113 protein-coding genes, 1 tRNA gene and 1 pseudogene (2 of these 115 only partly in view) are annotated in these 110,871 nt (G+C 58.9%); 54 read left to right on the top strand and 61 right to left on the bottom strand.

The window, feature by feature from the left end; translation table 11 throughout:
- Positions 1-31, top strand: the 3' end of a protein-coding gene (locus tag ACR0AA_RS02010; RefSeq protein ID WP_480755336.1) for a DEAD/DEAH box helicase. It extends 1,328 nt beyond the left edge of the window; 31 of the gene's 1,359 nt are visible here — the last part of the coding sequence; the start codon falls outside the window, past its left edge; the stop codon is at positions 29-31.
- Here ACR0AA_RS02010 and ACR0AA_RS02005 read toward each other — a convergent pair.
- The 3 genes from ACR0AA_RS02005 to ACR0AA_RS01995 are packed head-to-tail and all read right to left on the bottom strand — an operon-like array spanning position 28 to position 2,032.
- Positions 28-930, bottom strand: coding sequence for an EamA family transporter (locus tag ACR0AA_RS02005; RefSeq protein ID WP_480660566.1), 903 nt, complete (start codon positions 928-930; stop codon positions 28-30). The two genes, ACR0AA_RS02010 and ACR0AA_RS02005, sit on opposite strands and share 4 nt — an antisense overlap.
- 21 nt (positions 931-951) lie before the next feature.
- Complete coding sequence (locus tag ACR0AA_RS02000; RefSeq protein WP_480660568.1) at positions 952-1,836, bottom strand: fatty acid desaturase; 885 nt, start codon at positions 1,834-1,836, stop codon at positions 952-954.
- A complete protein-coding gene (locus tag ACR0AA_RS01995) occupies positions 1,829-2,032 on the bottom strand; it encodes a DUF2061 domain-containing protein (protein WP_480660569.1) in 204 nt (67 codons plus the stop codon). The genes ACR0AA_RS02000 and ACR0AA_RS01995 overlap by 8 nt, the downstream gene beginning before the upstream one ends.
- 107 nt (positions 2,033-2,139) lie before the next feature.
- Between ACR0AA_RS01995 and ACR0AA_RS01990 the strand changes: the two genes are divergently transcribed.
- Positions 2,140-3,003, top strand: a complete 864-nt coding sequence (locus ACR0AA_RS01990; RefSeq protein ID WP_480660571.1) for a helix-turn-helix domain-containing protein — start codon at positions 2,140-2,142, stop codon at positions 3,001-3,003.
- A 93-nt stretch (positions 3,004-3,096) separates the two neighbouring features.
- Positions 3,097-3,279: a hypothetical protein gene (locus ACR0AA_RS01985; RefSeq protein WP_480660573.1), complete on the top strand. Its 183-nt coding sequence runs from the start codon at positions 3,097-3,099 to the stop codon at positions 3,277-3,279.
- 6 nt (positions 3,280-3,285) lie between these two features.
- Here the strand turns inward: ACR0AA_RS01985 and ACR0AA_RS01980 are convergent, their stop codons facing one another.
- From ACR0AA_RS01980 to bcoG, 4 genes are all read right to left on the bottom strand, one after another.
- Positions 3,286-4,047, bottom strand: coding sequence for an SDR family oxidoreductase (locus tag ACR0AA_RS01980; protein ID WP_480660575.1), 762 nt, complete (start codon positions 4,045-4,047; stop codon positions 3,286-3,288).
- Positions 4,044-5,510 (bottom strand): carnitine 3-dehydrogenase, encoded by a 1,467-nt coding sequence (locus tag ACR0AA_RS01975; protein ID WP_480660577.1) that lies wholly within the window; start codon positions 5,508-5,510, stop codon positions 4,044-4,046. The genes ACR0AA_RS01980 and ACR0AA_RS01975 overlap by 4 nt, the downstream gene beginning before the upstream one ends.
- Positions 5,511-5,518: 8 nt before the next feature.
- On the bottom strand, positions 5,519-5,848 hold the full coding sequence (locus tag ACR0AA_RS01970) for a hypothetical protein (protein ID WP_480660579.1): 330 nt from the start codon (positions 5,846-5,848) through the stop codon (positions 5,519-5,521).
- 63 nt (positions 5,849-5,911) lie between these two features.
- Positions 5,912-6,826, bottom strand: coding sequence for a 3-dehydrocarnitine:acetyl-CoA trimethylamine transferase BcoG (bcoG, locus tag ACR0AA_RS01965; protein ID WP_480660581.1), 915 nt, complete (start codon positions 6,824-6,826; stop codon positions 5,912-5,914).
- A gap of 133 nt (positions 6,827-6,959) precedes the next feature.
- Here bcoG and ACR0AA_RS01960 point away from each other — a divergent pair, with 133 nt between their 5' ends.
- Positions 6,960-7,946 (top strand): GlxA family transcriptional regulator, encoded by a 987-nt coding sequence (locus tag ACR0AA_RS01960; RefSeq protein WP_480660583.1) that lies wholly within the window; start codon positions 6,960-6,962, stop codon positions 7,944-7,946.
- Between the two features lie 73 nt (positions 7,947-8,019).
- Here the strand turns inward: ACR0AA_RS01960 and ACR0AA_RS01955 are convergent, their stop codons facing one another.
- The 4 genes from ACR0AA_RS01955 to ACR0AA_RS01940 form a co-directional block, all read right to left on the bottom strand.
- A complete protein-coding gene (locus tag ACR0AA_RS01955) occupies positions 8,020-9,066 on the bottom strand; it encodes an aldo/keto reductase (protein WP_480660585.1) in 1,047 nt (348 codons plus the stop codon).
- A 70-nt stretch (positions 9,067-9,136) separates the two neighbouring features.
- Positions 9,137-10,549 carry a magnesium transporter gene (gene mgtE, locus ACR0AA_RS01950; RefSeq protein ID WP_480660587.1) on the bottom strand — a complete coding sequence of 471 codons (1,413 nt, stop codon included), beginning with the start codon at positions 10,547-10,549 and terminating at the stop codon, positions 9,137-9,139.
- Positions 10,550-10,646: 97 nt separating this feature from the next.
- Positions 10,647-11,105, bottom strand: coding sequence for a DNA polymerase III subunit chi (locus ACR0AA_RS01945; RefSeq protein ID WP_480755335.1), 459 nt, complete (start codon positions 11,103-11,105; stop codon positions 10,647-10,649).
- A gap of 4 nt (positions 11,106-11,109) precedes the next feature.
- Positions 11,110-12,576 (bottom strand): leucyl aminopeptidase, encoded by a 1,467-nt coding sequence (locus ACR0AA_RS01940; protein ID WP_480660591.1) that lies wholly within the window; start codon positions 12,574-12,576, stop codon positions 11,110-11,112.
- Between the two features lie 240 nt (positions 12,577-12,816).
- Here ACR0AA_RS01940 and lptG point away from each other — a divergent pair, with 240 nt between their 5' ends.
- The 5 genes from lptG to rsmA all read left to right on the top strand — a co-directional run bounded on the left by lptG (position 12,817) and on the right by rsmA (position 19,212).
- Positions 12,817-13,917 (top strand): LPS export ABC transporter permease LptG, encoded by a 1,101-nt coding sequence (gene lptG, locus ACR0AA_RS01935; protein WP_480755334.1) that lies wholly within the window; start codon positions 12,817-12,819, stop codon positions 13,915-13,917.
- Positions 13,917-16,079, top strand: coding sequence for an LPS-assembly protein LptD (locus tag ACR0AA_RS01930; protein ID WP_480755333.1), 2,163 nt, complete (start codon positions 13,917-13,919; stop codon positions 16,077-16,079). Before lptG ends, ACR0AA_RS01930 begins: the two co-directional genes overlap by 1 nt.
- Entirely contained in the window at positions 16,070-17,323 is a 1,254-nt protein-coding gene (locus tag ACR0AA_RS01925; RefSeq protein WP_480755332.1) for a peptidylprolyl isomerase, read from the top strand. The genes ACR0AA_RS01930 and ACR0AA_RS01925 overlap by 10 nt, the downstream gene beginning before the upstream one ends.
- Positions 17,320-18,285, top strand: coding sequence for a 4-hydroxythreonine-4-phosphate dehydrogenase PdxA (pdxA, locus tag ACR0AA_RS01920; RefSeq protein WP_480755331.1), 966 nt, complete (start codon positions 17,320-17,322; stop codon positions 18,283-18,285). The genes ACR0AA_RS01925 and pdxA overlap by 4 nt, the downstream gene beginning before the upstream one ends.
- Before the next feature lie 84 nt (positions 18,286-18,369).
- Positions 18,370-19,212, top strand: a complete 843-nt coding sequence (rsmA, locus tag ACR0AA_RS01915; RefSeq protein WP_480755330.1) for a 16S rRNA (adenine(1518)-N(6)/adenine(1519)-N(6))-dimethyltransferase RsmA — start codon at positions 18,370-18,372, stop codon at positions 19,210-19,212.
- Positions 19,213-19,304: 92 nt separating this feature from the next.
- On the opposite strand, the gene ACR0AA_RS01910 is transcribed toward rsmA, so the two are convergent.
- The 3 genes from ACR0AA_RS01910 to prfA all read right to left on the bottom strand — a co-directional run bounded on the left by ACR0AA_RS01910 (position 19,305) and on the right by prfA (position 22,032).
- A complete protein-coding gene (locus ACR0AA_RS01910; protein WP_480755329.1) occupies positions 19,305-19,895 on the bottom strand; it encodes a DUF4167 domain-containing protein in 591 nt (196 codons plus the stop codon).
- A 239-nt stretch (positions 19,896-20,134) separates the two neighbouring features.
- Complete coding sequence (gene prmC / locus ACR0AA_RS01905) at positions 20,135-20,980, bottom strand: peptide chain release factor N(5)-glutamine methyltransferase (RefSeq protein ID WP_480660604.1); 846 nt, start codon at positions 20,978-20,980, stop codon at positions 20,135-20,137.
- The gene (gene prfA / locus ACR0AA_RS01900) at positions 20,977-22,032 is read right to left on the bottom strand and encodes a peptide chain release factor 1 (protein WP_480755328.1); all 1,056 of its coding nucleotides are present in this window, start codon (positions 22,030-22,032) and stop codon (positions 20,977-20,979) included. Before prfA ends, prmC begins: the two co-directional genes overlap by 4 nt.
- A 63-nt stretch (positions 22,033-22,095) precedes the next feature.
- Between prfA and ACR0AA_RS01895 the strand changes: the two genes are divergently transcribed.
- Positions 22,096-22,383, top strand: a complete 288-nt coding sequence (locus ACR0AA_RS01895) for a hypothetical protein (protein WP_480755327.1) — start codon at positions 22,096-22,098, stop codon at positions 22,381-22,383.
- Here the strand turns inward: ACR0AA_RS01895 and ACR0AA_RS01890 are convergent.
- The 4 genes from ACR0AA_RS01890 to ACR0AA_RS01875 form a co-directional block, all read right to left on the bottom strand.
- On the bottom strand, positions 22,324-22,731 hold the full coding sequence (locus ACR0AA_RS01890; protein WP_480755326.1) for a DUF1499 domain-containing protein: 408 nt from the start codon (positions 22,729-22,731) through the stop codon (positions 22,324-22,326). The genes ACR0AA_RS01895 and ACR0AA_RS01890 overlap by 60 nt on opposite strands.
- Before the next feature lie 67 nt (positions 22,732-22,798).
- Positions 22,799-23,746 carry an agmatinase gene (gene speB, locus ACR0AA_RS01885; protein ID WP_480660611.1) on the bottom strand — a complete coding sequence of 316 codons (948 nt, stop codon included), beginning with the start codon at positions 23,744-23,746 and terminating at the stop codon, positions 22,799-22,801.
- A gap of 62 nt (positions 23,747-23,808) precedes the next feature.
- On the bottom strand, positions 23,809-24,777 hold the full coding sequence (gene speB, locus ACR0AA_RS01880) for an agmatinase (protein ID WP_480660613.1): 969 nt from the start codon (positions 24,775-24,777) through the stop codon (positions 23,809-23,811).
- Between the two features lie 12 nt (positions 24,778-24,789).
- Positions 24,790-25,953, bottom strand: coding sequence for a M20 aminoacylase family protein (locus ACR0AA_RS01875; RefSeq protein WP_480660615.1), 1,164 nt, complete (start codon positions 25,951-25,953; stop codon positions 24,790-24,792).
- Positions 25,954-26,019: 66 nt separating this feature from the next.
- On the opposite strand from ACR0AA_RS01875, the gene mazG reads away from it, so the two are divergent.
- The 4 genes from mazG to ACR0AA_RS01855 all read left to right on the top strand — a co-directional run bounded on the left by mazG (position 26,020) and on the right by ACR0AA_RS01855 (position 28,672).
- The gene (gene mazG / locus ACR0AA_RS01870; RefSeq protein ID WP_480661201.1) at positions 26,020-26,877 is read left to right on the top strand and encodes a nucleoside triphosphate pyrophosphohydrolase; all 858 of its coding nucleotides are present in this window, start codon (positions 26,020-26,022) and stop codon (positions 26,875-26,877) included.
- Between the two features lie 63 nt (positions 26,878-26,940).
- A complete protein-coding gene (locus ACR0AA_RS01865) occupies positions 26,941-27,882 on the top strand; it encodes a nucleoside hydrolase (RefSeq protein ID WP_480660617.1) in 942 nt (313 codons plus the stop codon).
- Entirely contained in the window at positions 27,879-28,226 is a 348-nt protein-coding gene (locus ACR0AA_RS01860; protein ID WP_480660619.1) for a GrpB family protein, read from the top strand. The genes ACR0AA_RS01865 and ACR0AA_RS01860 overlap by 4 nt, the downstream gene beginning before the upstream one ends.
- A complete protein-coding gene (locus tag ACR0AA_RS01855) occupies positions 28,223-28,672 on the top strand; it encodes a GNAT family N-acetyltransferase (protein ID WP_480660621.1) in 450 nt (149 codons plus the stop codon). Before ACR0AA_RS01860 ends, ACR0AA_RS01855 begins: the two co-directional genes overlap by 4 nt.
- A 51-nt stretch (positions 28,673-28,723) precedes the next feature.
- On the opposite strand, the gene ACR0AA_RS01850 is transcribed toward ACR0AA_RS01855, so the two are convergent.
- From ACR0AA_RS01850 to ACR0AA_RS01820, 7 genes and pseudogenes are all read right to left on the bottom strand, one after another.
- On the bottom strand, positions 28,724-28,891 hold the full coding sequence (locus ACR0AA_RS01850) for a hypothetical protein (protein ID WP_480660623.1): 168 nt from the start codon (positions 28,889-28,891) through the stop codon (positions 28,724-28,726).
- Positions 28,892-29,055: 164 nt separating this feature from the next.
- Positions 29,056-29,430, bottom strand: a complete 375-nt coding sequence (locus ACR0AA_RS01845; protein ID WP_480755325.1) for a GNAT family N-acetyltransferase — start codon at positions 29,428-29,430, stop codon at positions 29,056-29,058.
- 279 nt (positions 29,431-29,709) lie between these two features.
- Positions 29,710-30,546: pseudogene (locus tag ACR0AA_RS01840) on the bottom strand (formylglycine-generating enzyme family protein).
- A gap of 263 nt (positions 30,547-30,809) precedes the next feature.
- Positions 30,810-32,087, bottom strand: a complete 1,278-nt coding sequence (eno, locus tag ACR0AA_RS01835) for a phosphopyruvate hydratase (protein ID WP_480660627.1) — start codon at positions 32,085-32,087, stop codon at positions 30,810-30,812.
- Between the two features lie 145 nt (positions 32,088-32,232).
- Positions 32,233-33,114 (bottom strand): DMT family transporter, encoded by an 882-nt coding sequence (locus tag ACR0AA_RS01830; protein ID WP_480660629.1) that lies wholly within the window; start codon positions 33,112-33,114, stop codon positions 32,233-32,235.
- 136 nt (positions 33,115-33,250) lie between these two features.
- Entirely contained in the window at positions 33,251-33,664 is a 414-nt protein-coding gene (locus tag ACR0AA_RS01825; protein WP_170556884.1) for a Fur family transcriptional regulator, read from the bottom strand.
- Between the two features lie 71 nt (positions 33,665-33,735).
- Entirely contained in the window at positions 33,736-34,440 is a 705-nt protein-coding gene (locus ACR0AA_RS01820; RefSeq protein ID WP_480660632.1) for an endonuclease/exonuclease/phosphatase family protein, read from the bottom strand.
- Positions 34,441-34,694: 254 nt separating this feature from the next.
- On the opposite strand from ACR0AA_RS01820, the gene ACR0AA_RS01815 reads away from it, so the two are divergent.
- A complete protein-coding gene (locus ACR0AA_RS01815) occupies positions 34,695-35,582 on the top strand; it encodes a DMT family transporter (protein ID WP_480660634.1) in 888 nt (295 codons plus the stop codon).
- A 106-nt stretch (positions 35,583-35,688) separates the two neighbouring features.
- Positions 35,689-36,660 (top strand): cation efflux transmembrane domain-containing protein, encoded by a 972-nt coding sequence (locus ACR0AA_RS01810; protein ID WP_480660636.1) that lies wholly within the window; start codon positions 35,689-35,691, stop codon positions 36,658-36,660.
- Between the two features lie 3 nt (positions 36,661-36,663).
- Here the strand turns inward: ACR0AA_RS01810 and ACR0AA_RS01805 are convergent, their stop codons facing one another.
- The gene (locus tag ACR0AA_RS01805; protein ID WP_480755324.1) at positions 36,664-38,082 is read right to left on the bottom strand and encodes a protein adenylyltransferase SelO; all 1,419 of its coding nucleotides are present in this window, start codon (positions 38,080-38,082) and stop codon (positions 36,664-36,666) included.
- An 85-nt stretch (positions 38,083-38,167) separates the two neighbouring features.
- Between ACR0AA_RS01805 and ACR0AA_RS01800 the strand changes: the two genes are divergently transcribed.
- The 3 genes from ACR0AA_RS01800 (at position 38,168) to ACR0AA_RS01790 (ending at position 40,262) form a co-directional block, all read left to right on the top strand.
- Positions 38,168-38,587, top strand: coding sequence for a cupin domain-containing protein (locus tag ACR0AA_RS01800; RefSeq protein WP_480755323.1), 420 nt, complete (start codon positions 38,168-38,170; stop codon positions 38,585-38,587).
- 3 nt (positions 38,588-38,590) lie between these two features.
- Positions 38,591-39,481, top strand: a complete 891-nt coding sequence (locus tag ACR0AA_RS01795) for a fatty acid desaturase (RefSeq protein ID WP_480755322.1) — start codon at positions 38,591-38,593, stop codon at positions 39,479-39,481.
- A gap of 112 nt (positions 39,482-39,593) precedes the next feature.
- Positions 39,594-40,262, top strand: a complete 669-nt coding sequence (locus tag ACR0AA_RS01790; RefSeq protein WP_480755321.1) for an HAD family hydrolase — start codon at positions 39,594-39,596, stop codon at positions 40,260-40,262.
- Positions 40,263-40,312: 50 nt separating this feature from the next.
- On the opposite strand, the gene ACR0AA_RS01785 is transcribed toward ACR0AA_RS01790, so the two are convergent.
- On the bottom strand, positions 40,313-41,380 hold the full coding sequence (locus ACR0AA_RS01785) for an anhydro-N-acetylmuramic acid kinase (RefSeq protein ID WP_480661202.1): 1,068 nt from the start codon (positions 41,378-41,380) through the stop codon (positions 40,313-40,315).
- Positions 41,381-41,589: 209 nt separating this feature from the next.
- Here ACR0AA_RS01785 and ACR0AA_RS01780 point away from each other — a divergent pair, with 209 nt between their 5' ends.
- Together ACR0AA_RS01780 and tyrS are read left to right on the top strand one after the other, a co-directional pair.
- Positions 41,590-42,855, top strand: coding sequence for an MFS transporter (locus tag ACR0AA_RS01780; protein WP_480660646.1), 1,266 nt, complete (start codon positions 41,590-41,592; stop codon positions 42,853-42,855).
- A 90-nt stretch (positions 42,856-42,945) separates the two neighbouring features.
- On the top strand, positions 42,946-44,196 hold the full coding sequence (gene tyrS, locus ACR0AA_RS01775; protein ID WP_480660648.1) for a tyrosine--tRNA ligase: 1,251 nt from the start codon (positions 42,946-42,948) through the stop codon (positions 44,194-44,196).
- Positions 44,197-44,276: 80 nt separating this feature from the next.
- Here the strand turns inward: tyrS and ACR0AA_RS01770 are convergent, their stop codons facing one another.
- On the bottom strand, positions 44,277-45,179 hold the full coding sequence (locus ACR0AA_RS01770; RefSeq protein ID WP_480755320.1) for a hypothetical protein: 903 nt from the start codon (positions 45,177-45,179) through the stop codon (positions 44,277-44,279).
- A 498-nt stretch (positions 45,180-45,677) separates the two neighbouring features.
- On the opposite strand from ACR0AA_RS01770, the gene ACR0AA_RS01765 reads away from it, so the two are divergent.
- Both ACR0AA_RS01765 and ACR0AA_RS01760 read left to right on the top strand, forming a co-directional pair.
- Positions 45,678-46,433 (top strand): 3-hydroxyacyl-CoA dehydrogenase, encoded by a 756-nt coding sequence (locus ACR0AA_RS01765; RefSeq protein WP_480755319.1) that lies wholly within the window; start codon positions 45,678-45,680, stop codon positions 46,431-46,433.
- Between the two features lie 9 nt (positions 46,434-46,442).
- Complete coding sequence (locus ACR0AA_RS01760; protein ID WP_480755318.1) at positions 46,443-46,988, top strand: sugar O-acetyltransferase; 546 nt, start codon at positions 46,443-46,445, stop codon at positions 46,986-46,988.
- On the opposite strand, the gene ACR0AA_RS01755 is transcribed toward ACR0AA_RS01760, so the two are convergent.
- The 3 genes from ACR0AA_RS01755 to ACR0AA_RS01745 form a co-directional block, all read right to left on the bottom strand.
- Positions 46,985-48,793, bottom strand: coding sequence for an ABC-F family ATP-binding cassette domain-containing protein (locus tag ACR0AA_RS01755; RefSeq protein WP_480660655.1), 1,809 nt, complete (start codon positions 48,791-48,793; stop codon positions 46,985-46,987). The genes ACR0AA_RS01760 and ACR0AA_RS01755 overlap by 4 nt on opposite strands.
- Positions 48,794-48,861: 68 nt before the next feature.
- Complete coding sequence (locus tag ACR0AA_RS01750; protein WP_480660657.1) at positions 48,862-49,596, bottom strand: GNAT family N-acetyltransferase; 735 nt, start codon at positions 49,594-49,596, stop codon at positions 48,862-48,864.
- A gap of 98 nt (positions 49,597-49,694) precedes the next feature.
- Complete coding sequence (locus ACR0AA_RS01745) at positions 49,695-50,171, bottom strand: outer membrane protein assembly factor BamE (protein ID WP_480660659.1); 477 nt, start codon at positions 50,169-50,171, stop codon at positions 49,695-49,697.
- Positions 50,172-50,255: 84 nt separating this feature from the next.
- Here ACR0AA_RS01745 and ACR0AA_RS01740 point away from each other — a divergent pair, with 84 nt between their 5' ends.
- The 8 genes from ACR0AA_RS01740 (at position 50,256) to ACR0AA_RS01705 (ending at position 55,645) form a co-directional block, all read left to right on the top strand.
- Positions 50,256-50,792: a YceD family protein gene (locus ACR0AA_RS01740; RefSeq protein ID WP_480660661.1), complete on the top strand. Its 537-nt coding sequence runs from the start codon at positions 50,256-50,258 to the stop codon at positions 50,790-50,792.
- A gap of 205 nt (positions 50,793-50,997) precedes the next feature.
- Complete coding sequence (rpmF, locus tag ACR0AA_RS01735) at positions 50,998-51,204, top strand: 50S ribosomal protein L32 (protein ID WP_008756996.1); 207 nt, start codon at positions 50,998-51,000, stop codon at positions 51,202-51,204.
- Positions 51,205-51,228: 24 nt separating this feature from the next.
- Complete coding sequence (gene plsX, locus ACR0AA_RS01730) at positions 51,229-52,317, top strand: phosphate acyltransferase PlsX (RefSeq protein ID WP_480755317.1); 1,089 nt, start codon at positions 51,229-51,231, stop codon at positions 52,315-52,317.
- Positions 52,318-52,338: 21 nt separating this feature from the next.
- On the top strand, positions 52,339-53,310 hold the full coding sequence (locus tag ACR0AA_RS01725; protein ID WP_480660664.1) for a beta-ketoacyl-ACP synthase III: 972 nt from the start codon (positions 52,339-52,341) through the stop codon (positions 53,308-53,310).
- A gap of 96 nt (positions 53,311-53,406) precedes the next feature.
- Positions 53,407-53,709 (top strand): integration host factor subunit alpha, encoded by a 303-nt coding sequence (gene ihfA, locus ACR0AA_RS01720; protein WP_008755922.1) that lies wholly within the window; start codon positions 53,407-53,409, stop codon positions 53,707-53,709.
- A 15-nt stretch (positions 53,710-53,724) separates the two neighbouring features.
- Complete coding sequence (locus ACR0AA_RS01715; RefSeq protein ID WP_480660665.1) at positions 53,725-54,366, top strand: MerR family transcriptional regulator; 642 nt, start codon at positions 53,725-53,727, stop codon at positions 54,364-54,366.
- A gap of 61 nt (positions 54,367-54,427) precedes the next feature.
- Positions 54,428-54,504: transfer RNA gene (locus ACR0AA_RS01710), tRNA-Pro, on the top strand.
- Between the two features lie 61 nt (positions 54,505-54,565).
- Positions 54,566-55,645, top strand: a complete 1,080-nt coding sequence (locus tag ACR0AA_RS01705) for a 2'-deoxycytidine 5'-triphosphate deaminase (protein WP_480660667.1) — start codon at positions 54,566-54,568, stop codon at positions 55,643-55,645.
- On the opposite strand, the gene ACR0AA_RS01700 is transcribed toward ACR0AA_RS01705, so the two are convergent.
- The 6 genes from ACR0AA_RS01700 to argS all read right to left on the bottom strand — a co-directional run bounded on the left by ACR0AA_RS01700 (position 55,646) and on the right by argS (position 61,287).
- The gene (locus ACR0AA_RS01700) at positions 55,646-55,888 is read right to left on the bottom strand and encodes a hypothetical protein (protein ID WP_480660668.1); all 243 of its coding nucleotides are present in this window, start codon (positions 55,886-55,888) and stop codon (positions 55,646-55,648) included. It lies immediately after the preceding gene.
- Between the two features lie 63 nt (positions 55,889-55,951).
- Positions 55,952-56,608 (bottom strand): SMC-Scp complex subunit ScpB, encoded by a 657-nt coding sequence (gene scpB / locus ACR0AA_RS01695; RefSeq protein WP_480660670.1) that lies wholly within the window; start codon positions 56,606-56,608, stop codon positions 55,952-55,954.
- The gene (locus tag ACR0AA_RS01690; protein ID WP_480660672.1) at positions 56,601-57,395 is read right to left on the bottom strand and encodes a segregation and condensation protein A; all 795 of its coding nucleotides are present in this window, start codon (positions 57,393-57,395) and stop codon (positions 56,601-56,603) included. Before ACR0AA_RS01690 ends, scpB begins: the two co-directional genes overlap by 8 nt.
- On the bottom strand, positions 57,385-58,392 hold the full coding sequence (nagZ, locus tag ACR0AA_RS01685) for a beta-N-acetylhexosaminidase (RefSeq protein WP_480755316.1): 1,008 nt from the start codon (positions 58,390-58,392) through the stop codon (positions 57,385-57,387). Before nagZ ends, ACR0AA_RS01690 begins: the two co-directional genes overlap by 11 nt.
- Positions 58,389-59,453: an SPOR domain-containing protein gene (locus ACR0AA_RS01680; RefSeq protein ID WP_480755315.1), complete on the bottom strand. Its 1,065-nt coding sequence runs from the start codon at positions 59,451-59,453 to the stop codon at positions 58,389-58,391. The genes nagZ and ACR0AA_RS01680 overlap by 4 nt, the downstream gene beginning before the upstream one ends.
- Before the next feature lie 88 nt (positions 59,454-59,541).
- Positions 59,542-61,287: an arginine--tRNA ligase gene (argS, locus tag ACR0AA_RS01675; RefSeq protein ID WP_480755314.1), complete on the bottom strand. Its 1,746-nt coding sequence runs from the start codon at positions 61,285-61,287 to the stop codon at positions 59,542-59,544.
- A 132-nt stretch (positions 61,288-61,419) separates the two neighbouring features.
- Here argS and ACR0AA_RS01670 point away from each other — a divergent pair, with 132 nt between their 5' ends.
- On the top strand, positions 61,420-61,971 hold the full coding sequence (locus ACR0AA_RS01670) for a putative pterin-binding protein (protein WP_480755313.1): 552 nt from the start codon (positions 61,420-61,422) through the stop codon (positions 61,969-61,971).
- On the opposite strand, the gene ACR0AA_RS01665 is transcribed toward ACR0AA_RS01670, so the two are convergent.
- Entirely contained in the window at positions 61,972-63,114 is a 1,143-nt protein-coding gene (locus ACR0AA_RS01665; protein ID WP_480755312.1) for a deoxyguanosinetriphosphate triphosphohydrolase, read from the bottom strand.
- A 76-nt stretch (positions 63,115-63,190) separates the two neighbouring features.
- Here ACR0AA_RS01665 and ACR0AA_RS01660 point away from each other — a divergent pair, with 76 nt between their 5' ends.
- A complete protein-coding gene (locus tag ACR0AA_RS01660; RefSeq protein WP_480660683.1) occupies positions 63,191-63,514 on the top strand; it encodes a HesB/IscA family protein in 324 nt (107 codons plus the stop codon).
- Between the two features lie 280 nt (positions 63,515-63,794).
- A complete protein-coding gene (gene xth, locus ACR0AA_RS01655; RefSeq protein WP_480755311.1) occupies positions 63,795-64,574 on the top strand; it encodes an exodeoxyribonuclease III in 780 nt (259 codons plus the stop codon).
- A gap of 4 nt (positions 64,575-64,578) precedes the next feature.
- Here the strand turns inward: xth and ACR0AA_RS01650 are convergent, their stop codons facing one another.
- Together ACR0AA_RS01650 and dksA are read right to left on the bottom strand one after the other, a co-directional pair.
- The gene (locus tag ACR0AA_RS01650; RefSeq protein ID WP_480660687.1) at positions 64,579-65,730 is read right to left on the bottom strand and encodes an FAD-dependent monooxygenase; all 1,152 of its coding nucleotides are present in this window, start codon (positions 65,728-65,730) and stop codon (positions 64,579-64,581) included.
- A 71-nt stretch (positions 65,731-65,801) separates the two neighbouring features.
- Entirely contained in the window at positions 65,802-66,224 is a 423-nt protein-coding gene (gene dksA, locus ACR0AA_RS01645; RefSeq protein ID WP_170382828.1) for an RNA polymerase-binding protein DksA, read from the bottom strand.
- Between the two features lie 373 nt (positions 66,225-66,597).
- Between dksA and ACR0AA_RS01640 the strand changes: the two genes are divergently transcribed.
- The 5 genes from ACR0AA_RS01640 (at position 66,598) to ACR0AA_RS01620 (ending at position 70,737) form a co-directional block, all read left to right on the top strand.
- The gene (locus tag ACR0AA_RS01640; RefSeq protein ID WP_239343572.1) at positions 66,598-67,443 is read left to right on the top strand and encodes an AAA family ATPase; all 846 of its coding nucleotides are present in this window, start codon (positions 66,598-66,600) and stop codon (positions 67,441-67,443) included.
- Between the two features lie 118 nt (positions 67,444-67,561).
- Positions 67,562-68,011 (top strand): N-acetyltransferase family protein, encoded by a 450-nt coding sequence (locus tag ACR0AA_RS01635; protein ID WP_480660689.1) that lies wholly within the window; start codon positions 67,562-67,564, stop codon positions 68,009-68,011.
- The gene (locus ACR0AA_RS01630) at positions 68,008-69,375 is read left to right on the top strand and encodes a DUF2927 domain-containing protein (protein WP_480660690.1); all 1,368 of its coding nucleotides are present in this window, start codon (positions 68,008-68,010) and stop codon (positions 69,373-69,375) included. The genes ACR0AA_RS01635 and ACR0AA_RS01630 overlap by 4 nt, the downstream gene beginning before the upstream one ends.
- 3 nt (positions 69,376-69,378) lie before the next feature.
- A complete protein-coding gene (locus tag ACR0AA_RS01625) occupies positions 69,379-69,549 on the top strand; it encodes a hypothetical protein (protein WP_480755310.1) in 171 nt (56 codons plus the stop codon).
- A gap of 3 nt (positions 69,550-69,552) precedes the next feature.
- On the top strand, positions 69,553-70,737 hold the full coding sequence (locus tag ACR0AA_RS01620) for a vWA domain-containing protein (RefSeq protein ID WP_480755309.1): 1,185 nt from the start codon (positions 69,553-69,555) through the stop codon (positions 70,735-70,737).
- 12 nt (positions 70,738-70,749) lie between these two features.
- Here ACR0AA_RS01620 and trhA read toward each other — a convergent pair whose 3' ends face one another.
- The gene (gene trhA, locus ACR0AA_RS01615) at positions 70,750-71,418 is read right to left on the bottom strand and encodes a PAQR family membrane homeostasis protein TrhA (RefSeq protein WP_480660696.1); all 669 of its coding nucleotides are present in this window, start codon (positions 71,416-71,418) and stop codon (positions 70,750-70,752) included.
- Between the two features lie 158 nt (positions 71,419-71,576).
- Between trhA and ACR0AA_RS01610 the strand changes: the two genes are divergently transcribed.
- The gene (locus tag ACR0AA_RS01610) at positions 71,577-72,266 is read left to right on the top strand and encodes a M48 family metallopeptidase (protein ID WP_480660697.1); all 690 of its coding nucleotides are present in this window, start codon (positions 71,577-71,579) and stop codon (positions 72,264-72,266) included.
- Between the two features lie 70 nt (positions 72,267-72,336).
- Here ACR0AA_RS01610 and ACR0AA_RS01605 read toward each other — a convergent pair whose 3' ends face one another.
- From ACR0AA_RS01605 to ACR0AA_RS01585, 5 genes are read right to left on the bottom strand one after another with little or no spacing between them, the layout of a single operon-like run.
- Positions 72,337-72,879: an RSP_2648 family PIN domain-containing protein gene (locus ACR0AA_RS01605; RefSeq protein ID WP_480660699.1), complete on the bottom strand. Its 543-nt coding sequence runs from the start codon at positions 72,877-72,879 to the stop codon at positions 72,337-72,339.
- Positions 72,876-74,078, bottom strand: coding sequence for an RSP_2647 family RNA methyltransferase (locus ACR0AA_RS01600; RefSeq protein ID WP_480660701.1), 1,203 nt, complete (start codon positions 74,076-74,078; stop codon positions 72,876-72,878). The genes ACR0AA_RS01605 and ACR0AA_RS01600 overlap by 4 nt, the downstream gene beginning before the upstream one ends.
- Before the next feature lie 38 nt (positions 74,079-74,116).
- On the bottom strand, positions 74,117-74,389 hold the full coding sequence (locus ACR0AA_RS01595; protein WP_480660703.1) for a hypothetical protein: 273 nt from the start codon (positions 74,387-74,389) through the stop codon (positions 74,117-74,119).
- Positions 74,376-77,165 (bottom strand): [protein-PII] uridylyltransferase family protein, encoded by a 2,790-nt coding sequence (locus ACR0AA_RS01590; RefSeq protein WP_480660705.1) that lies wholly within the window; start codon positions 77,163-77,165, stop codon positions 74,376-74,378. The genes ACR0AA_RS01595 and ACR0AA_RS01590 overlap by 14 nt, the downstream gene beginning before the upstream one ends.
- On the bottom strand, positions 77,162-77,551 hold the full coding sequence (locus ACR0AA_RS01585; protein ID WP_480660707.1) for a DUF4440 domain-containing protein: 390 nt from the start codon (positions 77,549-77,551) through the stop codon (positions 77,162-77,164). Before ACR0AA_RS01585 ends, ACR0AA_RS01590 begins: the two co-directional genes overlap by 4 nt.
- A 147-nt stretch (positions 77,552-77,698) precedes the next feature.
- Between ACR0AA_RS01585 and ACR0AA_RS01580 the strand changes: the two genes are divergently transcribed.
- The 4 genes from ACR0AA_RS01580 to ACR0AA_RS01565 all read left to right on the top strand — a co-directional run bounded on the left by ACR0AA_RS01580 (position 77,699) and on the right by ACR0AA_RS01565 (position 79,916).
- The gene (locus ACR0AA_RS01580; protein ID WP_480660709.1) at positions 77,699-78,121 is read left to right on the top strand and encodes a DUF2852 domain-containing protein; all 423 of its coding nucleotides are present in this window, start codon (positions 77,699-77,701) and stop codon (positions 78,119-78,121) included.
- 65 nt (positions 78,122-78,186) lie between these two features.
- Entirely contained in the window at positions 78,187-78,618 is a 432-nt protein-coding gene (locus ACR0AA_RS01575; protein ID WP_480660711.1) for an RDD family protein, read from the top strand.
- A gap of 77 nt (positions 78,619-78,695) precedes the next feature.
- The gene (locus ACR0AA_RS01570) at positions 78,696-79,520 is read left to right on the top strand and encodes an arginyltransferase (protein WP_480660713.1); all 825 of its coding nucleotides are present in this window, start codon (positions 78,696-78,698) and stop codon (positions 79,518-79,520) included.
- A 6-nt stretch (positions 79,521-79,526) separates the two neighbouring features.
- Positions 79,527-79,916 (top strand): VOC family protein, encoded by a 390-nt coding sequence (locus ACR0AA_RS01565; RefSeq protein WP_480660715.1) that lies wholly within the window; start codon positions 79,527-79,529, stop codon positions 79,914-79,916.
- 132 nt (positions 79,917-80,048) lie between these two features.
- Here ACR0AA_RS01565 and ACR0AA_RS01560 read toward each other — a convergent pair whose 3' ends face one another.
- From ACR0AA_RS01560 to ACR0AA_RS01550, 3 genes are all read right to left on the bottom strand, one after another.
- Positions 80,049-82,403: a TRAP transporter large permease gene (locus ACR0AA_RS01560; protein ID WP_480660717.1), complete on the bottom strand. Its 2,355-nt coding sequence runs from the start codon at positions 82,401-82,403 to the stop codon at positions 80,049-80,051.
- A 17-nt stretch (positions 82,404-82,420) separates the two neighbouring features.
- Complete coding sequence (locus ACR0AA_RS01555; protein ID WP_480660719.1) at positions 82,421-83,347, bottom strand: TRAP transporter small permease subunit; 927 nt, start codon at positions 83,345-83,347, stop codon at positions 82,421-82,423.
- Between the two features lie 121 nt (positions 83,348-83,468).
- On the bottom strand, positions 83,469-84,551 hold the full coding sequence (locus tag ACR0AA_RS01550; protein ID WP_480660721.1) for a TRAP transporter substrate-binding protein: 1,083 nt from the start codon (positions 84,549-84,551) through the stop codon (positions 83,469-83,471).
- 248 nt (positions 84,552-84,799) lie between these two features.
- On the opposite strand from ACR0AA_RS01550, the gene ACR0AA_RS01545 reads away from it, so the two are divergent.
- Entirely contained in the window at positions 84,800-86,233 is a 1,434-nt protein-coding gene (locus tag ACR0AA_RS01545; RefSeq protein WP_480661203.1) for a cache domain-containing protein, read from the top strand.
- On the top strand, positions 86,230-86,877 hold the full coding sequence (locus ACR0AA_RS01540) for a response regulator transcription factor (RefSeq protein WP_480660723.1): 648 nt from the start codon (positions 86,230-86,232) through the stop codon (positions 86,875-86,877). The genes ACR0AA_RS01545 and ACR0AA_RS01540 overlap by 4 nt, the downstream gene beginning before the upstream one ends.
- A gap of 89 nt (positions 86,878-86,966) precedes the next feature.
- Here the strand turns inward: ACR0AA_RS01540 and ACR0AA_RS01535 are convergent, their stop codons facing one another.
- Together ACR0AA_RS01535 and ACR0AA_RS01530 are read right to left on the bottom strand one after the other, a co-directional pair.
- Complete coding sequence (locus tag ACR0AA_RS01535) at positions 86,967-87,350, bottom strand: bleomycin resistance protein (protein WP_480660725.1); 384 nt, start codon at positions 87,348-87,350, stop codon at positions 86,967-86,969.
- Positions 87,351-87,398: 48 nt separating this feature from the next.
- Complete coding sequence (locus ACR0AA_RS01530) at positions 87,399-88,244, bottom strand: HalD/BesD family halogenase (RefSeq protein WP_480660727.1); 846 nt, start codon at positions 88,242-88,244, stop codon at positions 87,399-87,401.
- Between the two features lie 422 nt (positions 88,245-88,666).
- On the opposite strand from ACR0AA_RS01530, the gene ACR0AA_RS01525 reads away from it, so the two are divergent.
- From ACR0AA_RS01525 to ACR0AA_RS01515, 3 genes are all read left to right on the top strand, one after another.
- Positions 88,667-90,418: an acetolactate synthase 3 large subunit gene (locus tag ACR0AA_RS01525; RefSeq protein ID WP_480660729.1), complete on the top strand. Its 1,752-nt coding sequence runs from the start codon at positions 88,667-88,669 to the stop codon at positions 90,416-90,418.
- A gap of 67 nt (positions 90,419-90,485) precedes the next feature.
- Positions 90,486-91,046, top strand: a complete 561-nt coding sequence (gene ilvN, locus ACR0AA_RS01520) for an acetolactate synthase small subunit (RefSeq protein WP_480660731.1) — start codon at positions 90,486-90,488, stop codon at positions 91,044-91,046.
- Positions 91,047-91,258: 212 nt separating this feature from the next.
- Complete coding sequence (locus ACR0AA_RS01515; protein ID WP_480755308.1) at positions 91,259-92,062, top strand: helix-turn-helix domain-containing protein; 804 nt, start codon at positions 91,259-91,261, stop codon at positions 92,060-92,062.
- Positions 92,063-92,089: 27 nt separating this feature from the next.
- Here ACR0AA_RS01515 and ACR0AA_RS01510 read toward each other — a convergent pair whose 3' ends face one another.
- From ACR0AA_RS01510 to prfB, 3 genes are all read right to left on the bottom strand, one after another.
- On the bottom strand, positions 92,090-92,872 hold the full coding sequence (locus ACR0AA_RS01510) for a DUF2189 domain-containing protein (RefSeq protein ID WP_480660735.1): 783 nt from the start codon (positions 92,870-92,872) through the stop codon (positions 92,090-92,092).
- 33 nt (positions 92,873-92,905) lie between these two features.
- Positions 92,906-94,300 (bottom strand): amidase, encoded by a 1,395-nt coding sequence (locus ACR0AA_RS01505; protein WP_480660737.1) that lies wholly within the window; start codon positions 94,298-94,300, stop codon positions 92,906-92,908.
- A 192-nt stretch (positions 94,301-94,492) separates the two neighbouring features.
- Complete coding sequence (gene prfB, locus ACR0AA_RS01500) at positions 94,493-95,614, bottom strand: peptide chain release factor 2 (RefSeq protein ID WP_480660739.1); 1,122 nt, start codon at positions 95,612-95,614, stop codon at positions 94,493-94,495.
- 77 nt (positions 95,615-95,691) lie between these two features.
- Between prfB and ACR0AA_RS01495 the strand changes: the two genes are divergently transcribed.
- On the top strand, positions 95,692-96,525 hold the full coding sequence (locus ACR0AA_RS01495) for an aminoglycoside phosphotransferase family protein (RefSeq protein WP_480660740.1): 834 nt from the start codon (positions 95,692-95,694) through the stop codon (positions 96,523-96,525).
- Here ACR0AA_RS01495 and ACR0AA_RS01490 read toward each other — a convergent pair.
- The 3 genes from ACR0AA_RS01490 to ACR0AA_RS01480 all read right to left on the bottom strand — a co-directional run bounded on the left by ACR0AA_RS01490 (position 96,519) and on the right by ACR0AA_RS01480 (position 101,551).
- Positions 96,519-99,005, bottom strand: a complete 2,487-nt coding sequence (locus tag ACR0AA_RS01490) for a penicillin-binding protein 1A (protein WP_480755307.1) — start codon at positions 99,003-99,005, stop codon at positions 96,519-96,521. The genes ACR0AA_RS01495 and ACR0AA_RS01490 overlap by 7 nt on opposite strands.
- Positions 99,006-99,100: 95 nt before the next feature.
- Positions 99,101-100,321, bottom strand: coding sequence for an N-acetylmuramoyl-L-alanine amidase (locus ACR0AA_RS01485; RefSeq protein WP_480755306.1), 1,221 nt, complete (start codon positions 100,319-100,321; stop codon positions 99,101-99,103).
- Positions 100,322-100,387: 66 nt separating this feature from the next.
- The gene (locus ACR0AA_RS01480) at positions 100,388-101,551 is read right to left on the bottom strand and encodes a pyridoxal phosphate-dependent aminotransferase (protein ID WP_480755305.1); all 1,164 of its coding nucleotides are present in this window, start codon (positions 101,549-101,551) and stop codon (positions 100,388-100,390) included.
- Here ACR0AA_RS01480 and ACR0AA_RS01475 point away from each other — a divergent pair.
- The 3 genes from ACR0AA_RS01475 (at position 101,550) to ACR0AA_RS01465 (ending at position 104,816) form a co-directional block, all read left to right on the top strand.
- Complete coding sequence (locus ACR0AA_RS01475; RefSeq protein ID WP_480755304.1) at positions 101,550-102,932, top strand: M48 family metalloprotease; 1,383 nt, start codon at positions 101,550-101,552, stop codon at positions 102,930-102,932. The genes ACR0AA_RS01480 and ACR0AA_RS01475 overlap by 2 nt on opposite strands.
- Positions 102,929-103,687 (top strand): DsbA family protein, encoded by a 759-nt coding sequence (locus ACR0AA_RS01470; protein WP_480660749.1) that lies wholly within the window; start codon positions 102,929-102,931, stop codon positions 103,685-103,687. Before ACR0AA_RS01475 ends, ACR0AA_RS01470 begins: the two co-directional genes overlap by 4 nt.
- Positions 103,688-103,748: 61 nt before the next feature.
- Positions 103,749-104,816 (top strand): agmatine deiminase family protein, encoded by a 1,068-nt coding sequence (locus tag ACR0AA_RS01465; protein WP_480755303.1) that lies wholly within the window; start codon positions 103,749-103,751, stop codon positions 104,814-104,816.
- 81 nt (positions 104,817-104,897) lie between these two features.
- Here ACR0AA_RS01465 and ACR0AA_RS01460 read toward each other — a convergent pair whose 3' ends face one another.
- The 4 genes from ACR0AA_RS01460 to hemA form a co-directional block, all read right to left on the bottom strand.
- Positions 104,898-105,728 (bottom strand): hypothetical protein, encoded by an 831-nt coding sequence (locus ACR0AA_RS01460; protein WP_480755302.1) that lies wholly within the window; start codon positions 105,726-105,728, stop codon positions 104,898-104,900.
- A 125-nt stretch (positions 105,729-105,853) separates the two neighbouring features.
- A complete protein-coding gene (ispG, locus tag ACR0AA_RS01455; RefSeq protein ID WP_480660755.1) occupies positions 105,854-106,975 on the bottom strand; it encodes a flavodoxin-dependent (E)-4-hydroxy-3-methylbut-2-enyl-diphosphate synthase in 1,122 nt (373 codons plus the stop codon).
- A gap of 70 nt (positions 106,976-107,045) precedes the next feature.
- Positions 107,046-108,260, bottom strand: a complete 1,215-nt coding sequence (locus ACR0AA_RS01450; protein ID WP_480755301.1) for a helix-turn-helix domain-containing protein — start codon at positions 108,258-108,260, stop codon at positions 107,046-107,048.
- 129 nt (positions 108,261-108,389) lie between these two features.
- On the bottom strand, positions 108,390-109,613 hold the full coding sequence (gene hemA / locus ACR0AA_RS01445) for a 5-aminolevulinate synthase (protein ID WP_480660759.1): 1,224 nt from the start codon (positions 109,611-109,613) through the stop codon (positions 108,390-108,392).
- Positions 109,614-109,948: 335 nt separating this feature from the next.
- Between hemA and ACR0AA_RS01440 the strand changes: the two genes are divergently transcribed.
- Positions 109,949-110,871, top strand: partial view of a dipeptidase gene (locus ACR0AA_RS01440; RefSeq protein ID WP_480755300.1) — the 5' portion only. The gene runs 463 nt beyond the window's last position; 923 of the gene's 1,386 nt are visible here — the first part of the coding sequence; it begins with the start codon at positions 109,949-109,951; the stop codon falls past the right edge of the window.

Below are 110,871 nucleotides of genomic sequence, written 5' to 3'. Positions count from 1 at the left end.
TCTGAGTTTTGATGAGCGTCGGGCAGGCTAAATAGCCAATACCAGTGCCAGTATCGAGGCACCAAGCAACGTCATCCCGGCGATCTCACGCCGGGTGATGCTTTCCCTGAAAAACAAGATCGAGGCAAACAGGCTGAGGATCAACTCAACCTGCCCCAATGCTTTGACGTAAGCCGCGTTTTGCAGCGTGAAGGCGAAAAACCAACAGAACGACCCGCACAGGCTGGTCAGGCCAACAAACACGCCGGTCCTGCGCGTGTCCCATACCGCACGCAGTTCTGCTCTGTCGCGCCACAACAACCACAGACCCATGCTGAAGAACTGGAACGACACCACGACGGCCAGCGTGATCAATGCGCGGTACCAGGCATCGATATCCCCCAGTTCCAAGGACGCGCCGCGATAGCTGACGGATGAGAAGGCAAACAGAACGCCTGAGCCCAACCCAAGGCGTGATGCCCGATTGGTGAGGTTTTCCCACCAAACCCCTTCCCCACCGGGATTTTTCGACAAGAGTAACACAGCCATCAATCCCAGAATGATTGCGAACAACGCGCCGGAAGACACCTGATCGCCCAGGATCAAGAACCCGACGATCGCGGTCTGGATGACCTCGGTCTTTTTGAACGTGATACCCACCGCGAAATTGCGCTGTTTGAACAAGGCAACCACACAGATGGTCGCCAAAATCTGCGTGGTCCCGCCGATCACCGCAAACAGCCAAAAACGCCCGGTCAGGGACGGCAGGCCGAAACCCGTTATCTGCATCGCCACGACCAGGCCCAAAACTGCCAGAGGCATCGAGTAAGCAAAACGGGCAAAGGTCGCACCAGCCGCTGAAAGCTTCACGGTGCTCAGAGATTTCTGCAGCATGAACCGCACGGTCTGAAACGCGGCAGCGGCGATAGTGACGGGAATCCATAAACTCATGGATTCCCTTGTGTCTTCAAATCAGCCCTTTGGCCAGAGCGGATGCTGGACCGGGTCTTTGGCGCGCCAGAAATAGGACCGAAAGATCTCAGCGTACGAGCGATAGACATAGGCTTCGTTGCTGGCCAGATAGCTGTCCTTACCGGCGCGATAGAGTGCCGGCAAACGATACCATGGCGCGCCCGGGTTCATGTGATGAACAACGTGCAGGTTGTTGTTTAGAAACAGAAATGCTAGCAGGCCGCGATCTTCGACAATAACCGTTCGCGCCCTTGATTCCTCATGGGCGCGGTGCTCAAGGAAGGTACGAATCTTGACCAGCCCCAATCCGATATAGGCCGACAGAACAAAGGCCCAGATCGGCATCGGAGACTGTGCGACAATCCACAAAACGGCGACCACCCCGAGCAGATGTAGCGCCCATGCCAGCAGAATGTCGCGATCCCCGCGCAGCGCGCCGCGAAGCTCATCCCGGAAGAACGTGTATTGTCCGATAGCGGGGCCTAGCACGATACGCCCGAACAGCGTGTTGTTCGCGGAAAGCAGCCATTTCTGCCAATCAGCCAGAGTGTTCCAGACCTTTGGGTCAAGATAGTTCGACTCGGGGTCGTCATAGGGATCGGTCAGGGTCGAGTCCCGATGGTGCGCCAGATGCAGGTCCCGGAACCTGTTGTAGGGAATGAGCAAGGTAAGCGGCAGCGCCATCAGCGCTTCGTTCAGCCAACGGGTGCGAAATGGATGTCCATGCAGCGCCTCATGCGTCAGTGACGAGTGCAGCGCCGCGACAAGCCCCATTGCCGGAATGGCCAGCCATACGGGCAGCGTGAAAATCACCGCCAACCATGCCGCATAGCAGGCCAAAATCAGGGCAAAGGTGCCCCACTCGGGTCCCGGCCGCTCAGACATTGCGACCCCATGTGATTCCGGCCCAAACACGCTCGTAAATCACGTAAAGAGTCAGCCCAATTGCCGTGTTCACAACGGCCAGTGTCCCTCCGACTGTCGCTGAGCCTGTAGCGACCAGCCCAACCAGAGTCATCATGACCAGGCCCATTGCATTCCACACCACTGCTTTCACGACAGATCTTCGTCGCGTTTCCATTCCGTCACCCATATTGTTGTTATATTTTGAGAATTACGTATCTGGGCCGGGGTTGAAAATTCTGAATATGATTAACAAAACTCATCACTTGTGATATTTTTCATCATATGACGGATAAAATAGACAAACGAGACCGCGCTGCGCAGTTCAGGCTACGTCTTGCCCGCGCCATGGAGGAACGACAGGTCAGCCAAAGCGCGCTGGCGCGAAATATTGGCGTCGATCGTTCAACTGTGTCACAGCTTTTGACCGGAGAAGGTGCGCGGCTTCCGAACGCGCATGTGGTGGGCAGCTGTGCCTCGGCGCTGGGGGTATCTGCGGATTGGTTGCTCAGCCTGTCTGATCGACCTGAAAGCGCCGCTGAGTTGCTGGCGAGTTCCCTGAGCATGACCAAGGCCCCACGCGCGCTGGTTGATGAGCGTATTTTCGAATGGCACAAAGAAGCTGCGGGCTACAAAGTCCGGTATGTTCCGGCGACCTTACCGGACATGTTGAAATCCCGCGCCGTGCTGGAATGGGAATACGCCCCACATCTGGGCCGGACAGCGGATCAGGCCATTGGTGCCTCGGCAGATCGTCTGACATGGATGCGCAGCGCACAATCCGACTATGAAATCGCGATGCCGCTGTATGAGGTCGACAGCTTCGCCCGCGCGACTGGCTACTATGAAGGGTTGTGCCCGAAAATCCGTTTGGACCAGATCGATCACCTGCTTGAGGTGTGCGAGCAGCTTTACCCCCGTCTGCGCATCTATCTTTTCGACGCCAAACGCCTGTATTCCGCGCCGGTCACGATTTTCGGTCCCCTGCTTTGCGTGTTCTATGCGGGCAGCCACTATATGGCGTTTCGTGACCGCGACCGGATCGAAACTTTTACCCGTCATTTCGACACATTGGTACGCGAAGCGGATGTGACCGCGCGGGATTTTCCCGAACACCTCAGGCAATTACGAGCGGCAATCCCCGCCTGATAGCGTTCCCATGATGCGCAAGCCACCAAGGTGTGATATCGTCGCCTGGCGCGAACTTTCGGGCATTCCGATTACAGACGGAGGACCACAGGAATGGACGCATTAAAAACCGCTCAATACGCTCGGGCGCTTTATTCGGCCCACGGTGATCAGGCCGAGGCGGAAGCTGCACAGAAAATGCGCGAGTGTGAAGCCGCCGGGAATATGCAACAGGCCCGGGATTGGCAGGCAGTCCGCCAATCCATCCGCCAGATTCGCGGGCCCAATCAGGGCTGAAACCGCTTAAACCTTTGGGTCGGGGTTAACCGTATGCCCGTCGACGGCAATCACTTGCCCCGACACCAGCCGTGCTGCGTCAGACGCAAGGAACACGGCCATATTGGCGATATCGTGGCCTTCGACAAAGCGCCCCATTGAGGTGCCCGAAGCATAGCCTTCATAAACCTGATCGCGGGTCATGCCTTTGGCATCGGCTTCGCGTTGCAGCACACCTTCCATCCGTGGGCCTTCAACTGCGCCGGGACAGATGGCATTGCATCGCACGCCATGTGGGCCAAGTTCCATAGCCAGCGTCTTGGCCAGCCCGATCATCCCCCATTTAGCAGCCGCATAAGGTGCCCGGTTGGGGTAGCCGTATTGCCCAGCGGTCGAAGACGTGATCACGACCGCGCCGCTACCTTGCCGCTTCAGCAGTGGTGCCGCGTATTTCGAGCAAAGAAACGCCCCTTCCAAGTTGACCGCAAGGCACAAGCGCCAGTCATCCAGAGCCACATCCTCGACCAGGGCCGTCGGTCCTGCGATCCCTGCGTTTGCACATAGGGTGTCCAAGCCGCCCCATTCGGCCTCAATGTCCTTGAACAGAGCGGCCACGGCATCCTCGTCCGCGACATTGGTCACGGACCGTTTCCAATGGGTTGGGCAATCAGACAGAGCCTTCTGATCAACATCCGCCACCCAGACCTTGGCACCGGCTGAATCAAATGCCTCGGCCATGGCACGACCGACGCCCGAGGCGCCAGCCGTGATCAGAACGCGCCCGCTCATGCCGGTTTGCGAATCGCAGCGCCCGCACCTTCCGGATAGGGCAAATCGGCCTGCGCTTCTGCAATCCGGACCATCGCCGCCTCGATCTCGGCCGACGGGGCACTAGGGCGACGGGTTTCAAGGCTGACATGCAGCAGGAAGCTTTCGCCTGTGGCCAGCAGTTTGTCGCCTTCATACATGCTGTGGAACACGTGCAACTTCTTGCCCTGCCCCAACAGCATCTGCGTGCGCACTTCGATCTTCGCGCCAGCGTTTACTTCATCGATGTAACGGATGTGGTTTTCAGCGGTGAAGTAGCTGCCGCCCGATGAAATGTAATCCGCATCGCAGCCGATAATCTCCATGAAACGGTCGGTCGCCGCGGCGAAGGCCTCAAGATACCGGGCTTCGTTCATGTGGCCGTTGTAGTCCGTCCAGTCCAACGGCACCGCGCGTGACAGCGTCAGGATCGGCTGACTCAAATCGGCCTGTTCCATCGTCGGCAAAGCACCTGGTTTCAGCGCAGCATCGTGCTGGTTCAACACCGCGCCCGCACCATAGTTCTGCGCCTTCAACGCGCGCATCATGCCCACCAGGTTGTTGTCGCGAATACGCTCCAACTCGCGGATTGAGTGCATTCCGGACTGTGCATCCGACTGATCGGCGATCATGTCGACCAACTCATCCGTGAATTCCGGCACATCCATCAGCTTGGTCCACGGCCACTTCAGAGCCGGGCCGAACTGCGCCATAAAGTGCCGCATGCCCGCCTCACCGCCAGCCACGCGATAGGTCTCGAACAGCCCCATCTGCGCCCAGCGGATGCCAAACCCCATACGGATCGCTTCGTCGATTTCTTCCGTCGTTGCGATACCGTCTTTGACCAGCCACAGCGCCTCACGCCAGACGGCCTCGAGGAACCGGTCGGCAATATGTGCGTCGATCTCTTTTTTGACGTGCAGTGGGAAAAAACCAACCGATTTTAACAGGTCCTGCGCCCGCTCAACCATCTCGGGCGGGTTCTTGTCGGTCGGCACCAGCTCGATCAGCGGCAACAGGTAGACCGGGTTGAACGGGTGCGTAACTACGATCTGTTCGGGACGCAGCGCGCCGTCCTGAAGTTCCGACGGTTTAAACCCACTGGTCGAAGAGCCGATGATCGCATCCGCGTCACATGCTTCTTGCAAGCCTTTATAAACCTTCAGCTTCAGGTCCAGCCGCTCCGGTACGCTTTCCTGAATCCAAGAGGCACCTTGTACAGCATCTGCCATCTCATCATGGAAGGTCAGCGTGCCTTCAGCTGGCAATGGCACGTCACTCAGCCCCGGCAGAGACCGCCGTGCATTGTCCAGAACCTCGCCAATCTTACGCTCGGCCTCTGGGTCCGGATCGAACACCCGGACATCCCAGCCGTTAAGCAGAAACCGGGCGGCCCATCCGCCGCCGATCACACCACCACCGATGATAGCTGCTGTTTTTGTCATATCTTTTCCTAGTCGATACAGATCACCAGCTCGCGCCCCGTCTCATCCAGATGCGGAATGCATCCGAACTGCGGCGTGACCGCGCTGCATTGTTTGGTCTCTGACAGGCAAAAGCCCTGGCAGTCCGAACCTGTTTCACAGGTCTTGCCCGCATCTGCTAACGACAGGATGCACACATACTGCTGCGCTTTACCCGCAACCTCGTAAGTTCCGTCTTTGGCCTCGCAAGCCTGCCTTTCATTCTGGACTGGCTCAACCTCCGCCTTGTCATCCGTTGGAAGGCAAGCCGCCAGAAATCCTGCTCCGACAAGCACCACACACCGCGACATCACTTTCATGAGTTATTCCTTCAGTTGATGCCCCGGTGTCTTGGCTTTGCGAAAACTCTGCAAGGCGAAGTTTCAGCCCTTCGGCGCCCGCTTCACCAGCCCCAGCTTCTCGCGCACTTCCTGCGCACCGATCACCCGCGCACCCATGTTCGAAACGATGGTGTTGGCGCGTTCAACCAGCTGCCAGTTTTCCGCCAAAACGCCTTTGTCCAGCCACAGGTTGTCCTCGAGCCCGACACGCACATTGCCGCCAGCCAGCACCGAAGCGGACGCATAGGCCATCTGATTCCGGCCTAGCGAGAAGGCGCTGAACGTCCAGTCGTCAGGCACGTTGTTGACCATCGCCATGAAGGTGTTGAGATCATCCGGTGCGCCCCACGGTACGCCCATACACAGCTGAACCAGCGCCGGGCTGTCCAGAATACCGTCTTTAACCAGTTGCTTTGCGTACCAAAGGTGACCGGTATCGAACGCTTCGATCTCGGGCTTCACGCCCAAGTGCGTCATCATCCGCCCCATCGCCTGCAGCATGCCTGGCGTGTTGGTCATGACGTAATCGGCTTCGGCAAAGTTCATCGTGCCGCAGTCCAGGGTACAGATCTCGGGCAGACACTCGGCCACGTGCTCAACGCGCGCGGCTGCTCCAATCATGTCGGTTCCATCTTCGCGCAATGGCAGCGGAGATTCGGTGGGGCCAAAGACCATGTCACCGCCCATACCCGCAGTCAGGTTCAGAACAACGTCGACCTCGGCCTCGCGAATGCGGTCGGTTACCTCGCGATACAGGTCCAGACGCCGGCTGGGCGCACCAGTTTCGGGGTCGCGTACGTGGCAATGTACAATAGCCGCCCCGGCCTTAGCCGCAGCGATCGCGCTTTCGGCGATCTGCTTCGGCGAACGCGGCACATGCGGGCTGCGATCCTGTGTTCCGCCCGAGCCGGTGACGGCGCAAGTGATGAAGACTTCGCGGTTCATTTCCAGTGGCATGGTGTTTTCCCCAACTTATACCCGGTTTTGACCCAAGTTATCCTCAGGCTTCTCCCCGGATTCCGATTTGCTTTCATACCCGACTCTGGCGCAGCCTTGTGCAAACAACTTGCCAGAATGCGAATCGAACTTGATGAAATCCGCAAAAAACATACTCCAGCCCGAACATCGCGCCCTGAAAACGGCCGTGCTGGTTCTGGATGAATGCAACACGCTCAGCTTTGCCTCGGCTGTCGATCCAATGCGCGCGGCCAACCGGCTGGCGGACCGCCCGGCCTTCGACTGGGACTACGTGACCGCAACAGCGGAACCGGCGATGCTGACCAGCGCCCTAAATGTGCCGGGCATTCCGCTGGCTAGGCTCCAGGGTTGCGACCTTATGATTGTTGTCGCCGGATTCCAACTGGCGCGCCACGCAACCCCCAGCCTGTTGGCTGGCTTGCGCCGTATTGCTGGAACCGGCGCCACCATGGCCGGGATCGACGGAGGACCCTGGCTGCTGGCCGAGGCCGGCCTGCTGAACGGTCATGCCGCCACCACTCACTGGGAGGATCTGGACAACTTCGCGGCCCGCTTCCCTGACGTCGATGTCCGTCCGGATCGTTTCACCGTTTCCGGCAATCGGCTGACCTCTGGCGGGGCAATTCCGGCGGTCGAGATGATGCTGCACATCATCGCCGCACGCCACGGGGCGGGTTTCGCTGCCCGCGTGTCAGGGTTGTTCCTGTACGATGGTGCGCCCAGCCCATCGAAACCGCAAAGCCGTACCGGCGCACCACATCGCCATACCGCGCTAACTGCCAAGGCAAATACCTTGATGGAATCGTCTCTGGATGAACCCCTGCCGCTGGCGGACATTGCCCATACGCTGGGCACCAGCCCGCGCACTCTGCAGCAACAATTCCGCCTGCGCCTGAACACGACACCACAAGATCACTACCTGCAACTGCGTCTGGCCGAAGCGCGCCGCCTGGTCACCGATACTGACATGCCTCTGATGGACGTGGCCCTGGCCACCGGCTTTGGCTCACAGTCCAGCTTCGCCCGCGCCTTCCGGACAGCCCATGGCCTTTCGGCCCGTGACCTGCGTCAGGATCGCGCCCAGCCGACACATCACTGACAGGATCCCCTTCATCTGGCCCCAAATACCTCGGGGGAGGCGCGCAAAGCGCGGCGGGGGCACAGCCCCCCCCCTAAAACGGCATCGGATTTGCGCGGTGTGCGACGCTGATCTCTTTCAGAATCTCATCGGTCAGTTGAAGGTCCTTACCCGCCAGAATGTGCTCTAGCTGCGCCACAGTGGTCGCTCCGAAAATGGCCGACATCATGAACGGCCGCGTCCGGCACCACGCCAGCGCCATATGGACCGGGTCCAGACCGTGCCGCCGGGCGATCTCCAGATAGGCATCGACCGCGTCGAACACGCGGTCGTACTTGCGGCCGCCCATTGTCGGGACCAGAGACATGCGGGACCCATCGGGCACGACATCATTCTGGTATTTGCCAGTCAGGAATCCAGCCGCCAGGGGCGAGAACGCCATCAGCCCCACATCCTCGTGTACGCTCAGCTCGGCCATATCAGTGTCGAAGTGGCGGCACAGCAACGAATACTCATTCTGGACCGATGCAACGCGCGGCGTACCCACCTGTTCGGCCAGACGCAGCCATTGCGCCGTTCCCCAGGCGCTTTCATTCGACAGACCAAACGCGCGAATATTGCCCTTGTCGACCTGTCGCTGCAGGGCTGAAAGGCATTCCTGCATGTTCGCCAGCACTTCGTCGGTGTTGTGACCGGACGGCGCGTAATCCCAGTTCTGTCGGAACATGTAGCTGCCGCGATTGGGCCAGTGAAACTGGTACAGATCGATGCAATCCGTCTGCAGCCGCCGTAGCGAGCCCTCGATGGCCTCGGGGATTGTCCGCGCCGTAATGGGTGCCCCGTCACGCGCATGCATGAAACCGGCTCCGGAGTGTTTTGTGGCCAGAATGTACTCACCACGCCGTGCAGAATTGGCCGCGTTCCAGTTGCCCAGAATCTCTTCGGTTCGTCCGACTGTCTCTTTGGAAACCGGGTTCACCGGGTACATTTCGGCCGCGTCGAGGAAATTGATCCCGGCATCCAGCGCCATATCGATCTGAATATGCGCGTCCGCCTCAGAGGTTTGCGTGCCAAAAGTCATCGTGCCAAGGCACAGATCCGTCACCTCGATCCCGGTGCGTCCCAATGGGTTCTTTTTCATCTCAAAATCCTTCTGCTCGCAACGGTGGGCACCCTAAAGCAGAAGACCGCCAGAGCAAGGGCGCAGGACGTCAATTCAAGTAAATCACGCTGGCGACTGCAAAAAAGGTCAGCACTCCAAAAACATCGTTCGAAGTCGTAATGAATATCCCCGTCGCCGCCGCGGGGTCTTGTTTGAGCGCACGCAATAGAAACGGCACCATCGCCCCGACCGAGGCCGCAATGATGGTGACAATCGCGAGCGCGACGATCGAGGTCAGCACAAGCAACATGGGCCGGTCTATGGATATGAACAAGTTACCCAGCAGAACCAGAATACCCACAACAGAACCCACGATCAGCCCATTCAGCAAGGCACCATAAAGCTCTCGCACGAAGCGGGCTGTCAGATCACCGCGCCACTCGACGCCAGAGGTAAGTACCTGCACCGACACTGTTGAAGCCTGAATTCCGGCGTTACCTGCCGTCGCCAGAACCACAGGGATAAAGCTGGCAAGGATTGCGGATTCGGCCAGGGCGTCTTCGTAGGACACGATAGCTACGGCCGCGATGGAACTGCCGATCAACCCGCCCAGCAACCAAGGTAACCGGCGCTTGAGAATTTGCAGAGGCGTATCGAACTGGGTCGTGTCCGGAGAAACGCCGCCCATCTTGAGCATGTCTTCCTCGACCTCTTCCCGCGCGATTTCGGACAGTTCGGGCGGAGCGATTCCGCCCAGAAATCGCCCGTCTGCATCTACCACTGCGATGACAGAGGCGTCGCGTGCATCAGCCAGACGCAGAACCTCTTCCTGATCGGTTGCACCGTCCACTGTGACCGGATCGCGCCTGACGATATCAGCGATCTGCGTGTCTTCAGGGTTCAACAACAGGTCCCGCATACGCATATATCCGACCAGGCGCATATCGGGCTCGACAACGAACATCATGTCCAGCCTGTCGATGTCGTCTGCGACGTCCCGCAGGTGCGAGACCACGTCGCCGATCGTCCAAACCACCGGAATGGTCAGCACGCCGTGCCGCATGTGCGCTGCAGCACTGTCGTCGTGCACCGCAAGCGCCTTGCGCAGCTTGGCCGCGTCTTTACGGTCCGCGATCAGGTCCTCGTGCGTTTCCGGGGGCAGCGTTTCCAGCAGTTCGATGGCATCGTCTCGCGAGACTTTGGAAACGATCTTGCGGAACTTTTTGCGAGTCGCGGCCTCGTAAAGGACCGACCGCAGTTCCGGGTCCAGCTCGACCAGAACCGGCAGGCTGACGTCATCCGGCAACCATTCGAACAGGCGCCGCGCCCGTTTGGTGCGCATCTTGAGCAGGCATTTTAAAACGTCCGCCGATTGCCACCCTTTGAGAATGGACAGAACGGCAAGGCGCTTGTCCGACGCGATCAGGGCTTCGAGGGATTGAACAACTGCCGCGTTGTTCCGCTTTGCCTCGGGCGTCTTTGAACTGTCCCAGTTCATCTCGCTGGGGCGTACCTGGTCCATCTGGCACCTCATTCCGGTCGGCTGATCCCCTAACTGCGCCACGTGACCTTAGTGTGAAACAAAGCGGATCGAAAACAGTTTGCCGGGTGTAAAACCCTCAGGACTCGGCCTTCTTTTCCCAATGCCCAGATTCTTCGGACCAGTACTGGGCCGAGCAGCCCGCGCCGGTCAGCGCCTTCCATTGCCCGCGCGCATGTTGGACGGCCTCGACATCGTTGCCGTCAAAGAGGATGCATACGCGGTCGAGTTTTTCGACCTCGTCGGGATCAACCGGCGCGCCATCCACCGCCATAACACAGGTTGGTTCGTTGGCGGCCTGCACCTCGGTCGTCAACAGGATTGGCTGCGCTGCGTCATGCGGCCCTCCTGCCCGGCCATGAGGCAGGAACCCTTCCTCGGGCCCCAGCCACAGTTTTTCATCCAGCCAATCCATCCGCGCGGGGTCGGTCCCCCGCACGGCAATCTTCCACCCGGCCTGCCTTGCCTTATCCAGCAGCACCGGCAAGGTGTGCTCAAGCGGTTGGCGGGTCAGGTGGTAGAAATAGACAGCTCCCATCAGCTTACTCGAAGTTGTCCTGCACAAAGCGGCTGAGCGCGCGCACGCCCCAACCCGTTGCACCTTTGGGTGCGTAGGAAGTCTCAGACGAGACCGAAGCCACACCTGCGATGTCCAGGTGAATCCACGGCGTTTCCTCTTTGACAAAACGCTGCAGGAACTGCGCGGCGGTGATCGAGCCTGCCGGACGCCCGCCGACGTTCTTCATGTCGGCGATGCGCGATTTCAGTTGCTTGTCATAGGCCTCGCCCAGAGGCATCCGCCATGCGCCTTCATCCTCGGCACCCGCCGCCTTAAGGAAGGCATTACAGAACGTGTCGTTGTTCGAGAAGACACCCGCATTCTCGTGACCAAGTCCGATGATGATCGCGCCGGTCAGGGTGGCCAAGTCGACCATGCCGACCGGTTTGAACCGCTCCTGCGCGTACCACATCACGTCGCACAGCACCAAACGGCCTTCGGCGTCGGTGTTGATGATCTCGACCGTGTCGCCCTTCATGGATTTGACAACATCGCCCGGACGCGTGGCGTTGCCGGATGGCATGTTCTCGACCAGGCCAACTAGACCGACAACATTGGCCTTGGCCTTGCGCTTGGCCAGCGCGCGCATGGTGCCCGCAACGACGCCCGCGCCGCCCATGTCCATGGTCATGTCTTCCATGCCGCCTGCTGGCTTCAGCGAGATACCACCGGTGTCGAACACGACGCCCTTCCCGACCAGAGCCAGCGGCGCGTCATCCTTGTCGCCGCCATTCCACTGCATCACCACAACCTTCGAGGGGCTGACCGACCCCTGCCCGACGCTCAGCAGCGTGCGCATGCCCAACTCGGCCAGCTTGTCCTCTTCCAGAACTTCGACCTCAAGACCCAGCTCTTTCATTTCGGCCAGGCGGTCGGCGAATTCGGTGGTGGTCAGCACGTTGGCGGGTTCGTTGGTCAGATCGCGCGTCATACGCACACCGTCAGCAACGGCGTAGAGCGGCGCGAACGCAGCCTCGACCTCATCGGCCTTCTGGTGGCTGATCATGACCGAACCGGCTTCATCCGATTCCTTGGTTTTGTGCGCATCAAAGTCATAGCTGCGCAGCGCGATGCCCATGGCCAGATCTTCGGTTTTGGCTTGATTGCCAGCCATCACTAGCAAGTCCTTGCTACCCGCCAATTTGGCCAGCGCGGCGCCTGCCTTGCGCGCCTCGGCCGGATCAGGGCGACGTGGCAGAACCAGAACGTCCAGCGCCTCGGCCGCCATGCCGCCCGGCCACGCTATCGAGATCACGTCACCGGTTTTCACCTTTTCGAACCGCTCGCTTTCGACCAGCCGTGCAACGGCGCCGCGCGTCAGCCGGTTCGCACGGCGCGCTGCGGGGCTCATCTTGCCGTCGGACGGAATGATGATCGCCACACGCCCTTCGGCCTGCGCCATCGCATCCATGTCTGGGGCCTGAAAACGGATCGGTACAAGACTGCTCATTGCAAACTCCTCAAAATCAGTTTCCCAAGACCTAGCCCGCGCCGCGCGGCTTGACCAGATAGCAGTTTTCCCCGGCTGGCATTTGCATTACAGTCCCCGAAAAAATCCGACAGGCTCGGGGGAGAACGTTGTGGCAAGACAGGGCAGGCATAGGCCGTCGCGCAGTGATACCTGCAGCGGTGATTCCGGTCTGTTTCCGGCACACACTCCCTTGTGCTTCTGCTTGGCGAGGGTTCCTTCGTGATCCTTGACCGTTACTTCGCCCGCCGTTTCATTCAAAGCTTTCTGGTTATTGGCGTCATCTTTCTGACGCTGATGATTCTGATCGACCTGATCGAACAGGTGCGCCGCTTTGACGACGCCAATCTGTCATTTGGGCAATTGCTGCAACTGACCCTGCTGAACACACCCGCTGCAATCAGTGAAATGTTGCCCCTGCTGGTCATCCTGTCCACGATTGCACTGTTCATCGGGCTGGCGCGCAGCTCGGAACTTGTGGTGACCCGCGCCACCGGGCGGTCGGGCATTCGTGCCCTTCTGGCCCCGGTGATCATTGCGTTTGTCATCGGTGCCATGGCTGTGGGACTGTTGAACCCCATCGCAGCGGCCACCTCGGAAGAATACAAGCGGCTCGCCGAAGCCTACAAAAACGACGGCGGATCGGCGTTTTCGATCAGCGCTGAAGGCCTGTGGCTGAGGCAGGGGTCTGCCAATGGTCAATCGGTAATTCATGCGCGGGACACCTCAAACGGGGATACGTTCACCCTCAACCAGGTGACGATCATTACCTTCGCGCCGGACGGTACGCCGACCCAGCAGATCGTGGCCGATCAGGCCGACCTGGAGGCCGGGAAATGGGTTCTGACCAATGCAAAAATCTGGTCGCTGGAGAATGGGGTGAACCCCGAGACTCACGCTGCGAAACATGCGCAGCTTGAATTTCCCACCTCGCTCACACGGCAGCGCATTCTGGATAGATTGGGCGAACAGGATTCCGTTTCAGTCTACGATCTGCCGGAACTGATCCGCGACCTGCGCGAGGCTGGCTTCTCGACCAAACAATACGAAGTTTGGCTACAGGTTCAGTTGGCCCGCCCCCTTTTCCTGATGTCGATGGTTCTGATCGGCGCGGCCTTTACTATGCGGCACGTGCGATTTGGCGGCACCGGGATCGCAGTTCTGACGGCCGTCCTGTTGGGCTTTGCCATCTACTTCATTCGCAACTTTGCCCAAATTCTAGGGGAAAACGGTCAATTGCCTATCTTAGTCGCGGCCTGGGCTCCGCCCTTCGCAGCCATCCTTCTGTCTCTCGGCCTTTTGCTGCATGCGGAGGACGGCTAATGCGGCTTGTTGCCAGCTTGTTGCTGTCCGGCGCTGTTGCACTGACGACGCCAGCCGGCGTCTCGGCCCAGACGCAGCCGACAGCCGATCCCGCGCAAAGTTCCGCGCAAGAGGATCAACCGGCGCTTTTGGTGGCCGACAGGATCTTTATCACTCCGGAACGAAACCTGGTGGCCGAGGGGAATGTCGAAGCGTTTCAGGGCGACGTAAAGGTCACCGCCAAGCGCATCACCTACGACCGGGAAACCGGCAACCTGTCGCTGGAAGGTCCGGTACGCATCGATCAGGCTGGCGAAACCACATTGCTGGCGGATTCCGCCGAGCTGGACGACGGCATCATGAACGGCCTGCTCATTGGCGCGCGCATGGTGTTCGACCAGCAGGTTCAGATCGCCTCGGTGCAAGCCGCGCGCGCTGGTGGTCGCTACACTCAGTTCAGCAAAGTCTCAGCCACGTCGTGCCACGTCTGCGCCAACGGCAAAGCCCCGCTGTGGCAGATTCGCGCCCGCAAGGTCACACATGATCAGTTGGAACGGCAGCTATATTTCGAAGGCGCGCAATTCCGGATTCTGGACTTTCCGATTTTCTACTTCCCTTATTTGCGCCTTCCTGACCCAACACTGGACCGCGCAACGGGCTTTCTGGTTCCGTCTGTCCGGACCACATCGCAGCTCGGTACCGGGCTTCAGGTGCCGTACTTCATCAAGCTGGGAGACCATAAGGACCTGACGCTTACACCCTATGTCTCTTCGAAAACCAGAACGCTGGGCTATCGATATCGTCAGGCGTTCAAACGGGGGCGGATCGAACTCAACGGTGCCTTTACCCGGGATGATCTTCAACCAGACGAGGATCGGGGTTATTTGTTCGCAAACGGTTATTTTAACCTTAACAATGACTTCCGCTTCAAGTTTGACCTAAAAACCACATCGGACAACGCCTATCTCGCCGACTACGGCCTGCCCGACTTCGACCGCCTGCGTAGCGAAGTTGCACTGGAGAGAATCAAGCGCGACACGGCTTTCCGCACCAGCTTTATCCACTACAAAAGTCTGCGAGACAGTGAGAACGAAGAAGAGATTCCTTCGCGGATTTTCGACCTCTACTATCAAAAACGCTATTTCCCGACATCAGTCGGCGGCGAAGTCCGTTTGGGTTTCATCGCCCATACGCACGAACGCACCAGTGATCAGGATGTCGTTGGTCGGGACGTTGCTCGCGCGACTTTTGATACGGAATGGCTGCGCAGCTGGACCTTCGCCTCGGGCCTGCGTGCGGACGCCCAGGTGGGCGCGTCAGTGGACACGTTCAACATACGCGACGACAGCAACTACCCCGATCGCGTAACCCGAGCGACACCGCGTGCCGCGCTGACGCTACGCTATCCGATGTCCAAACGCGAAGAATCCGGCGCGACGCAGATCCTGGAACCGATTGCCCAAGTCGGATGGACGCAAGTGACCGATCAGGACATTCCAAATGACGAAAGCACGTTTCAGGAATTCGACCAGGGCAACCTGCTGTCCTTGTCGCGTTTTCCGGCCCCGGACCGCCGGGAAGACGGGTTCACAGCCGTTTTTGGCCTGAACTGGGCGCGTTATGCCGCAAACGGTTGGCGCGCGCTGGCAACTGTTGGTCAGGTGTTCCGCTCGACCGCGGATCCCAACTTTAACCTTACGTCAGGCCTACAGGGCACAGCCTCAGATATTCTGCTGGCTGGCCAACTTGAGACGGCCAATGGCTGGTCACTGGCTGGCCGTGGCCTGTTGAACGGCGATTTCAGCTTTGCCAAGGCAGAGGTGCGCGCGGGATGGAACAAGGAAAACGCTGGCATCGTAGGTAGTTACGTCTGGCAAGAACCAGACCCGGCGGAAAACATCGACGACGAAATCTCGGAAATCTGGTTGGACGGGCGCTACCGCGTTGACCAGAATTGGCTGACGCAGGCATTGGCGCGCTATGACCTTAGCGAGTCCGAACCTATCCGCTATGGGCTGGGCATCACCTATCAGAACGAGTGTGTGCGGGTTAACATGACCGTCAGCAGGCGATTTACCTCATCATCAAGTATTGAGCCTTCGACAGAATTCGGGTTTACCGTTGCCCTGACAGGTTACTCCATCGAGGGTGGCGGCCAACAGTACAAGAGAAGATGCAGTTGATTTCAGGTTTCTCCCGATTCATCCGTTCCGGTTGGCTAAAACCGGTTGCACCGGCGCTGAGCGCCGCCTTGCTGACTATTGCTGCCACGCAGGCTCAGGCGCAAAGCCTGTTTTCGCCTGCTATCAAAGTCAATCAGGACATCGTCACCTGGTATGAGCTAGAGCAGCGACAGCAGTTTCTGACCGCTTTGGGTGCGCCTGGCTCCACCGAGGAAGAAGTGCGCGAGGCGTTGATCGACCAGCGGCTGCGAAAGCAGGCGATGCGCGAAGCGGGCATTGAGGCGTCACCTGAGGACATTCAGGTCGGGATTGATGAGTTTGCAGCCCGCGGCCGTCTGTCGACGGACGAGTTCCTGCAACTGTTGGCCGATTCCGGGGTGTCTCGCGAAACCGTGCGGGATTTCGTCGCCGATCAGCTGTCATGGCGCGATTTTGTCAGTTCGCGCTTTTTGTCTCAATCCAGACCCAGCGAGGACGAAATCAATCGCGCGATGGGACAGGCGGGCAGCGGTGGCCTGCAGGTGCTGATGTCGGAAATCATCATCCCGGTGACGCCACAGACCGTCGCTCAGGCTGAACTGCTGGCCGAGGAAATCGCTCAGCTGGAAGGCTTCGATTCATTCTCGTCCGCAGCCACGCAATACTCGGCAGCCGGCACCCGAAATGACGGCGGCAGGTTGGAATGGCTGAACCTGACGGACTTGCCCCCGGCCCTGCAACCCGTGATTTTGGGCCTCAACAAAGGCGACATCACCCAGCCATTGTCGTTGCCCAATGCGATTGCCTTGTTCCAACTGCGCGGCCTGCGCGAAACAAGCACTAGCACGCCGCGCTATTCGAAAATCGACTACGCGATCTACAACATGGCAGGTGGGCGCAGCGCCGAAACCCTGGCCCGCGCCGCAGAACTGCGTGAACAGGTTGATACCTGCGACGACCTATACGGCATTGCCAAGGGTCAGCCGCCTGAGGTTCTGCAGCGCGTCGAAGCCAGCCCATCAGAGATTCCGCGCGACGTGGCGTTGGAGCTGTCCAAACTGGATCTCAACGAAGTGTCGACCACGCTGACCGGCAACAACGGCCAAAGCCTGAAGTTTCTTATGCTGTGCACGCGAACGCTGGACCGGGGTGAGGAAACGTCGCGCGTGGACGTTGCCAACGCTCTGACACAACAGCGTCTGCAGGCCTTTGCAGACAGCCTTCTGGAACAGATGCGCGCAGACGCGACGATTATCGAACAATGATCCCGCCCATCGCGCTCAGCTGTGGGGATCCCGCAGGCGTTGGACCCGAGATCGCAGCCAAAGCCTGGTCTGAACTGCGGGCGACCTGTCCGTTCTTCTATATCGGTGACGCGAAACACTTGCCCTCTGGCACGCCTGTGCAACAGATCACAGACCCGTCGCAAGCCCGCGATGTCAGCGCCACCGCCCTGCCCGTTCTGCAATTGGATTTTCCGGCCCCCAACGTTCATGGCCAACCTGATCCTGCGAATGCGCCCAGCGTGATCGACTCGATCGAAGCCGGCGTCTCGCTGGTGCAATCCGGTGCCGCCTCAGCACTCTGCACCGCTCCGATCCACAAAAAGGCACTGATCGACGGTGCCGGATTCGCCTATCCGGGCCACACCGAGTTTCTGGCAGCCTTGGCGGGGCGCAAACGTGTTGTCATGATGCTGGCCAGTGAACAGTTGCGCGTCGTGCCCGCCACGATCCACATTCCGCTGTCGCGGGTTCCGTCTGAGCTGACGCCGGAATTGTTGCGTGAAACCATCTCAATCACAGCCGAAGGCTTGCGCAAACAGTTCGGCATCGCCCATCCCCGCATTGCCGTAGCCGGTCTGAACCCGCATGCGGGCGAAGGCGGAAAAATGGGCCATGAAGAACTGGATTGGATCGCCCCACTGATCGCCGACTTGCCATCTGACACTTATTCGGTGACAGGCCCACATCCGGCGGACACGATGTTCCATGCCGCAGCGCGAACGCGTTACGAGGCGGCAGTTGCGATGTATCACGATCAGGCTCTGATCCCGATCAAGACGCTGGATTTTGACCGAGGTGTGAATGTGACCCTGGGTCTGCCCTTTATCCGGACCTCACCTGACCACGGCACCGCGCTTGATATCGCCGGACAAGGCGTCGCCAACCCCACCAGTCTGATCGAAGCATTGAAACTGGCCCAACGCATGGCACAAAGCACTTGATCCCTCATCTGGCTGTAAATATCCCCTCCGCAGGCAAAAAATCTCTGGCGTTAACCCATCAACACGCGCCACGGTAATCGGAACATGAGTGCAATCGACTCCCTTCCCCCTCTGCGCGAGGTCATCGCGACGCATCAGCTTTCAGCACGCAAATCGCTGGGGCAGAACTTTCTGCTGGACCTGAACCTGACGGCCAAGATCGCCCGGCAGGCAGGCGACCTGACCGAATGCGACGTGCTGGAGATCGGCCCCGGCCCCGGAGGTCTGACCCGCGGCTTGCTATCCGAAGGCGCACGTAAAGTCGTTGCGGTCGAAAAGGATACTCGGTGCATTGCCGCGCTGAACGACATTGCCGCCGCATATCCGGGGCGGCTTGAGGTGATCAACGGGGACGCGCTGGAAATCGACCCATTGGCGCATCTGACACCGCCAATCCGTATTGCCGCCAATCTACCCTATAACGTGGGCACCGAACTTTTGGTTCGCTGGCTGACACCGCCGGAGTGGCCGCCGTTCTGGCAAAGCCTGACCCTGATGTTCCAACGCGAAGTGGCCGAGCGTATCGTCGCCCAACCCGGCAGCAAGGCCTACGGCCGCCTTGCGATACTTGCCCAGTGGCGGGCCGAGGCGCGCATTGCGATGTCCCTGCCCCCCGGAGCGTTCACCCCACCGCCCAAAGTGTCCAGCGCAGTGGTCCACCTGACAGCCCTGCCCGAACCGCGTTACCCTGCGGACGCAGCAACCCTGTCGCGTGTCGTCGCAGCCGCCTTCAATCAACGCCGCAAAATGCTGCGCGCTTCGTTGAAAGGCATTGCACCGGACATCGAAGACCGTCTGCAGGCTGCAGGTATCCAACCTACGGAACGCGCTGAACAGGTTTCGCTTGAGGCCTTCTGCGCATTGGCGAGAAATGTGTCTTCAGCCTGAATCTAGTCAACTTTCAAACGAGCCCAGCAACACATACGCAAAAAACTCCGGTCAATTGACCGGAGTTTTTTCATCCTTCCTTACGGCCCTTATTACTCAGCCGCTTCTGGCGCGTCGCCGTTGCTTGTCGGGGCTTCCTCGGCGGCTTCGGGCGCAGCCTTGGGTTTGCGGGTGCGCGGACGACGGGCCGGCTTTTCCTTTTTCGTCGGGGCTTCCGCAGCCGGTGCGTCATCCTTGCTTTCCGGCGTTTCGACCAGACCGGATTCCGGAGCCGTTGCCTCGGGGGTGAAATCCATCACATCAGGCTGCGGCGCCTCGGCCGGATCGGCCTGACGAGAGGCAGCTTCACGCTCCTGACGCTCGGCGCGTTCGCGATCACGCTCGGCCTGACGCTCGCGGTTCTGGCGCTCCTGTTCTTCGCGGCGCGCTTCCATCTCGCGCTGTGCTTCGCTCAGTAAGCGCAGATAGTGCTCTGCGTGCTGCTGAAAGTTCTCGGCGGCCACACGGTCGTTGGACAGCTGGGCGTCTCGCGCCAGCTGATTGTATTTGTCGATGATCTGCTGGGGCGTGCCGCGCACTTTACCCTCGGGGCCCGAGCTGTCAAAAACCCGGTTTACGACGTTACCCCCAGAGGGACGATTGCGGTTGTTCTTGGCCCGCGAGCGGGATTTGGAAGATCTCATTTACTTTACGTCAGCCTTGTCATTCACTGTCGATCAACCCGCATCCTGCACTGCTCAAACGCTTTAGCTGTGACGCGATGTCGACTTTTTTGGGCTTGGCGTCAGGGGCCCGCTGAACCAGCGTCAACCTCTCTGACTGAACCTGAGTAAACACGTCCTGCGCGTGCAGACAAGGGGTTTGTCCAAAAATTCGCAGGATTTTTACATCAATCGGCGCTTTTCGGCGTCAGAATGCCTACTTACTGCGGCATTTTGGCAAAAACGACACGGTCACGACCATCCAGATCGGGTATGATCTGTGTTGCCGTCAGCCCTGCCGACTCGAACAGTGCCGCAACGCTGCGCCCCTGAGTTGGCCCGATTTCGACGAGCAGACGCCCGCCCGGCATCAGAAAATCCGGTGCGCCGGCAGCAATGTGGCGATAGGCGCCCAACCCGTCCCCCTCGTCCGTCAGCGCCAAACGCGGTTCGTGCTCGCGCACTTCCGGCGACAACTCATCCATTTCAGACAGGGAAATGTAGGGCGGGTTTGAAACGATAAGGTCGTACAGGCCATCTATGTTCTGGAACCAGTCGGATTGCAGGATCTCGAGACGGCTCTGCACCTGATGCTGCACGGCATTGGCGCTGGCCTGCAGGCACGCTGCCTCGCTCAGATCGGCACCAACGCCTGTCGCACTTGAGCGTTCGGCCAGTAGCGTGATCAAGATGCAGCCCGACCCCACGCCCAAATCCAGAACATGATCGAACGGTTCGCTCAGCGCCGCTTCGATCAGCGCTTCGGTCTCGGGGCGCGGGTCCAGCACGTCGCGGCTGACGCGAAACCGACGACCATAGAATTCGCGCTCGCCCAGCAGATGCGACACCGGCACCCGCACGGCGCGAAGCGATATCAACTGGTCGTAGCGTTCAGCGATTTCGGGCGACAATTCCTCAGGTGCGATCAGGGTGACGCGACTGGCCTCGATCCGGGCCGCATGGGCCAGCAAAACCCGCGCATCGCGCGCCGGGTCGTCCACACCGGCGGCACGCAACCGCGCTGTGGCGGCGACCATGGCCTGAGCCGCTGTCAGCGCGGCAATCATAGCGCCATCTCCGCCAACAGCCGGGCCTGATCGTCAGCGGTCAGCGCGTCGATCACTTCGTCCAGATCGCCCTGCATCACCTGATCCAGCCTGTAGAGCGTCAGGTTGATGCGGTGATCCGTCATGCGACCTTGCGGGAAATTGTAGGTCCTGATCCGTTCAGAGCGATCTCCAGAACCGACTTGGCTGGCCCGATCTGCCGAGCGTTCGCTGTCGATCCGCTGGCGCTCCATATCGTACAACCGTGTCTTCAGTACCTGCATCGCGATCTCACGGTTGCGGTGTTGCGATTTTTCGGAACTGGTCACGACAATCCCGGTCGGCAGATGGGTGATCCGCACCGCCGAGTCGGTCGTGTTCACGTGTTGCCCGCCCGCACCGGAACTGCGCATCGTGTCGATGCGGATGTCGTTGGATTCGATCTGAATATCGACATCCTCGGCCTCGGGCAGAACCGCAACTGTGGCCGCCGAGGTGTGAATCCGCCCGCCGCTTTCAGTTTCGGGTACGCGTTGCACCCGATGCACGCCAGATTCGTACTTCATGCGGGCAAAGACATTCTCACCCTTGATATGGGCCACGACCTCTTTGATCCCGCCCAGATCAGAGGCTTGTTCTTCGATGATCTCGAATTGCCATCCATGCGCCTCTGCGTAGCGCTGATACATGCGCAGCAGGTCACCGGCGAACAGCGCGGCCTCATCACCGCCGGTTCCGGGCCGGATTTCCAACATCGCGGGCCGTGCATCCGCCGCGTCCTTGGGCAACAATGCCAGCTGCAACGCATGCTCCGCGTCAGGGATTCGCGCTTGCAGGCTCGGAATTTCCTCTTCGGCCAGTTCCTTCATGTCCGGGTCGGCCAGCATCGACTCGGCCTCGGCCAGATCGGACACCAACTGGCGCCAGGCCATGATCTGATCCACGACCGGCTTGAGGTCGGAGTATTCCTTGGCCAAGGCCGCAATGTCCCCACCCGAGGCACCATCCGCCATGGCCGCTTCGAGGTACTGGAATCGCTGGGTTATCTGTTCAAGTCGTTCTTCGGGGATCATTCGGGCGGTGTCTATCAATCCGGGGCTTTGGTCAAGGCCCGCCGCTGTGCTAAGCTTGTGATCATGAAACGGTTGGCACTTGTTTTAGCACTGTTCACGACGCCGGTTCTGGCCGATGTGGTAGGTCCCGGCGGCAAGGTTCAGGACTGCTATTGCACCGATAAATCAGGTACGCGCGTTGAGTTGGGCGAAATGATCTGTCTGCAGGTCGATGGCCGCATGTTCATGGCGCAATGCCAGATGTCGCTGAACGTTCCGATGTGGCGCGAGGTGCAGGAGGGCTGCATGTCTTCAGGGCTGCAGCAGAGCAAGCCACCCGTCGACGCGGGTGCGGTTCACGCCAAAATCTGATCTGCCAAACCTCAGGCGTCCATATATACGCAAGGTGTCGCCATCCTGCTGAACGGTGGTGTAGTCTGGAAAGCCTATCACTTTTGTGCGGGTGATGTAGGTAATCATCCCCTCATCAACCGATCCCGCCAACACCGAAGTCCGCGCTGTTTCCCGCGCGAAGGCATCCAGCCGCGACAAACCGTCCGGACCCGCTTCGACCACGCGAAATGCGCCGCCTTCGAGGTCGCGATCTCGATCGCCGACCGGCGCAACATGCCATTTCGCCGGGTCGGAGGGCGCAAGCCGGATATAGGCAGCACCCGGCACAACGACACCGACAACAAGCCATAGCGCAATCATCTTCATCCCAATCTTGTCCCTTTCGAAAGATCATATTCCGACCCGTATTGGGGGCAAGATACCAAACTACCCTTTACCGCGACGTCACGCCTGGCAGGATGCATAGCAACTCAAACAACAGGTTGGCCGCCGTAAGCGCCGTATTCCCCGACTGATCGTAGGGCGGAGAGACCTCGACCAGATCACACCCGACCACATTCACACCCGCCAATGCATGGATCAATTGCAGCGCCTGAGGCGTGGTCAACCCTCCGATCTCAGGTGTACCGGTGCCGGGGGCGTAAGCCGGGTCAAGACTGTCGATGTCATAGGTGATATAGACCGGATGATCGCCGATCGTCTTACGGATTTGCGAACCAATTTCGGTCAGGTTCTGTTGCCACAGCTCCCAGGCCGGGAATTGGCGAAAGCCCCAGTCTCGCGCCTCGGTGAAATCGCTGGCGGCGTAACCCGAACCGCGAATTCCGATCTGAAAGGTTTTGTCCGGGACGATCAGCCCTTCTTCATACGCACGGCGGAAGACGGTGCCGTGGGTTTCACGCTCGCCAAACATTTCGTCGTTCACATCCGCATGGGCATCGACATGGACCAGAGCCACGGGTCCGTGCTTGGCCGCGATGGCGCGCAGGATCGGCAGCGTGATCGAGTGGTCTCCGCCCATCGCTACCGGGATAACCGCCTGATCGAGAATGGAATCGTAGCTGTCCCTGATGATCTTCAGGCTTTCGGCCAATGAGAAGGTGTTGATCGCCAGATCACCGATATCCGCAATCTGCAGGCTATCGAACGGAGCTGCGGAATTGGCCATGTTATAAGGCCGGATCATCGCGCTTTCGCTGCGGATCTGTTTCGGCCCGAACCGTGTCCCCGACCGCCAAGAGGTGCCTATATCCATTGGGATACCCAGTACAGCCACGTCCAGCCCGGCCAGCGAATCCGCCTGCGGCAACCGCATGAACGTGTTCGGCCCGGAGAACCGCGCCAGATCATTGCCGCTGATCGGTTGGTTAAAGACTGTCATGCCCGTATTTCTCCCGTCCGGCTTTTGGTTAACCAGATACCGGAAAGATGGCTAACCAAAGGTTAATCCTGCACCAGCTTGTTCCAACCCAGCAGGCAGATGATCTGGGTCGCCACATGCGCGCCTGCAATGGCCGTCGCTCCGGACGTGTCATAGGGTGGAGAAACCTCTACTACGTCCCCGCCTTTGATGTTAATCCCGGCAATGTCGCGCAGGATGATCTGGGTCTGGATCGAAGTCAGACCACCCCAAACCGGTGTGCCGGTGCCGGGGGCAAAGGCCGGGTCCAGCCCGTCGATGTCAAAGCTCAGGTAAACCGGGCTATCGCCTAATATACCTTTGATCTTTTGCGCCACGGCGGCAGGGCCGGATTCGTAGACTTCGCGCGCGTCGATGATGTTGACGCCCAGAGTATCCTCGTTGGTCGTGCGGATACCGACCTGAACCGAGCGTTTCGGGTCTACGATCCCCGATTTCACCGCCTTGTAAAACATCGTCCCGTGATCCACGCGGGACATATCATCATCGGCCCACGTATCGGTATGCGCATCGAATTGCAGCAGTGACATCGGCCCGTATTTCTCGGCATAAGCCTTGAGGATTGGGAAGCTGATATAGTGGTCCCCGCCCAGCGTAACCGAGGATACATCAGCGGCCAGAATAGTGCGGATGTGATCGGTCAACGTATCGGGAAAGGCAGGGATATTGGCATAGTCATAAGCCATGTCTCCATAATCCACGATTGCCAGTTCGCTAAGCGCATCGAAGGGCCAGCCGTAGGGCGCATCGGGCGATTGCAAAGCGCTGGCCTCGCGGATCGCACGGGGGCCAAGTCGGGTGCCGGGTCGGTTCGTCACAGCCTGATCAAAGGGCACACCGGTCACGGCGATGTCTACTCCTTTCAGGTCCTTGGTATAGAGACGGCGCAGGAACGATGTCGCGCCGCCAAAGGTGTTCTCGTAAGACAGCCCTTTGAGGTCAGGGTTGGTAAATGCCTCATCTACCTGATTTTTTGCGTCTTCCAGTGCCATGTCTTTCCCCCATCAGCCCAGCGGCTGCGCCTTTTCGACGATCCGTGCAAAGAACGAAGCGCCAACCGGCGCGATCTCGTCATTGAAGTTGTATTTCGGATGGTGCAGCCCGGCCCCTTCACCCTGCCCCAGGAACAGATAGGCACCTGGACGCGATTGCAGCATGTATGAAAAGTCCTCGGCCCCCATCTCACGCCCCATATTGCCGACCACGCGCTCGGCCCCGGACACGTCGCGCGCGACCTCGGCAGCGAAACCGGCCTTTTCACCGTCGTTGATGGTGGCTGGATAGTTCTTTTCATAGTCCAACCGAGCCTCGACCCCGTACGAGATTGCCTGCCCCTGCACGATCTGCCCCATCCGCTCAATCACCATCTGCTGGACAGTTGGATCAAAGGTTCGGACCGTGCCGTTGATGAAAGCCGTATCGGGGATCACGTTATTCACGGTCCCGGTGTGGATTTGTGTGACCGAGACGACCAGATCATCCAGCGCGTAGTGATTGCGGCTGACGATGGTCTGAATGGCCTGCGCAATGCCACAAGCCGCCATCACCGGATCGCGGGTTTCATGCGGCATGGCCCCGTGGCCGCCGACGCCCTGAATATGAATCTCGAACGTATCCACCGCGGCCATGATCGGCCCCGGCGTCGTGTGGAATGCTCCCTCGGGCAGGTTCGGCGCGTTGTGCAGCGCATAGACCTGCGAGATGTCGAAGCGGTCCATGATGCCCTCTTCGACCATCACGCCCGCGCCTCCGCCTTCTTCCTCGGCTGGTTGGAAGATCAGCGCCACGCGGCCGCGAAAGTTCCGCGTCTCGGCCAGATAGCGCGCAGCGCCCAGCAACATTGTGGTGTGTCCGTCGTGACCGCAAGCGTGCATCTTGCCGGGATTGGTCGAAGCATATTCAACACCCGTCTCTTCCGGGATCGGCAGCGCGTCCATATCGGCGCGCAGGCCAATCGTTGGCCCTTCATCCTGCCCGTTGATGATCGCAACGATGCCGGTCTTGGCGATGCCGTCATGCAGCTCGTCCACTCCGAATTCTCGCAACCGGTCCGCCACGAATGCCGCCGTTTCATGGCATTCGAACTCCAACTCGGGGATCGAATGCAGGTGTTGGCGCCATGCGGCCATATCGGCGGAGTAATCGGCAATTCGGTTGACGACGGGCATCTGGGGTGGACTCCTGATCCTGACTGCGGAATGGATGCATCTGACACCGGAACGAAAGGGTTCGCAATGGCCGAAAATCCTCTGATCCATGACAGCGACGCAGGGATTGAGCGTTTGCTGGAAATCATGCGCCGCCTGCGCGACCCGGAAACGGGCTGTCCGTGGGACATCGAACAGGATTTTGCCACCATCGCGCCCTATACGATCGAAGAGGCCTATGAGGTCGCCGACGCCATCGAGCGGGAAGCCTATGACGAGTTGAAAGGAGAGCTGGGCGATCTCCTGTTCCAGTCCGTCTTCCACGCCCAAATGGCTGAAGAGGCCGGGCATTTCACCTTTCAGGACGTGGTGCGCACCATGTCGGACAAGATGGTCGCGCGGCACCCCCATGTGTTCGGTGACGAATCCCGCGACAAGTCGGCGGATCAGCAGACCGTGGATTGGGAAACCATCAAGGCAGCTGAACGGGCAGGCAAGGAACAGAAAGGCGCGCTGGACGGGGTCGCCGCCAACCTGCCCGCGCTTTTGCGCGCTCATAAGCTGCAGAAACGCGCCGCCCGCGTGGGCTTCGACTGGCCGGATGCCAGTCATGTGCTGGCCAAGATCACCGAAGAGGCCGCCGAGTTGGAAGAAGCGCGCGACAAGATGGACGCCGATGCGCTTGAGGATGAGTTCGGCGACCTGCTGTTCGTGATGGTCAATTTGGGCCGCCATCTGGGAATCGAACCCGAAGCCGCTCTGCGCCGCACCAACGCCAAGTTCACCCGGCGTTTCGAACAGGTCGAGGCGCGACTTGCTGACCGCGGCAAAACTCCGTCACAAAGCGATCTGGCCGAGATGGACGCGCTGTGGGACGAGGTCAAAACCGATGAGCATCGCGCCAATGGCAAACTCCCGCCTGTGGATGCGACGACAGACGCCTGAAACCGCTGGACAAGCGCGGTGACACTTGCGAGTGTCCGCGCTTCAAGACCCCGGAGGCAAGCTATGGCACCGCGCAAGATCATCATCGACACCGACCCCGGACAGGACGACGCTGTCGCCATCTTGTTGGCACTGGCCAGCCCCGAAGAGATTGATGTTCTAGGCATTACCGCAGTTGCCGGAAACGTCCCGCTGGCGTTAACAGCCAAGAATGCGCGGATCGTGTGCGAACTGGCCGGACACACGCAGATTCCTGTCTATGCGGGGTGCGACCGCCCGCTGAACCGACCTCTGGTCACTGCTGAACATGTACACGGAAAAACCGGACTGGACGGTCCCGTTCTGCCCGACCCAGAGATGCCGTTGGCCGACGGCCACGCAGTTGATTTTATCATCGAAACACTGCGCGCGCATGAGCCCGGCACCATAACACTTTGCCCTCTGGGGCCGCTGACGAACATCGCTACCGCGTTCGAGAAAGCCCCCGACATCGTCGATCGGGTGCAAGAGATCGTTCTGATGGGCGGTGCGTATTTCGAGGTTGGGAACATCACGCCGACCGCCGAATTCAACATTTACGTCGACCCCGAAGCAGCTGATATCGTGTTCAGATCCGGCGTCCACATCGTTGTCATGCCATTAGACGTAACCCACGACGCTCTGGTCACAAAGCACCGCAACGACGCCTTCCGCGCGCTGGACAGCGAGGTCGGCCATGCCGTAGCCGAGATGACCGATTTCTTTGAGCGCTTCGACAAAGAGAAATATGGCTCTGAGGGCGCGCCTTTGCATGACCCTTGTGTGACGGCGTACCTGATCCGCCCCGAGCTGTTCTCGGGCCGCCACATCAACGTTCAGATCGAAACTCAGTCCGAACTGACTATGGGCATGACCGTGGCCGATTGGTGGGGCGTCACCGATCACCCGCCCAACGCGATGTTCATCGGTGAAGTAGACGCTGACGGTTTTTTTGACCTGCTCACCGAACGACTGGCCCGACTATGAGCCTGCTGGGACCCGCCAACCCAAACTGGCCAGACGAGGCCAACGCAGAAATCCTGTGCTGGCGTGACGCGGGTTTTCCGGGGCGCCGATGCGTCCGCATGGATGATCCGAATACTGGCAATCGCTTCCGGCTGGCTCACTGCTTTGTAGAGAGCTCTGCCGAAGTCACCCGCCGCCTCGCCTTTAGGTATGCGCTGCGCGCTGATCCGGCGGCACGCGGGAACTACGCCACCGTAAAATCTCATTGCGCCACAGCGCATCCCGACAACCATCACGCCTATGGTGATTGCAAATCCGCATGGATACCGCAAACCGAGGCCAAAGCATTGGAAAATTACAGATGAGCGCCGCCCTGCGCCTTGCCCGCCCCGAAGACCTGGACCGCCTTATGGGGTTGGTGACCGCCTTCCATACCGAAGCCGGGATTGCTCAGGATATGGACCAGACGCGCAGCGCTCTGGCCCCCTTGCTGGACGGTATCCCTCATGGGTGCGTGTATTTGATTGGCCCCGGACGCGCGCCGCTGGGCTATGTCATCCTGACCTTCGGCTGGTCGGTCGAATTTGGCGGCATGGACGGTTTCGTGGACGAAATATACATCCGCCCTGCTGTCCGTGGCCGCGGTATCGCCACCGAAGTTCTTTTGGACCTACCCAAGGCCCTTGCCGAGGCTGGTTTGACCGCCCTGCATCTTGAGGTCGATCGCACCAATGAATCCGCGCAGAAGCTTTATCTGCGCACCGGCTTCAAACCGCGCGATCGCTATGTGCTCATGAGCCGTAAGCTCTGATTTAAGAACAAACTTACCGGCGTTGTCGCCGGCGCCCCCCCAACGAAAACCTTAACGGGCTTCACCGCGGTATATGTAAGTGGGCGATTCCATGTTCCGAACCGGATCATTTGCGGAAACCGGTTCACCCGTGATCGGATAGGTGCCCGGCCCTGCACAGGCCGCCAGAAAAACAGTGCTGATCACTGATGCTACGAGAAGGAATTTCGAACCAGTCATGGCGTGCTCCTTTCTGCAATGCAGGCACATTACGCGACACCGGGGCCGGTCAAATAGGTAAAAGTTCACACATAACGATATTTATGACGACGATATTTTGCCAAATCCCAGTTTCCCAAAGAATAACAATGGGAACAGCTGAAAAATAAACTTTGGCGTTTTGACTAATCCGCGTTTTTCGAGGTCAGTTTCATTTCGAAAAACAGCAGATGACCGTCGGCGACTTCGGGAACTTCCGAATAAGAATCGCGCAGTTCAAACCCCATCGAAAGGTACAGGCGAGTCGCCGCCTCTAGGGGTTTGCCGGTATCCATGCGGATATAGTCGTACCCCTGCGCCCTGCACGCGTCGATCAGGGATTGCATGATTGCGAACCCCGAACCCGTACCGCGTGCAAACTCGGTCACAAACACGCGTTTGATTTCGGCGACACCCGGCTCGATCGTATGGAACATCCCGCATCCCACGGGCTTACCATCCTTTAAAGCAAGACGGGTTCCGCCATTCGGAGGGCAGTGAATGACTTCTATGTCCTCCATCACGCGCGCATATTTTTCTTGCGAGTATAGAGTATGAACAATGCATCTGGATCTCTCGTCTAACGTCAGCAGGAAATCTCGATAGTCCCAGCACAATCTCCGGACAGCATCGAAGTGCTCCGGTGTTTTTGGCTCAATAACTTTTAGCAAGACGAAATCCTCAAACGAAATTGAGACCCAGCTTAGACGGAGAGCGTCGGTTGGGAAAGATCACAGCCATAGTTTTTGACGTCTCGTAATATGGGCAGATCAGCTTGACGGTTTTGCCACAGGTACCTGCTATTGCGAGGTGCTTCTCAAATCACGCAAAACTCGAAACCCTGACGTGGAGGATCTGCTCTTGACGCCAGCAGACCCTCGCACGGCTACTCGCGAAAAATCCATTGCGGTCCAATAAGCCCCGCCTCGTACGACACGCATTTCGCTAGCGGGTTCTCGAGCCATTTGTAAATACGGACCTGAGGTCTCCCACCCTGCATACGTCTCGGTCCGGCAAGAAAGCGTTTGCTCGCTGACATTGCCAGACATATGCCGCAATCCCCATGCATTGGCTGCATCCAGTTCATCAACCCGAACCGGTTTGCCACGGGAAACAAGGTCAGGACGTTCTTCACCCAGCATTTCCTCAGTTGGCTTACAAAGAAAGTTAACCTGGTCCGTATTCACGTCTTCGCCCTGAGCAAATGGCGTTTGAGTTCCCGCCCGCGCGGCGTACTCTCATTCGGCTTCGGTTGGCAGGCGGTAGACTGGCGCCCCTACCTTTTCATTTAGCTATTCAGTGTAGGAAACAGCATCCAGATACGACACATCAATGACCGGATGTCGTGCTGTCAGCTTGGCTCGTGGTTTGTCTGCAACTAGCACATAGTTTTGTGGCATATGCCCATTGCAGCCCCCATCATCGACACAGGCCGTCCTTTCGCCATAAGTCACTTCATTCCTGCCCATGGCGATGGGAATGTCCACTGTTACTGGATGCACAGGTCCTTCGTGAAATGAAATGTATGGACCTTCGGGCGTTGCAAGCCGAAAGCCCTTTTCGTCCCAATGGAAGTTTTGCTTAGACTCCCCCGGCGGTCCGCCCATGATGAACTCACCAAGCGGAAGGGCTATCATCTCGGGGCAGACGCCGTATTCCTGCAACGCCTCCAGTGGCATAACGGTTGTTCCATCCTCCAACCTGTAGTCCGCCCAAGCGGTCGTTGTCAGAATTTGGAGCAACCCGAAGATAGTTAAATGCTTTATGAACAATCGATATTTTCCCTAGCGCCTCTCTTCAGCAACTCAAACGTGCATTTCGATTGAGTGAAACACGAAAACTACAAAAAAGACCGGCCCCTATGCAAAAGGCCGGTCCAAAACAATCGACGTAAGGCTGGTTAGCGCTTCAGGATGGATGCGCCGGCGTATTCCGCGACCTCACCCAACGATTCCTCGATGCGGATCAGTTGGTTGTACTTGGCCAACCGGTCCGAACGGGCCAGCGAGCCGGTTTTGATTTGGCCGCAGTTGGTCGCAACCGCCAGATCAGCAATAGTAGCGTCCTCGGTCTCGCCCGAGCGGTGCGACATGACATTGGTGTAACGCGCGCGGTGCGCCATATCTACGGCACGCAGGGTTTCGGTCAGCGATCCGATCTGGTTCACCTTGACCAGCATCGAGTTCGCACAACCACGCTCGATCCCTTCGGCCAGACGCGCCGGGTTGGTCACGAACAGGTCGTCGCCTACCAGCTGAACCTTGTCGCCGATGGCGTCAGTCAGGGCTTTCCAGCCGTCCCAGTCATCCTCGGACATACCGTCTTCGATCGAGATGATCGGGTAGTCTTTGACCAGCGCCGCCAGATACTCGGCGTTTTCCTCTGAGGTCAGCGAGATGTTCTCGCCCGACAGAACGTATTTGCCGTCCTTGTAGTATTCGGTGGCCGCGCAATCCAGCGCCAGGTGGATTTCCTCGCCCGGCTTGTAGCCAGCCTTTGCGATGGACTGCAGGATGAAATCCAGCGCCTCACGGGTGGATGCAATGTTCGGGGCAAAACCACCCTCGTCTCCGACACCGGTGGCCAGACCAGCCGCCGAGAGCTCACGTTTCAACGTGTGGAACACTTCAGAGCCCATACGCACGGCTTCGCGAATATTCGCGGCCGAGGTCGGCATGATCATGAATTCCTGAATATCGATCGGGTTGTCGGCGTGCTCACCGCCGTTGATGATGTTCATCATCGGAACGGGCAGAACACGTGCCGAGGTGCCGCCGACATAGCGATACAGAGGCTGCGTGGTGAAATCCGCAGCGGCCTTTGCGGTCGCCAGTGACACACCCAGAATGGCATTGGCGCCCAGACGGCTTTTATTCTCGGTCCCGTCCAGTTCGATCATCGCGCCGTCGATTGCCACCTGCTCGGTCGCGTCATAGCCCACCAGCTCTTCGGCGATTTCGCCGTTCACCGCGGCGACGGCCTCAAGCACACCTTTACCCATGTAACGCGATTTATCACCGTCGCGCTTTTCAACGGCCTCATAGGCGCCCGTCGATGCACCCGAGGGAACTGCCGCTCGGCCCATGGTGCCGTCTTCCAGGATCACGTCCACCTCGACGGTAGGATTGCCCCGGCTGTCCAGGATTTCGCGTGCGTGGATGTCGATGATTGTGCTCATGAGGCCCGTCCCTATGGCTGCATTTGGTTGCATGCCTCATAGCATCACCGGGCCAAAAGTAAACCGGCAGCGTTACCGCTAACACACATATTCCCTGCACTTTAGGGCTAACAGTTTCCTGTTTGCGCCAACGTGCGACGATCCGTCAGGCCGCAACAGCCAATTCGCGCGCCAACCTGCGTTCACGGAGAAAGGTATACATGCCCGACCCGAGGATCAGAGCGGCCCCCGCCACAGTCATGAGGTCAGGGCGCTCACCAAACATCAGCATCCCGGCGGCAATCGAGAACACCAGACGGGTGTACCGGAACGGAGTCAGGGCCGAGGCCTCTCCGATCCGCATTGCCGTCACGATTCCGTAGTAGCCCAGAACGCCAAAACCGATTGCGCCCAGATACGGACCAAGCTGCGTGGTCTGAAGCGGAACAACGGGCTGAGCCGAAAAGACCATCAGAACCGCGCCCGCAACCGCCACCGCAATGTAAGCCTGCAAGGCGACAACGGATGAAGCCACGCGGACGTCCAGTTTGCGCGTGATCAGGTCACGTGAGGCAATCGCAACAACGGTGGCCACGACGAACAGCGACTCGGGCCGAAACCCTTCAAAACCGGGCCGAATAATCATCAGGACACCAATGAAGCCGACGCCAATGGCGCTCCACCGTCGCCAGCCAACGTGCTCACCAAGAAACAGCGCAGCCCCCATGGTCACGGCCAGCGGCATAGCCTGAAAGACAGCGGCGACCGTAGACAGCTCGACCAGAGACAGCGCGGTGACAAAGGTCAGCGCCCCCACCGCTTCGGCCCCTGCCCGGGCCAGTGGCAACGGCTGCCAGGCGATAGGGTCCAAGATGCGTTTGCGGGTCGCCAACGACATCACAACAAACACCAGTCCGCAGAACAGACCCAGCACGATCATGATCTGACCGGTCGATACACTGGTCGACAGGTGCTTGATGAACATGTCCTCAAGCGAAAAGGCCGCCATCGACCCTATGATCAGCAAAATGCCGTTAACGTTGTTCATGCGCGTGTCCGTTGGATTGGGCTGTTAAAATTTGCGCCCTTGAGTCACCAAAACCGAAACATTCGCGACGCCGCAAGCGATATTGCGACATGATTTATGAATTGCCGTGCGGCAACCAATCGCGATTCGTGATGAATCAGTCCTGTTCCAGCGGAACGCCGTACAGTTCCAGCCGATGCCCTTTCAGCTTATAGCCAAGCTTTGCAGCAATTTTTTCCTGCAGGGCCTCGATCTCGGGATCTACGAATTCGATCACCTCGCCCGATTGCATGTCGATCAGGTGGTCGTGGTGATCCCGCTCGGCGTCTTCATAGCGCGCGCGTCCGTCGCCGAATTCCAGCCGCTCGAGAATCCCCGCCTCTTCGAACAGCTTCACGGTGCGATAAACCGTGGCGATGGAAATGCCGGAGTCCACTTTCGAGGCCCGGGCATAAAGCTCCTCGACATCCGGATGATCTTCGCTTTGCTGCAACACCTGCGCAATCGTGCGGCGCTGACCCGTCATACGCAGACCTTTAGCTTCACAACGGGCGATGATCGTGTCGGACATGGTGACCCTCAGATTAGTTCGGGTTTCTGTCTTAATACGTCTGCGCCGCTGGCGCCACAGCCGAATTGCGCCTAACCCTCGCGGCGCAGATCGGCCCATATCGGCAGGTGGTCCGACGCGATATGCGCAGGCCGGGTGTTGTGCACCCCATGGAGAACCGCCTCAAGCCCTTCGCCCAGCGCAATGCGGTCAAGCGCCCCCAGTGGCTGTGCGGCAGGAAAGCTCGGGACCGGAGGCAAAAAGCGCATATCGGGCGCAAGATGGTCGAGCACGGGTTGCCGCGACCATTCGTTGAAGTCCCCGGCCCAGACGGTGGGCATCTGATCCAGATCCTCATCGCAGCGCCGGATATGGTGGATCTGCTGCCGCCGGGATGCGGGCAACAGCCCAAGATGCATCCCCATCACCCTTAGCGGCCCGATCTGGGTATCGAATTCAACCCGCACTGCGCCCCTGGGTTCCAGCCCCGGCAGGTCGTGATGTCCGGTCCGCCGAACACCGATTCTGTCCCCGCGCCAAATGACAGCGTTTCCGTGCCATCCCAGACTACCGGCACCACCCAGGTCGACGATCTTCCAACCGGCCTCGTCCAGCATGAAATGCGGCAACGCGGCAGGTCTGGGGGGCAGCCGCTTGTCGGCCTCTTGCAACACGACGATATCCGCTTGCATGCTTTCGATGACCTGCATGATGCGCTGGGGCTGACGGCGAAAGTCCAGCCCGACGCATTTCTGGATATTATAGCTTGCAATCCGCAGGGTTGAATCAGGCGACATGGGCTTCCGATCAAATCACTGATGCTTAAAGTGCCACGCTGGTGGCCGGGTGCAACCCCTCAGCCATAGTGGTGCGCAAGGAAACGTGTTTCGCCCCGCTTACTTCGCCGCAAAATTGGGCAACCAACACGGAACGCACCCAATCGCCACGGCGTTCCTTGATCAACAGCATCCGAATAGCCTATCCCGGCGACGAACAACGTCCCATAGGCGAAAAGCGCCAACAAGCGGCCCCCAGATCACCCGGAGAGCAAATGGTTTCCACCGAAGCAGCTACAAACAGCAGAACCTGGGCCAGCATTGTTCTGGTGGCCGGCGGGATGATGTGGGGCCTGTACTGGATACCCGTGCGGTTCTTCTATGATCTGGGTCTCTCCGGACCCTGGCCAGGGATAGCGATGTACAGTGCCGCACTTCTGGGGCTTGTTCCGTTCGTCTGGAAAGAGCGGCGGGCGCTGACCCTGCAATGGCGCGATCTGGTGTTCAGCGGGATGTTCACCGGCGCGGCATTCAGCCTCTATTCGATCAGCCTTGTCTACACGGACGTCGTGCGGTCGATCCTGTTGTTTTACCTCACCCCGATCTGGGGCACGATTCTGGGGCTGATCTTTTTGGATGAGCGTCTTTGGCTGGGACGCATAGCCGGCCTTGTCTGCGGAGTCGGAGGCCTTTTCGTGGTCCTCGGCGGTTCAAATTTTGTGCCCTGGCCTCAGAATATCGGCGACTGGCTGGCGCTGGCGTCCGGTATGTGCTGGGCGCTTGGCACGCTGGGCCTGTACCGGACCAGCACGATCTCTGCTTCGGGACAGGTCTTTGCCTTTGTGATGGGCGCGCTCATTCTGTCGCTTATCAGTTTGACAGTGCTTCCGGAACCGGCCCTGCCGAAACTCACCAAAGCGGATATCCTCTGGACCCTGCAATTCGTACTTTTGTCCGCCTTCTACACGTTGCCCATGGTTTTCATGACAATCTGGCCGGCAACCAAGTTGTCGCCTGCCCGTGTCGGCCTTTTGCTCATGAGCGAAGTCGTCGTCGGCCTAGCCTCGGCCGCAGCCTTTTCGGGCGAACCGTTCGGCCTGCGCGAGCTATTGGGCGCAGTCCTGATCGTCAGCGCCGCCGTGTTGGAAATCGTGCGGGACTAGCCCGCCGCCCTCGGCAACCAGCCGCCATGCCTGACGCAAGTGTTGGCCTATCCCATTCAAACGTTTATCTGTTTGGGCGTTTGATGCCATATCAGGACGTTACGAAATGACGACGCCCAGCGCGGACCGCAGAAAACAACTCGAAGGCCGATCGCTGATCGTGGCCATGGCCGGCAACCTCTTCATGGGCGCAGCAGGTATCCTTGCGGGCGTGTTGTCCAACTCCAACGCCATCATGATGGACGGCTTATTCTCGTTAGTCGGTTTTGGGTCGGCGTTTCTGGGACGGCGGATAAGCCTTCGCATCGATGCCGGCCCTGACAAGCGTCGGCCGTTCGGTTACGCGGCGGATGAGGCGATCTTTTCCACCTTCCGTTCCCTGTCCCTGTTAGGGCTGGTTCTGTTCGCAATCTCGAACGCGGCCAAGAACATCTACAGCTATTACAACGGTATGATGCCCGAGCCGCTGAATTTCGCCCCGATGTTCGTCTATTTTGCGTCGATTGGTCTGACCTGCTTTTTGCTCTGGGCGTTTCACTATTTCACTTGGCGGCAAACCGGAAAGACCAGCGCGATTCTGCGCCTTGAATCCAAGGCGGCGTTTTTCGACGGCATGTTCACCGCTGCAGCCGGCATTGGTCTGGGTGCAATCTACCTGTTTCGGGACGGGCCACTTGCAGCGATTGCGCCGATCGGTGACTCGATCATCGTTCTGTTTCTGTGTGTCCTCGCAATCGGATCATATGTGAAAGACTTTCGTGGCGGGTTGGGAGAACTTGCAAACGCCACAGCCAGCCCAGAGGTCCTGGCAGCAGCTCGTCGCGCCCTGCGCCCCGCCATTGCTGAAGACGGTGGTACGCTGCGGGACATGTCTGTGACCAAGCAAGGTCGGACGATTCTGATAACCGTCTATTATGATCCCCTTCGCCCCATTACTGCCGAAGAAATCGACACGCTGAACTGGCGCATGGTTCGGGATGCGCGCAAAGCAATCGACGAGGCAGACGTATACCTGATGATTTCGCAATACGCGCGTCGGTGGCCGGACGAAATCAATCCCTATCGGGACGACGCCTGACCCTCAGGTCCCACAGAACGTGGCGTGGACCACTTCGCTTTCGGTCGGCGGACGCGTCAGGTCGACCGCGTCCGGCTGATCCTCATAGGGTCGCGACAGTACCATGTTTAGTCTGTGGAACGGTTCACAATCGCCCTGAACAGCGGCCTGGATCATCTGTTCAACCCGGTGGTTACGCGGGATGAAGGCCGGATTTGCTGCGGTCATGACGGATGTCGGGTCCTGCTCGCGCTCTAAGCGAACCCGCCAGCCTTCAGACCAGCTGTCAAAAGCTGCCGGGTCGGTGAATTGATCGCGCGCTGCATCTCCGCCAAGCGCACGGAAGGTGTTGGTGAAATCGGATTGGTTCTGCGCCATGCGCGTCAGCAGGTCCGAGATCAACTGAAGATCAGCCTCTTCCTCTGTCATCAGTCCGATCTTGGCGCGGTACCGCCTTAGCCAGTTCTCCTGCAACTTTCCGGGCATCGCGTGCACGATCTCCGTGGCTTCTTCCACGGCAGCTTCTTTGTCGTCCATCTGTTGGATCAAGGCCGTCGCAAACTGCGCCACATTCCAGACCGCGATGTCCGGCTGATTGGAGTACGCATACCGCCCCATCCGATCAATTGAGCTGTAGACCGTATTCGGATGATAACTGTCCATGAAGGCGCAGGGCCCATAGTCGATCGTCTCACCCGCAACCGAGCAATTGTCGGTGTTCATCACCCCATGGATGAAACCCACGCTCATCCAGGCCGGGATCAGCCGTGATTGCGCGTCGACAACCTCACGCAGCAATCCCATCGGTCCGTCTGCGGTGGGGTAATGGCGCTGAATGGCATAGTCGGTCAGACGTTTCAGACTGTCCAATTGACCCCTTGCTGCGAAAACCTGAAACGTGCCGACACGCAGGTGACTTTGCGCCACGCGGGTCAGAACTGCACCGGGCATTGGGCCTTCGCGCAGCACTATCTCTCCGGTCTCCACAGCCGCCAAGGCTCGGGTCGTCGGGATGCCCAGCGCGTGCATCGCCTCGGACACCACGTATTCGCGCAACACCGGCCCCAGCCACGCACGCCCATCTCCCTGACGGCTGAACGGGGTAGGCCCCGAGCCTTTCAGCTGAATATCCCGGCGGATGCCATCCGTCCCCACCGTTTCACCGAGCAGAACAGCACGTCCGTCCCCAAGCTGAGGGTTGTAGTTCCCGAACTGATGCCCGGAATACAGTTGCGCTATCGGCTCGGCCCCTTCGGGCAGCGTATTCCCGGCAAAGGCTTCGGCCATCTCTTCCACGTCACCTGGCGTGACGTTCAGAATCCTGGCCAATTCGGCATTGAACGCGATCAATCGCGGCGCGTGTACGGGGATTGGCGCCTGCCGTGCATAAAAGCTGTTGGGAAGACGCGCGTAGCTGTTGTCAAAGGGGATCGTCAGGGTCATGCGGCAAACATATTCCTTACATGCACGAATACCATAGCGGATCGCGCAATCCCGTGCATAATCACCCCGAATGACGAGAGAACCCATGACCGCGCAACAAATCATCGACCACCTGAAACTGGAACAACACCCCGAGGGCGGTTGGTTCCGCGAAACATGGCGCGCAGATAACGAGGGCCGCGCCACGGGCACGTGTATCTACTTCCTGCTGGCCGAGGGTGAAAGCAGCCACTGGCACCGCGTCGACGCGACCGAGATCTGGCTGTACCACGCGGGCGCGCCGCTGATCCTGTCTCTCAGCGAAACGGACGAGGGTCCAGCCACCGACCATCTGCTGACCCCGGACCTGTCGCAAGGCGCTCCTCAACTGATCGTGCCCAAGAACCACTGGCAAGCGGCACGCTCGACAGGCGAATACACGCTGGTCAGTTGCACCGTTTCACCCGGCTTCCAATTCGAGGGCTTCGAACTCGCCGCGCCGGGGTTCGACATGCCAAGGGGCTGATCCATGGATCACCGCGCCCTCATAGCGTCGCTGCCACCCGAGGCCAAAGACAGATTGCAACAGCGCTCGGACTCGACTGGCCTTCGGCACTTGGGGGGCTACCTGACGCTTTTGGCGCTGACCAGCTCCGGGCTTGCCCTGCGGGCACCCCTGTGGCCGTTGTTGATCCTGCCGCAAGGTGTGCTGTTGGTGTTCTTCTTCACGCTCAGTCACGAATGCACTCACAAGACCCCGTTCAGGACCGGTTGGCTGAACGACGCCGTCGGACATCTGGTATCCGTTCCGATCGCCCTACCCTTTACGTGGTTCCGGTACTTTCACCTTGCCCACCACAAATGGACGAACCATCCCGAAAAAGACCCTGAACTGGGTGGCAAGCCAAGACCCGATAACTGGCCGAGCCTGCTGATCTACCTGACCGGTTGGCACTACTGGAAAGGCATGGCGATCGTGCTGCTCCAGAACGCTTTCGGCCGGATCGACGCGCCCTATCTGCCAACGCGCCAGCACAGGGCCATGCGGATCGAGGCGCGCGCACTCTTAGCAATCTACACAATCGCCGCAGCCAGCCTGTTCTTCTCACCGCTACTGTTCTGGGTCTGGATTTTACCCGTCCTAGTCGGACAACCCTTCCTGCGCCTGTATCTTCTGGCGGAACACGGGCTGTGCCCGCCAGTTGCCAACATGTTGGAGAACTCACGCACCACCTTCACCAACCGGGCCATACGCTTTGTCGCGTGGAACATGCCCTATCATGCAGAGCATCACGCGTTTCCGAACGTCCCTTTCCATCAGCTACCCGCGTTGCATCACTGGACACGGGAACATCTGAGATCGACTTCGGACGGATACTCCGAGTTTGTAGGCGACTATGTGAGCACGTTACATCGTTAATTGCACGCCCACCTTGCCGCGGTTCAGCGAGGCTTGAAGCGGTGTTGCCCTTTCAATTGACCAAATTGCGGTAAAGCGCGAAAAACCCTCAGCTTTCTTTCATTGGACTCACATGACATTACCCCCAGTAATTTTTGATATGGACGGTCTTTTGTTGGACACCGAAAAAGTCTGTCTGGACAGCTTTATCGACACGAGGCGCGCGTTCGCCCTGTCTGATAGCCCTGAAACGTTCCTCAAATGCGTAGGATTGCGAGGGGACGAGCCGGACCGGATAATACGTGACAGCCTTGATGGCAAAGTTGGGTTTGACGCGTTCAACGACGAATGGGATCGACGCATCGACGCCACACTTGAGCAGCGGATTCCTGTTAAATACGGTGCCCTTGCCCTGGCCCGTATGCTTGCGGAAAAAGGGCATCTTCTGGCCGTTGCGACTTCGACGAATACCGGCAGAGCCCGATCACAATTGGAGGAATCCGGGCTGCTGAACTTCTTTAAGTTTGTGATCGGTGGAGACATGGTCGTGCGGCACAAACCGGATCCAGAGGTCTATCACACAGCCGCTGAACGACTTGGGCATCCAGCAAAAGACTGCATTGCGTTCGAAGACAGTGAGATGGGAACGCGGGCCGCTCTCGCATCTGGTGCGCAAACCGTTCAGATCCCTGACTTGATCCAGCCCACCGAAGAACTGAGATCCTTGGGACATCTCATTGCGCCGAATCTATTGAAAGGGGCGATTGCCGTCGGACTTATTGAAGCTCACGAAATCGCCTGACCAAAAAGTTTGTGGCGACTGGCAAAATAGAACTGTTGTGGATCTCAGCGCTATCGCATCTCCGCAACGGAACTGACAACCCCGCCCCCAACCAAAGCCTTCACTCCGGTGGTGCCCGGGCATGACGTCGGCAATCTGCGCGCGACGCGTGCTGCCAGATAGGCAAAGGCCTGCGCCTCGAGCATGTCACCGTCCAGACCTACGGCCTCGACCGGCTCGACCGGGCAGTCCAGGGCGACGCGCAGCATCTCCATCAACACCGGGTTGTGCCGCCCGCCGCCGGTGACCAGCAACCGTGATGGCGGTTTGGGGCAGTACTCCATCCCCTGCACAACGCCAGCTGCACACATGCCGGTTAGCGTGGCCACGGCATCCGCATCGCTGAGTTCCTGCACAAGTCCAATCATTTCCGCAAAGTCGTTCCGGTCCAGCGATTTCGGCGGCATTCGTGTAAAATACGGCTCGGCAAGAAACAGCTCCAGCGCGCCCATCTCGACAGTGCCTCCGCGCGCGACGGCACCATCGCGGTCCATCGGCAGGCCCAGGCGCGCCTGCATCAGGTCATCGACCGGTGCATTTGCGGGACCCGTGTCAAACGCCAGCAACGCGCCGGGGGCTTCCGGGCCGTCGAAACTGGGGTCCACATAGGTCAGGTTGCCGACACCGCCGAGGTTCAGGAAACACAGCGGCCGGTCGGCTCCAATCCACTTGGCGCAGGCAAAGTGAAAGAACGGAGCCAACGGAGCCCCTTCGCCGCCCATGGCCACATCATCGCTGCGGAAATCCCAGACGACCGGCACACCCAAAGCCTGAGCCAGCCCCTCGCCGTCGCCAACCTGCAACGTCCCCCTTCCGCGCGGCTCGTGCGCAAGGGTTTGGCCGTGAACGCCGATCAGGTCAATCTCGTCGAATTCGGACAGCGCCTCGGCATGGGCAATCGTAACCAGTTCCGCCGCTGCATCCACGTCAGGTCCGTGCCATTGCCCCAACGCGGCACGCAGAACTGCGCGTTCTTCATCGGAATAGGCACGGTAACCGCTTGGCCCAAAACCAATAATCCGGTGCCCGTCCGTTTCCACGACTGCAGCATCTACCCCATCCATCGAGGTGCCGGACATCGCGCCCAAAACCCTGATCGCGCCTGTTTTCTTGATGGACCGCCCCAAGCTCGTCTCTCCTGCCGTGTCCTGTGTGTACCGCCATGGTTGAACGGTGCAGCCCGTTTAGCCTGCCCACTCACTTAAAGCCAAGGCAAGATGGTTCGCACGCGACGCGCGCTTTTTCCTGACAATTTGGTATAAGGAACACAAATTGGTTTTAGGTGCATATGGCGGACACGTACTCTCAGAAACAGCCATCGGAAGGCCGGAATTACTTCCTGATCTTCTGGTCCGGCGCATTGGCAACGATCGGCGGGCAGCTTATCAACCCGAATCTGGTGCTGCCATTTCTGTACCTGGCTTTGGGCGCACCCACGTTTTTCGCAGGATTGCTGCTGCCCTTCGTCACCGGTTCGCGCTTGATTGCCGAGATCTTTGTCTCACCTTTCGTAAACCGTGCAACCCGAGCCAAGCTTGCAGTCTATATACCGAACCTTTTGACGGCCATCGTACTGTCGGCAGTGGCGCTGTTTGCCACGAAACTGCCCAGCGTGATGATTGTACTGCTGTTTCTTACCACCGCCATCGTCATGGGGTTGTGCCAGGGTATCACCAGCCTGGGGACCAGTCAGATTTACGGCATGTCCGTCCCGGAGGCCAAACGCAATCGGATGGTGTTTGCACAGGCCACCATTTCGGGGGTGCTCGCCGTCATCATCGTTCTGGTCACGCGCGACCTGCTGGCCGGAGAACAGCCGATGCAGCGGCATATTGTGGTCTTGTGGTGCGGCGTGATTGCCATGTTCGCGGCGGGCGTTGCATTTGCCGGTGTGCGGCTGTTGGAAGAAGAACAGGCCCATGCGCCTGAGCCCAAGCAAAAGCCTAGGCCGCTTGCCGAGCTGGTGACCGGTTTCAAAACCGGCATGGCCTATAAGTGGTATCGCAAATTCCTGGCCGCCCGGCTGATTTTTGTCTCGGTCGAACTGGCGATGCCGTTCTACACGATCCATGCCGCAACGCTGCATATGGGGACCAAGCATTCCCTCAGCTATTTCGTTATTGGGGCCAGCCTCGGCATGGTAATCGGTTCGCTGCTGTGGGGATGGCTGAGCAGTCGCATATCGGTCAAACCGGTAATGTGGCTTGGCTGCATGATCGCCACCATCTCGGCCCTGCTGGCGCTGGGGTTCACATTTCTTGGCTATGCGCAGAACGTCTGGCTCTACGCGCTGGTCATTCTCCTGCTGTCGTTGGGCGGTAACGGCGTGATCTACGGACGCTACCTGTACCTCATTGACATGAGTGTTGAAAAAGAGCGCCCTTACCTTGTCGCGCTGGGGGATGTCAGCGCTGGCCTTGTCGGAATGGTCTTCGCTGCGATCCTTGGCGCGGTCGCACATTTGCATGATCCGGTCACGCCGATCATTGCCCTGGTGGTGCTGAATCTGATCGCGATGCTTTACGCCTTCCGTTTGCCACCGGTCAAAAGCTGAAACAGTCCGTGTTTTTCTTCGAAAAGGTGCCTTTTCCTTACCCCAAGCGCCGCCTATACAGTGCCCCGCAACATCAACCCGAGGCACGATATGACCTACCACCCCAAATCGGATTTCATCGCCACGATGATCGAGCGCGGCTTTCTCGCCGACTGCACCGATTATCAGGGCCTTGACGAAGCGCTGATCAGCGGGGTGCAAACAGCCTATATCGGGTATGACGCCACGGCGCAGTCGCTGCACGTCGGTCACTTGATGAACATCATGGTGCTGCGCTGGCTGCAAAAGACCGGCCACAAACCAATCACCCTGATGGGCGGCGGCACGACCAAGGTGGGCGATCCGTCATTCCGGTCGGACGAGCGCCCCTTGCTGGGGCCCGAGCAGATCGACGCGAATATCGCGGGCATGAAGCAGGTCTTCGCCAAGTACCTGTCCTATGACGACAGCGAGACCGGCGCGCTGATGCTGAACAACGCCGAATGGCTGGACAGCCTGAACTACCTCGATTTCCTGCGCGATATCGGGCGGCATTTCTCGGTCAACCGGATGCTGTCTTTCGAGTCGGTGAAATCGCGGTTGGATCGCGAACAATCGCTGAGCTTCCTCGAGTTCAACTACATGATCCTGCAGGCCTATGACTTCCTGGAGCTGAACCGCCGCTACAACTGCGTTCTGCAAATGGGCGGATCGGATCAGTGGGGCAACATCGTCAATGGTATCGACCTTACCCGCCGCGTTCTGGATCACGAGATTTATGGCCTGACCACCCCTCTTCTGACCACCAGCGACGGTCGCAAGATGGGCAAGTCGCAGGGCGGCGCGGTCTGGCTGAACGGCGATATGCTGTCGTCCTACGAGTTCTGGCAGTTCTGGCGCAACACGACCGACGCTGATGTGGGCCGATTCCTGAAGATCTTCACCGAACTGCCCGTCGAAGAATGCGACCGCCTAGCCGCGCTGCGGGGGTCCGAAATCAACGAGGCCAAAATCCGCCTCGCCAATGAGGTCACCACCCTGTTGCACGGGGCCGAGGCGGCTGCGACAGCTGAGGCGACCGCGCGCGAGGTATTCGAAAAAGGCGGTGTCGGAGGCGATCTGCCAACCCTGACCCTCAGCCCGGACGAGTTGGGTGATGGCATGTCCATCGTGCAGCTTATCGTGAAGTCGGGTCTGGCAAAGTCGGGCAAAGAGGCCAAGCGTCTGATCGCCGAGAACGGTGCCAAGCTGGACGATGCGCCGCTGACCGATGCCGGGCTAATGATCGACGCTGGCGCATTGTCGTCGCCGATCAAGCTGAGCGCAGGTAAGAAACGCCATGCTCTGGTTCAGCTGGGCTAGTCCGACTTGAGTTCTGAAAAACAAAGGCCACCCGACTGGGTGGCCTTTTTTCCTTTAATCGAGCGCCGCAAAGACAGATTCTAGCGCTCCTCTTTGCCGCCGCCGTTGCTGCCGCCATTGCCATGGCCGCCGCCGCCATTACCTTGGCCGTTGTTGCTGCCGCCATTTCCGGTGCCTGGGCCAGAGCCGCCATTGTTTCCGCCGCCATTGCCGGGGTTACCGGCGTTGCCATTTCCGTTTCCAGGCCCGCCATTGTTGCCACCATTGCCGTGACCGCCACCATGGCCACCACCATTGCTGCCACCGTTGCCAGAGCCGCCGCCACCGTTACCAGAGCCGTTACCCTGGCCATTGTTGCCGCCGCCGTTGCCAGTGCCGGGTCCAGATCCGCCGTTGTTACCACCGCCGTTTCCGGGGTTACCACCGTTGCCATTCCCGTTGCCGGGTCCACCGTTGTTACCACCGTTGCCACCGCCGCCGCCGTTGTCACCACCGCCACCGTTGTCACCGCCGCCGCCGTTGTCGCCGCCACCACCGTTGTCACCGCCGCCGCCGTTGTCGCCGCCGCCGCCGTTGTCGCCGCCACCACCGTTGTCACCGCCGCCACCGTTGTCACCGCCGCCGCCGTTGTCGCCGCCACCACCGTTGTCGCCGCCGCCGCCGTTGTCACCGCCGCCGCCGTTGTCGCCGCCACCACCGTTGTCGCCGCCGCCACCGTTGTCGCCGCCTCCACCGTTGTCGCCGCCGCCACCGTTGTCACCGCCGCCGCCGTTGTCACCGCCACCACCGTTGTCGCCGCCGCCACCGTTGTCACCGCCGCCGCCGTTGTTACCTGGGCCGCCATTCCCTGCATTGCCGTCACCACCAGAACCAGATTCACCGCCTGCGTTCGAGCTCCCGCTGCTGGCCTGATCCCCGTCCCGATCTTCACTGCCTCGTGCGACCGTTGCGCCGATAGATCCGGTGGCAAATTCCGTCAACAATGCGGCCAATCCCGGGCATTGTTCACCAGTTATTGCAAGTGTTGATTCGAAGTCGGTCCGCTTTTGCAACCGTTTCAGAAAGCTTGGCGTCACGTGCGTGCAATCGCAAAGGGTCTGAAAGTCCCCGCTATTGGCTGCAATTCGCGCGGTCCTTCCATCACATACCTCCGGCGCCGCTTGCGCGGAGGTTACCATCAAAGCTGCTATGAACGGCGAGGCTACCAACGCGGAAACATTGGATTTCAGCTTATTTCGCATCACTTAACTCCTTGCGCCTTAACACCCAGGTGCGTCAGGGTTCTCGGTTACTCAGTGGAAGCCGCAGATGAAGCGCAGGTAAGTACCCGCTGAAGATGCGTTAATGTGGGCTCGCCACCACTCGTTAAAACAAACACGACACTAGTTGTGACGGTCCTTGCTGCTGAATATACAACATCTATCCACACCGCCAAATGAAAAGCGGCGAAAACGTGTCAAAATTTTGGAGAGGCTGCCTCAATGCTACTATCAAACTCATCCGCAATCATCACCGGTGGCGCGTCGGGATTGGGTGAAGCCACCGCCCGCTATTTTGCCGAGCACGGGGCGCAGATTACGATTCTGGATCGTGACGCGGATCGTGGCAACACAATTGCGGACGAGATTGGCGGATTCTTCGCTCAAACGGACGTAACGGATGAGGCCTCGGTTGCAGCGGCAATCGCTCATGCAATGGACAAGATGGGCCGTATCACCGCCACAGTGAACTGCGCCGGGATTGCCTACGGGATCAAGACCGTGGGCAAGGAAGGCCCCCACCCTTTGGACGCCTTTCAACGCACCATCGACATCAACCTGGTTGGCACGTTCAACGTCTCGCGCCTGGCCGCTGCCGAGATGGCAAAGAACGAACCTGAACCGGACGGCGCGCGCGGCGTGATCATCAACACTGCCTCAATCGCGGCCTTCGACGGGCAAAAGGGGCAGTCGGCCTATGCGGCTTCAAAAGGTGGGGTTGTCGGTATGACCCTGCCCATGGCGCGCGATCTGGCCTCGACCGGTATTCGCGTAATGACCATTGCACCCGGGATATTCATGACCCCAATGCTCGCCGGCTTGCCTGAAGAGGTCCAACAGCAACTGGCTGCGGATGTGCCCAATCCGGCCCGGCTTGGCGACCCGCGCGAATACGGGCGGCTGGCCGGGTTCATCGTCGAGATGGGCTATCTGAACGGCGAGGTCATCCGCATCGACGGCGCCCTGCGCATGCGCTAAGCCTGTCCCATGACCGAGTGGGAGAAGATGCAGTCCGGGCAGTGGTATTGCTGCCTGGATCCACACCTTGAAGGCTTGCGTGCGTGTGCCCGCCGTGCAGTACATGCGCATAACACCTGTCCTCCGGATGACCGTGGTGCGATTGCACCAAAATTGCAGGCGTTGTTCGCCGATATTGGGCCGGATTGCTATCTCGAGGCTCCGTTTCATTGCGCCTACGGTCTGAACATCCACCTCGGCGCGCGGGTCTATTTCAATGCAGGTTGCGTCGTTCTGGACACGGCCCCTGTTCGAATCGGAGACGGCACAATGTTCGGGCCCAACGTCCAGATCTTTTGCGCCCAGCACGCCAAAGACCCGGTCGAACGCGCGCAGGGGCTGGAAATCGGTCTGCCCGTGACCATTGGCCGAAACGTCTGGGTCGGTGGAGGAGCCATCCTGATGCCGGGCGTCACAATCGGCGACAACGCCATCATCGGCGCAGGCAGCGTGGTAACTAAAGACGTCGCAGCCGGAGAAACCGTCGTCGGCAATCCAGCCCGGCCGATGGCCTAAGCGCCCTCGGCCTTTTCTTCGAGCGTTAGCCACTCTTCCTCGGCCGCTGCCAGCTTTTCCTGCCGCTCGACCAGAGCCTCGGTTGCTTTCTGGAACTTGACCGGCTCCCGCGTGAACAATTCGGGGTCAGACATAAGCTCTTCAAGCTTGCCGATCTCGGCCTCCAGACGTGCAATTTCGGCAGGCAGTTTTTCAAGCCGGTGTTTTTCCGAGAATGACAGGCCGGACTTTTGTTGCGCTTCCTGCTTTTGCTTCGGCTTGGAAGGTTTTGTTTTTTCGATCTTCTTCTCGAACACGTCGCCCCGCTGCGCGATGTAGTCCGACCAACCGCCCGCATAGACCGTGGCGCGACCGTTGCCTTCCATTGCGATGGTCGTGGTGGCAACCCGGTCCAGAAAGTCGCGGTCGTGGCTGACCAGAAGAACGGTACCGTCATAGTCGTCCAGCAACTCCTGCAACAGGTCCAGCGTTTCGACATCCAGATCGTTGGTCGGTTCATCCAGCACCAGCAAGTTCGAGGACTTGGCCATCAGTTTGGCCAGCAGCAACCTTGCTTTTTCACCACCTGACAGCGACTTAACGGCCGCTCTGGCCTGCCGTTCGTCGAACAGGAACTCTTTGAGGTAGCCGACCACGTGTTTGGGTTGGCCGCCGACCATGACCTGATCGGCCTTGCCCGAAACCCGCATTTCGGGATCGCCGGTCAGGCTGTCCCACAGGCTCATCTCCGGATCCAGCTGTGCGCGGGTCTGGTCGAACACCGCAATCTCGAGGTTCGTGCCAAGCGACACCGTTCCCTCGTCCGGTTCCTCTTGCCCAAGCAACATTTTCAACAGAGTCGTCTTGCCCACGCCATTGGGGCCCACAAAGGCCACCCGGTCACCACGCTGCACCAACAGGTCGAAATTTCGAACGATCTGTTGTGTACCAAAAGACTTTGACAAGCCCTTGGCTTCAATCACTTTTCGACCGGATTTCGGGCCAGCCTCCAGCGCCATGGCAGCCGATCCCTGACGCTTGATCTGTGCCGCCTTTTCGGCCCGCAAGGCCTGCAGCGCGCGTACCCGGCCCTGGTTCCGCTTGCGTCGCGCACTGATGCCTTCGACGGCCCATTTCGCCTCGGATTTGATCAGACGATTCAACTTGTGCCGCTGCTGATCTTCTTCTTCCCAGACCTTGTCGCGCCATGTCTCGAAGGCCTCAAAACCCTGCTCCTGCCGCCGCACCATGCCGCGATCGATCCACAGGGTCGCGCGGGTCAAAGCACGTAGGAACGCGCGATCGTGCGAAATCAGGACATAGGCCGCGCGGGTCGAGCCCAACTCGCGTTCCAGCCAGGCGATTGCCTCAATGTCCAGATGGTTGGTCGGTTCGTCCAACAGCATCAGATCGGGCGCTTCGGCCATCAGTTTGGCTAATGCCGCCCGGCGACGCTCACCACCCGAAGCGGTCTCAACAGCCCGAGCCGGATCGAACTTCAGACCCTCGCCAGCGCGCTCGACCTTATACAGCTCACCAGGCTCCAACCCGCTGGAGGCGTAATCTCCCAGCGTGGCAAACCCTTCCATTCCAGGGTCCTGTTCCATGTAACCGACCGACTTCCCGGGGGGAATCACGATGTCACCCTGATCCGGTTCCACCAGCCCGGCCATCACTTTCATCAGGGTCGACTTGCCCGACCCGTTACGGCCGACCAAGGCCACGCGGTCGCCCGGCTGAACCACCAGGTCCAACCCTGAAAACACTGGATCGCCCCCGAACGTCAGGGAAATGCCAGACATCTGTAACAAAGGAATTCTCGCCATGCCCGCCAGCTAAACCGGTGGGCACAAAGCGTCAACGCCCCTGCTTCACCTTTTCAAAAATACTCAAACTAGCGCACCACCGCCCGCAGCAACCGTTTGCGTGCCGGGGGAATCGCTCCAATCTCAAGTCCGGTGAAAACGTGAAGCGTGTTCATGTGCCGATCCACAACCGCATGATCGCTAACCCAGCCACCCATCATCAAATAGGTGCGCAATAAGGGTGGCATTCGCAGCATGGCCTTTTTCGCATCGGGGCTGCGGCGCAAACGGGCGGCAAACTTAAAAACGTCAGGTGCCTTGACGCGCGGCAACCAACGCTTGGGCGCTAGATGCCGGTGTTTCAGCATGGCAAACGCATCCAGATACTCGGCGGTTTCCGTCCCCGCGAAGGATGAGCAGCCGAACAGCATCTGGACATCGTTCTGGTCCACGTAGGTGGTCATCGCCCCCCAGGCGACCCGCAGGATGTCAGGGTCAGTCCAATTGGGATGGATGCAGAACCGGCCCATCTCGACCATACGGCCATCGAAGTCTTTGAGTGCGGACAGATCGTAGAACCGGGCCGAGTAGCTACGTTCAACCTCGGCCCCATGGTCCAGGGTCAGCATCCGGAAACAGCAAACCAATTGCCCACCGGCGCGCGAATCTTCGACCAGTATATGGGCGCAGACCGGGTCAAAGTCGTCCTGATCGATCTGATCCGTACCGAAGGCCAGAGTCCGCAGCTGCTGCGCCTCCGCCACGTCCTGCGGGGACTGCGCCAAACGTGCCCGGTACCTGCCCTTGCCAAGCAATAGTGCCATGGTCGCATCCTCCGCGGTTGCTGACCTGATTCCTGTTGCAGTGGTTCTACCACAGAACGTGTGACTGCCCTGTGACCATGACAAGATGCGGTTGACCCTTAATTCGTCGCCCCAGGAATATTTGCCGGGTTGAAGTTTCCGATGTTACCCAACAACTGACGCAGGAAGCCACGGTTTTGGACGCTGGATTCCGTTACTCGACGGTCCAGAACAACGACGTACCCGTCTTCCAGGCCAAATCGTTCGATGTTCCGCACAACGCCACGCTGGTCAAAACTGATCGCGACCAACTCTCGCGAAACAACCTCGGGCCGTTTCGGACCGTAGTGCCGAACGCGTGAACGAACATAGTAGAAGCCCGAATCCTTCACCAAACCGGATGAACTGGGTGCTCCGATCGTCTCGACAACACTGTCGCGCGTATCGACGCCCACTTTTATCTCGGCCAATTGCTCGGCTGGCGGGACATATCCGTGATTCTTGAAGATTGGCGAGCACGCCCCAGCCGCAACCAAACACGCCGCAAAGACAAGCGTTTTGGACGCTGGTTTCAACCTGTTCACAACCTTCAACATTTACATCCTCTTGCCTTGGGACCGTGCGGACCCTATCCGATTACAGAAACCGCAGCCCCGGTTCAACACAGGAAAGGGTCACGAATGAGCAACAACACATCTCTGCGGGTGGCCGACCTGCCCCAAAACGCGCCAACACCGTTTGATCTGCGCCCCGATACAAAGGGGCTGGACGCAATAAAAGCTGAACTGGGGCTGTTGGGGCTGCGCAAACTCAGCTTTGTGGGTGACGTAAGGGCACAAGGCAAACGTGACTGGGTTTTGACCGGAAAACTGGGTGCCACGGTGATTCAGCCCTGCGTGGTGACGCTCGAACCTGTGACCACGCGCATCGATGTCCCCGTGTCACGCGTCTATCTCGCTGATTGGGAAGACCCAGACGAGCCCGAGTTCGAAATCCCCGAAGATGATGAGACTGAACCGCTGGGGCCGGAAATCGACCCGGCATCGGTCATGGTCGAGGCGTTGTCGCTGGCCCTGCCCCAGTATCCGCGCAAGGATGATGCCGAACTGGAACAGGCCGATTATACCGAACCGGGTAAACAGGCGATGACGGACGAAGATGCAAAGCCGTTTGCGGGACTGGCGAATTTGCGCGACGCCCTGAAAAAAGACGAGTGACATAGGTCTGTTTTCCTGTCATAGCAGGCCTCCAGAAAAATCGCTTGAACATGTCGAGAATCGCAGTATTTTCGCGCGCTCATCGGAATTTGGGTTGGACAACGTGGGGCTCGTACCCTAAACGCGCGTCAAACCACGAAAAAACGAAGAATGAAACCCGGCCAGCAGCGAATCTGCTGACCCTTAATAGACAAAGGTTGAGACCATGGCTGTCCAACAGAACAAAGTTTCCAAGTCGCGCCGCAACAACCGCCGCGCACATGACGCTCTGGTTGCTGCAAACCCGAACGAATGCCCCAACTGTGGTGAGCTGAAGCGCCCGCACCACGTGTGCGCGTCGTGCGGCCACTATGATGACCGTGAAGTCGTCGCTCAGGCCGACGAAATCGACCTGGACGAAGACGCGGCCTAAGTCTTTTTAAGCGCAGGCTAAGGCATGACGGAACAGCCCACGCAGGCCGGACGGATTACCATCTCGGTTGACGCTATGGGCGGAGACTCGGGGCCCGCTACTGTGGTGGCGGGCATTGCCAAATCGGCAAACAAAAACCCCGATATCGCGTTCGTCCTGCACGGGCCCGAGCAAGTGCTGCGCAAACTTGTCGCCAAACGGCGTGTCCTGCAGGGACGCGTCGTTTTTCGTGATTGCCCCGACGTGGTCACGATGGAGGACAAGCCCAGTCAAGTCGTGCGCAACGGCAAGCAGACCTCGATGTGGTCGGCCTTGGAGTCGGTGCGTCAGGGCGAGGCGCACGGGGCGGTTTCATGCGGCAATACCGGCGCTTTGATGGCGCTGTCGATGATGCGGCTACGCAAATTGCCGGGCGTGAACCGTCCGGCGATTGCGATTCTGTGGCCGTCGCGCAACCCGCATGGCTTCAACGTGATGCTGGATGTGGGGGCGGATGTTCGCGCTGACGCGAAAGATTTACTACAGTACGCCCTGATGGGCGCGTCTTATGCCCGCAACGGCATGGCCCTGGACCGGCCCCGTATCGGATTGCTGAATGTCGGCACCGAAGAACACAAGGGCCGGGCCGAGTTGAAAGAAGCGCATGCAATGATCGCGGACTTCGCGGATCAGGCAAATTTCGATTTTGTCGGCTTCGTGGAAGGCAGCGACATTCCGGGTGACAAGGCGGATGTCATTGTTACCGATGGCTTTACCGGCAACGTGGCGATCAAAACCGGTGAAGGCACCGCAAGCCTGATCGGAGACCTTTTGCGCGAAGCGTTCAAGTACTCGCCCCTTTCGCGTCTCGCTTCGGTTCTGGCGATCACCTCGCTGAACCGTCTCAAAAAACGTATCGACCCACGCCGTGTGAATGGCGGGGTTTTCCTTGGCCTCAATGGGACTGTGGTCAAATCGCATGGTGGCGCGGACGCCACCGGAGTTTCGGCGGCCGTCAAACTGGCCTTTACCCTGGCTCAGTCAGGATTCGCCGAAAAATTGGCGGCACGGGTTGCATCGACAGCCGAGCTTGCACAAGATGCCGCGCACGTACCGCCAAAGGCGGGCGAATAACAATAAAGGCAGTAACCCAAAATGGCAGGCCGTTCAGTTGTTGTAGGTGTCGGACACTATTTGCCGGAGCGCATCGTTCCGAATGCCGAATTTGAAAAGACGCTCGATACGTCGGATGAGTGGATCAAAACCCGCTCGGGAATCGAACGCCGCCACTTTGCCGCCGAGGACGAAACCACATCGGATTTGGCGACCAAAGCCGCCGAGGCTGCTTTGGCCGATGCCAGCCTGAAGGCCGAGGACATCGATGCCATTATCGTAGCGACCTCGACGGCCGACCTGACCTTCCCATCTGCGGCGACCATGGTTCAGGCACGGCTGGGCATGACCCACGGGTTTGCGTTCGACGTGCAAGCTGTCTGCGCAGGCTTTGTTTTTGCCCTGAGCAACGCAAACGCGATGATCCTTTCTGGTCAGGCCAAACGTGTGCTGGTTATCGGTGCCGAGACATTCTCGCGCATCATGGATTGGACCGACCGCTCGACCTGTGTGTTGTTCGGTGACGGTGCTGGCGCGCTGGTGCTGGAGTTGCAGGAAGGCGAAGGAACCGCGCAGGATCGCGGTATTCTTGCGACCGACCTGAATTCCGACGGGCGTTATAAGGACCTGCTGTATGTCGACGGCGGCGTATCGACCCAATCGACTGGTCATCTGCGGATGCAGGGCAACCAGGTCTTCCGCCACGCGGTCGAGAAACTGGCCAAAACCGCTGAAACCGCACTTGGCCGCGCCGGGCTGGACAGCTCTGACGTGGATTGGATCGTGCCGCATCAGGCCAATATCCGCATCATTCAGGGCACCGCCAAGAAAATGGGCCTGCCGATGGATAACGTCGTGGTGACGGTTCAGGATCACGGTAATACCTCGGCCGCATCGATTCCCCTCGCCCTGTCCGTGGGCAAACAGCGGGGGCAGATTAAGTCCGGAGACCTGATCGTGACCGAGGCAATTGGCGGCGGTCTGGCCTGGGGCGCTGTGGTTCTGCGCTGGTAACCGGCGCAAAACGGCTTACACAGCCGCTCGCAATTCATTGATATTGACAGCGAATTTCCCGTCACCATATTCTTTGATATCAACAGGGGAATTGGCATGGGCGATAAAACACTGACCCGAATGGATCTGAGCGAGGCCGTCTTCCGTGAGGTTGGCCTTTCACGCAATGAAAGCGCACAGCTTGTCGAAAGCGTCTTGAACCACATGTCGGACGCGCTGGTGCGCGGCGAACAGGTCAAGATTTCATCCTTTGGCACTTTCAGCGTTCGGGACAAAACGGCCCGCATTGGTCGCAACCCCAAAACCGGCGAAGAGGTTCCGATTCAGCCTCGCCGCGTACTGACGTTCCGCCCGTCGCACCTGATGAAGGATCGCGTCGCCGCAGGGAATCGCAAGTAAGTTCGGGGAACGGTCATGAGTAAGTCCCCCGACGCCTTTCGCACGATCAGTGAAGTTGCGGACTGGTTGGGAGTTCAGGCTCATGTCCTGCGATTCTGGGAAAGCCGGTTCAGTCAGGTCAAACCTGTAAAGCGCGCCGGTGGCCGCAGATACTACCGGCCAAACGACATGCGTCTTCTGGGTGGCATCAAGAAGCTACTGCACGAGGACGGAATCACCATCAAAGGCGTCCAGCGCATCCTGCGTGAACAAGGCGTAGCTTATGTGTCTTCGCTGTCTCCAAGCCTTGATGATCAGGCCGCGCCCGAGAAAGCTCCGAAAGACAATGTGGTTGTTCCCTTTACGGCAAAGCCTGCACAAAACGGCGGCCAGATTGATTTGGACCTGGACGAACCGGCCCCCGCTGCGTCAGCAACACAGCCCGAAAAAGCGGCAGACGCGCCGCAGCAGCAATCGAAACCGGCGGCAGAAGCTCCACAGACAGAAATGTCACCGCCGGAGCCCGAGTATATGGATGAGGCCCCATTGCTGGGTGGAATCGCGACACAAGCGTGGGAACGGACGGATTTTGACGACGACCTGCTGCGTCGGATCGCGCCCATCGCGAAGGACCTGCGCGCTGTAGTTAACCGAATTGAGAACCGATCGGCGGGATAAGAAAAAAGGCGATGATTTCCTCTTGCCCCTGCCGGGAAAGTCTTTATGAACACCTCAACGTCGGGCTATGGCGCAGCCTGGTAGCGCGTCCGTCTGGGGGACGGAAGGTCGCAGGTTCGAGTCCTGCTAGCCCGACCAAATCACACCGACGTTTATGGCAGACAGGCCAGATCCCGCTCTGGCATCAGGGGGGATCGGAATGACAGGTGTATGCCCAAACCAGCAGATCGAGGCGATGATTGGGCGGGGTGAAATCACCGCCAGCCCCGAGGTTATCCCGGCGCAAGTTCAACCCGCCAGTCTGGATTTACGTCTGGGAACAGTAGCTTATCGCGTCCGCGCTTCGTTTCTGGCAGGCGAAGGTCGTTCAGTCGCTGACCGATTGGCCGAGTTCGAGATGCACCGCATCGACATCACCGATGGCGCCGTTCTGGAAAAAGGCTGCGTCTATCTCGTACCCCTGATGGAGTCGCTGGCCTTGCCTGCTGACACCAGTGCGGTGGCGAATGCCAAAAGCTCGACCGGGCGACTGGATCTGCTGACCCGCACGATCACCGATGGTGGAACCGAGTTCGACAGGGTGCCTGCCGGCTATGCGGGGCCGCTTTATGCCGAGATTTGCCCCCGCTCCTTCTCGGTTCTGGTGCGCCCGGGAATGCGGCTGAACCAGATTCGGTTCCGGCAAGGTCAAGCCGTGCTCAGCGACGCAGAGCTCACTGCCCTGCACAACGACTCACCCCTGGTCGATGGCCCGGCGGTCATTCAGGACGGTCTGGGCTTTTCGGTCGATCTACAGCTGCCGGACACGGATCTGGTGGGGTATCGCGCCAAGCCGCATACCGGTGTGATCGATCTGGATCGGATCGGCGAGTACGACCCGCAGGAGTATTGGGAGGAAGTGCGCACCACCGACAGGCGGATCATCCTGGACCCCGGTGCGTTCTACATCCTCGTCAGCCGCGAGGCTGTGCACATTCCACCTATGTATGCCGCTGAAATGGCACCCTATCTGGCTATGGTGGGTGAGTTCCGCGTGCACTACGCAGGTTTCTTCGACCCCGGTTTCGGACATGCGGCCGCTGGTGGCGCCGGATCACGCGGTGTGCTGGAGGTGCGCTGTCATGAAGCCCCGTTTGTCCTGGAGCACGGTCAGGTCGTCGGGCGGCTGGTCTATGAGAAAATGTCCGAGATGCCCACACAATTGTACGGCGCGGGCATAGCCTCGAACTATCAGGGACAGGGTTTGAAGCTGTCCAAGCATTTCAAGGCGGTAGCCTGATCAGAAGCGGATGAACCTGCGCATCTGGTTGGTCATCCGCTGAACATTCTTCATGTTATGGCCCTGCTGTTGTACATCGCTGCGAATTCGGTTCGCAGCTTCGGGGTCTTTGGGCGCACTCTGGTCCTGACCTGGTTTGCGACCCATTCGGCTTGCCATGTCAAAGCCCTTGTCCACGCCCTTGTTGACAAGCCGCCGCATGACCTGGCGAACGATCATGTCGATGATCCGATTGGCATTCATTGCTCAACTCCTCATTCTGGCCACAACATAGGTGATTTCCACGGCAACAAAAGGGCCGCAAGATCACTCTTCTTCGAACAGTTCCGTCTGTTCTTCGTCTTCGTTTTCGTCCCGTCCCTCGCCCAGCGGCATCGCACCCGGAGGTGGCCGGTTCTCAAGCAACCCGGCGGCGCGCAGTTCCTTGAGCCCTGGCAGATCGCGGGCATTCTCCAACCCGAAATGGTCCAGAAACTGCGGAGTCACCACAAACGTGACCGGGCGGCCCGGTGTCATACGGCGACGCCCCAACCTGATCCACTCCATTTCCAACAGTTGATCAATAGTCCCGCGTGAGACCGAGACACCCCGAATCTCTTCGATCTCGGCCCGTGTGCAGGGCTGGTGATAGGCAACGATGGCCAGCGTCTCGATGGCCGCACGGCTGAGTTTTCGGGTCTCGACCGTTTCCTTCTGCATCAGAAAGCCCAGATCCGGGGCGGTTCGGATGGCCCAGGCTTCACCAACTCGGACCACACGCACACCGCGTCCTTCATAGCGTTTCTGAAGCATTTCAACTGCTTGCGCCGCGTCGCTGCCGTGAGGCATGCGCGCCTCAAGATCAGCGGTTGTCACCGGCTCGGCGCTGGCGAACAGCACGGCTTCGACCATGCGCTCCTGCTCGGCCAGCGGAGGCGCTTCGAACAGGGTGCCGGTGCCTTCGTTTTCAGGGGCGTCAGTCACGTGTTTCAGTCCTCTTGCGTAGATGGATCGGCGCAAAGGTTTCGCTCTGCTTGATCTCCATGTGACCTTCCTTGACCAACTCCAGCGAGGCCGCAAAGGTCGCCGCGGTGGCCGAACGCCGCCGCACCGGGTCAGCATCCCAGCCGTCAGGCAGATAGGTCTCCATGTCTGTCCAGGTGCCCGCGAAGCCGATCAGCGGACGCATGCGTTCCAACGCCTGCTCCATGGTGAACACCGAATCGCGGTCCATGACAAAGGGGCGGAATTCGTCGCGTGTACGGATGCGGGCATATCCCTGCATCAGGTCCAGCAGTGTGGCGGAATAGGTCACCGTGCGGATGCGGGTGATATCCTCGCCCTGCCCGCGTTTGAAGAAATCGCGGCCCAGTTGGTCGCGCGCCATCAGACGCGCGGCAGCATCGCGCATGGCCTGCAAGCGCTCCAGTTGGAACGCAAGGTGCGCGGCCAATTCCTCACCCGATGGGCCTTCGTCATCCGGGTCGGGCGGAAGTAAAAGGCGGGATTTCAAAAACGCCAGCCACGCGGCCATCACCAGGTAATCAGCGGCCAGTTCAATCCGCAGCGCCCGCGCCTTTTCAACAAAGGCCAGATATTGCTGCGCCAGCGCCAGAACCGAGATTTTCCGCAGGTCGACTTTTTGGGTCCGCGACAGGGTCAGCAGAACGTCCAGCGGGCCTTCAAACCCGTCGACGTCAACGATCAGAGCTTCGGCCGCAAGTCGATCGGCGACCGAGACCGGGTCTTCGCTGAAAAGATTATCGTTCATATACCTGCCCGCCCATTAGGGCAGATAGTTCCGCTTCGGCGGCTTGGATGTCAAGTTCCACAGGCTTTTGCCGCATCGCCAGCGCCTTTTCTGCGCGTTTCTGCCCCTGCTCTGACATTTCGCCGGCGGCATCCAACACCTTTGCGCGGGCTTCGAACGATCCGTTACAGTGCAAAACCACGTCGCACCCTGCATTCAGCGCCTGTTTGGCGATCTCCTCGGGTGCACCGCTGAGCGCCTTCATCGAGATATCGTCGGTCATGATCAGACCATCAAACCCGATCTTGTCGCGGATCAGGCCGATCATTGTCGGTGAAATCGTGGCCGGCTGTGGGTCGATCCGGTCATAGACCAGATGCGCGGTCATCCCCATCGGCAGGTCGTTCAAAGCGCGAAATGGGGCGAAATCAGCCTGCTCCAGAGCTTCCTGCGTCAGATCGACATGCGGCAGGTCATGATGGCTGTCCAGCGTAGACAATCCATGACCGGGCATATGTTTCAAAACCGGCAGTACGCCACCGTCCAGATGGCCTTTCGCAACCGCCCGACCGACCTTTGAAACTGCTTCGGGATCAGCACCATAGCAACGGTTCTTCAGAAACGGGTGCGTCTCATCGCGCGCCAGATCGACCATTGGCGCGCAATTGCTGTCGATCCCGAGTTCGAACAATTCGTTCGAGATCAGGCGATAGCGCAGGTACATGGCCCGCTCGGCCGCGTCGCCAGCCTGTTTAGCGTGATCCAGCGGCGGCATCCATTCCCGCGCAAGCGGGGCACGCAAGCGCTGAACCCGGCCGCCTTCCTGATCAATGGTGATGGGGCAGTTGCGCCCAACCGCCTCACGAAAGTCGTCACACAAGGCGCGGACCTGATCGGCCGTATCGATGTTACGCGCAAACAAAATGAACCCGAACGGGTCCATCTGTCGGAACAGGTTCTTTTCCTCGGATGTCAGGCGCAGGCCTTCGGCATCGGTGATCGCAGCGCCGAATGTCACCTCACGGCAACCGGGATACAGTCAGCGCCCTGCGCCACCAGCGCGGCACAGAACTGACGCGAGTCGCTCAGGTCCTCAAACCCAAGTACACGCAGGCGGTAGAACGTACGGCCGCCGCTTGAGGTTTTCTGGATAACGCGCTGTTTTCCATCCATATACTCACCGAATCGCCCGTTCAGGCGATCCCATTCGACGCGTGCTACATCCGAACTTTCGTAGGCACCCAACTGGGCCATTCGCGTCCCTTTGGACAACGCGTTCGGGTCAACATCCAAACCAACGGCAGCTTTGACAGCAGCGTTGATCGCGGCCTCAGTATTGCTGCTTGCAGAGATCCCGCTGGCTGTCCTGCGCGCCGGGCGCGTATTCGGACGCAGCGACCGACGAACGCCGGGCAACGCCGCAAGCTCGGGGTCGGGCAATTGCGCGGCCAGATCGGCGGGGTCGATGGCAGGCTCTTCCTCGGGCAAGGTCAACGAAGCGAGTTGAACACCCTGCTCTTGCGGTTCTTCGGTTTTCGCGCCCTCACCGGCCAGTTCAGCGACCAAAGCGTCGACTGTGTTCTGACGTAGCTGCGCAGCCTCTTGATCGGAAATCTCTTCCTCAACCACGTGCACAGCTTTGGTGGGTTTCAGTTGTTCAACCGGAGTATCTTCGTCCGTCAGGGACACCGGGCGCGGTGCCAGGATCAAGCGATCTGCGGGTGGCGCAGCCGTTCCGACAGCTGCCACGGCATTGACGGCCAGTCCCTGATGGTCGGCCGGGGTTCCACCGGGGTTTTCCGGCTGAATGCGCATCGGTCCTTCGATTGCACGAACGACGGGAACGCCACTGACATCGCGCATCACAAGCTTGTATCCCCAGACGCCGATCCCGGCGACCAGAGCCAGCGACGCCACAGCGCCCATGACATTCACGATACGGCCTAGCCCAACCCCACGCGGGGCCTGTTCATAGCCATAAGACTCGTCGGAATACTCATACCCATCCTCAGGATGCGGTTGATTCGTGTAATGCATCTCCTCGGGGCGCATCTGCCCCGAGTAATCGTAACTTGCCATGTCCGCCTCACCGCCCGATTCACGCCAGAAAATAAGGCGCGCGGGTCATTTCTTGCCTACCTCGTACCGGTGCTTTGGGCGGTGTTTGTTACCGCATCTCCTGCGCCGGGGTAACGCCAAGAATACCCAAGCCCGCTGAAATCACAACAGAAACGGCCCGGGCCAATGCGATTTTTGACTGGCTTGTGGCAACATCGCCATCCTGGATGAAACGCAGCGAAAGCTCATCATTGCCCTTGTTCCACAGCGCGTGGAAGTCGCCTGCCAGTTCATACAGGTAGAAGGCAACCCGATGCGGCTCATTGGTCCGAGCGGCGATCTCGACCAGACGCGGCCATTCGGCCAGCTTCTTCGCAACCGTCAGTTCTGAGGTGTGATCGATCTTGCCCAGATCAGCAGCCTTGAGGGTCGCATCGTCGGTGGCAATCTCAGCCTCGGCGGCGCGGCGCAGTACGCTCATGACACGGGCATGGGCGTATTGCACGTAGAACACGGGGTTCTCGCGGCTCTGTTCCAGCACTTTGTCAAAGTCAAAGTCCAGCGGGGCGTCGTTCTTGCGAGTCAGCATGACAAAACGGGTAACATCCGGACCAACCTGATCGACCACATCGCGCAGGGTGACAAAGTTCCCTGCCCGCTTGGACATCTTGAACGGCTCGCCGTTCTTCCACAGCTTCACCAATTGCGTCAGCTTGATATCAAGCGGCACCTTGCCATCGGACAATGCAGACACAGCCGCTTTCATCCGCTTGACATAACCGCCGTGATCCGCGCCGAACACGTCGATCAGCGCGTCAAATCCACGGGTCACCTTGTCATAGTGATAGGCGATATCCGGGGCGAAATAGGTCCAGCTGCCGTCAGACTTTTTCACCGGGCGGTCGACGTCATCGCCATGCTCGGTCGACTTGAACAGGATCTGCTCGCGCGGTTCCCAATCTTCGGGCTTTTTGCCCTTCGGTGGCTCCAGCACGCCTTCGTAGATCAGGCCTTTGTCCGTCAGCGACTGCAACGCGGCCTCGATCCGGCCCGTGCCATAAAGAGATTTCTCCGAAAAGAACACGTCCATCTCGACGCCCAGCGCCTTCAAGTCGGCGCGGATCAGGTCCATCATCGCGTCGGTGGCAAAGTTGCGCAGATCTTCCAGCCACTCGCTTTCCGGCTTGTCGATCAGACTGTCGCCGTACTTCTCCTTCAGGGCTTCACCGATCGGGATCAGGTAGTCGCCCGGGTACAGCCCCTCGGCAATCTCAGGGCTCAGGCCATTGGCCTCGCGATACCGTTCATAGGCGGATCGCGCCAGCACATCCACCTGCGCGCCGCCGTCGTTGATGTAATATTCGCGAGTTACATCGTGGCCCGAATAGGCCAGCAAGCTCGCCAGAGCGTCACCGAACACAGCGCCCCGCGTATGACCAACATGCAGCGGACCGGTGGGGTTCGCGGACACATATTCCACGTTCACCTTCTGGCCATGGCCCATGGTCGATCGGCCATAATCCGTACCCTTCTCAAGCACTGCCGCCAGAACCCCCTGCCACACCGTTGGCGCCAACCGCAGGTTCAAAAACCCCGGACCAGCAACCTCGGCACCGGTGATCCGATCATCCGCCGCCAGCTTTCCGGCCAACACGTCAGCGATGTCGCGCGGCTTCATCTTGGACGGCTTCGCCAGCACCATTGCCGCGTTGGTCGCCATGTCGCCATGCGCGGCGTCGCGCGGCGGTTCAACCGCCACGTTGTCAAAGCTCAGCCCCTCGGGCAGAGCGCCTTCGGACTGCATCTGTGCCAGCGCGTCCAATACGAGGCCGCGGATCTCGGAAAACAGGTTCATTTCGGATGTCCTTTTGCTTGCCGGGCGGTTTACCACGCCGCACGGCAAGGTCAATGGAAGCGAGCAGTTTGGGCTTGGTTTAGCGATAAACCGGGCTAAGGTTCGGAAAAACAACCAACAGGAGATCCCTACATGCGCCTTGCCCTGCCCCTTGCATTGCTGCTGGCCACCTCATTACCGGCTTGGGCTGAACTGTCCGCTCCAACAGGCCACGTGCTGTTGACGTTGGGCGGCGCGGTCACCGAAACGAACCTTCCGGCGCGCGGCGAGGATGACGGTGGACTGCTGGGATATCTTGAGGTTCAGCACGACGGAGCCGCGGGGTTCGACCCGGCTATGCTGGACAGGCTAGAACAGGTTGAAATCACAATTCCCTACGGGCCCGAGGGCAATAAGCGCGACATCGCGTTTTCCGGGCCGCTTTTGTCAGATGTGATGGCACAGGCCGGCGCCGAAGGAAAAACCGCCAAGCCCATGGCTCTGGACGGTTACCAGTCCGAAATTCCGTGGGACAGCATCGCAGCACACCAGCCGATTGTCGCAACCCATGCGGACGGCTCACCCATGGGAATCGGAGGGTACGGCCCTACGATGATCGTCTTTCCACCAACCAACGATGCCGATCTTGCCGCCGAGCAAGCCGGACAGCAGGTCTGGGCAATCGCCTATATCGGTATCGAGTAATCAGGCTCCGGTTAGCCTTGCATGATCTTGCAGAGCAAACCGGTCCGTCATGCCGGCAATATAGTCCGAGACAATTCGCGCCAGCGCAGTTTCATCCGTGGCCGCCTCAATGTCGTCATGCCACCGCGCAGGCATCTGTTTCGGGTCGTTCAGGTAGATCGGAAACAGCTCTTCTACGACTTCGCTTACTTCGGCGCGCACTTCCATTACGCTGGCTGCGCGATACATCTGCTTAAACAGAAATTCGCGAATTTCCCTGAGTTGCGCCCATAAACCGCCCGAGAACTGGATGACCGGATAGCCCAGATTGCGAATTTCCTCGACAGTCTGCGCGCCCGAACTTGCGATTAAACCACGCGACGTGACGATGACATCCGAAACCATAACGCCGAAAACACGCCTTAACGCCTCGTGCCTGCGGCGGTAAGGGTCCAGACCAGGGTACTTCCGGTCTACCTCGGCAAAACAGTCACCCACGATGGGCAGTTGCTGAATTTCGGCGTCGGTAAACAGACCTGCCCTGAGCCCGTCCAATAGATCGTGATTGTTATAAGCAATGTCATCCGACAGTGCCGCAACCTGAGCTTCGGCGCTGGCATGGGTATGCAATTCCAGATCAAAGCCCTCGTTGCACTCGGCCAAAGCCCACGGAAGTACACCGGTGACCGGCCCGTTGTGCTTTGCGATACCTTCAAGGCATTCCCAAGTCAGGTTGCACCCATCGAATTCCGCATAGTGCCGTTCGAGTTTGGTCACGATCCGAATGGCTTGAGCGTTATGATCAAACCCTCCGTAGGGTTCCATCAACGCGTGCAGTGCATCTTCCCCTGTGTGTCCAAACGGCGTGTGTCCAAGATCGTGTGCAAGGGCGACCGCCTCAGTCAGCTCGCCGTTCAGTCCCAATGCACCCGCAATCGTGCGCGCCACTTGGGCAACTTCGATGGAATGGGTCAGCCGCGTGCGATAACTGTCGCCCTCATGTTCGACAAACACCTGTGTCTTGTGTTTGAGCCGCCGAAATGCGCTGGCATGAATGATCCTGTCCCGGTCGCGCTGAAAGCATGACCGGAAACTGCTTTCCTCCTCTGGCACAAGCCGCCCCCTTGCGCGGCCTGGGTCCGAGGCAAAACCCGCTCTGTTCAAAGGTCTTGTCCTTGTCGCCTGTCCTTGCACTTTCTATATTGTAAGGCGTAAAGGAAATAAACCTTTGGAGTTTGGCATGAATCTGCCCCCCACAGTCACACAACGCGCATTTGAGCGTCTCGCTGAGATCGGTGCAGCGGATCAGGGCCAGGCTCTGCGCGTCGCAGTGGAAGGCGGCGGATGTTCCGGTTTTCAATACGAAATCGCTCTGGATGAACCGAAAGAGGACGATCTTGTGCTGGAAGGCAATGGTCAGAAAGTGATCGTGGATTCAGTTTCCCTGCCGTTTCTGGAAAACGCGGTGATCGACTTCACCCAGGAACTGATCGGCGCGCGCTTTGTGATCGAAAACCCCAACGCCACCTCGTCCTGCGGCTGCGGTACTTCCTTTTCGATTTAATCGTCGGCGGGGGCTTTGCCCCCACACCCCCAGGATATTTATAGCCAGATGAAGCATGGATCCGCTCTCCGACCATCCATCGGAGAGCTTCACCTGGCGCGGTCATCGGCGTCCCCGCCTGTACCGCAAAACTCTTTTCTACAAAATTGGTTAAGAATCCGTTTCTTAATCTGGCTAAAAATACCTCGAAGCGCGAGGCAGAGCCTCGCAAATCCCGCCATCACCTTGCCGCTGGGTTCATTCTGGGCGATAGGTTGCCACAGGCTTCGGAGGATCGCGCATGAAAATCGCCACGTTCAACATAAACGGCATAAAAGCGCGGGCCGAGGCCCTGCCTCGCTGGCTAGACGAGGCGCAGCCGGATGTCGTACTACTGCAAGAAATCAAGTCGATCGACGAGAACTTCCCGCGCGAGTTGTTCGAGGAACGCGGCTATAACGTCGAAACGCACGGGCAAAAGAGTTTCAACGGCGTTGCGATCCTTTCGAAACTACCGTTAGAGGACGTGTCCCGTGGCCTGCCAGGAGATGACGAGGACGAACAGGCGCGCTGGATTGAAGCGACCGTCATTGGCAAGAAAGCTCTACGCATTTGCGGCCTGTACCTGCCGAACGGCAATCCGGTGCCGGGTCCGAAATATGACTACAAGTTGGCCTGGATGGAACGCCTCTATGATCGGGCGCGCGACTTGCTGGCAACGGAAGAACCTGCGCTGATGGCTGGGGATTACAATATCATCCCGCAGGCAGAAGATGCCAAACGCCCCGATGCATGGCGCGAGGATGCGCTATTCCGGCCTGAAAGCCGCGCCGCGTTTCGCAAGATTCTGAACCTGGGCTACACCGAGGCCTTTCGTGCCGTCACTCAGGGCCCCGAGCATTATTCGTTCTGGGATTACCAGGCCGGTGCATGGAACCGGAACGACGGCATTCGGATCGATCATTTTCTTTTGACACCGCAAGCCGCCGATCTGATGCGCGACTGCCGGATCGATGCCGAGATACGCGGGCACGAAAAACCTTCGGACCACGTTCCGGTTTGGGTCGACCTCGATCTGTGATGGCTCAAGCCGTTACGTCGTAGCTGTAGATCCATTCGTATTTTCGCGACAGATGCGGCCCAATCGCCATAAGAGCGGCTTGGGCGGCCAGTCTCATCGGCCCGCGTAGATGGAAGTTGCGGGCGTTTGCCCCGGCCGCAGCGACCACTTTCCGCGCTCTTGGGCGGCGGCGGTTTTCATAGGCGGTAAGCGCCTGCTGGATACCAGATTGCTCATCGAAGGACCGCGCCAAAATCCAAGCGTCCTCGAGCGCAAGACAAGCCCCCTGTGCCATAAACGGCAGTGTCGGATGAGCCGCGTCGCCTAAAAGAGCAACACGCCCATTTTGCCAGCGGTGCGCAACGGGGCGAAGGAACAAAGCCCAAATGTGGGGTTCCTGCACCTGTTTCAGGATTTCTCCGACGGGGCCGCCAAAATCGGCAAATCGCGCCCGCAGTTCTTCCGGGTCACCACGCCGACGCCAGCCTTCTTCACGCCAATCGGAACGCTCTTCGATGGCCACTATGTTCATCAGCTTTTGGTCGCGAAGGGGATAGGTCACCACGTGCCGCCCCGGCCCCATGGTCAGAGCCGCCTTCGGCTTTTCGACGCGGTGTTTCCACGGAATTGTCGCGCGCCAAGCCACCTGCCGTGTGAACTCCGGTGCCTCGGGCCCGTTCAGTTCCGCTCGGATTTCACTGCGGCCGCCGTCCGCAGCAATCGCACAATCAACCCGAATTCGCGTACCGTCGTCCAGAACGATTTCGGCTTCGGACGGGTGCTTGCGTACCTGAAGAACGCGCGCGTCCAAACGAAACTCAACGCCCTCGCCCACGGCAGTCTTGTGCAAAAGGCCAAGCAAATCGGCACGGTGATAGTAATAGGTCGCCCCGGCGGACGGAGCCGGAAGCCTGCTGACCAAGCGCCCCGCCCGGTAATCGCGCAGCTCCGTTCCGCATGACCGCACGCCGGCCTCGGGCGTTTCGCCCACGACATTCAGGGCGCGCAGCACGACCATTCCATTTTCGCTGATCTGCAGGCCTGCGCCAACTTCCGTCAATTCCGGGGCTTGTTCCAGGACGGTGACATGAGCCCCGCGTTGTCGAAGCGCCAGAGCCGCCGCTATACCGCCAATACCGCCACCAACGACGGCGAATTTAAGACCGTTGATATTCATGGCACCGGCTTAAAGCAAAAACGCCGGAGCGTAAGACCCCGGCGTTTAAGAATTCTGCGTTTTCTCAGCGATCAATCGTCGCGGTGAACCTTCTCGCGGCGCTCGTGGCGTTCTTGCGCCTCAAGCGTCATGGTCGCGATCGGACGCGCATCCAGACGTTTCAGCGAGATCGGGTCGCCCGTCATCTCGCAATACCCGTACTCGCCTTCATCAATCCGGCGCAGGGCCGAGTCGATCTTGGCAACCAGCTTGCGCTGACGGTCACGGGTCCGCAGTTCCAGCGCGCGATCTGTTTCCTCGCTTGCACGGTCTGCGACGTCCGGAATGTTACGGGTGTTGTCCTGCAGCCCTTCGATCGTATCGCGGCTGCCTGCCAAAAGTTCGTTCTTCCAGTCCAGCAGCTTACGGCGAAAATACTCTAACTGCTTGTCGTTCATAAATGGTTCGTCTTCGGCTGGACGATAATCTTCCGGCAGAAATACTTCCTGCTTCATCTTTGCTCCCTCGGTGTGGCCTGCAACGCCGGTCACCTTACCTTCACCTGACATGCGGCAATCCCCTTCTGCGGAGCGTTTATCCGACACCGTCCCGAATGTCACTATGGAAACGTCGCCGTGCTCGCCGCTCCGCTACGTCGTCTAAATATGAGACTTCTAACAAGAAAACCTTGTATTTCTGTGATTATTAGCGGGCTTTTTTGAGGCGGCTACGAATTTGTCGCGCCCCGTGTTAGCGCCCGAATCAACCAAAAGCGTTGAAGTCGCACATCAATTTCGCGCCGAGCGACGCAGCGACCCGCCTTGTCAAATTTTCTGCCCCGCTATAACCCCAGAGGACAGATGCCGCGCGATACTGAATGAGGGGCCCATGACCGCACGTTTCCAAGGTACAGCAGAATATGTTGCCACCGATGACCTGACCATTGCGGTGAACGCTGCCGTAACGCTGGAGCGCCCGCTGTTGGTCAAGGGTGAGCCCGGAACCGGCAAGACCGAACTGGCCAAACAGGTGGCTGGCGCGCTTGGGCTGAAGATGATCGAGTGGAACGTCAAATCCACCACCCGCGCGCAGCAGGGTCTGTACGAATATGATGCGGTCAGCCGGCTGCGCGACAGCCAGCTGGGCGACGAGCGTGTGCATGATGTTTCGAATTATATCCGCAAGGGCAAGCTGTGGCAGGCGTTTGACGCTGACGAAAAAGTCGTGCTGCTGATCGACGAGATCGACAAGGCGGATATCGAGTTTCCGAACGACCTGTTGCAGGAGCTCGATAAGATGGAGTTCCACGTCTACGAGACCGGAGAGACGATCAAGGCCAAGAACCGACCCATCGTGATCATCACTTCGAACAACGAAAAAGAACTGCCGGACGCGTTCCTGCGTCGCTGTTTCTTTCACTACATCCGCTTCCCGGATGAGGCGACCATGCGCCGGATCGTCGAAGTCCACCACCCGGGCATCAAGGATGCGCTACTGACGACTGCACTGACCCAGTTCTATGAAATCCGTGAAACACAAGGGTTGAAGAAGAAACCATCGACCTCGGAAGTTCTGGATTGGTTGAAGCTTTTGCTGGCCGAAGACCTTACGGCAGAGGACCTCAAACGCGATGGCGCCAATGCCTTGCCCAAACTGCACGGCGCGCTTCTTAAAAACGAACAGGACGTGCATCTTTTTGAGCGTCTTGCGTTCATGGCGCGCAGTAAACGCTGAGATAAATGAACACTCGGTGATCCCTGCTTGCTTTGCGGGGGTCCGGGTGTCAGCATCAGTGTCAGAGCCGTCCGGCGTCGTCGGGCATTTTCCGACCTGATGACATAGGAGCCGTTGTTTGCCCGAAACCCTGAAAATCCGAGCACTGCGGCCTGAAGACCGTGCCGAGTGGGCCGACATGTGGCGCGACTATCTGGCGTTTTATGAGACATCTGTCCCGGATGAGATCTACGACAGCACATTCGCGCGGCTGCTGGGGGATGACCCCAACGATTTCTCGTGTTTCGTGGCCGAGGCGGACGGCAAGCTGGTCGGCCTGACCCATTACTTATTTCATCGCCATGCGTGGAAAGTCGAAAGCGTCTGCTACCTGCAAGACCTGTTTGCCCGCCCCGAATCTCGCGGGACCGGCGTTGGGCGCGCGCTGATACAGGCGGTTTATGACGAGGCCGACCGACAGGGCGCACCTTCGGTCTATTGGCTGACTCAGGATTTCAACCACACCGCCCGCAAACTTTATGATCGTATCGGCAAAGAGACACCCTTCATCCGGTACCAGCGTCCATGATGCGATGGGCCGTGATCCTCGCCGGCCTGACACTGGCCGGGTGCACGTCGGTCACGCCGCCTGAACCGCAGACCCGCGTCAAGGTGATCGAGGCAAATCTGCCGCCAGCCAAGGCGTTCAACTCGACCCGCCCGATAGCGCCCGCCCGTTCCAACGCGAACATCGCGGATGATTTCATTGCGCTGCACTTTGCATTGGAAGGCGGCACAACCCTGCCCGCGTTTACCCGGTTCGAAACGCCGGTCACTGTGCGCCTGACGGGATCGCCGACGCCTTCGATGCAGCGCGACCTGACCCGTTTGCTGTCACGGCTGCAGCGCGAAGCCGGGATAGATATCCGGCAGATTTCCGAGGGTCAGGCAAACATCACCATCGAGGCCGTGAGCCAAAGCCAGATACAGCGTCTTTTGCCGCAAGCCGCCTGTTTCGTGGTGCCCAACGCCTCGAGCTTTGAGGAATACCGCAAGGATCGACGGAAACGGAAAAGCAGCTGGACCGCACTGCGCAGCCGCGAACGTCTGGGCATCTTTATTCCGTATGACGCCAGTCCACAGGAAAAACGCGACTGCCTGCATGAAGAGCTGGCGCAGGCGTTGGGGCCGCTTAACGATCTGTATCACCTGCCGGATTCGGTGTTTAACGATGACAACATCCACACCATTCTGACCGGCTTTGACATGCTGATCCTGCGGACAGCCTATTCGCCGCAACTGCAGAGTGGCATGACCCGCGAACAGGTCGAAGCCGCGCTGCCCGGTATTCTCAGTCGCCTCAACCCGCGTGGGAACGCGCTGCCCAAACAACCTGTTTCAGAAACCCCACGTGAATGGATCAACGCCGTTCAAAAATCGCTAGGTCCGGGGCCAGGTACACGCACCCGAGTGAGAGCCGCGGAAAAGGCCGTTCAGATCGGAAAGGCTCAGGGCTGGACGGACCATCGCCGTGCCTATCCGCATTATATCCTGGGGCGCATGGCGCAATTCGACAACCCTCGGGAAGCGTTGCAGCAATACGGAATTGCCATGCAATTTCTGCGCTCTACACCGGGAACTGAAATTCATCAGGCCTATGTAACGACCCAGACAGCGGCTTTCGCGCTTGCCCAGGGCAAAGGACCTGAAATCCTGCCTGAACTGGACCAAGCCATCGCGGTTATGACCCGCGCCGAGAACGCCTCTCAGCTGGCCACACTGCTGCTGTTGAAATCCGAAGCGCTCAATCAAGCCGGGCGTCCAAACCAGGCACGTTCCGTCAGGCTGGACAGTCTGGCATGGGCGCGATACGGCTTTGGCTCGGAAGTCGTGGTACGGTCACTGATGCAGGAAGTTGCCGAAGCTCCGTCCACCAACAACAGAGGCGGATAACGCATGGTCGTAGTTTTGGGAATGGCGATACTGGGGGCGATCCTTGGGGCGCTGGCCGCACGTAAACGCAACGGCAGCGGCGCGGATATGGCCCAATATGCCGCCGGTTACGGCATCGCCTTTGCTCTTGTGGGTCTGGTGCTGTCCCTGATCCTTGTCCGTTTGGTGGGGTAACGCATGTTTCTGCCCTTTTTCGAGAACCTCCGCAAAGCAGGTATTCCCGTATCCTTACGCGAATACCTGACCTTTCTGGAGGGCATGAAGAAGGGTCTGGCCACCTATGACGTCGAGGCGTTCTACTATCTGGCTCGTGTGTCAATGGTGAAGGACGAGCGCAATATCGACAAGTTCGACCGCGCCTTTGCTGCAAGCTTTGAGGGGCTGGACGAGATCAGCTTTGAGCAGGTGCTTGAAGCCGTCGACATCCCTGCCGAGTGGTTGGCCAAGATGGCCGAAAAACACCTCAGCGAAGAGGAAAAGGCCGAGATCGAAGCACTTGGCGGCTTTGACAAGCTGATGGAAACCCTGCGCGAGCGTCTCAAGGATCAGGAAGGCCGCCATCAGGGTGGCAATAAATGGATCGGTACCGCCGGGACGTCGCCGTTCGGGGCCTATGGCTATAACCCCGAAGGCGTGCGTATTGGTCAGAAGGAAAGCCGCCATCAGCGCGCGGTCAAAGTCTGGGACAAGCGTGAATTCAAGAACTTGGACGACACGGTTGAATTGGGCACGCGCAACATCAAGGTTGCTTTGAAACGCCTGCGTCGCTGGGCGCGCGAAGGGGCTGCGGATGAGCTGGATCTGGACGGTACCATCCGCGCCACGGCCGAGCATGGCTATCTGGACGTCAAAACCCGGCCCGAGCGTCACAACGCGGTCAAGGTGCTGCTGTTCCTGGATGTTGGCGGCTCGATGGACCCACATATCAAGGTTGTGGAAGAGCTGTTTTCGGCCGCCAGAACCGAGTTCAAGCATCTGGAATATTACTACTTTCACAATTGCCTCTATGAAGGCGTCTGGCGTGACAATCGCCGTCGCTGGGACCAGCAGACCCCGATGCATGAGGTACTCCGGACCTATGGCCCGGACTACAAATGCATCTTTGTCGGCGATGCTTCGATGAGCCCATATGAGATCGCCTATCCCGGCGGCGCAAACGAGCACTGGAACCAGGAGGCCGGTCAGGTCTGGCTGCAGCGCGCGCGGGATCAGTGGTCGTCAAACCTGTGGATCAACCCGGTGCCTGAAAAGTACTGGGAATACACGCATTCCATTGGCATGATCCGCGAGATTTTCGAGGACCGCATGGTGCCGATGACCCTTGCCGGTCTGGAACAGGGTATGCGGGAACTGACCCGTTAAAGGGAAACGCGATCAAACCTGCAAAACCGGTGCCCACGCAATCCGGAACGAAACTGCAAGGAAAAACAACACGCTGCCAGTCAGTACAAAGACATGCCAGATCGTGTTGTGAAACGGCAGCCACTCCAAAAGATAGAAAGCGATGCCGACTGTGTAGACGATTCCGCCGGCGATCATCAGGACGACGACAGGTTGTGACAAGTCGGCCAGCAAAGTTCGACCGGCCCAAACCGCGGCCCATCCCATCAACACGTAAAGCGCCAGCCCGAACCAGCGGAACCGGTGTGGGTCGACCATTTTCAAGATCGACCCAAGTGTCGCGGACGACCAAAGACCGATCATCAGCCCGGGCATCTGAACACCCGAAAGCAGAATGAATGGCGTGTAAGTACCCGCAATCTTAACGTAAATCCCCGAGTGATCGAGGCGCCGCAGCAGATCAGCCCACTTGTCGGATTGCACCATGTTGTAGAGGGCAGAAAACGTCAGCATCAATATAAGCGTGACACCATAGATCGTGGCCCCCAGCACCGCAGCGGACTCCGATCGATAAAGGGCCGTCAGAATAATGAGGAAGGGCACAGCGACAACCGCAGCGGTCAAGCCCAACACATGAACAACACCGTCGCTGATGCGTTCAGCACGACTATAGTCCGGGCGGATATGGGCAAAAGACCACATAACCCTAAGCTATGGCTCGGACTGCCCTCCGACAAGTCGAACCGCCGCCGGGTTACATTCGATCACCGCACGTTGATCGGGCGAGAGCGAACACTGTATCTGTACTTCGACTGCGTTTTTCTGTTGCCCCTAAAGCGCGCGGAACCCATATCTATACCATGCTTCGCCTAACCCCGATCCTGCTGGCCATTGCCTATGCCGTTGTGATGTACCGGATTTCCGTCTGGCGCACACATCGCGAATTGGATGCCAAATCGACGGAACTGGCGGACCCGGCCCTCAAACGCATGACCGACCGGTTGGCGGCTGCGCTCGAGATCGATCGGGTTCCCGTTTACATCTACGAAATTGATCCCGTGAACGGATTGGCGGCACCGGATGGCCGGATATTTATAACACGCGGGTTCTACCGCAAATTCCGCAGCGGCGAGGTAACCGCTGAAGAGATGGCAAGTGTCATCGCCCATGAGCTTGGACATGTGGCACTGGGGCACGCACGGCGTCGAATGATTGACTTTTCCGGGCAGAATGCCCTGCGGACGGCGTTGATGTTGCTGTTCAACCGCTTCATTCCTTTCATCGGCGCATGGATTGCAAATATGCTCACCCACCTTCTGGCGTCGCGTCTGTCGCGTGGTGATGAGTATGAGGCCGATGAATACGCTGCCGCGTTGCTGACCAAGGCAGGAATCGGGATCGGGCCCCAGAAATCGCTGTTCCACAAGCTGGAAGATCTGACCCAGCAACGGGCTGGGGTCGTTCCGGCCTGGCTGATGAGCCATCCCAAAACAGATGAACGGGTCGCGGCGCTGGAGGCTCTTGAACGGCGGTGGGGTACGGACGGCTAGGTTAAGGCAGCGAGGGGCCAGCCCCTCGCGCTCCCCGAGGTATTTTTGGCCAGATGAAGAGGATCCGGACTTAGGTGGTGAGGGCTTTACCCAGACGTGGCAGGCGCGCCTTTTTCATAAGGCCACGCAAAGTCCATTGATCTCCCGAAAGTCGGTTCGCCTCGGACAGGACGCGGTTGGCTGTAGTGGTCATACCTTCGGGGTCAAATTGCCAGAAACCATGTAGCAAGGTGTCGGGGTCGCGACGCTCGAGCCCTTCTTCAGACAGGATGTTTCGGGGGAAGTCCTTGGTATTCACCGTGACAATCACGTCCGCAGAGGACGCCACGGCCGTCGCCAGCACATGAATATCGGCGCTGTCCGGCAGCCACAGGCGTTGTTCGATGCCCGGTGCAGCGGGAAACTCGGCCTTGGGCCACTGAGATTGTGCCAGAACGATTTCTGCGCGGGCTTGTGTTTCGCCCTCGGGCCCGAGCTTTCGTGCGGCGCGCGCCCATTCCTCAAGGATGCGCGCGGACCAGACGGGTGTGAAATGACCCAACCGGGCCGCGCCCAGCAGCATCTCTCGCATCACCGTGGGATAGATGACGCAGGTATCCAGAACCGCCTTCACAACCGATAGAACACGGATTTGAGGTAACCGCTTTCAGCCAGTTGCGGCAGTTGCGGATGGTCCGGACCGGCGAATCCCGTGTGGATCAGCTGGGCTTGCCGTCCCGCGCGCCCGATCCCTCGTGACGAGGCATCGCGGAACCGACCCAGATCAGCTGCGTGGGAGCAGGAGCACAGACCCAGATAGCCGCCCGGTTTCACCAGCGGCGCAGCAAGACGGGCCACGCGTTCATAAGCGCGCAAACCTGCGTCCAGCGCTTGTTTTGATGGCGCAAATGCGGGCGGGTCGCAGATCACGACATCGAACTGCGCCCCCTCTTCACCCAGTTTGGTCAGGACATCAAAAGCATCGCCCTGCCGTGTCTGGAATTTCCCTTCGAAGCCAGAGGCCTGCGCGCCTTTCGCTGCAAGCTCCAAAGCGGCGGCAGAGCCATCGACCGAAAGCGCCTGCCCCGCACCACCTGCAAGCATGGCGAGGCCAAAACCGCCCACGTGGCTGAAGACATCCAGCACCTGCGCCCCCGGTTGCACCAACTGTGCGGCAAACGCATGGTTCGGGCGCTGATCGTAAAACAGGCCGGTTTTCTGCCCTCCGGTGAGGTCGGCCATGTAAGTGGCACCATTCATCGGCACCGGAAGTGGCGCCTGCGGCGCGGATCCGCGCAGAGTGAGGTTGACGTCGTCCAAACCTTCAAGGCCACGGGTACGACCCGATGCGTTTTTCAGCACCGTCGTCACACCGGTTACGCTGACCAGTGCATCGGTAAGAATTTCCAGATGCGCCTCAGCCCAGGCTGCATTCGGCTGGATTACACAGGCATCGCCAAACCGGTCGATGATGACGCCAGGAAAACCGTCGGCTTCGGCGTGGATCAGGCGGTAATACGGCGCGTCGAACAGGCGCTCGCGCATTTCCAACGCGCGGCGTAGGCGAGTTTCGAACCATGCTGCATCCAGCAGAGCCTCCGGATCACGGTCCAGAACGCGGCACATGATTTTAGACTCGGGATTTACCGCAACCAACGCGATTGGCGCGCGTTTTTCATCCTCGAGCACGGCCAAAGCCCCCGCCGCGATCTTGCGGGTCCGCCGGTCTGTCACGATGTCATTGGCATAAACCCAGGGAAAGCCATGGCGCAGCCCGCGCGCGTTGGCTTTGGGTTTCAAACGAATACGGGGGCGATCGGCAGTTTGGGTCATGACGCCCTATTAGTCGCGAACGTCACCGGGGGAAAGCCCTAGCGGTCGCGTGATCGCCAGCCGCCGCGCCGCTTGGGTGCATTTGCGGATTGCAGCCCTTCTGCCAGCACTTGCGTCATGGGATGGTCGGCGTCTTGTTGGGAATATGCCGCATGCAGATCGGTCAGCGCTTGTTGCTGGTCCCGCTCGGCCGGCAGGCTCAGCGCCCAGTCCAGAAAGATGCTGCGGCATTCAGGCAAAGTGATACCCTCGATGCGATATGCCTCGCGGATCAGACCCTTGTGATCGTTTGGATCCTTACTCTGCGCCATTGTCATCCTCTCTGATCACGCCACCGATGATCCCGGCGGCTGTGGCGTAGCTTTCCTGCAGTGCGGCCTGCAGCTGTTCGACTTGTTCAAAGCCTGTCGCGCGGCACAGGAAAGCGGTCCCTCCCTCGCCAATCTTATCGGCCTCGATCACCTTACCAGACAGCAAACGCGCTGCGCATTGCACAGACCAGCATAGGTCGTAGCAGTCCTTCAACGTTTGTGCCTGTGCGACGTCCAACAGCCCGGCAGCGACGGCACCGTCCAGACCGGAATGCACGTCGCGCTGCGTGGACCCGGACAGCAGTGCGCCTGTCTCGGCCATTAGCTCAATATCCATCATGCGACCAGGTCCGTTCTTGGCGTCCCATATCCCCGCAGGCGACTTGGCGGCGGCCAGTCGAGCACGCATCTCGGCCACTTCGCGCAGAACCTTCTGGCTATCTGGCACCTGAGACAGAAAGCTCGCGCGGAACACCTCGATGTCCTTTGTCAGCCCTTCTTCACCTGCAATCACACGCGATCGAGTCAGGGCCAGGTGCTCCCAAACCCACGCCTCATTCTGCTGATAATTGGTGAAACTTGCCCAACTTGTCGCCACCGGCCCCTGATTGCCAGACGGGCGCAGACGCATATCCACCTCATAGAGCCGGCCTTGCGACATGGGCGCGGAAAGCGCCGTGATCAGCGCCTGCGTGAACCGTGCATAGTAAGTCCGGGTGGCCAGAGGGCGCGGACCCTCGGACATTTCCTGATCCAGTGGGTCATAAATCACGATGACATCCAGATCAGATTGCGAGTTGATCCGCCCTGCCCCAAGCGACCCCATGCCCAAAACGGCAGCACCCCGACCAGGGGCCGGCCCGTGTTTCCGGGCGAACTGTTCCGTCACGCGCGGCAGGAGCGCCGCAATCACGGCGCTGGCGAGTTCGGCATATTGCTGTCCTGCCCTCTCTCCGTCGATCAGCCCGCGCAGGTGGTGAACACCCACGCGGAAATGCCATTCCTTGCACCAGCGGCGGGCTAAGTCCAACTGGCTTTCATAGTCCGTTTCCTGTGCCAAAGCCTGTTCCAGATCCGCCTGCAACGCGGCCTGCCCCGGCCAGACATCAAAAAAACTGCCGCCGATCACAGCGTCAAAAACCGAAGCGTTGCGCGAAAGGTGCGCGGCCAGAGCATGGGACGTGCCGACGATATCGATCAATAGATCAATCAGATGGGTGTTGGCCTCGAACAGCGAAAACAGCTGAACACCTGCAGGCAGTCCTGAAAGAAAACCATCCAGCGCCTGCAGCGCCTCGTCCGGTTGGGCGGTCTTGCCAAGACGCGAAAGTAGCTCGGGTTTGAGACGTTCAAAAATCCGCGCGCCCCGTTGTGAGCGCAACGCGGGATAAGTTGTCCACCGGGCCAGAATGTTCTTGTCGAAATTGGCTTCCCCAGCAGGTGCAGGTGTTGATGAGCCCGGCGCAAAGAACCCTTCAGTCAGTTCGTGCACCTCTGTCAGCCGGTGGGTCAGGCTTTGAGTCAGCTCAACAGCGTCTATGCCCATCAGACAGGCGACGCGCTCAATCCCGTCAGGCGACCGAGGCACCTTATGGGTCTGGGCATCATGCACCATCTGGATACGGTGCTCGACCTCACGGTGAGCACGGTAATGATCGGTCAATTTGTCAGCCACATCCTGCGGCACCCATCCTTTTTTGGCCAGCGCCGCCAGTCCTGGCACCGTACCGCGTACGCGCAAATCCGGGTCACGTCCCCCTGCGATCAATTGGCGGGTCTGGGTAAAGAACTCGATCTCGCGAATACCGCCCTGCCCTAGTTTCATGTCATGGCCCGGGATCGTCAGGGCACCCCCGGTGCCCTTGTTTTCCCGTATACGCAGGCGCATGTCATGGGCATCCTGTATGGCGGCAAAATCCAGATGCCGCCGCCAGACAAACGGGCGCAGTGTTTCCAGAAAACGTTGCCCGGCGGCCAAGTCACCGGCGCAGGGGCGCGCCTTGATGTACGCAGCCCGTTCCCATGTACGGCCAAGGCTTTCGTAATATCGCTCGGCCGCCTCAGCCGCCATGCAGACCGGGGTCACCGCCGGATCGGGGCGCAGGCGCAGATCGGTACGGAAGACATAGCCATCTGCCGTTTTGTCGCTGAGCGTGGCGCAGAAATTTCGCGTCGCCCGGACCATACCCTGACGCGCATCGTAGAAATCATCTGGGTCGAACCGCGTCTCATCAAACAGAACAATCAGGTCGATATCCGAGCTGTAGTTCAGCTCGTGTGCGCCCATTTTCCCCATCGCCAGGATGATCATTCCGGCGGCGGTCTCGACATCGTCCGGGCCCATCCCCGGCAGTTTGCCGCGCCTGATCAGGGCTGCAATTTCGGCCTTGGCCGCCACATCTGCAGCCAGCGCACCGAAATCCGTCAGCGCCGCAGTCACCTTTTCTAATGGCCACGCGCCCGCCAGATCCGCAAGCGCTGTCAGCAGGGCCATGCGGCGCTTAGCCAGCCTCAAGCCCGGTTTCAACTGATCGGGCGGCAGCGCGTGCGCGGCGTCCAGAACCTCGGCCATCGCCTGATCAGGTTGCTGCAAAGCCGAGACCAGCCAGTCTTTTTCGCGGTCGATCAAGCTTTTCAGATAAGGGCTGGACCCCGCCGTACCGGCGAGCAGTTCGCCCTGTTCAGGCGTGATATCATTGACCGCAGCGCGCGCGTCGTCCCCAAGCGACTGATCAAAGGCACGCGGCACGCGCTGAATGGAAAGAGGCCCTGTCATTTCCCCTCCAACGGCGTGTCCTGACTGAAACTGTTCACCCAGACATCATGTCGTCGTTCCCATAAGGACGAAATCAGCATCGCCTCCCACTCCTCAGAGTCGGGTCGCTGGTAATCGGAGCGGTAGGACAACAGAACGATATCCGAGGTCAGAACCCGCAGCCGAGTTTCGCTCAACTCGTACCGCGCCATCGTCGGAGCGTCGGCGAATTGCCCCACATGGTCATCCCGGTTGGCGAAACCGGTCGGGTACACCCCCAAAAAATCCGCGCTCAACAGCGCCCGGTCGGCAGCGGCATTGCCCTCCATCAGGGCAGTCCAGACTTGCTTTTCGAGATTCAGAATTTCATCGAGCGACGGAGGCGAAGGGTTTTCAACGTGTTGCATAGGCGGAAAGTGCGCCTGTTCCTCAGCAAGGTCAACGCCCCAAAAATCGCAAAATGTAAATCATTTTCACATTGACCCCTTGCAACCACCCTTTCAGCACCCATCTAGACAATGTGAACGCAATTTACTTCAACCCGGAGAAACGAAATGACCGCATTGTCCGACCACGCCGTCCCTGAGAACCCGGGGTGGCTCTACCGCGCCGAAGCCTGGATGGATGACAAGGGCAAAGGGGCCTGGATCGCCGCCATGGTCCTTGGTTTCATCTTTTTCTGGCCCGTTGGCCTGGCTCTTCTGGCCTATATGATCTGGAGCAAACGCATGTTCAGCAAATCCTGCAGCCGTCGCAAATCATGGCACAGCCACATGAGCGCGATGAAGCCATCCGGCAACAGCGCGTTTGACGCCTACAAGTCCGACACTCTGGCCCGACTGGAGCGCGAACAGCAGGATTTCGAAGCCTTCCTACGTCGCCTGCGCGAAGCCAAGGACAAAGCTGAGTTCGACCAGTTCATGGACGAACGCGCCCGCGAAAACCGCGATGAGGCTGAAAACGGCGACCGCGCCTAAGCCGACCTTGCCCTGTCCCGCATTTCGGGACAGGGTGTCCAAAATTCTCACCCGGAAAACACAATATGACCCACCTGCCCGACCCAGACAGACAGCCTGAGTTCTATCAGTCTGTCGCGATCAAACGTTTTATCGCCTGGTTATTCGACATCGTCTTCATCTCGCTGCTGTGTACAGTGGCGATCCTGCTGACCTTCGGAATGGGTCTGTTTATCCTGGCCCTGATCTATGCCGTCGTCAGCTTTATCTATCGTGTCGTGACCATCGCAAACGGGTCGGCGACATTGGGCATGCGCTTCATGGGGATCGAGTTGCGGGATTCCTTCGGTTCCCGAATGGATACGGGCAAAGCTGTGGCCCACACGGCGGGTTATTTCGTCAGCATGGCCTTTCCGATCATTCAGATCATTTCGGTCGTCATGATGCTGACCAGCGCCCGCTGCCAGGGACTTACCGATGCGTTCCTTGGAACGGTCATGATCAACCAGCGCGCGTAAAAAATTCAACGGCGTGAATCACTTGGCGGTTCCGGGATCGGTTGCTATCATCTGGTCGCAGGAGACACGGGACGTTCATGCGACACACGCTGCCAATAGCGCCACAATTCTATGTGACGGCACCCCAGCCTTGCCCTTACCTTGAGGGCAGGATGGAGCGTAAGCTGTTCACCGCCCTTCAGGGCGAAGGTGCGGATCAGCTGAACAACTCGCTGTCTCAGCAAGGATTTCGGCGATCGCAGAACGTTCTCTATCGTCCGTCCTGTTCGGATTGCGCCGCTTGCCTGTCTGCCCGGATAGACGTCTCGGCATTTCGCCCCAGCAAAAGCCAGAAGCGCGCCGCCAAACGCAATGCGTATCTGCAGCGCAAGGCCAACTCACCCTGGGCGACGGACGAGCAATATGAGCTGTTCCGCCGTTATCTGGACACGCGCCACGCAGATGGCGGCATGGCCGATATGGACGTGTTCGAATTCGCCGCAATGATCGAGGAAACCCCGATCCGTAGCCGCGTTGTGGAATACGCCGACCCTGAATCCGGCGATCTGATCGGCGTCAGCCTGACCGATGTTCTGGATGATGGTCTGAGCATGGTCTACTCGTTTTACGATCCCAAGAGACCGCAAAACTCTCTGGGCACCTATATGATCCTGGATCACATCGATATCGCGCGTGAGGCGGGCTTGCCCTATGTCTATCTTGGCTATTGGGTGCCCGGCAGCCCAAAGATGGGATACAAGGCGCGCTTTTCAGGACTTGAGGCGTATTATCAGGGCGACTGGATCAGCGTTGGCAATCCGACCGAACTGATTGATCCCAGCCACCACCCCCTGTCCACGGCACCAATCGCCGAGCAGGTTGCCAGCATCCAACTGCCCGACCGCCACCCCACCAAAGGCTAACCCCCCATGCAACAGAATCTTTTCGCCGTCACCCTCGTGGTGCCGGACTACGATGATGCCATCGCGTTTTACACCCAAACTCTCAGCTTCGCACTGCTGCAAGATGTCGATCTTGGCGATGGGAAGCGCTGGGTTCGGGTCGCCCCACCCGGTTCAGGCAATGGGTCTTTACTGCTAGCCCAAGCAGACGGCCCAAGTCAGATTGCCGCCGTGGGCAATCAGGCGGGCGGGCGCGTCAGCTTTTTCCTGCAAACGGACGATTTCAACCGTGACCACACAGCCATGACGGCCGCAGGCGTGCAATTCGAGGAAGCGCCGCGCCACGAACCCTATGGCACAGTCGCGGTATGGCGCGACCCGTACGGAAACCGCTGGGACCTGATCCAGTTCGCCTGATCCGCTCTTCATCTGGCTCAAAATACCTCGGGGTAGAATTGGCCGCAGGCCAAGAAGGGGCTGGCCCCTTCCCCAGTTCCAAAGCAAAGGGGGCCCGCAGGCCCCCTTTTCAATTTAGATCAAACGATTCCATCAGTTCGGGATCAAATCCGGAATGATGGTCACAATCGTCGGGAAGAACCACAGGATCGCAATCCCGACCACCTGAATGATCACGAACGGAACAATACCGCGATAGATGTGGCCCGTTGTGACCTCTTTGGGCGCAACGCCGCGAAGGTAGAACAACGCAAACCCGAACGGAGGCGTCAGGAACGACGTCTGCAGGTTCACCGCCACCATGATCGTCACCCATTTGGGATCGAACGACCCGCCATAGATCACGGGGCCAACGATTGGGATCACGATGTAGATGATCTCGAGGAAATCCAGCACGAACCCAAGAATGAACAGCACCAGCATCACGATCAGGAAGACCGTGAACTCGTTGTCAAAGCTCTTGAGGAATTGCTGGATATAGTGCTCACCTCCGAACGAGATCACCACCAGGTTTAGCAGCTGCGATCCGATCAGGATGGTGAAGACCATCGAGGTCACCTTGGCTGTCTCACGCACGACCGGTGTCAAAACCCCGCTGGCAAACAGAACCCAGCAGGCGAAAATCAGACCGAATAATGCGTAGAGGTACGACGCGTAGGCCAGCACGAACGCGATCCAGGTTTCGACCGTAACACCGCCCTGATTGACGCGCAGATCAAAGTTCACGCCCATCAACAGACAGATGATGACCGCAAAGGTCGACCAAATGATCACCTTGCCCGACCGGCCCTGATCCTGCAGCTTGCGATAGGCCGCCAGCATGATCGCACCACCGGCCCCCAGCGCAGCCGCCGGAGTTGGGTTGGTCACACCACCAAGGATCGAGCCCAGAACCGCGATGATCAAAACCAGGGGCGGGAAAACCACCCGGATCAGATCATTGGTTGCACAGCGCGCAGCAGCTTCTTTGCAGCCATAAATGGCCAGCGCAAAAGGCACTGCCAACAGCAGGAAGGTCGCCCCCGCCGACGTCGTCGGCGCGATCAGAAGGACATCCACCAACAGCATCAGCAGCAAGCCAATGGCCCCCACGATCAGCGGCTGAACCGGACGCGACGGGGCAATACCCCGGCCCAGAACCAGCGTCAGACCCAGCAGCACCACGATCACCGCAACACCGGTCCCGATTGGGGCGGCAGCAGCGATCTTGGCTTCACGTGCAGCGGTCAGTTCTTCTTCGCTGAGGCGCTGAGCCTGGGTCGTTCCACCTGCGGCATCGATGGCTTCCTGCTCGGCTACGGCCTGATCCCAGGCTGATTGACCGTGCAGTTCGATCATCGAAGCCTGACACTCAGCCGAAACATTGGTCCGCAGCGACGCGCCCTGACCGATATCCGAGAAAGCCGAAACCGAGGTATTCTGGCTGCCGATCACACCTGCGCTGCTCAGCACAATTGCACCAACGATCAGTGCCACCGGCGCACCCAGCAACCACGTCAGGCCTTCGGCCCGGGTGATAGGCTCACCGCTGCCGCCTGAAATCTCAACCGCTGGTGCTTTTTCCGGATTCAGCAGAGCGTACCCAAAGGCATAGAGCGCGTAGAGCAAAGCCAGCATGATCCCCGGCAGCAAAGCCGCCTGGAACAGCGTCCCAACCGAGACCACCGCGGGTTCCCCCAGATAGGTCAGCGCATCGGTGCAACCTGCCTCAACAGCGCGGGTTTCCTGCGCGGTCGAATACAGGTCGCCGGCCAGCGTCCCCAGCAGAACAATAACGATCGAAGGCGGAATGATCTGCCCAAGCGTGCCCGAGGCCGCAATCACACCCGTCGCCAGTTCCGGCGAGTAGTTGTTTCGCAGCATGGTCGGCAACGCCAGCAGGCCCATGGTCACAACGGTCGCACCAACGATACCCGTCGAGGCCGCAAGGAAAGCACCAACGACCACGATCGACACGGCCAGACCACCCGGCAGCGGGCCGAAAACGCGCGCCATTGTGGTCAGCAGGTCGTTCGCGATCTTCGAACGTTCCAGCGTGATGCCCATCAGGACGAACATCAGCACGGCCAACAGGGTCTCGATGGATTGCCCGGCCAGGACCCGCTCGTTCATACGGTTCACGATGAACGATACGTTGCGGTCCAAAGCGGTTTCCCACCCCTGCACAAAGACCGGCTCTGCGATCCTAGGTAAGTCGGGGTATCGGAACACGGATATTACGTCGGGTTTGACGCCCGAGTTCACAACATCCCGATAGGCTTGCGAGCCTGTGTCGATCGCCTGATGGATAAGCAGCCCGGCACTGTCCAGTGCCGCGATGATCCCGAATGAGATGATACCGGCCCCGCCGATGGCAAACGCCACCGGGAAGCCCGAGAGAATGCCCCCGAAAAGGCAGAAGAATACGATAATGAGGCCTATCTCGACGCCATCAAGTCCGAATAACATAGTCTGGGTCTCCGTCCCTAATGTGCGCCTTCGTAGGCTTCTTCACCCTCGCCAAGGCTGTCCTTGTCGAGGTATTTTCCAACGCTGTCCGGTCCTTCCACGTATTCCAGATACGAGCGGTACAGGAACGCGATTGCGTGCAGGAACACCATTCCGGCAAATGCAATCAGCAGGATTTTGAACAGGAAGTAGGCGTTGAATCCGTTGGGGCTGAACCCGATGGTTTCGACGTTCCAGCGCAGGGCGCGGGACTTCATCACCAGACGATCTAGCGTGTCGCTGGCCGACGGCTTCGGGACGATCAGGTGACGCCACATGAAGTACCAGCCATACATCCAGGTCAGCACCGCCATCGGCATCATGAACAACAACGCCCCCAGCATGTCGACCACGCGCTTGGCGCGGTGGCTGATGCCCGCGTAAATCAGGTCAACGCGCACGTGGCCGCCTTGCACGAATGTGTAGGTACAGCAAAGGCAGACGACCATCGCGTTGTATAGCTTCAGTTCCTCAGCATACCAGCTGATGTCCATCTGGAACGGGATACCCATACCAAAAGCCATGTCTGGCCGTGCGAACACGCGCTGCATAAAGACGATGACGATCTGCTGGATAACCATCAGAAGGCCCGCCCAGGCAAAGAACCGGCCCGTCGTGTTCGCGAATCCTTCCAGACCGCGCACCATGCCCCACATGAAGTTCCGGAAATACAGGCCGATGGCCGTCAGAACCAGAAACAGTGTGAAAACTACAAAGAAGAACTCGACCGATCCGCCATAGTAGACAAAGCGCATGATGGCTTCTTTGTCCGACCAATTCAGCCAGAGTTGCGGATGCGTGATGGCGTATCCGAAATTATAGAAGGCTTCGGCAATGTTCTGAATGAACCAAATCAGTCCATTCCACAGGGCGCCGAAGAACGAGATACCGTTTTCGTCCTGCATGTTGTCCCCAGGTCGTATCGGTTGCACTGCTGTTTATGGCGGCATTGTCCAGGCCGCGCATGTGCAACGGGAAAGGTTTCCCCGCAGGTGCGGGGAAACCATTTTAGCACGATTTTGGCGATTAGCCGCGTACGCGGTTACGCTGCGTGGTGTAGACACCCGACGACAGGTCCAGCCAGCCAGCCGAAGATGTCGACGATGCCACTGCGCTGTCGTGGATTTTCTTGAACAGATCGTCGCCCATGTTTTCGTCCAGCACTTCCTGGCTGGCCTTGCCGAATGCATCCCAAACGCTGTCCGGGAATTCCATGACCTTGACGCCACCCGACTGCAGACGCTGCAGGGCCGCACCGTTGTTGGCCAGGAATTGCGCCAGGTTCCACTGGTGCGCCTCGGCGGCTGCGATCTCGATGATCTTCTGCTGAGCGGGTGTCAGGCTTTCGAAGACGTCGCGGTTGGTTGCCAGCGACAGACCTGCGTTCGGCTCGTGGAAACCGGCGGTGTAGTAAACCTTGGTGATTTCCTGGAAACCGGCCTTCTCGTCGGCCCACGGACCAATCCACTCGGTACCGTCGATCGCGCCGGACGACAGCGCCTGATACACTTCCGAACCCGGGATGTTCTGAACAGATGCGCCCAGTTTACCAAGAGCTTTACCGCCCAGACCCGGCATACGGAACTTCAGGCCGTTGAAGTCATCGGGGCTGTTGATCTCTTTCGAGTACCAGCCACCGGCCTGCGCACCGGTGTTACCGGCCAGGAACGACTTCAGACCAAAGATCTGGCCCAGCTCGTCATGCAGCTCCATGCCGCCGTCCTGGTAGTACCAGTTCACCATTTCCTGAGCGGTCATACCGAAGGGAACAGCGGTGAAGAACGCGTAACCCGGATGCTGACCAACGAAGTAGTAGTCTGCCGCGTGGTACATGTCGGCCTGACCCGACGATACTGCGTCAAAAACCTCAAACGCGCCAACCAGTTCGCCGGCGGCTTTGATGTCAACAGTCAGGTTGCCGTCCGACATTGCCGTGATGCTGTCGGCGCAACGCTGTGCGCTGTCGAAAACACCGGCCAGACCACGACCCCACGAGGTTACCATGGTTAGTGTGCGCTTGCCCTGCGCGTATGCCGGAGCCGCCAGCGTGGTGGCAGCAGCTGCCGAGCCGCCCAGAGCAGATGTTTTCAGAAATGAACGACGATCCATATGAGTGTTCCTCCCCTACATATTCAGTACCCGGGCCAATTCCGGGCATAGTCGCTTTCAGTGCGCGTCAGCCTAATGACCAAGATGTGAATGTGAATACCTACTACTACGTAGGCCGCAGTTTTTTTCGCTATTTTAGAAGGTTAATGCCGCAGCAAGGGCTACCAAGCACAGGGATTTCACGCCTCTTGTGCATCAAAAACCCAAAAATTTTGCATTTTGCGTCGCGCTTGCGTATCGATTCGGCCATGTGGGGATTCCGAAACCTGATTTCACTGACCTATGGCCAAAAGCTGTCGCTTGTGGCGGCAATACCCTTGGTTGTGGCCGTGGCCGCGATCGCATTGTTCGTGGCATACGAGTCCCGCGCGACAGCCGAGCGCGAGATTCAGGCGTTGGAACGGCGTCTGATCGAAGCGAAGAAGGAAGAACTTCGAAACTATGTCACGCAGGCGCGCAACGGGTTTGCGTATATCTACGGGCGCGCATCGACGGATGACAAAGTCGCTCAGAACCTTGTGACCCAGATCCTGTCGGCGATGATCTACGGCAAGGACGGCTTCTTTTTCGTCTACGACTATGACGGCAACAACCTTGTCAGCCCGCGCCAGACCGAATTCATCAACCGCAATTGGGAGGGTCTGACGGATAGCGACGGTACCCCCATCGTGGACGAATTCATCAGTCTTGCCCGACAGGGCGCCGGGTGGCACAGCTTCATGTGGCAAAAGCCCTCGACCGGGGAAGAGGCACAGATGATCGCCTATGTCGTCGGCCTGCAGGACTGGCGTTGGGCCGTTGGAACCGGTGTCTTCATCGACGATATCGTGGCCACGGTCGCCATTGCCCGCGCCGAAGTCGAGGCGCGCGTGCAACGCACCTTCATGTATCTCGGTGCAATTGTTCTGGCTGCTGTTCTGGTTGTCTTTGCCTCGGGCATGTTGCTGAATGTCCGTGAACGCAGGCTGGCGGATGCCAAGCTCAAGGAACTGACCCAGCGCGTGTTTGACGCCCAGGAAGAAGAGCGCGGCCGCGTAGCGCGCGAATTGCACGACGGGATCAGCCAGATTCTGGTCGGTGTGCGATATGCCCTCGACAACGCCCGACGCCGACTGTCGCGTGGCGATGACGAAGGCGCGCGTGACCCGCTGGACAAAGGCATAGACAACCTTGGCTCCGCGATCACCGAGGTCCGCCGCATCAGCCGCGATCTGCGCCCCGGCGTGCTGGACGATCTGGGCCTTGGCCCTGCCCTGAAGGCGCTGACCGATGATTTCTGCGAACGCACCGGGATCGAGACCGAGTTTTCGACCGTTGTCTTCCGCAACCGACTGGATCAGGACAGCAAGATCGCCCTCTACCGTATCGCGCAAGAGGCATTGACCAATATCGAACGCCATTCCGGCGCAACCCGTGTTACAATAGACCTGCGCGGCCACAAGAAAGGCGCAACGATGCGGATCACCGACAATGGCCGGGGGTTACGCACGACGCCTGATCCTGCCAACCCCGGTATCGGCCTGCGCAACATGCAGGAACGCATCGAACAACTTGACGGCTCCCTGCGCATTCTGTCATCACGCCCGCCACGCAGCGGCACAGTGATCGAGGCCAGCCTGCCCCTCAGCCACATGCTGCCACCGCAGGAAGACGCAACTCCGAACCGAAAGGCCGGTACATGAGTGATCAGACCATCCGTGTCCTAATCGTCGACGACCACCCGATGGTTGCCGAGGGGATTCAATCGATCCTTGAAAGTTTCGATGAAATTGAAGTGGTCGGAACACTGGGCAGCGGTCAGGAGGCCGTCGATCAGGCGACCGAGCTGGCACCCGATGTCATCCTGATGGACCTGAACATGCCCGGCCTCGGCGGCCTCAGCGCCACCGAGATCATTCTGGAGCGCCTGCCCGATACGCGCATTCTGATCCTGTCCATGCATGACAGCCCGGAATACATTTCCACCGCGCTCAGCCACGGCGCAAAGGGATACGTGCTCAAGGACGTCCCCACCGACGAGATCAAGCAAGCCATCGACGCGGTGATGCGAGGCGAGCAGTATTTGTGCACCGGGGCCAGCGGATCGCTGCAGCCGAAGGGCGGCAGCGCACGCGAGGCGCTGACCGGACGCGAACAGACAATTCTGCTAGAATTGGCGCAGGGCAAATCCAACAAGGAAGTGGCCCTTGCGCTGGATATTTCAGTCAGAACCGTCGAAACGCACCGCAAGAACATCAAGCGCAAGCTCGGCATCTCGTCGACTGCCGGTCTGACGCGCTATGCGCTGGAACATGGCGTGCTGCAAGGTACCAGCCCCGGCTTCTGACCCAGCGCAACCGCAGCGCGCAGCGCTGCCGGGCCCAATCGGAGGCGGCCCAACCAAAGGCACATCAACTCTGGGCGGGAGCCCCTGCCCTATGACCTCGGCCGGATGTCCTCACCAAAAAACACCAGCGTTCCGTCCTCATCGAGGACGTGGAACTCGCGCTGCAGATATGGCTGATCAAATGGCGGACGCACGCGCCCATCAGGAAGATCAGCCAGCCCCCCCTTTAGACTTTCATACAGATCGTCGATTCCGTCGACATCAATATAGAAAGACTGATTGTCGCCCAGCGGCCGGCCATCCTCGCGCACCGGGCATTCCAGCAAACGAATGGCGATCGGGCCGCGCGACAGAAACGCATAGTTGTCCTGCCGGAAGCCGCAGGTAAATCCAAGCCGGTCGCAATAGAAATCAATCTGGTTTTGCAGGGAAGAACAAAGAACAAAGGGAGTGATTTGCAGTACTTTTGACATATGGTCCTCCGGTTTCAGACCTTGCGCCAAGTCGTACCCCATACCCACTCAATCCAACAACTGGTCCTTTCGCAAACCTTCCCGTTCGTGGTGATGCGACAAAACACGGCCGTACAATTGCCTGGTACGCTCAACCCCGCCGCACATTCCCTCCGTCTCAACAAAGGAAAAAATGCCGACATACCGTCTGCGTTCCCCTCTGACCGGAGCCACGCGGTGCAGCGAGTACCGACCCTTGAATATTTGCAGATCCCCCGGCTGCAGTTCCAGCGTCCTGACCAGCGCCCGGTTTCCGTCAAGTACAGAGGCCACCGTTGAAAAGTTCTCTTCCGCGGCGCTACGCAGGTTGGGAACATATTCGAATGCTCCGCCATCCTCGCCGTTCTGAATGGCCAAGGTCACAGTGTAGTTGTTGGTGTCGAAATGCCAGGGAAAGCCCTGGCCTTCCTCGACCACGTTGACAATCACATCCGCCAATGGATCGTCGTAGCGAAAAAACCGATCCTCGGGTTCGTTTAGCGCGTCGCGGATGAAAGGAAGAAAACCTTCGAACTCATAAATCCGCCGCAAAGGACCGGACTTCGGAAAGTTATCCGCCGGGACAAAGGCGTTCGACCGGTCATAAAACCTGCGCACCGGGTGGTTCAGCTCCAGCCGGGGATCATCCTGCGTGAAATAGGCGTTGGTGCGATTGAAGGAGCGGTGCGCATTGTCCGCTGTTGCTTCCGCTTCCTTCAAAAGCTGGGACAAACCGTCTTCGTGGACAAATCCAGGCAGTACCGCACATCCGTCCTGATCCAGTTCGCGGCGCAAGTCTTCGATCAACCGCTCATATGCCGCCGAGTCCGGACAATCGATCGGATATCGCCCTAGATCAACCAGATCGTGCATCATCCTCAGCCTCCCTCGTGTGATCGGTCAAGGTCAGCGTGCCCTAGTCAAATCCGCCCATCATGCTTGTTTCGGACATTCGCATGCCGCTTTTTGACCGCCCAAATCACAGAGATATGGAGGGTCAAGCGGCCTTTTTTCCTGAATATTCCCCACATGCGTCAATCTGCGCAATAAAATGTCGCAAAATTCGCCCCTCGAGTTACAAAATTGGCTCAATTGCCTGTTGACGCCCCTTCCCCCTGCTCATAATGTCCCAGCCAAGCAAAAAGGAGCCTCTGGCGATGAAAACGCTAGTCGTAATCGTAGGAAACACGCGCATGGGCCGGTAACGGTAAACCATAATCGAACCCATGCGCCTCCGAGAACATCGGGGGCTTTTTTTTGTCAAACGCAAGACACATGTCGCGAACGGAGCAAAGCAGATGACACGTGAGATGACCGGCGCAAAGATGGTGGTTCAGGCCCTCAAGGATCAGGGCGTGGACACAGTATTCGGATACCCCGGCGGCGCCGTGCTACCGATCTATGATGAAATCTTTCTGCAGAACGACATTCGCCACATTCTGGTGCGGCACGAACAAGGCGCGGTTCATGCCGCCGAAGGCTATGCCCGGTCAACCGGCAAACCCGGTGTTGCACTGGTGACGTCCGGCCCTGGCGCAACGAACGCGGTGACCGGCCTAACGGACGCATTGCTGGACTCGATCCCGATTGTTGTTTTGACCGGACAGGTTCCGACTTTCATGATCGGTTCCGACGCCTTTCAGGAGGCCGACACCGTTGGCATCACTCGCCCCTGCACCAAGCATAACTGGCTGGTGAAGGACACGGATTCGCTGTCTGACACGATGCACGAGGCATTCCATGTTGCCACATCGGGCCGCCCCGGTCCTGTTCTGGTCGACATTCCCAAAGACGTGCAGTTCGCCACAGGCGAGTACAGCGCCCCCAAACCTTCGACGTCACATTACCAGCCCGTCCTGAAGGGTGATCTGGAAGAGATCACCGAACTGGTTGCGGCGATGGAAACCGCCAAGAAACCTGTTTTCTATACCGGCGGCGGCGTTATCAACTCTGGTCCGGCGGCCAGCCAGTTGCTGCGTGAACTGGTCGACGCGACAGGCTTCCCGATCACTTCAACCCTGATGGGTCTGGGCGCCTATCCGGCATCGGGCAAGAACTGGCTGGGAATGCTGGGCATGCATGGTCTTTATGAGGCCAACCTGGCGATGCATGACTGCGACCTGATGATCAACATTGGCGCGCGGTTTGACGACCGTATCACCGGGCGGATCGACGCGTTCTCGCCAAATTCCAAGAAAGCGCATATCGACATCGACCCGTCCTCGATCAACAAAGTGATCCGCGTGGACATCCCGATTGTCGGCGACGTCGCCCATGTTCTGGAAGACATCCTGAAAGTTTGGAAAGCGCGCGGTCGTAAGACCGATGCCGCCTCGGTTGCCAAGTGGCAGGATCAGATCGCCGATTGGCGCAAAGTCGACTGCCTTGCCTACACCAACAGCGAAAAGACCATCAAACCTCAATACGCGCTGCAACGTCTTGAGGAACTGACCAAAAACCACGACCGCTATGTGACAACCGAGGTCGGTCAGCACCAGATGTGGGCCGCGCAGTATCTCGGGTTCGAAGACCCCAACCGCTGGATGACATCGGGTGGTCTGGGCACCATGGGCTACGGCTTCCCGGCGTCCATCGGTGTTCAGATGGCACACCCGGATGCGCTGGTCATCAACGTAGCTGGTGAGGCATCCTGGCTGATGAACATGCAGGAAATGGGCACCGCCGCTCAGTACCGCCTGCCAGTGAAGCAGTTCATTCTGAACAACGAACGTCTGGGCATGGTTCGCCAGTGGCAGGAACTGCTGCATGGCGAGCGCTATTCGCATTCGTGGTCCGAGGCCCTGCCCGATTTCGTCAAACTCGCCGAGGCATTCGGCGCCAAGGGTATTTTGTGTTCTGACCCTGCCGATCTGGATGACGCGATCATGGAAATGATCAACTATGACGGCCCGGTGATCTTCGACTGTTTGGTTGAAAAGCACGAGAACTGCTTCCCCATGATCCCGTCGGGCAAGGCGCATAACGAAATGCTGCTGGGCGAAGCCGAGACGCAGGGCGTGATCGATTCCAAAGGCTCGGTTCTGGTTTGACCTAATTCGATGAATTCTGTTGGGCGCCACGCGCGCCTGACATTTCAGGATGACGAAAGGGACATAAATGTCTGCCCTACATATCAAAAAAGGCGCGACGCGCCATTCCGCCTATAACCTACGCCCCACCTTTTCGGACGTGCAGGAACAGCACACGATTGCGGTTCTGGTCGAAAACGAACCGGGTGTTCTGGCGCGGGTGATCGGGTTGTTCTCGGGCCGCGGTTACAACATCGATAGCCTGACCGTGGCCGAGGTGGATCACACCGGCCATCTCAGCCGCATCACCATAGTGACCACTGGTACCCCGCAGGTGATCGAACAGATCAAAGCCCAGTTGGGGCGCATCGTGCCGGTACATGATGTTCACGACCTGACTGTCGAAGGCTCCTCGGTTGAGCGGGAACTGGCCATCATCAAGGTCGTTGGCGGCGGTGACAAGCGGGTCGAAGCGCTGCGTCTGGCAGATATCTTCCGCGCGAACGTTGTCGACAGCACGCTGAATTCGTTCATTTTTGAGATCACGGGCGCTCCGGACAAGATTGACGCTTTCGCCGATCTGATGCGCCCACTGGGCCTGGTTGAAATCGCCCGTACCGGCGTCGCCGCCCTGTTGCGCGGAGATTGAACTGTTCAGCCTCGCCCCAATTTATGGGGCGAGGCGATGCTGCTCAGAGGGCTTTAGTGGTTCAGCTGATTGTTGCCGATGAACATAAAAGCCCCAAAAGATCATACAAATTGGCATAAAGCCTATTGCGTTTGTTACCCCCTACGTTAGCTTCAAAACGTAGCGTGGTGTTGGGATGCGTCCGCTAGGGTCATCAGTACGATTAAAAGCGCATGAACGGCAAAAAGGTCGGGTGCGTCGCCCTTGTGAACGACACTCTGGAATCTGGGACAGAAATGACCAAGAGTATCCGTAGCCCTGATGAATTGCGCAGGATGTTTGGCGCCAATCTGCGACAATTGTCGCGGCAATACTCTTCTGTGTCAGAGCTCTGCCGTCAGCTTGGCATCAACAGGACACAGTTCAACAGATATCTTGCGGGCGAGAGCTTTCCCCGCCCCGATGTCCTTGATCGTATGTGCCGGTTTTTTGACGTCGACGCCCGAATTCTCCTGCGTCCTCTGGATGAAATCGAATTGCCGCCAATACATCCGGCGGCCTCGGCCCTGACCGAGTTTCTGGGATCGGGCCCGTCCACTTTGACCGAGAACCTATTGCCGGCTGGGTTCTACTATGTCACGGAAACAGGACTGGATGAGGGGCTTTCGACCCGACACAGAGTGATCCATGCGCGGCGAATGCCGCAGTGCACACTCGTTCGCAGCTATGAACCCAGTAACGGCGAAAAACAGGCTTCACCGTCCAGGCGCGAGGTTCAGGGCATTGCCGCTTGCGCGGGCCAACAGATATACATTCTTATGTCCAGTCGCGCCGCGCAAAACAGCCGCATCTACCTTGTAACCCGAGGCTCGGATGAGAACTCCGAACGCTGGCGCGGGGTTGCGATTTGCCTGTCAAAGACCACGGCACAAGCAACCACCATGCGCAGACTGACCTTGAACTATCTTGGCACAAAGCCCACAGCCGCTTTGCCCGCGGCCCGGGCCGCCAAGCGATTTGAGCAGAGCGCTGCCTAACCCGACAACACCATTTGCCGCCAGGTCCTAGGAGTTCTTCCCGTCTCCCGCCAAGGTGATGAGGCGATACAGATGCCAGCTGGCATGTCCCAGCAGAGGCAGCACGATTAACAGCCCCAAAAACCATGGGATCATTGCGACAAAGGTCAGCACCGCCACGAACGCACCCCACCCCAGCATGACCGTGGGGTTCGATCTGACATAGTTGAAACTGGCGATCATGGCGGTCACGAAATCCAGCTCTCGGTCCAGTAACATCGGGATTGAAAGCACTGTGATCATGTACAGAACAATTGCAAACACGGCCCCGAAAGCGCTTCCAACGGCCAGCATCGTCAGGCCGTTCGGGGTCAGAAACACCTCGAACGAACTGGACACGTTGGTCATTGTGGACAGACCCATGAACAGGGCGAAAATCATGTGGCCCAGAAAGAACCAGAACAGAAAGATCACCACGATAATCGCGCAGATCGACGGCAACTGTCGGCGGCTTTGCTGGATGACCACGCCAAAAATCGCCCCGAAATTCAATGGTTCACCCAGTTCCAACCTGTGCGAGACCTCATACAGACCCACGGCTGCAAATGGCCCGAGCAAGGGGAATCCTATCGCGGCCAACACCAGCCAATAGGACGTCTCTGTTTCGATCGTCACCCATGCCATCACCCAACCGGCCAGCACGTAGAACCCACCGAACAACAAGCCAAAGATCGGTGCACGACGAAAATCCGCCCAAGCGCGGCGCAATGCCAGACGCAGCATTTCTGTATTCACGGGTCCCATTGCCGGAACACCAAAGGGCTTTTCCATGTTCTGTCTCTCCTCCCCTTTCCGGCCTTTTCCTCAAGCCGGTCGTTTTTGCGGCCACTTGGTCGCAGCGTGATAAGCGGCCCCTATCGATAGTACGCGTGTATCCGCCCCACGCGGGCCAAAGACCTGTATTCCCATTGGCAACCCGCCTGCGCCGAACCCGGCCGGAACCGACAGACACGGCAAACCAATCAAACTGACGGGAACAAGAACCTGCATCCATCTGTGATAGGTATCCATTGTTTTCCCAGCGATTTCTGTGGGAAACGGCGTTTCGATATCAAACGGCCAGACCTGAGCGGATGGCAGGACAAGCACATCATAATCCTGAAAAATCTCAGCCGCGCGCCGGAACCAGTCGGATCGGACAACGCTTGCCTGATGCACTTGCATCGCCGTCAAAGCCTGCCCCTGGTCCATTTCCCATTGTGCTGTATCTTTCAACTGCGCCCGGTGTTCCGCCATCGGCGAGAGGCTGGCCGCTACGCTCCACGACCGCAGTGTCGCCCAACTGTCGAACATGCTCTCGGCGTCGAACGGCGGCGCAACAGGCTCCACCTGTGCACCAAGTTGCGTAAAGACGGACAATGCGTCCTCGCACACCTCGCGAATGCCATCCTCATACGGAAATGCTCCGCCCCAGTCGCCCAGCCAACCAATCCGTACGCCAGAAAGTTCTGCGGCCTGAACCGGAGAAACCGCTTGTCTGGGAACGGCCAAAGGATGCCTGGGGTCCGGGCCTGAAATCACGTCCAACAACAGGCCCAAGTCCTCAGGGCACCGGGCCATGGGACCAAGGGTGGACAACTGATGCAGGAAAACGTCGCCTGCTGGTTCCGGCGGCACCCTTCCCCAGCTCGGGCGGAATCCATAGACATTGTTCCAAGCTGCCGGGTTACGTAGACTGCCCATCATGTCAGAGCCATCTGCAAGCGCCAACATCCCTGTTGCGAGTGCGACGGCTGCTCCGCCGGACGATCCACCGCATGTGCGCGAAGTGTCGTAGGGATTGCGTGTGGCACCATAGACAGGATTGAACGTGTGCGACCCCAATCCGAATTCCGGTGTGTTGGTTTTTCCGATCAGGATGGCGCCCGCGGCCCGCAACCGCTCTGCAATCAGATCGTCTTCCTTGGGCACATGGTCCCGGTACAACGGTGATCCCTGCGACGACACGATGCCGGCGACATTCACCAGGTCTTTGACGGCGATCGGCAACCCGTGCAGCGGCCCTGTCCAAGGCCCCGCATCCAAAGCCCGAGCCTCGGCCATCAAAGAATCCTGATCCCTAAGCGCGACGATTGCGTTGAGGGGACCATTTATTGTCGCGATCCGGGCCAACGTTGCGCGCATCAGATCAGCGGCAGAAACGCGTCCTGCCGAGAGATCGGCCAGCAAAGCGGTTGCGGTTTTCTGGCTCAGATCCATCCGTGGCTCATCGCGTCCCGTGTCAGTGTGTCGCGCTCAGCCTAGCCGGGGCTCAAACTCATTTAAACCCACGTTTTACATATATCTTTTCTCGTACGAAACACAGCGCCCTGGATCTGCTTCATCTGGCCCAATATACCTCGGGGGAATCTCCGCATGTGGAGATCGGGGCAGTGCCCCCCGCCCGGCTTACTAGCCCTGCGCCTCCGAGCGGCTCTTGCCGGCGACATTCATCGCAAGCGTCGCGGCCATGAATCCATCCAGATCCCCATCCAGAACACCCTTTGTGTCCGAGGTCTCGTGATTGGTGCGCAGGTCCTTGACCATCTGATAGGGCTGCAAAACGTAAGACCGAATCTGGTTGCCCCACCCCGCGTCGCCTTTGGCCTCATGTGCGGCGTTGATGTCGGCGTTCCGGCGATCCAGTTCCTGTTGGTACAGACGCGATTTCAGCGCTTTCATGGCAATATCGCGGTTCTGGTGCTGCGACTTCTCGGACGAGGTTACGACAATCCCGGTCGGGATGTGCGTGATCCGAACGGCCGAGTCCGTGGTGTTCACGTGCTGACCACCCGCACCCGAGGACCGGTAGGTGTCGATGCGTATGTCGGACGGGTTGACCTCAATCTCGATATTGTCGTCGACCACCGGATAGACCCAGACTGAGCTGAACGAGGTGTGCCGCTTGGCTGCCGAGTCATAAGGCGAAATCCGAACCAATCGATGCACGCCGCTTTCCGATTTCAGCCAGCCATAGGCGTTGTGACCAGAAATCTTGTAAGCGGCGGATTTGATCCCCGCCTCTTCGCCCGCGGTCTCGGACTGCAGCTCGACCGTGTAACCTTTTTTCTCGGCCCAACGCACATACATCCGCGCCAGCATCGAGGCCCAGTCGCAGCTTTCCGTGCCACCTGCGCCCGAGTTGATTTCGAGGAACGTGTCATTGCCATCGGCCTCACCATCCAGCAGCGCCTCAAGCTCTTTCTTGGCGGCTTTGGCCTTCAGCTTTTTGATGGCGCCCTCGGCGTCGGAGACGACCTCTTCGTCCTCTTCCATCTCGCCCAGTTCGATCAGTTCGATATTGTCGCTCAGATCGGTTTTGATCGACTCGTAGGTCTCGATGGCATCCACCAGCATCTGACGTTCGCGCATCAGTTTCTGCGCGTTTTCAGGGTTGTCCCACAGATTGGGGTCCTCGACCCGAGCGTTGAATTCCTCAAGACGGTGGGGGGCGGTTTCATAGTCCATGCGCTGCGCCAGCAGCTCCAGCGACTTTTCGATTTCCGCCACGGTGTTCTGGGTTTCGGCGCGCATAGTCTTGTCCCAACTTGCTCAATCAGGCTTGCGTGATAGCAAGAGCGCGAGACCACCACAAGGCACGTGAGACTGGAATGAGAAATGTACCGCTTGAGTTTCCCAAGAGTTGGGGCCTGACGATCATGGAACCGGTCGCTGATACCGATTTGGCAAAGGTGTGGAAGGTCAAAACGTCCGACGGAACCGAAGCGGCGCTCAAACTCTATAGAAAGCCTGATCGCGGGAACGAAGCCCCCGGTGCACAGCTATTGGCGCGCTGGCAGGATCGTGGCGCCGTTCGGGTATTGGCCGAAACAGGAAATGCGGTGCTGATGGAATGGCTTGAAGGCCCTTCCTTGGGTGATATTGCCCGCCGCGGCGACCCGGACCTAGCCTGTAACCTGTTGGCTGAAACTGCAGCTCGCCTTCACGCCGAGCCGCTGGTGAACCGGGCAGGTTTGAAGGACCTGAAAGAGGTTTTTTCCCCGCTGTTTGGTTGTGTCTTCTCTGTGAACTGCCGTGAAGACCTTAGACGGGACATGACCCGCGCGATGCGCTTGGCGCAGTCTCTTCTGGACACCCAAGACGATCCGGTGCCACTGCATGGTGATCTGCATCATGACAACGTCATCCAGACCTCGAAGGGTCTGCAGGTTATTGACGCCAAGGGGTATCTGGGCGATCCGGCTTTTGAGCTGGCCAATGCCTTGCGCCACCCAAAGGGTATGCCGGAGCTTCTGCGCCAGCCTGAACAGATCAACCGTTGCATTGCACTCTATTCCGAGGCCCTGCGCGTTCAGCCCAAACGCCTGAAACGATGGGTCGCCGCAAAATGTGCGTTGTCGATCTTCTGGCGGTCCGAGGGAACTGTTATGGACGACAGCCAGGCAGACTTGCTCAACCTGTTCCTAAGAGCGGCCGATCAGTAAAGACCGCCGCCCTGCAAATCGCCCTGGCTGGCATTCGGGCCAACCGTGATCGTGTTGCCGGTGGACGTTGTGACCTGTCGGCCCGAGCTTGCCTCTTCGAACAGTGGCAGGTCCGATCCCATCGCGAAACCACCGTCATAGACGCGGTCGATAAAGCCGTCGACACCATCGCGGAAATACTCGGCTACGACGTAGTCACCTGTTGCATCGGCCGGCAGACGCGCGCCGCTAAAACGGTCGATCTTGATGAAATGGCCACCCTCGGGCACTTCAAACGGGCCGCCGCCGTATTTCTCGACGGCTTTCTCCATGAAGCTCTGGAAGACAGGGCCGCACATGGTGCCGCCATAAGCCCCCCGCCCCATCGGGCGCGGACGGTCGTAACCGATATAGCACCCGGCGACGATGTTCGAGGTGAAGCCGATGAACCATGCATCCTTGGATTCGTTGGTCGTACCGGTCTTACCAGCCGTGGGCACCGGCAGATTGATATGGGCCGAGGCTGTACCACGATCCACTACGCCCTTCATCATCGACGTCAACTGATAAGCGGTGATCGCGTCCATAACCTGAGACCGGTTGGTCTCAATGGTGGGCGACTCATCCGGCTCCAACCACGCCGAGTTACAATCCAGACACTGGCGATCGTCATGACGGTAGATCGTCTTGCCGAAACGATCCTGAATACGGTCGACCAAAGTGGGTTCTACGCGCTCGCCGCCATTGGCAAACATCGCATAGGCAGCAACCATCTTGTACAACGTGGTTTCTTCGGACCCCAGCGAGTTGGCCAGAAATGCGCCCATCCGGTCATAAACACCGAACCGCTCGGCATAGCCTGCGACAACCGGCATGGTAACCTCTTGCGCCAGACGGATGGTCATCAGGTTCCGCGATTGTTCGATCCCGGTGCGCAGCGGTGTTGGGCCGTAGAACTTGTTCGACGAGTTCTTGGGGCGCCAGAGACCTTGCGGCGTGTTCACTTCAATCGGAGCGTCCACCACGATCGTTGCGGGGCTGTAGCCACTGTCCAAAGCAGCCGCATAAACGAAGGGCTTGAAGCTCGACCCCGGTTGACGCTGCGCCTGCGTGGCACGGTTGAACACGGTGTCCTGATACGAGAACCCGCCCTGCATCGCCAGAACGCGACCCGAGTTCACATCCATTGCGACGAATCCGCCCTGCACTTCGGGGATCTGTCGGGCGGACCATTGGCCCTCTTCCCCGGCCATGACCAGAATGACGTCGCCGCGTTTGAAGTTCGCCGCAAAATCGCCCTGCATCCACTGGATGTCCGAACGCGGAACGATGCCGTCGGCGGGGCCATCTTCAATGCCCACGGTCAACTGCTGTTCGCCCACGTTCATCACGACGGCAGGATACCACTGCGTCGGCAGCACCACGTCGCGTGGGATTTCCATGATCGCCAGCGCTTCGCGCCACTGCGTCTCATCGGCCAGCTTTTCTTCGGGAATGACTTCGCCCGTGCCGCGCCACTTGCCACGCGAACGGTCGTATTTCTGAAGCGCGGTGCGCAGGGCTTTGGCTGCTTCGACCTGCATTTCCTCATCAACCGAAGCACGGACGGTGAAACCGCCGGTAAAGAACTCACCCTCGCCGAAATCCTCGCTCAGCTGGCGGCGAATCTCGTCGGTGAAATAGTCGCGCGGCGGCAGCGCGGTGCGGAAGCTTTCGAAATCACCGTTCTGGACCGAGCGCAGCGGCATGTCGACTTCGGTGTCGTATGTCGCCTTATCGATATACCCGTTCTGGTTCATCTCACGCAGCACGTAGTTCCGGCGCGCCAGCAGGCGGTCCTTTTGTCGAACCGGGTGATAGTCCGACGGCGCCTTGGGCATCGCGGCCAGGGTCGCGGCCTCGTGCGGCTCCAGTTCCTGCAAAGTCTTGTTGAAATAGGTCTGCGCGGCAGCGGTCACACCATAGGAGTTCTGACCCAGAAAGATCTCGTTCATGTAGAGTTCGAGGATCTGTTCCTTGTCCAGTGTATCTTCAAGCCGGGTGGCGAGGATGATTTCCTTGATCTTTCGCTCGGCACGGCGGTCGCCGGACAGCAGGAAGTTCTTCATCACCTGCTGCGTGATAGTCGACGCACCGCGAACGTTCTCACCCTTGGACTTCACCGCCTCGATACCGGCGGCAATGATACCGCGCGGATCATAACCCTGGTGGGTGTAGAAGTTCTTGTCTTCCGCCGAGATGAAGGCTTGCTTCACCAGATCGGGGATTTCCTCGGACGGCGTGAACAGGCGGCGTTCCTGTGCGAATTCGTCGATCAGCTGGCCTTCGCCCGAATAGATTCGGCTGATCGTCGGCGGCTTGTACTGCGCCAGCGATTCATGGCTGGGAAGGTCGCGCCCATACATCCAGAAGACCGCGCCTACGACCAGCGCGGCCATGAAAATACCCAAGGTCACGAGGCTGAAGATCGCCCCGAAAATCGAAAGAATGAAACGGATCACGTTACTGCCTTTTACTCGCGGTGACGCCTATATAGTGATGGCCCGGCGCAGGGTCAAAACACGATGGCCAATAATAGCCGGTTTGCGCCGCAGGGTCACTGTCCAATCAGGGACCGTTTGACAAGATCTTCCTGCCGCCATTTCTTCAGACCATCCACGATACCCCGCGCCATGCCTCTGCGCCATTCCGGGTTTTCGATGTTTTTCAGGTCGCGGGGACTGGATAGAAATCCAAGCTCGACCAGAACCGATGGGATATCCGCCGCCTTTAGAACCGAAAACGAGGCGGTTCGGATCGGTCTGCTGTTCATCGGCCCGCCCTGCTGCGCCATGCCGTCTGCGAGGCTCCGCGCAAGTGCATCGGTGCGGGGCTTGGTTTCCTGACGCGCCATATCCAGCAGCACATCGGCCACCTGATCATCCGCGCCACTCAGATCGATCCCCGAAATCAGGTCGCCCCGGTCGTGACGTTCAGCCAGCTTGTGGCTCGCCACATCCGAGGCGTCATCGGACAGGGTATAAACCGCGGCCCCATGCGCGCGCCCCTCGGACAGGATATCCGCGTGCAACGAAATGAACACGTCTGCACCGGCCCGATGCGCCAGTGCAATGCGCCGTTCAAGCGAGACGAACTGATCATCGACCCGCGTCAACACGACCTCAAACCCTCCGGTGCGCAGCATTTGCTCGCGCAGCTCGCGCGCGAAGGTCAGCATCAAGGTCTTTTCATCGGTTCCCTCGACCTCGGCCCCCGGATCGATACCTCCATGGCCCGGGTCCAGCATGACCCGTAAAGCACCCGAGGCGCTGTCGCGGGGCAAGGCCTGGGTCACTGCCGGTTCGGGTAGGTCCCAGCCCTGTTGACGGGGCGCTCCTGAGCTTGCGGCAAAGATGCCGAAATCTGTTCCCGTCAAGCTCAGCGACAACTGCGCATTTCCGGTCGTCTCATCAATCCGCATCTCGGCGCTGTTGACGGCCAACGGAGCGCCCAGGTCCAGAACCATCCGCGACCATCCCGGTACATAGGCACCGAATTGAACGCCGCTGATGCGGTCGCTCTGCAGGAATGCGTCGCGGTCCAGGCCGGTCCAATCGACCTCCTGAAAATCAAGCACCATCCGGTACGGATCTTGCAGGGTAAACACACGGTATGGCACGCCTTGGCTGAGGCCAAGATCGATCCGCACCCCTGCCCGACCCTCGTCAACAATGCGGCTGTCATCCGGCAGGACGCGCGCAAGCGCGCTGAAGTCATGTGCGACAGCGGCATTTGTCAGCGCCCAGAACAGCGCAATGGCGTAGATGATCCTGCTCATAGCCTCAAGTTTTCCCGAGATCGTTTGTCTGGCACCCTATCGCATCCGGCCCGTGTTGTGAACGGCTCAGGCCTGTTCTGTGATCGCACCACGTTCGGCCATGAACCGGTGAAGGCGTTCCAGACCCTCCTCAATATCGACCGTCGAGCGCGCATACGAGAACCGCAGGGTCGTATGACCTCGCAACGGGTCAAAATCCAGACCCGGCGTGACCGCGACTCCGGCCTTTTCCAGAATTTCAGCCGCAAATGCGTGGCTGTCATCAGTCAGGTCCGAGACGTCTGCGTAGACATAGAACGCCCCGTCAGGCGGCGCGATATTGGTGAACCCGGCCTTGGGCAATCCTTCCAGCATCAATTGGCGGTTGCGGCGGTAGACATCCAGATTTCCCTGCAACTCTTCATCGCAATCCATTGCGGCAAGCGCTGCAACCTGGCTGGCGTGCGGGGCGCAGATGAACATGTTCTGGGCGATCCGTTCAACCACGCGCACCTGATCCTCGGGGACGACCATCCAGCCGACACGCCAACCGGTCATCGAGAAATACTTGGAGAACGAGTTGATCACGTAGCACTCATCCGTCAGCTCCAGCGCGGTGACGGCTTTGGCCTCATATTCCAGACCGTGATAAATCTCGTCGCTAATGAATGACGCGCCCTGCCCGTGCGCAGCCTCGATCAACGCGCCCATTGCCGAGTGATCCAACATGGTGCCGGTGGGATTGGCCGGAGACGCAACCATCAGGCCTTGCAGGTCCAACCCGGCAAAGTCAGCGGCCACGGGTTGCAGCCGGTTCTCGGGTGCTGTCGGCAGGTCTACCGGGACCAGCCCCAGTGCTTTCAGAATCTGCCGATAGGACGGGTAACCGGGCGCGCCGATTCCCACGCGGTCCCCGCTGTCGAACAGCGCGGTAAAAGCCAGCAGAAACCCACCGGACGACCCCGGTGTGATCACCACGCGTTCGGGGTTCAGATCGACATTGTACCACTCGCCATAAAGCCGCGCGATCCGCTTGCGCAAGGCAGGCAGACCCAGAGCAACGGTATAACCCAAAGGGCCTTGCTCCATCTCATGGGCCAACGCCTGAACGGCCCCCTTGGGCGCGCCGGTTCCGGGTTGGCCAACCTCCATATGGATAATGTGACACCCCGCCTCCTCAGCACGGCGCGCGGCCTCCATCACGTCCATCACGATGAAGGGATCGACCCCGGATCGGGTTGAGTTTCTCATGCCCATCTCCCATGTTGCAGCCATGGCTTTTGAACGCGTATCCAGGCTGGCGTCAATCCCGGCCCTGTTGCTGGTGGCAGTAACATGGATGGGCAGCGCGTTTCCGGCCAGCGCCCAGAGCCTGATCCGGGACCCGGATATCGAACATGGGCTGCGCGAATTGGCCTTTCCGATCCTGCGCGCCGCCGGGCTGAACACCAACCGGGTCAGGATTTTGGTCGTCAATGACAGCACGTTCAACGCCTTTGTCATTGATTACAATGCAATTTACGTAAATTACGGGCTGATCCTGACCGTCGAAAGCCCCGAGATGCTGCAGGCCGTGATCGCCCACGAAGCGGCCCATATCGCTAATGGCCATCTGGCCCGTCGGGTCGAGAACCTGCGTGCTGCACAGCGCAATGCGCAATTGGGTACGGCCTTGGCCTTGATCGTGGCCGCTGCAGGGGGTGGCGAGGCTGCGGCCGGTATCGCCGCAGGAACATCAGCCTCGGCGCTGCGGAGTTTTCTGGGACATACGCGGGCGGAAGAGGCCTCGGCAGACCGCAGTTCGGCCAGCTACCTCAGGGCAGCAGGTATCTCGCCCAGCGGTATGGTTGCCCTGCACCAAAAATTTGCGGGTCAGGAATTGCTGAGTACCGCGAACCAGGACCCCTATATGCGGTCCCACCCCACCAGCCGCGAACGTCTGCGCGCAGCTGAGGCGTTTATGGGCGAGTTCAGTGACAATGCGCTTCCGAATCCAAACGCCGATTACTGGTTCGCACGGGTGAAAGGAAAGCTGTCGGCGTTCCTCCGCTCACCAACCTGGACCATGCGCAGGGCCAAAGAAGAAAACGCCGAAGACATTCGGCTGATGCGCCAAGCCGCGGCCTACCACCAGAACCGTGATCTGGCCCGCGCCCGCACGGCAATCGACGGAGCACTGGAAAAACGCCCGGACGATCCGTTCTATTATGAGCTTAAAGGACAGATTTTACTGGAAAATCGTCAATTCACCGAGGCTGTGGATGCCTATGGCCAAGCGGTGGAGATGGCGCCAAATGACGCCCTTATCCTCGCGGGATACGGGCGCGCCCTGCTGGCGCGGGGTCAGACGAAGAACGCCCTGCAAGTTCTTGAAAAAGCACGCGCACGGGATTATCGCAATGCGCGATTGATGCAGGATCTTGGGGTGGCCTACGCCAAGATTGGAAATAACGGCATGGCCTCGGCCGTGACCGCAGAACGTTATGCCCTGCAAGGCCGGTTGGCAGATGCGGGGATTCATGCAAAACGAGCGATTGGGCAATTACCCGAAGGCTCACCGGGTTGGCAAAGGGCACAGGATGTGTTGATTGCCTCGGAACGAGCGAAGAAAAAGAAAAGGAAACGGAAATGATCCTCAGACACGCTGCACCGGCCCTTCTGGGGCTTTCCCTGATATCAGGACCTGTTCAGGCGCTGGACCTGAGCACGATGAGTGACGCCGAAAAAGATCAGTTCGGCGCGCAGGTTCGGGAGTATCTTCTCGAGAACCCCGAAGTCATCATCGAGGCCATCAACATCCTGGAACAGCGCAACGCTGCCGCCGAAGCCCAGGTCGACAAAGAGTTGGTCGCAGCCAATTCCGACGAGCTGTTCAATGACGGCTACAGCTGGGTCGGCGGCAACCCCGATGGCGACATCACTTTGGTCGAATTCATGGATTACCGCTGTGGTTACTGCCGCCGTGCCGTGCCCGAAGTGGCCACCTTGCTGGAAGCGGACGGCAATATCCGTCTTGTAATCAAAGAATTCCCGATTCTGGGTGAGGCCTCGGTCCTGTCTTCACGTTTCGCGGTCGCGACCAAGCATGTGGCGGGCGACGACGCCTATAAGCAGGTGCACGACGCGCTGCTGGAATTCACCGGCGAACCTTCAGAAGTTTCGCTGCGTCGCATTTCCGACGGCCTCGGGCTGGACAGCGATGCAATCATCGCGGCGATGGACAGCGAACAGGTCACGGACGAAATCAACCAGACGCGGGCTCTGGCGCAGCGGATGCAGATTTCGGGAACGCCTTCCTTCGTTCTGGGCACCGAAATGCTGCGTGGCTTCTTGCCTGCCGATCAGATGCAGCAGATCGCCAATGGCGTACGCGCAGAACAAGGCTGACCGATCACGGGGCACCTCAGGCTGGGTTGCCCCAACCACCATTCCTAAAAGGTGATCTTGCATGAACCGACGGGGTGTTTTGCTTTCCGGTGCGGCGTTGGGTGTCATGGGTTTTACTGGTCAGTTATTAGCTCAACCTTCGGGTCTTTTTGTTCCGGCCGAGGAAGCGCGTCACCAGCGGACATTCATGCAGTGGCCGGTCAGCCGACAAGTGTACAACGATGCCCACCTTCTCGACTTGGTGCAGCAGACGATCGCCGACATTGCCAACGCGATTTCGGATTTCGAACCGGTGACCATGCTGGCAGCAGCCGATCACCATGCGGCAGCCCGCAGGAAATTGTCAGCGTCGGTCGAACTTTGGGATGTTCCCACCGAAGACCTCTGGTGCCGGGACGCTGGCCCGGTATTTCTGGTCAATGACAGCGGAGAGATGGCAATCCGCCGGATCCAGTTTAATGGCTGGGGTCGCAAACAGGTGCATAAACACGACGCCCGCATCGCCGCTCGAGTGGCCGAGCGTTTGGGCCTGCCGCTGCTGCCCTCGGGCCTGAACGGCGAAGCCGGCGGTGTTGAGCAGGATGGCCACGGGCTGCTGATGGCCCATGAAAGCTCGTGGGTGAATGACAATCGCAACCCCGGCCAATCCCGCGACGAAATAGAAGCCAAGCTGCTGGCCGCCTATGGTGCAGACCGAATGATCTGGTCAAAGGGGGTCTGGGGCGAAGACATAACTGATTACCATATCGACAGCCTCGCGCGTTTCACCGGTCCGGGCCGTGTACTGGTCAACCTGCCGGACGAACCCGACATGGACGACCCTTTCCACCTTGCGGCACTGGATACATGTGACCGGTTGATTGCAGAAGGCTTGCAGGTTGACGTCATTCCCGAACCCTTTGAACCGCGTGTAAAAGATCTGGAATTCGTGGCATCTTACGCAAACTACTATGTTTGCAACGGCGCCGTTGTGATGGCCCGGTTTGGCGACCAAGAAACCGATGCAATCGCGCGTGATGCTTTGGCCCAGCACTATCCCGGACGCGAAATCGTTTCGCTGAACGTCGACGTTTTGGGAGAGTCTGGCGGCGGAATCCACTGCGCCACGCAACAGATGCCCGCCGTGTAGTTTCCCTGTCTGGGCCGAAAAAATTCGATGAGCCTCGGACGGATTAACTGCCCAGTGTAACTCACACCAAACTCAAGGCTTTTACAGCCCAGACATCTGCTCAGCTCGCGCGACATACTCGTCGTCAGAACGCCCGAAGGTATCATCCACCCACATCCGGAACCCCGCCGTGGGCGATGTCCGGTCGAAACACCGGGTTGAGAACAACCGGGTCCCATTTGCAGTGCGCTCGAACTTCCGGGCCATCCACCCGCTGGCGCCATCCGCTGTCTCTTTGGCACTTAGAGCCTGAAAACGGACACGAACACGCGCGTCAGGCTCGAGCTGTTCAATGGTCTGCATCTCTTCGATCCGTGTCAGGTCATCGACCTGCTCGACTTCTACAAAGCTGACCCCGGGCTCAACCCATTTCATCGAAACCGTCTTTTCGCCGCCATAGGTGTCGAACGTATCGGGTGTCACGACCAGAAACGGCCACAGTTCATCAGGGGCGAGGCGCGTGATTACCTTGCTGTCAAAGGCGCGCCGCCTGGCGGGGAGAAACCGGTCAAGCCAACCGCCACCATAAACAGCAAAAACAAGATACAGGAACATGAGCGTTAGAACCGTCGAGGATGCCTCAAATCCCGAGCCCTCGTACCCTGCCCCGTACAGGCCCATCCAACAAATGAACGGCAGTGAAAAGGCCACGGACTCGGTTGCGGTTCGGACACTTGGAAAAAGGAGCGCGATGGTCATCAAAACCGGCGTCAGGATCAGGGTAAAGGCCACCCCGTAGGCCAGTTGAAACGGAATACCGAACACGATGCGGTCGTCATCCATTCCCGCCACCAAACCGGCAATGAATGTCATCAAAGCGATTATCAAAAATCTGCGACGCTCGCGAAACAGGCGTCGTTTTAGAGAGACCATCAATACCTCCAAACAACATTAGAGTGTTGTGGAGAGAAAATAGGGCGCAAGTTTGACAATCCGCGGCCATATCTGGGATTACCGGATTGAAAGGAAAGCGTTTTTCGAAGGGTGCCTTCAGTCGACTATTCTGCGGCTTCTTGCGCTGCATTCAGTTCGGCGGCCTTTTTCTCGACCTCTTCGACGATGTGTTCAATCATCTGGTCGTTCGACATCTTGTGGCTGGCCTTGCCTGCCAGATAGACCATGCCGGACCCTGCACCGCCGCCGGTGAAGCCAACATCGGTCATCAGCGCTTCACCCGGTCCGTTGACGACGCAACCGATGATTGACAGGCTCATCGGCGTCTTGATGTGTTCCAACCGCTGCTCCAAAGCTTCAACGGTCTTGATCACGTCAAAGCCCTGACGTGCGCAGGATGGGCACGAGATGATGTTCACACCACGATGGCGCAGGCCCAGAGATTTCAAAATCTCATAGCCAACCTTGACCTCTTCGACGGGATCGGCGGACAAGCTGACGCGGATCGTGTCTCCGATGCCCATCCACAACAGATTACCCAGTCCGATAGCGGATTTGATGGTGCCCGAAACTAGCCCCCCTGCCTCGGTGATACCAAGGTGGATCGGCGCATCCGTGGCCTCGGCAATTCCCTGGTAAGCAGCCGCCGACAAGAAGACATCGCTGGCTTTCACGCTGATCTTGAACTCGTGAAAGTCGTTGTCCTGCAGGATTCGGATATGCTCCAACCCGCTTTCGACCATCGCGTCAGGGCAAGGTTCGCCATATTTTTCAAGCAGGTGCTTTTCAAGGCTGCCCGCGTTCACGCCGATACGGATCGAACAATTGTGGTCACGTGCCGCCTTGATGACTTCTTTTACACGTTTCTCGTCGCCGATATTGCCCGGATTGATCCGCAGGCAGGCGGCCCCGGCTTCGGCGGCTTCGATGCCACGGCGGTAATGGAAATGGATATCGGCCACTATGGGAGCCGGGCTTTCGCGCACGATTTCCTTCAGCGCCTTCGACGATGCCTCGTCCGGGACCGATACACGAACGATATCGGCACCAGCCTCCGCCGCGGCCTGAACCTGAGCCACGGTCGCAGCCACATCCGTTGTCAGAGTGTTGGTCATCGTCTGAACCGCAATCGGCGCGTCGCCCCCGACCGGAACATTCCCGACCATGATCTGGCGGGATTTGCGGCGATAGATGTTGCGCCACGGGCGGACGTGATTGAGGGACATGAGGATGGGTCCAAAGCTGCCTGAGTTGGGTCTTAAATAGTTCGCCTACCCGGGCACCGCAATGGTCAGATCACTCGGCCGGTGCTTCTGTGACTTGTGACTGAAGTTCGGCCACCAACTGCTTAAGCGCGCTATTCTGTTCGGCCTCAAGATCAGCGACCTTATAGCGCTCGGCGACAGCGTCCTTGGACAGAACAACGCCCTTGGTCACGGTTCCGGGCTTACCGACCGGTCCGTAGTGCTCTCCGTTCATCGAGAAATAGACGGCACCCGAAGCCCCTGCGCGCAGTTGTGGCGGTTCTTCGGTCAAGGGTATCTCGAACGTATTCCCCTGTTCGACTGTACCCAAGGTGCCCTCGAACAGAACGCTGCCATCCGCGGCACGGATGCGCATCCACGCAGGCCCAACGGCCACGATTTTCAACGAGGTATCAACCTGTTCGACCACTTGCGGCAATGCCGGACGCTCAACCGTGTGAACCTCGGCCACTTCGACCTTGGGCGGTTCTGGTGGGCGGAAAGTACCGACAGTACGCGGATCCAGTGTGGAGATCGGTGCATCGCGTGCCACGAGAACCGGTACGTCCAAGGCCTGCGGGCGATATAGACGGTCCAGAGCTTCGGCATTCGGGGCCGAGGTTTCGGTCGCGTCGACAATCTCGATTACACCACGGGCGGCGTCCAAAGGATCGAGATCGGACAGAACGACGGGGGCTTGTTCGACCGGGCTGACCTGCACTTGCTGGATTTTGTTCAGAACGGCCCAGCCGCCATACCCAATACCGCAGATCACCGCCAGCAAGACCAGCGAAGACCCGATCGCGCGTGGTTCGATCTGGCTGACCAGAGATTCCTTGCCCGGAATATATGGAGTGTTCGGTGAGATGAACGGGTCACGCCCCATCGGACCGCGCGACGGCAAAGCGCCGGAAGGTTTGCGCACAACCGATGCTTCGGCCGACATGCCATGGGCAACTTCGAACCCGCTTTCTGCGCAGAACGCGGCGAAAGTTTCGTCCGGGTTCATACCCAGATACCGGGCATAAGACCGTACATACCCGGCGATAAAGCCGGGTGTGTCGAACGCATCGGGATCAGCGTCTTCAATGGCAGCTATGTAGTTGGCTTTGATCCTCAGTTCGCGCTGAACATCCAGAAGAGACTTGCCCATGGTCGCGCGTTCGCCGCGCATCCTGTCGCCAAGCCGCACTTCGTAGTCGTCATAGCCTTTAGGCCGGACGTCCGTTTTATCTTTGGAATCGCGCTGTGATCTGCGCCCAATCATTCCTGCTGCCCCATTCTGCCTTATGCGCCTTACACGCTAACGACGAATCACTCCCATAACGATTCGTGCGTTTGTTTTGTTAGCGTAAGCTTAACACGCGACAAATGCATTGCACACTTTGGCGTGAGGTTAGCCGGCAAGTTCGGCGCGATTTAGCGCACAATGTGACCAAAGTTCGTCCATAGCCTGGATCAAACGGTTCATCTCACCCGGTCCGTGGACCGGTGACGGTGTAAACCGCAGGCGCTCTGTTCCGCGCGGAACTGTCGGGAAGTTGATCGGCTGGACGTAGATTCCGTGGTCATCCAGCAGCCTGTCGCTGAGGATTTTGGTATGCACCGGATTGCCGACAATTACCGGCACAATATGGCTGCCGTGGTCGATCAAGGGCAGGCCCATGCCTTTCAGACGCAGCTTGAGAACCTTGGCTTGGGTCTGGTGCTGATCCCGCAGTTCCTGCGCGCCCTTGAGGTAAGCAACCGACGCTGCAGCACCGGCCGCAACCGAAGGCGGCAAAGACGTCGTGAAGATGAACCCGGGCGCGTAAGAGCGTACGGCATCACACATTTTCTCACTGGCGGCGATATAGCCACCCATCACGCCATAGGCTTTGGCGAGTGTGCCATTGATGATGTCGATGCGATGGGCCAGACGATCACGTTCGGTTACACCACCGCCCCGCGGGCCGTACATGCCAACCGCGTGCACTTCGTCAATATAGGTCAGCGCGCCGAATTCGTCGGCGAGGTCACAAATCTCTTCAATCGGGCCGAAATCGCCGTCCATCGAGTAAACCGATTCAAACGCGATCAGCTTGGGCACGTTCGGATCGTCGGCCTCAAGAAGCTCGCGCAGATGGGCGACGTCGTTGTGGCGGAAGATGCGCTTGGCGCCGCCGTTGCGGCGCACACCTTCGATCATCGAGGCATGGTTCAGCGCATCAGAATAAATGATCAGCCCGGGGAACAGCTTGGGCAGAGTGCTGAGCGTCGCGTCATTGGCGATATAGGCGCTGGTAAACAGCAAGGCAGATTCTTTGCCGTGCAGATCGGCAAGCTCAGCCTCAAGACGTTTGTGGTAAACCGTGGTGCCCGAAATGTTGCGCGTGCCACCCGAACCTGCACCGGCGGCTTCAATCGCCTCGTGCATGGCGTTCAGAACAACCGGATGTTGCCCCATCCCCAGATAGTCGTTGCCACACCACACGGTGATGTTCTGCTGCGACCCGTCCGGGCGCGTGCGAACTGCGTGCGGGAAGTGACCATTCCGGCGTTCGATATCGATGAAAGTTCTGTAACGTCCTTCATCATGCAGCCTGGCAATCGCAGAATCGAGCTGAGCAGTATAGTCCACCGGTTTCTCCTTCTGTGCCCGGCATTGACCTGCTGGTTGCCGAACCCTGTATTCCCCCAGATGACAAAGCACACTGTCCCTGCGGTTTTGCTTCCCCTTGACTACCCTGCCTATCGGCATTGTTGGAGTCGCAACTTTGATTTGCATCAATTATCTCTGATCATGCCCTCGGACAAGCAAAGTTACGGCCATCAGACGCGAGGAAACGACGCAGGCCATCCCCACAGCATACATCCCGTTTCCGATAGTATACGCCAATTCCCACCGATACGCACTGGACGGCGCCTCCGGTGCTGATAGGTTCCGCATCAGTTCAATACAATCAGGAGAAGCCCATGTCGCTTGACGCTGTTCTGAGCAGGATCGACTCCGATCTGCCCACGTCCATTGACCGTTTGATGGAATTTCTGCGCATCCCGTCGATCTCGACCGACCCCGCTTACAATGAGCAGGTCGACCAAGCCGCGGACTGGCTTGTCGCTGACCTGCAAAGCATTGGCATCGCAGCCGAAAAACGCGAAACTCCGGGCCACCCCATGGTTGTAGGTCATGTGGGCGAAGATAGCGACGGACCCCATGTCTTGTTCTACGGTCACTACGATGTCCAACCCGTCGATCCGCTGGAGCTTTGGAACCGCGACCCGTTTGATCCGGCGCTGGAAGACACCGAAAACGGACAGGTGATCCGTGGTCGCGGTTCGTCGGATGACAAAGGCCAGTTGATGACCTTCGTCGAGGCCTGCCGCGCATGGAAGGCGATCCACGGTACCCTGCCCTGCCGCATCACATTCTTCTTCGAAGGCGAAGAAGAATCCGGCTCGCCGTCGCTGGTTCCCTTCCTCGAAGCCAACAAGGACGAGTTGAAGGCTGATCTGGCGTTGGTCTGCGATACCTCGATGGTTTCGCGCGGCGTGCCCTCAATTGCATCTCAGTTGCGCGGTATGCTCAAGGATGAGTTCACCATCATCGGCCCTCGCATCGACTTGCACTCCGGTCACTATGGCGGCCCGGGTCTGAACCCGTTGCGCGAATTGTCCAAAATCGTTGCCTCTTTCTATGACGACGAAATTGGGCGCGTGGCCGTTGAAGGGTTCTACGAAGGCGTACACGAAGTGCCCGCAGAGCAGCTCCGCCAATGGGAAAACTGTGGCTTCAACGAGGCTGAGTACCTGAATTCGGTCGGATATTCCCAGCCGCACGGCGAAAAGGGATACTCCACTCTGGAACAGCAATGGGCGCGACCGACGCTGGAAGTGAA

The organism is Ruegeria sp. CE8, assembly GCF_056537465.1.
Note: the sequence above shows the minus strand (reverse complement) of the source record. Positions and strands in the feature narration are given on the sequence as shown.

What these genes read in the sequence shown, in the direction of transcription:
- ACR0AA_RS02005 (WP_480660566.1), bottom strand. Translation starts at nt 930, where the DNA reads ATGAGTTTATGGATTCCCGTCACTATCGCCGCTGCCGCGTTTCAGACC.
- ACR0AA_RS02000 (WP_480660568.1), bottom strand. Translation starts at nt 1,836, where the DNA reads ATGTCTGAGCGGCCGGGACCCGAGTGGGGCACCTTTGCCCTGATTTTG.
- ACR0AA_RS01995 (WP_480660569.1), bottom strand. Translation starts at nt 2,032, where the DNA reads ATGGAAACGCGACGAAGATCTGTCGTGAAAGCAGTGGTGTGGAATGCA.
- ACR0AA_RS01990 (WP_480660571.1), top strand. Translation starts at nt 2,140, where the DNA reads ATGACGGATAAAATAGACAAACGAGACCGCGCTGCGCAGTTCAGGCTA.
- ACR0AA_RS01985 (WP_480660573.1), top strand. Translation starts at nt 3,097, where the DNA reads ATGGACGCATTAAAAACCGCTCAATACGCTCGGGCGCTTTATTCGGCC.
- ACR0AA_RS01980 (WP_480660575.1), bottom strand. Translation starts at nt 4,047, where the DNA reads ATGAGCGGGCGCGTTCTGATCACGGCTGGCGCCTCGGGCGTCGGTCGT.
- ACR0AA_RS01975 (WP_480660577.1), bottom strand. Translation starts at nt 5,510, where the DNA reads ATGACAAAAACAGCAGCTATCATCGGTGGTGGTGTGATCGGCGGCGGA.
- ACR0AA_RS01970 (WP_480660579.1), bottom strand. Translation starts at nt 5,848, where the DNA reads ATGAAAGTGATGTCGCGGTGTGTGGTGCTTGTCGGAGCAGGATTTCTG.
- bcoG (WP_480660581.1), bottom strand. Translation starts at nt 6,826, where the DNA reads ATGCCACTGGAAATGAACCGCGAAGTCTTCATCACTTGCGCCGTCACC.
- ACR0AA_RS01960 (WP_480660583.1), top strand. Translation starts at nt 6,960, where the DNA reads ATGAAATCCGCAAAAAACATACTCCAGCCCGAACATCGCGCCCTGAAA.
- ACR0AA_RS01955 (WP_480660585.1), bottom strand. Translation starts at nt 9,066, where the DNA reads ATGAAAAAGAACCCATTGGGACGCACCGGGATCGAGGTGACGGATCTG.
- mgtE (WP_480660587.1), bottom strand. Translation starts at nt 10,549, where the DNA reads ATGGACCAGGTACGCCCCAGCGAGATGAACTGGGACAGTTCAAAGACG.
- ACR0AA_RS01945 (WP_480755335.1), bottom strand. Translation starts at nt 11,105, where the DNA reads ATGGGAGCTGTCTATTTCTACCACCTGACCCGCCAACCGCTTGAGCAC.
- ACR0AA_RS01940 (WP_480660591.1), bottom strand. Translation starts at nt 12,576, where the DNA reads ATGAGCAGTCTTGTACCGATCCGTTTTCAGGCCCCAGACATGGATGCG.
- ACR0AA_RS01930 (WP_480755333.1), top strand. Translation starts at nt 13,917, where the DNA reads ATGCGGCTTGTTGCCAGCTTGTTGCTGTCCGGCGCTGTTGCACTGACG.
- ACR0AA_RS01925 (WP_480755332.1), top strand. Translation starts at nt 16,070, where the DNA reads ATGCAGTTGATTTCAGGTTTCTCCCGATTCATCCGTTCCGGTTGGCTA.
- pdxA (WP_480755331.1), top strand. Translation starts at nt 17,320, where the DNA reads ATGATCCCGCCCATCGCGCTCAGCTGTGGGGATCCCGCAGGCGTTGGA.
- rsmA (WP_480755330.1), top strand. Translation starts at nt 18,370, where the DNA reads ATGAGTGCAATCGACTCCCTTCCCCCTCTGCGCGAGGTCATCGCGACG.
- ACR0AA_RS01910 (WP_480755329.1), bottom strand. Translation starts at nt 19,895, where the DNA reads ATGAGATCTTCCAAATCCCGCTCGCGGGCCAAGAACAACCGCAATCGT.
- prmC (WP_480660604.1), bottom strand. Translation starts at nt 20,980, where the DNA reads ATGATTGCCGCGCTGACAGCGGCTCAGGCCATGGTCGCCGCCACAGCG.
- prfA (WP_480755328.1), bottom strand. Translation starts at nt 22,032, where the DNA reads ATGATCCCCGAAGAACGACTTGAACAGATAACCCAGCGATTCCAGTAC.
- ACR0AA_RS01895 (WP_480755327.1), top strand. Translation starts at nt 22,096, where the DNA reads ATGAAACGGTTGGCACTTGTTTTAGCACTGTTCACGACGCCGGTTCTG.
- ACR0AA_RS01890 (WP_480755326.1), bottom strand. Translation starts at nt 22,731, where the DNA reads ATGAAGATGATTGCGCTATGGCTTGTTGTCGGTGTCGTTGTGCCGGGT.
- speB (WP_480660611.1), bottom strand. Translation starts at nt 23,746, where the DNA reads ATGACAGTCTTTAACCAACCGATCAGCGGCAATGATCTGGCGCGGTTC.
- speB (WP_480660613.1), bottom strand. Translation starts at nt 24,777, where the DNA reads ATGGCACTGGAAGACGCAAAAAATCAGGTAGATGAGGCATTTACCAAC.
- ACR0AA_RS01875 (WP_480660615.1), bottom strand. Translation starts at nt 25,953, where the DNA reads ATGCCCGTCGTCAACCGAATTGCCGATTACTCCGCCGATATGGCCGCA.
- mazG (WP_480661201.1), top strand. Translation starts at nt 26,020, where the DNA reads ATGGCCGAAAATCCTCTGATCCATGACAGCGACGCAGGGATTGAGCGT.
- ACR0AA_RS01865 (WP_480660617.1), top strand. Translation starts at nt 26,941, where the DNA reads ATGGCACCGCGCAAGATCATCATCGACACCGACCCCGGACAGGACGAC.
- ACR0AA_RS01860 (WP_480660619.1), top strand. Translation starts at nt 27,879, where the DNA reads ATGAGCCTGCTGGGACCCGCCAACCCAAACTGGCCAGACGAGGCCAAC.
- ACR0AA_RS01855 (WP_480660621.1), top strand. Translation starts at nt 28,223, where the DNA reads ATGAGCGCCGCCCTGCGCCTTGCCCGCCCCGAAGACCTGGACCGCCTT.
- ACR0AA_RS01850 (WP_480660623.1), bottom strand. Translation starts at nt 28,891, where the DNA reads ATGACTGGTTCGAAATTCCTTCTCGTAGCATCAGTGATCAGCACTGTT.
- ACR0AA_RS01845 (WP_480755325.1), bottom strand. Translation starts at nt 29,430, where the DNA reads ATGGAGGACATAGAAGTCATTCACTGCCCTCCGAATGGCGGAACCCGT.
- eno (WP_480660627.1), bottom strand. Translation starts at nt 32,087, where the DNA reads ATGAGCACAATCATCGACATCCACGCACGCGAAATCCTGGACAGCCGG.
- ACR0AA_RS01830 (WP_480660629.1), bottom strand. Translation starts at nt 33,114, where the DNA reads ATGAACAACGTTAACGGCATTTTGCTGATCATAGGGTCGATGGCGGCC.
- ACR0AA_RS01825 (WP_170556884.1), bottom strand. Translation starts at nt 33,664, where the DNA reads ATGTCCGACACGATCATCGCCCGTTGTGAAGCTAAAGGTCTGCGTATG.
- ACR0AA_RS01820 (WP_480660632.1), bottom strand. Translation starts at nt 34,440, where the DNA reads ATGTCGCCTGATTCAACCCTGCGGATTGCAAGCTATAATATCCAGAAA.
- ACR0AA_RS01815 (WP_480660634.1), top strand. Translation starts at nt 34,695, where the DNA reads ATGGTTTCCACCGAAGCAGCTACAAACAGCAGAACCTGGGCCAGCATT.
- ACR0AA_RS01810 (WP_480660636.1), top strand. Translation starts at nt 35,689, where the DNA reads ATGACGACGCCCAGCGCGGACCGCAGAAAACAACTCGAAGGCCGATCG.
- ACR0AA_RS01805 (WP_480755324.1), bottom strand. Translation starts at nt 38,082, where the DNA reads ATGACCCTGACGATCCCCTTTGACAACAGCTACGCGCGTCTTCCCAAC.
- ACR0AA_RS01800 (WP_480755323.1), top strand. Translation starts at nt 38,168, where the DNA reads ATGACCGCGCAACAAATCATCGACCACCTGAAACTGGAACAACACCCC.
- ACR0AA_RS01795 (WP_480755322.1), top strand. Translation starts at nt 38,591, where the DNA reads ATGGATCACCGCGCCCTCATAGCGTCGCTGCCACCCGAGGCCAAAGAC.
- ACR0AA_RS01790 (WP_480755321.1), top strand. Translation starts at nt 39,594, where the DNA reads ATGACATTACCCCCAGTAATTTTTGATATGGACGGTCTTTTGTTGGAC.
- ACR0AA_RS01785 (WP_480661202.1), bottom strand. Translation starts at nt 41,380, where the DNA reads ATGTCCGGCACCTCGATGGATGGGGTAGATGCTGCAGTCGTGGAAACG.
- ACR0AA_RS01780 (WP_480660646.1), top strand. Translation starts at nt 41,590, where the DNA reads ATGGCGGACACGTACTCTCAGAAACAGCCATCGGAAGGCCGGAATTAC.
- tyrS (WP_480660648.1), top strand. Translation starts at nt 42,946, where the DNA reads ATGACCTACCACCCCAAATCGGATTTCATCGCCACGATGATCGAGCGC.
- ACR0AA_RS01765 (WP_480755319.1), top strand. Translation starts at nt 45,678, where the DNA reads ATGCTACTATCAAACTCATCCGCAATCATCACCGGTGGCGCGTCGGGA.
- ACR0AA_RS01760 (WP_480755318.1), top strand. Translation starts at nt 46,443, where the DNA reads ATGACCGAGTGGGAGAAGATGCAGTCCGGGCAGTGGTATTGCTGCCTG.
- ACR0AA_RS01755 (WP_480660655.1), bottom strand. Translation starts at nt 48,793, where the DNA reads ATGGCGAGAATTCCTTTGTTACAGATGTCTGGCATTTCCCTGACGTTC.
- ACR0AA_RS01750 (WP_480660657.1), bottom strand. Translation starts at nt 49,596, where the DNA reads ATGGCACTATTGCTTGGCAAGGGCAGGTACCGGGCACGTTTGGCGCAG.
- ACR0AA_RS01745 (WP_480660659.1), bottom strand. Translation starts at nt 50,171, where the DNA reads ATGTTGAAGGTTGTGAACAGGTTGAAACCAGCGTCCAAAACGCTTGTC.
- ACR0AA_RS01740 (WP_480660661.1), top strand. Translation starts at nt 50,256, where the DNA reads ATGAGCAACAACACATCTCTGCGGGTGGCCGACCTGCCCCAAAACGCG.
- rpmF (WP_008756996.1), top strand. Translation starts at nt 50,998, where the DNA reads ATGGCTGTCCAACAGAACAAAGTTTCCAAGTCGCGCCGCAACAACCGC.
- plsX (WP_480755317.1), top strand. Translation starts at nt 51,229, where the DNA reads ATGACGGAACAGCCCACGCAGGCCGGACGGATTACCATCTCGGTTGAC.
- ACR0AA_RS01725 (WP_480660664.1), top strand. Translation starts at nt 52,339, where the DNA reads ATGGCAGGCCGTTCAGTTGTTGTAGGTGTCGGACACTATTTGCCGGAG.
- ihfA (WP_008755922.1), top strand. Translation starts at nt 53,407, where the DNA reads ATGGGCGATAAAACACTGACCCGAATGGATCTGAGCGAGGCCGTCTTC.
- ACR0AA_RS01715 (WP_480660665.1), top strand. Translation starts at nt 53,725, where the DNA reads ATGAGTAAGTCCCCCGACGCCTTTCGCACGATCAGTGAAGTTGCGGAC.
- ACR0AA_RS01705 (WP_480660667.1), top strand. Translation starts at nt 54,566, where the DNA reads ATGACAGGTGTATGCCCAAACCAGCAGATCGAGGCGATGATTGGGCGG.
- ACR0AA_RS01700 (WP_480660668.1), bottom strand. Translation starts at nt 55,888, where the DNA reads ATGAATGCCAATCGGATCATCGACATGATCGTTCGCCAGGTCATGCGG.
- ACR0AA_RS01690 (WP_480660672.1), bottom strand. Translation starts at nt 57,395, where the DNA reads ATGAACGATAATCTTTTCAGCGAAGACCCGGTCTCGGTCGCCGATCGA.
- ACR0AA_RS01680 (WP_480755315.1), bottom strand. Translation starts at nt 59,453, where the DNA reads ATGGCAAGTTACGATTACTCGGGGCAGATGCGCCCCGAGGAGATGCAT.
- argS (WP_480755314.1), bottom strand. Translation starts at nt 61,287, where the DNA reads ATGAACCTGTTTTCCGAGATCCGCGGCCTCGTATTGGACGCGCTGGCA.
- ACR0AA_RS01670 (WP_480755313.1), top strand. Translation starts at nt 61,420, where the DNA reads ATGCGCCTTGCCCTGCCCCTTGCATTGCTGCTGGCCACCTCATTACCG.
- ACR0AA_RS01660 (WP_480660683.1), top strand. Translation starts at nt 63,191, where the DNA reads ATGAATCTGCCCCCCACAGTCACACAACGCGCATTTGAGCGTCTCGCT.
- xth (WP_480755311.1), top strand. Translation starts at nt 63,795, where the DNA reads ATGAAAATCGCCACGTTCAACATAAACGGCATAAAAGCGCGGGCCGAG.
- ACR0AA_RS01650 (WP_480660687.1), bottom strand. Translation starts at nt 65,730, where the DNA reads ATGAATATCAACGGTCTTAAATTCGCCGTCGTTGGTGGCGGTATTGGC.
- dksA (WP_170382828.1), bottom strand. Translation starts at nt 66,224, where the DNA reads ATGAAGCAGGAAGTATTTCTGCCGGAAGATTATCGTCCAGCCGAAGAC.
- ACR0AA_RS01640 (WP_239343572.1), top strand. Translation starts at nt 66,598, where the DNA reads ATGACCGCACGTTTCCAAGGTACAGCAGAATATGTTGCCACCGATGAC.
- ACR0AA_RS01630 (WP_480660690.1), top strand. Translation starts at nt 68,008, where the DNA reads ATGATGCGATGGGCCGTGATCCTCGCCGGCCTGACACTGGCCGGGTGC.
- ACR0AA_RS01625 (WP_480755310.1), top strand. Translation starts at nt 69,379, where the DNA reads ATGGTCGTAGTTTTGGGAATGGCGATACTGGGGGCGATCCTTGGGGCG.
- ACR0AA_RS01620 (WP_480755309.1), top strand. Translation starts at nt 69,553, where the DNA reads ATGTTTCTGCCCTTTTTCGAGAACCTCCGCAAAGCAGGTATTCCCGTA.
- trhA (WP_480660696.1), bottom strand. Translation starts at nt 71,418, where the DNA reads ATGTGGTCTTTTGCCCATATCCGCCCGGACTATAGTCGTGCTGAACGC.
- ACR0AA_RS01610 (WP_480660697.1), top strand. Translation starts at nt 71,577, where the DNA reads ATGCTTCGCCTAACCCCGATCCTGCTGGCCATTGCCTATGCCGTTGTG.
- ACR0AA_RS01600 (WP_480660701.1), bottom strand. Translation starts at nt 74,078, where the DNA reads ATGACCCAAACTGCCGATCGCCCCCGTATTCGTTTGAAACCCAAAGCC.
- ACR0AA_RS01595 (WP_480660703.1), bottom strand. Translation starts at nt 74,389, where the DNA reads ATGGCGCAGAGTAAGGATCCAAACGATCACAAGGGTCTGATCCGCGAG.
- ACR0AA_RS01590 (WP_480660705.1), bottom strand. Translation starts at nt 77,165, where the DNA reads ATGACAGGGCCTCTTTCCATTCAGCGCGTGCCGCGTGCCTTTGATCAG.
- ACR0AA_RS01585 (WP_480660707.1), bottom strand. Translation starts at nt 77,551, where the DNA reads ATGCAACACGTTGAAAACCCTTCGCCTCCGTCGCTCGATGAAATTCTG.
- ACR0AA_RS01580 (WP_480660709.1), top strand. Translation starts at nt 77,699, where the DNA reads ATGACCGCATTGTCCGACCACGCCGTCCCTGAGAACCCGGGGTGGCTC.
- ACR0AA_RS01575 (WP_480660711.1), top strand. Translation starts at nt 78,187, where the DNA reads ATGACCCACCTGCCCGACCCAGACAGACAGCCTGAGTTCTATCAGTCT.
- ACR0AA_RS01570 (WP_480660713.1), top strand. Translation starts at nt 78,696, where the DNA reads ATGCGACACACGCTGCCAATAGCGCCACAATTCTATGTGACGGCACCC.
- ACR0AA_RS01565 (WP_480660715.1), top strand. Translation starts at nt 79,527, where the DNA reads ATGCAACAGAATCTTTTCGCCGTCACCCTCGTGGTGCCGGACTACGAT.
- ACR0AA_RS01560 (WP_480660717.1), bottom strand. Translation starts at nt 82,403, where the DNA reads ATGTTATTCGGACTTGATGGCGTCGAGATAGGCCTCATTATCGTATTC.
- ACR0AA_RS01555 (WP_480660719.1), bottom strand. Translation starts at nt 83,347, where the DNA reads ATGCAGGACGAAAACGGTATCTCGTTCTTCGGCGCCCTGTGGAATGGA.
- ACR0AA_RS01550 (WP_480660721.1), bottom strand. Translation starts at nt 84,551, where the DNA reads ATGGATCGTCGTTCATTTCTGAAAACATCTGCTCTGGGCGGCTCGGCA.
- ACR0AA_RS01545 (WP_480661203.1), top strand. Translation starts at nt 84,800, where the DNA reads ATGTGGGGATTCCGAAACCTGATTTCACTGACCTATGGCCAAAAGCTG.
- ACR0AA_RS01540 (WP_480660723.1), top strand. Translation starts at nt 86,230, where the DNA reads ATGAGTGATCAGACCATCCGTGTCCTAATCGTCGACGACCACCCGATG.
- ACR0AA_RS01535 (WP_480660725.1), bottom strand. Translation starts at nt 87,350, where the DNA reads ATGTCAAAAGTACTGCAAATCACTCCCTTTGTTCTTTGTTCTTCCCTG.
- ACR0AA_RS01530 (WP_480660727.1), bottom strand. Translation starts at nt 88,244, where the DNA reads ATGATGCACGATCTGGTTGATCTAGGGCGATATCCGATCGATTGTCCG.
- ACR0AA_RS01525 (WP_480660729.1), top strand. Translation starts at nt 88,667, where the DNA reads ATGACACGTGAGATGACCGGCGCAAAGATGGTGGTTCAGGCCCTCAAG.
- ilvN (WP_480660731.1), top strand. Translation starts at nt 90,486, where the DNA reads ATGTCTGCCCTACATATCAAAAAAGGCGCGACGCGCCATTCCGCCTAT.
- ACR0AA_RS01515 (WP_480755308.1), top strand. Translation starts at nt 91,259, where the DNA reads ATGAACGGCAAAAAGGTCGGGTGCGTCGCCCTTGTGAACGACACTCTG.
- ACR0AA_RS01510 (WP_480660735.1), bottom strand. Translation starts at nt 92,872, where the DNA reads ATGGAAAAGCCCTTTGGTGTTCCGGCAATGGGACCCGTGAATACAGAA.
- ACR0AA_RS01505 (WP_480660737.1), bottom strand. Translation starts at nt 94,300, where the DNA reads ATGGATCTGAGCCAGAAAACCGCAACCGCTTTGCTGGCCGATCTCTCG.
- prfB (WP_480660739.1), bottom strand. Translation starts at nt 95,614, where the DNA reads ATGCGCGCCGAAACCCAGAACACCGTGGCGGAAATCGAAAAGTCGCTG.
- ACR0AA_RS01495 (WP_480660740.1), top strand. Translation starts at nt 95,692, where the DNA reads ATGAGAAATGTACCGCTTGAGTTTCCCAAGAGTTGGGGCCTGACGATC.
- ACR0AA_RS01485 (WP_480755306.1), bottom strand. Translation starts at nt 100,321, where the DNA reads ATGAGCAGGATCATCTACGCCATTGCGCTGTTCTGGGCGCTGACAAAT.
- ACR0AA_RS01475 (WP_480755304.1), top strand. Translation starts at nt 101,550, where the DNA reads ATGCCCATCTCCCATGTTGCAGCCATGGCTTTTGAACGCGTATCCAGG.
- ACR0AA_RS01480 (WP_480755305.1), bottom strand. Translation starts at nt 101,551, where the DNA reads ATGAGAAACTCAACCCGATCCGGGGTCGATCCCTTCATCGTGATGGAC.
- ACR0AA_RS01470 (WP_480660749.1), top strand. Translation starts at nt 102,929, where the DNA reads ATGATCCTCAGACACGCTGCACCGGCCCTTCTGGGGCTTTCCCTGATA.
- ACR0AA_RS01465 (WP_480755303.1), top strand. Translation starts at nt 103,749, where the DNA reads ATGAACCGACGGGGTGTTTTGCTTTCCGGTGCGGCGTTGGGTGTCATG.
- ACR0AA_RS01460 (WP_480755302.1), bottom strand. Translation starts at nt 105,728, where the DNA reads ATGGTCTCTCTAAAACGACGCCTGTTTCGCGAGCGTCGCAGATTTTTG.
- ispG (WP_480660755.1), bottom strand. Translation starts at nt 106,975, where the DNA reads ATGTCCCTCAATCACGTCCGCCCGTGGCGCAACATCTATCGCCGCAAA.
- ACR0AA_RS01450 (WP_480755301.1), bottom strand. Translation starts at nt 108,260, where the DNA reads ATGATTGGGCGCAGATCACAGCGCGATTCCAAAGATAAAACGGACGTC.